Source organism: Nocardia terpenica (assembly GCF_013186535.1).
Taxonomy (GTDB): domain Bacteria; phylum Actinomycetota; class Actinomycetes; order Mycobacteriales; family Mycobacteriaceae; genus Nocardia; species Nocardia terpenica.
Window position 1 is genome coordinate 2114806 of the sequence record NZ_JABMCZ010000001.1, and the last position, 114413, is coordinate 2229218.

114 protein-coding genes and 1 pseudogene (2 of these 115 only partly in view) are annotated in these 114413 nt (G+C 69.9%); 63 read left to right on the top strand and 52 right to left on the bottom strand.

Annotated elements, in window-relative coordinates; all coding sequences use genetic code 11:
• Positions 1–648 carry the 5' portion of a TauD/TfdA dioxygenase family protein gene (locus HPY32_RS09790; protein ID WP_067591028.1) on the bottom strand. The gene continues 207 nt to the left of window position 1, outside the view, so 648 of the gene's 855 nt are visible here — the first part of the coding sequence; the start codon lies at positions 646–648; its stop codon lies off the left edge, out of view.
• A gap of 297 nt (positions 649–945) precedes the next feature.
• Between HPY32_RS09790 and HPY32_RS09795 the strand changes: the two genes are divergently transcribed.
• The 11 genes from HPY32_RS09795 (at position 946) to HPY32_RS09845 (ending at position 14078) form a co-directional block, all read left to right on the top strand.
• Positions 946–1974 (top strand): aminotransferase class I/II-fold pyridoxal phosphate-dependent enzyme, encoded by a 1029-nt coding sequence (locus tag HPY32_RS09795; protein WP_082871581.1) that lies wholly within the window; start codon positions 946–948, stop codon positions 1972–1974.
• Positions 1971–2969 (top strand): polyprenyl synthetase family protein, encoded by a 999-nt coding sequence (locus HPY32_RS09800; RefSeq protein ID WP_067591025.1) that lies wholly within the window; start codon positions 1971–1973, stop codon positions 2967–2969. The genes HPY32_RS09795 and HPY32_RS09800 overlap by 4 nt, the downstream gene beginning before the upstream one ends.
• The gene (locus HPY32_RS09805) at positions 2966–3934 is read left to right on the top strand and encodes a UbiA family prenyltransferase (RefSeq protein ID WP_197696564.1); all 969 of its coding nucleotides are present in this window, start codon (positions 2966–2968) and stop codon (positions 3932–3934) included. Before HPY32_RS09800 ends, HPY32_RS09805 begins: the two co-directional genes overlap by 4 nt.
• A complete protein-coding gene (locus tag HPY32_RS09810; protein WP_067591021.1) occupies positions 3931–5601 on the top strand; it encodes a prenyltransferase/squalene oxidase repeat-containing protein in 1671 nt (556 codons plus the stop codon). Before HPY32_RS09805 ends, HPY32_RS09810 begins: the two co-directional genes overlap by 4 nt.
• Positions 5594–6862, top strand: a complete 1269-nt coding sequence (locus tag HPY32_RS09815; RefSeq protein WP_067591017.1) for an FAD-dependent oxidoreductase — start codon at positions 5594–5596, stop codon at positions 6860–6862. The genes HPY32_RS09810 and HPY32_RS09815 overlap by 8 nt, the downstream gene beginning before the upstream one ends.
• Entirely contained in the window at positions 6856–8064 is a 1209-nt protein-coding gene (locus HPY32_RS09820) for a cytochrome P450 (protein ID WP_082871579.1), read from the top strand. Before HPY32_RS09815 ends, HPY32_RS09820 begins: the two co-directional genes overlap by 7 nt.
• Before the next feature lie 206 nt (positions 8065–8270).
• Positions 8271–9905: an AMP-binding protein gene (locus HPY32_RS09825; protein ID WP_156674583.1), complete on the top strand. Its 1635-nt coding sequence runs from the start codon at positions 8271–8273 to the stop codon at positions 9903–9905.
• Entirely contained in the window at positions 9874–10857 is a 984-nt protein-coding gene (locus tag HPY32_RS09830) for an FkbO/Hyg5 family chorismatase (protein WP_197696563.1), read from the top strand. The genes HPY32_RS09825 and HPY32_RS09830 overlap by 32 nt, the downstream gene beginning before the upstream one ends.
• Positions 10858–10918: 61 nt before the next feature.
• Complete coding sequence (locus HPY32_RS09835; RefSeq protein ID WP_231951748.1) at positions 10919–12109, top strand: phthiocerol/phthiodiolone dimycocerosyl transferase family protein; 1191 nt, start codon at positions 10919–10921, stop codon at positions 12107–12109.
• Positions 12106–13035: a glycosyltransferase family protein gene (locus HPY32_RS09840; protein WP_067591007.1), complete on the top strand. Its 930-nt coding sequence runs from the start codon at positions 12106–12108 to the stop codon at positions 13033–13035. The genes HPY32_RS09835 and HPY32_RS09840 overlap by 4 nt, the downstream gene beginning before the upstream one ends.
• Positions 13036–13064: 29 nt before the next feature.
• Positions 13065–14078 (top strand): methyltransferase, encoded by a 1014-nt coding sequence (locus HPY32_RS09845; RefSeq protein ID WP_067596043.1) that lies wholly within the window; start codon positions 13065–13067, stop codon positions 14076–14078.
• Position 14079: 1 nt separating this feature from the next.
• Here the strand turns inward: HPY32_RS09845 and HPY32_RS09850 are convergent, their stop codons facing one another.
• From HPY32_RS09850 to HPY32_RS09865, 4 genes are all read right to left on the bottom strand, one after another.
• A complete protein-coding gene (locus tag HPY32_RS09850) occupies positions 14080–15939 on the bottom strand; it encodes an AfsR/SARP family transcriptional regulator (protein ID WP_067591004.1) in 1860 nt (619 codons plus the stop codon).
• 142 nt (positions 15940–16081) lie between these two features.
• Positions 16082–16993 (bottom strand): LysR family transcriptional regulator, encoded by a 912-nt coding sequence (locus tag HPY32_RS09855; protein WP_067591001.1) that lies wholly within the window; start codon positions 16991–16993, stop codon positions 16082–16084.
• Between the two features lie 143 nt (positions 16994–17136).
• Entirely contained in the window at positions 17137–18000 is an 864-nt protein-coding gene (locus HPY32_RS09860) for an isocitrate lyase/PEP mutase family protein (RefSeq protein ID WP_067590998.1), read from the bottom strand.
• A gap of 170 nt (positions 18001–18170) precedes the next feature.
• Positions 18171–18848, bottom strand: a complete 678-nt coding sequence (locus HPY32_RS09865; RefSeq protein WP_067590995.1) for a response regulator transcription factor — start codon at positions 18846–18848, stop codon at positions 18171–18173.
• A gap of 125 nt (positions 18849–18973) precedes the next feature.
• Here HPY32_RS09865 and HPY32_RS09870 point away from each other — a divergent pair, with 125 nt between their 5' ends.
• Both HPY32_RS09870 and HPY32_RS09875 read left to right on the top strand, forming a co-directional pair.
• Positions 18974–20254, top strand: a complete 1281-nt coding sequence (locus HPY32_RS09870; RefSeq protein ID WP_082871576.1) for a sensor histidine kinase — start codon at positions 18974–18976, stop codon at positions 20252–20254.
• A 19-nt stretch (positions 20255–20273) separates the two neighbouring features.
• A complete protein-coding gene (locus tag HPY32_RS09875; protein ID WP_067590992.1) occupies positions 20274–20816 on the top strand; it encodes a YaeQ family protein in 543 nt (180 codons plus the stop codon).
• 10 nt (positions 20817–20826) lie between these two features.
• Here HPY32_RS09875 and HPY32_RS09880 read toward each other — a convergent pair whose 3' ends face one another.
• Both HPY32_RS09880 and HPY32_RS09885 read right to left on the bottom strand, forming a co-directional pair.
• Positions 20827–22044: an FAD-dependent oxidoreductase gene (locus HPY32_RS09880; protein WP_067590989.1), complete on the bottom strand. Its 1218-nt coding sequence runs from the start codon at positions 22042–22044 to the stop codon at positions 20827–20829.
• Positions 22045–22119: 75 nt separating this feature from the next.
• Positions 22120–23541, bottom strand: a complete 1422-nt coding sequence (locus HPY32_RS09885) for an aminotransferase-like domain-containing protein (RefSeq protein ID WP_171982769.1) — start codon at positions 23539–23541, stop codon at positions 22120–22122.
• Here HPY32_RS09885 and HPY32_RS09890 point away from each other — a divergent pair.
• On the top strand, positions 23540–24484 hold the full coding sequence (locus HPY32_RS09890; protein ID WP_067596041.1) for a DMT family transporter: 945 nt from the start codon (positions 23540–23542) through the stop codon (positions 24482–24484). The two genes, HPY32_RS09885 and HPY32_RS09890, sit on opposite strands and share 2 nt — an antisense overlap.
• A gap of 29 nt (positions 24485–24513) precedes the next feature.
• Here the strand turns inward: HPY32_RS09890 and nagA are convergent, their stop codons facing one another.
• From nagA to HPY32_RS09910, 4 genes are read right to left on the bottom strand one after another with little or no spacing between them, the layout of a single operon-like run.
• Positions 24514–25680: an N-acetylglucosamine-6-phosphate deacetylase gene (gene nagA, locus HPY32_RS09895; RefSeq protein WP_067590986.1), complete on the bottom strand. Its 1167-nt coding sequence runs from the start codon at positions 25678–25680 to the stop codon at positions 24514–24516.
• A complete protein-coding gene (locus tag HPY32_RS09900) occupies positions 25677–26696 on the bottom strand; it encodes an SIS domain-containing protein (RefSeq protein WP_197696644.1) in 1020 nt (339 codons plus the stop codon). Before HPY32_RS09900 ends, nagA begins: the two co-directional genes overlap by 4 nt.
• Before the next feature lie 37 nt (positions 26697–26733).
• Positions 26734–27651 (bottom strand): N-acetylglucosamine kinase, encoded by a 918-nt coding sequence (locus tag HPY32_RS09905; protein WP_082871575.1) that lies wholly within the window; start codon positions 27649–27651, stop codon positions 26734–26736.
• Positions 27648–29048, bottom strand: a complete 1401-nt coding sequence (locus tag HPY32_RS09910) for a sugar porter family MFS transporter (protein WP_067590980.1) — start codon at positions 29046–29048, stop codon at positions 27648–27650. The genes HPY32_RS09905 and HPY32_RS09910 overlap by 4 nt, the downstream gene beginning before the upstream one ends.
• A 119-nt stretch (positions 29049–29167) precedes the next feature.
• On the opposite strand from HPY32_RS09910, the gene HPY32_RS09915 reads away from it, so the two are divergent.
• Positions 29168–29896 (top strand): GntR family transcriptional regulator, encoded by a 729-nt coding sequence (locus tag HPY32_RS09915; RefSeq protein ID WP_067590977.1) that lies wholly within the window; start codon positions 29168–29170, stop codon positions 29894–29896.
• A 114-nt stretch (positions 29897–30010) separates the two neighbouring features.
• Here HPY32_RS09915 and HPY32_RS09920 read toward each other — a convergent pair whose 3' ends face one another.
• From HPY32_RS09920 to HPY32_RS09935, 4 genes are all read right to left on the bottom strand, one after another.
• Complete coding sequence (locus HPY32_RS09920; protein WP_067590974.1) at positions 30011–30661, bottom strand: hypothetical protein; 651 nt, start codon at positions 30659–30661, stop codon at positions 30011–30013.
• A 512-nt stretch (positions 30662–31173) separates the two neighbouring features.
• A complete protein-coding gene (locus tag HPY32_RS09925) occupies positions 31174–32226 on the bottom strand; it encodes an LLM class flavin-dependent oxidoreductase (protein ID WP_171982770.1) in 1053 nt (350 codons plus the stop codon).
• Positions 32226–32738 (bottom strand): SRPBCC family protein, encoded by a 513-nt coding sequence (locus tag HPY32_RS09930; RefSeq protein ID WP_067590971.1) that lies wholly within the window; start codon positions 32736–32738, stop codon positions 32226–32228. The genes HPY32_RS09925 and HPY32_RS09930 overlap by 1 nt, the downstream gene beginning before the upstream one ends.
• A 50-nt stretch (positions 32739–32788) precedes the next feature.
• Positions 32789–33334 (bottom strand): TetR/AcrR family transcriptional regulator, encoded by a 546-nt coding sequence (locus tag HPY32_RS09935; protein WP_067590968.1) that lies wholly within the window; start codon positions 33332–33334, stop codon positions 32789–32791.
• 71 nt (positions 33335–33405) lie between these two features.
• Between HPY32_RS09935 and HPY32_RS09940 the strand changes: the two genes are divergently transcribed.
• The 6 genes from HPY32_RS09940 (at position 33406) to HPY32_RS09965 (ending at position 40188) form a co-directional block, all read left to right on the top strand.
• The gene (locus tag HPY32_RS09940) at positions 33406–34266 is read left to right on the top strand and encodes an LLM class flavin-dependent oxidoreductase (RefSeq protein WP_067590965.1); all 861 of its coding nucleotides are present in this window, start codon (positions 33406–33408) and stop codon (positions 34264–34266) included.
• 50 nt (positions 34267–34316) lie between these two features.
• On the top strand, positions 34317–36377 hold the full coding sequence (gene efeU, locus HPY32_RS09945; protein WP_067590962.1) for an iron uptake transporter permease EfeU: 2061 nt from the start codon (positions 34317–34319) through the stop codon (positions 36375–36377).
• A 29-nt stretch (positions 36378–36406) separates the two neighbouring features.
• Positions 36407–37639 carry an iron uptake transporter deferrochelatase/peroxidase subunit gene (efeB, locus tag HPY32_RS09950; protein WP_067590959.1) on the top strand — a complete coding sequence of 411 codons (1233 nt, stop codon included), beginning with the start codon at positions 36407–36409 and terminating at the stop codon, positions 37637–37639.
• A gap of 107 nt (positions 37640–37746) precedes the next feature.
• The gene (locus HPY32_RS09955; protein WP_067590956.1) at positions 37747–39240 is read left to right on the top strand and encodes an FAD-dependent monooxygenase; all 1494 of its coding nucleotides are present in this window, start codon (positions 37747–37749) and stop codon (positions 39238–39240) included.
• Positions 39237–39749 carry a MarR family winged helix-turn-helix transcriptional regulator gene (locus HPY32_RS09960; protein WP_067590952.1) on the top strand — a complete coding sequence of 171 codons (513 nt, stop codon included), beginning with the start codon at positions 39237–39239 and terminating at the stop codon, positions 39747–39749. The genes HPY32_RS09955 and HPY32_RS09960 overlap by 4 nt, the downstream gene beginning before the upstream one ends.
• Positions 39750–39831: 82 nt before the next feature.
• Positions 39832–40188, top strand: a complete 357-nt coding sequence (locus HPY32_RS09965; protein WP_331713299.1) for a hypothetical protein — start codon at positions 39832–39834, stop codon at positions 40186–40188.
• A 53-nt stretch (positions 40189–40241) separates the two neighbouring features.
• Here HPY32_RS09965 and HPY32_RS09970 read toward each other — a convergent pair whose 3' ends face one another.
• The 4 genes from HPY32_RS09970 to HPY32_RS09985 all read right to left on the bottom strand — a co-directional run bounded on the left by HPY32_RS09970 (position 40242) and on the right by HPY32_RS09985 (position 43778).
• A complete protein-coding gene (locus HPY32_RS09970) occupies positions 40242–40772 on the bottom strand; it encodes a hypothetical protein (protein WP_156674581.1) in 531 nt (176 codons plus the stop codon).
• Positions 40773–40868: 96 nt separating this feature from the next.
• Entirely contained in the window at positions 40869–41501 is a 633-nt protein-coding gene (leuD, locus tag HPY32_RS09975) for a 3-isopropylmalate dehydratase small subunit (protein ID WP_067590943.1), read from the bottom strand.
• Positions 41498–42895, bottom strand: coding sequence for a 3-isopropylmalate dehydratase large subunit (locus HPY32_RS09980; RefSeq protein WP_067590940.1), 1398 nt, complete (start codon positions 42893–42895; stop codon positions 41498–41500). The genes leuD and HPY32_RS09980 overlap by 4 nt, the downstream gene beginning before the upstream one ends.
• Before the next feature lie 4 nt (positions 42896–42899).
• Positions 42900–43778 (bottom strand): isocitrate lyase/PEP mutase family protein, encoded by an 879-nt coding sequence (locus HPY32_RS09985; protein ID WP_067596038.1) that lies wholly within the window; start codon positions 43776–43778, stop codon positions 42900–42902.
• A gap of 163 nt (positions 43779–43941) precedes the next feature.
• On the opposite strand from HPY32_RS09985, the gene HPY32_RS09990 reads away from it, so the two are divergent.
• Both HPY32_RS09990 and HPY32_RS09995 read left to right on the top strand, forming a co-directional pair.
• On the top strand, positions 43942–44634 hold the full coding sequence (locus HPY32_RS09990) for a GntR family transcriptional regulator (RefSeq protein WP_082871574.1): 693 nt from the start codon (positions 43942–43944) through the stop codon (positions 44632–44634).
• Between the two features lie 66 nt (positions 44635–44700).
• Positions 44701–44889, top strand: a complete 189-nt coding sequence (locus tag HPY32_RS09995; RefSeq protein ID WP_067590935.1) for a hypothetical protein — start codon at positions 44701–44703, stop codon at positions 44887–44889.
• A gap of 63 nt (positions 44890–44952) precedes the next feature.
• On the opposite strand, the gene mptB is transcribed toward HPY32_RS09995, so the two are convergent.
• From mptB to HPY32_RS10030, 7 genes are all read right to left on the bottom strand, one after another.
• Positions 44953–46494 (bottom strand): polyprenol phosphomannose-dependent alpha 1,6 mannosyltransferase MptB, encoded by a 1542-nt coding sequence (mptB, locus tag HPY32_RS10000; RefSeq protein ID WP_067590932.1) that lies wholly within the window; start codon positions 46492–46494, stop codon positions 44953–44955.
• Between the two features lie 100 nt (positions 46495–46594).
• Positions 46595–47218, bottom strand: a complete 624-nt coding sequence (locus HPY32_RS10005; RefSeq protein ID WP_216675902.1) for an LmbU family transcriptional regulator — start codon at positions 47216–47218, stop codon at positions 46595–46597.
• Positions 47219–47248: 30 nt separating this feature from the next.
• A complete protein-coding gene (locus HPY32_RS10010) occupies positions 47249–47503 on the bottom strand; it encodes a DUF8691 family protein (protein WP_067596037.1) in 255 nt (84 codons plus the stop codon).
• A 137-nt stretch (positions 47504–47640) separates the two neighbouring features.
• The gene (locus HPY32_RS46115) at positions 47641–50280 is read right to left on the bottom strand and encodes a helix-turn-helix transcriptional regulator (RefSeq protein WP_269456518.1); all 2640 of its coding nucleotides are present in this window, start codon (positions 50278–50280) and stop codon (positions 47641–47643) included.
• A 321-nt stretch (positions 50281–50601) separates the two neighbouring features.
• Positions 50602–51006: a roadblock/LC7 domain-containing protein gene (locus tag HPY32_RS10020; protein WP_067590923.1), complete on the bottom strand. Its 405-nt coding sequence runs from the start codon at positions 51004–51006 to the stop codon at positions 50602–50604.
• Positions 51003–51389, bottom strand: a complete 387-nt coding sequence (locus tag HPY32_RS10025; RefSeq protein ID WP_067590920.1) for a hypothetical protein — start codon at positions 51387–51389, stop codon at positions 51003–51005. Before HPY32_RS10025 ends, HPY32_RS10020 begins: the two co-directional genes overlap by 4 nt.
• Positions 51390–51785: 396 nt before the next feature.
• Entirely contained in the window at positions 51786–52658 is an 873-nt protein-coding gene (locus HPY32_RS10030) for an LLM class F420-dependent oxidoreductase (protein ID WP_067590917.1), read from the bottom strand.
• Between the two features lie 129 nt (positions 52659–52787).
• Here HPY32_RS10030 and HPY32_RS10035 point away from each other — a divergent pair, with 129 nt between their 5' ends.
• The gene (locus HPY32_RS10035; protein ID WP_067590914.1) at positions 52788–54011 is read left to right on the top strand and encodes an outer membrane protein assembly factor BamB family protein; all 1224 of its coding nucleotides are present in this window, start codon (positions 52788–52790) and stop codon (positions 54009–54011) included.
• A gap of 18 nt (positions 54012–54029) precedes the next feature.
• Here the strand turns inward: HPY32_RS10035 and HPY32_RS10040 are convergent, their stop codons facing one another.
• Complete coding sequence (locus HPY32_RS10040; protein WP_067590911.1) at positions 54030–56294, bottom strand: glycoside hydrolase family 31 protein; 2265 nt, start codon at positions 56292–56294, stop codon at positions 54030–54032.
• Between the two features lie 177 nt (positions 56295–56471).
• Here HPY32_RS10040 and HPY32_RS10045 point away from each other — a divergent pair, with 177 nt between their 5' ends.
• Together HPY32_RS10045 and HPY32_RS10050 are read left to right on the top strand one after the other, a co-directional pair.
• Entirely contained in the window at positions 56472–57059 is a 588-nt protein-coding gene (locus HPY32_RS10045; RefSeq protein ID WP_067590908.1) for a phosphoribosylanthranilate isomerase, read from the top strand.
• A gap of 38 nt (positions 57060–57097) precedes the next feature.
• Positions 57098–57811, top strand: a complete 714-nt coding sequence (locus HPY32_RS10050; protein WP_171982771.1) for a TetR/AcrR family transcriptional regulator — start codon at positions 57098–57100, stop codon at positions 57809–57811.
• An 82-nt stretch (positions 57812–57893) separates the two neighbouring features.
• Here HPY32_RS10050 and HPY32_RS10055 read toward each other — a convergent pair whose 3' ends face one another.
• Together HPY32_RS10055 and HPY32_RS10060 are read right to left on the bottom strand one after the other, a co-directional pair.
• A complete protein-coding gene (locus HPY32_RS10055; protein WP_082871569.1) occupies positions 57894–58904 on the bottom strand; it encodes an alcohol dehydrogenase catalytic domain-containing protein in 1011 nt (336 codons plus the stop codon).
• Between the two features lie 38 nt (positions 58905–58942).
• Positions 58943–59692 carry an SDR family NAD(P)-dependent oxidoreductase gene (locus tag HPY32_RS10060; protein WP_067590899.1) on the bottom strand — a complete coding sequence of 250 codons (750 nt, stop codon included), beginning with the start codon at positions 59690–59692 and terminating at the stop codon, positions 58943–58945.
• A gap of 137 nt (positions 59693–59829) precedes the next feature.
• Between HPY32_RS10060 and HPY32_RS10065 the strand changes: the two genes are divergently transcribed.
• The 4 genes from HPY32_RS10065 to HPY32_RS10080 all read left to right on the top strand — a co-directional run bounded on the left by HPY32_RS10065 (position 59830) and on the right by HPY32_RS10080 (position 62928).
• A complete protein-coding gene (locus HPY32_RS10065; RefSeq protein ID WP_067590896.1) occupies positions 59830–60684 on the top strand; it encodes an isocitrate lyase/PEP mutase family protein in 855 nt (284 codons plus the stop codon).
• Positions 60685–60715: 31 nt separating this feature from the next.
• Positions 60716–61147 (top strand): DUF2599 domain-containing protein, encoded by a 432-nt coding sequence (locus tag HPY32_RS10070; protein WP_067590893.1) that lies wholly within the window; start codon positions 60716–60718, stop codon positions 61145–61147.
• Between the two features lie 3 nt (positions 61148–61150).
• Complete coding sequence (locus HPY32_RS10075; RefSeq protein ID WP_067590890.1) at positions 61151–62311, top strand: alanine racemase; 1161 nt, start codon at positions 61151–61153, stop codon at positions 62309–62311.
• Positions 62312–62499: 188 nt separating this feature from the next.
• Positions 62500–62928 (top strand): hypothetical protein, encoded by a 429-nt coding sequence (locus HPY32_RS10080; protein ID WP_067590887.1) that lies wholly within the window; start codon positions 62500–62502, stop codon positions 62926–62928.
• Here the strand turns inward: HPY32_RS10080 and HPY32_RS10085 are convergent.
• From HPY32_RS10085 to HPY32_RS10115, 7 genes are all read right to left on the bottom strand, one after another.
• Positions 62925–64292: a family 20 glycosylhydrolase gene (locus tag HPY32_RS10085; protein WP_067590886.1), complete on the bottom strand. Its 1368-nt coding sequence runs from the start codon at positions 64290–64292 to the stop codon at positions 62925–62927. The genes HPY32_RS10080 and HPY32_RS10085 overlap by 4 nt on opposite strands.
• Before the next feature lie 58 nt (positions 64293–64350).
• Complete coding sequence (murJ, locus tag HPY32_RS10090) at positions 64351–65946, bottom strand: murein biosynthesis integral membrane protein MurJ (RefSeq protein ID WP_269456535.1); 1596 nt, start codon at positions 65944–65946, stop codon at positions 64351–64353.
• A gap of 143 nt (positions 65947–66089) precedes the next feature.
• Positions 66090–66506 carry a hypothetical protein gene (locus tag HPY32_RS10095; protein WP_197696561.1) on the bottom strand — a complete coding sequence of 139 codons (417 nt, stop codon included), beginning with the start codon at positions 66504–66506 and terminating at the stop codon, positions 66090–66092.
• Positions 66503–67279 carry a heavy metal-binding domain-containing protein gene (locus tag HPY32_RS10100; RefSeq protein WP_067596034.1) on the bottom strand — a complete coding sequence of 259 codons (777 nt, stop codon included), beginning with the start codon at positions 67277–67279 and terminating at the stop codon, positions 66503–66505. The genes HPY32_RS10095 and HPY32_RS10100 overlap by 4 nt, the downstream gene beginning before the upstream one ends.
• A 44-nt stretch (positions 67280–67323) precedes the next feature.
• Positions 67324–68181 carry a heavy metal-binding domain-containing protein gene (locus tag HPY32_RS10105; protein WP_197696560.1) on the bottom strand — a complete coding sequence of 286 codons (858 nt, stop codon included), beginning with the start codon at positions 68179–68181 and terminating at the stop codon, positions 67324–67326.
• Between the two features lie 47 nt (positions 68182–68228).
• Entirely contained in the window at positions 68229–69479 is a 1251-nt protein-coding gene (locus tag HPY32_RS10110) for a Bcr/CflA family efflux MFS transporter (protein ID WP_067590883.1), read from the bottom strand.
• Positions 69476–69997 carry a MarR family winged helix-turn-helix transcriptional regulator gene (locus HPY32_RS10115; protein ID WP_231951745.1) on the bottom strand — a complete coding sequence of 174 codons (522 nt, stop codon included), beginning with the start codon at positions 69995–69997 and terminating at the stop codon, positions 69476–69478. The genes HPY32_RS10110 and HPY32_RS10115 overlap by 4 nt, the downstream gene beginning before the upstream one ends.
• A 287-nt stretch (positions 69998–70284) precedes the next feature.
• On the opposite strand from HPY32_RS10115, the gene HPY32_RS10120 reads away from it, so the two are divergent.
• The 20 genes from HPY32_RS10120 to HPY32_RS10215 are packed head-to-tail and all read left to right on the top strand — an operon-like array spanning position 70285 to position 88602.
• On the top strand, positions 70285–71364 hold the full coding sequence (locus tag HPY32_RS10120; RefSeq protein WP_067590879.1) for a hypothetical protein: 1080 nt from the start codon (positions 70285–70287) through the stop codon (positions 71362–71364).
• Positions 71365–71408: 44 nt separating this feature from the next.
• On the top strand, positions 71409–72488 hold the full coding sequence (locus HPY32_RS10125; protein WP_156674579.1) for an N-acetyltransferase: 1080 nt from the start codon (positions 71409–71411) through the stop codon (positions 72486–72488).
• A complete protein-coding gene (locus HPY32_RS10130) occupies positions 72485–73477 on the top strand; it encodes an NAD-dependent epimerase/dehydratase family protein (RefSeq protein WP_067590873.1) in 993 nt (330 codons plus the stop codon). Before HPY32_RS10125 ends, HPY32_RS10130 begins: the two co-directional genes overlap by 4 nt.
• A 44-nt stretch (positions 73478–73521) precedes the next feature.
• Positions 73522–74535 carry a fatty acid desaturase gene (locus HPY32_RS10135; RefSeq protein WP_082871889.1) on the top strand — a complete coding sequence of 338 codons (1014 nt, stop codon included), beginning with the start codon at positions 73522–73524 and terminating at the stop codon, positions 74533–74535.
• Positions 74532–75896 carry an aminotransferase class III-fold pyridoxal phosphate-dependent enzyme gene (locus HPY32_RS10140; RefSeq protein ID WP_231951742.1) on the top strand — a complete coding sequence of 455 codons (1365 nt, stop codon included), beginning with the start codon at positions 74532–74534 and terminating at the stop codon, positions 75894–75896. Before HPY32_RS10135 ends, HPY32_RS10140 begins: the two co-directional genes overlap by 4 nt.
• A complete protein-coding gene (locus HPY32_RS10145; RefSeq protein WP_231951740.1) occupies positions 75884–76507 on the top strand; it encodes a hypothetical protein in 624 nt (207 codons plus the stop codon). Before HPY32_RS10140 ends, HPY32_RS10145 begins: the two co-directional genes overlap by 13 nt.
• On the top strand, positions 76504–77016 hold the full coding sequence (locus tag HPY32_RS10150; protein WP_067590867.1) for an Rv1443c family protein: 513 nt from the start codon (positions 76504–76506) through the stop codon (positions 77014–77016). Before HPY32_RS10145 ends, HPY32_RS10150 begins: the two co-directional genes overlap by 4 nt.
• The gene (locus tag HPY32_RS10155) at positions 77013–77951 is read left to right on the top strand and encodes an ABC transporter ATP-binding protein (protein ID WP_067590864.1); all 939 of its coding nucleotides are present in this window, start codon (positions 77013–77015) and stop codon (positions 77949–77951) included. The genes HPY32_RS10150 and HPY32_RS10155 overlap by 4 nt, the downstream gene beginning before the upstream one ends.
• Positions 77948–78706, top strand: coding sequence for an ABC transporter permease (locus HPY32_RS10160; protein ID WP_067590861.1), 759 nt, complete (start codon positions 77948–77950; stop codon positions 78704–78706). Before HPY32_RS10155 ends, HPY32_RS10160 begins: the two co-directional genes overlap by 4 nt.
• 23 nt (positions 78707–78729) lie before the next feature.
• Complete coding sequence (locus tag HPY32_RS10165; protein WP_156674578.1) at positions 78730–78972, top strand: phosphopantetheine-binding protein; 243 nt, start codon at positions 78730–78732, stop codon at positions 78970–78972.
• Positions 78973–79002: 30 nt separating this feature from the next.
• The gene (locus tag HPY32_RS10170; protein WP_171982773.1) at positions 79003–80628 is read left to right on the top strand and encodes a fatty acyl-AMP ligase; all 1626 of its coding nucleotides are present in this window, start codon (positions 79003–79005) and stop codon (positions 80626–80628) included.
• Positions 80622–81395, top strand: a complete 774-nt coding sequence (locus HPY32_RS10175; RefSeq protein WP_067590851.1) for an MlaE family ABC transporter permease — start codon at positions 80622–80624, stop codon at positions 81393–81395. The genes HPY32_RS10170 and HPY32_RS10175 overlap by 7 nt, the downstream gene beginning before the upstream one ends.
• The gene (locus tag HPY32_RS10180; protein WP_067596027.1) at positions 81395–82237 is read left to right on the top strand and encodes an ABC transporter permease; all 843 of its coding nucleotides are present in this window, start codon (positions 81395–81397) and stop codon (positions 82235–82237) included. The genes HPY32_RS10175 and HPY32_RS10180 overlap by 1 nt, the downstream gene beginning before the upstream one ends.
• Positions 82234–83241 (top strand): MlaD family protein, encoded by a 1008-nt coding sequence (locus HPY32_RS10185; protein WP_171982774.1) that lies wholly within the window; start codon positions 82234–82236, stop codon positions 83239–83241. The genes HPY32_RS10180 and HPY32_RS10185 overlap by 4 nt, the downstream gene beginning before the upstream one ends.
• On the top strand, positions 83238–84239 hold the full coding sequence (locus HPY32_RS10190; RefSeq protein ID WP_067590848.1) for an MCE family protein: 1002 nt from the start codon (positions 83238–83240) through the stop codon (positions 84237–84239). Before HPY32_RS10185 ends, HPY32_RS10190 begins: the two co-directional genes overlap by 4 nt.
• Positions 84236–85195, top strand: coding sequence for an MlaD family protein (locus tag HPY32_RS10195; protein ID WP_067596028.1), 960 nt, complete (start codon positions 84236–84238; stop codon positions 85193–85195). The genes HPY32_RS10190 and HPY32_RS10195 overlap by 4 nt, the downstream gene beginning before the upstream one ends.
• Before the next feature lies 1 nt (position 85196).
• Positions 85197–86075 (top strand): MlaD family protein, encoded by an 879-nt coding sequence (locus tag HPY32_RS10200; protein ID WP_067590845.1) that lies wholly within the window; start codon positions 85197–85199, stop codon positions 86073–86075.
• On the top strand, positions 86072–87076 hold the full coding sequence (locus HPY32_RS10205) for an MlaD family protein (protein WP_067590842.1): 1005 nt from the start codon (positions 86072–86074) through the stop codon (positions 87074–87076). Before HPY32_RS10200 ends, HPY32_RS10205 begins: the two co-directional genes overlap by 4 nt.
• Positions 87073–88017, top strand: a complete 945-nt coding sequence (locus HPY32_RS10210) for an MlaD family protein (protein WP_067590840.1) — start codon at positions 87073–87075, stop codon at positions 88015–88017. The genes HPY32_RS10205 and HPY32_RS10210 overlap by 4 nt, the downstream gene beginning before the upstream one ends.
• Before the next feature lie 27 nt (positions 88018–88044).
• Positions 88045–88602, top strand: a complete 558-nt coding sequence (locus HPY32_RS10215; RefSeq protein ID WP_082871566.1) for an Rv1363c family protein — start codon at positions 88045–88047, stop codon at positions 88600–88602.
• On the opposite strand, the gene HPY32_RS10220 is transcribed toward HPY32_RS10215, so the two are convergent.
• Both HPY32_RS10220 and HPY32_RS10225 read right to left on the bottom strand, forming a co-directional pair.
• Positions 88590–89366, bottom strand: a complete 777-nt coding sequence (locus tag HPY32_RS10220) for a CPBP family intramembrane glutamic endopeptidase (protein WP_067590837.1) — start codon at positions 89364–89366, stop codon at positions 88590–88592. The genes HPY32_RS10215 and HPY32_RS10220 overlap by 13 nt on opposite strands.
• Before the next feature lie 76 nt (positions 89367–89442).
• Entirely contained in the window at positions 89443–89973 is a 531-nt protein-coding gene (locus tag HPY32_RS10225; protein WP_156674577.1) for a hypothetical protein, read from the bottom strand.
• Positions 89974–90146: 173 nt separating this feature from the next.
• Here HPY32_RS10225 and HPY32_RS10230 point away from each other — a divergent pair, with 173 nt between their 5' ends.
• Both HPY32_RS10230 and HPY32_RS10235 read left to right on the top strand, forming a co-directional pair.
• Entirely contained in the window at positions 90147–90689 is a 543-nt protein-coding gene (locus HPY32_RS10230; RefSeq protein WP_067590832.1) for a class I SAM-dependent methyltransferase, read from the top strand.
• Entirely contained in the window at positions 90686–91834 is a 1149-nt protein-coding gene (locus HPY32_RS10235) for an LLM class flavin-dependent oxidoreductase (RefSeq protein WP_067590829.1), read from the top strand. Before HPY32_RS10230 ends, HPY32_RS10235 begins: the two co-directional genes overlap by 4 nt.
• Here HPY32_RS10235 and HPY32_RS10240 read toward each other — a convergent pair.
• Together HPY32_RS10240 and HPY32_RS10245 are read right to left on the bottom strand one after the other, a co-directional pair.
• Complete coding sequence (locus HPY32_RS10240) at positions 91816–92463, bottom strand: response regulator transcription factor (RefSeq protein WP_067590826.1); 648 nt, start codon at positions 92461–92463, stop codon at positions 91816–91818. The genes HPY32_RS10235 and HPY32_RS10240 overlap by 19 nt on opposite strands.
• Positions 92448–93704 carry a sensor histidine kinase gene (locus HPY32_RS10245; protein ID WP_197696559.1) on the bottom strand — a complete coding sequence of 419 codons (1257 nt, stop codon included), beginning with the start codon at positions 93702–93704 and terminating at the stop codon, positions 92448–92450. Before HPY32_RS10245 ends, HPY32_RS10240 begins: the two co-directional genes overlap by 16 nt.
• Positions 93705–93886: 182 nt before the next feature.
• On the opposite strand from HPY32_RS10245, the gene HPY32_RS10250 reads away from it, so the two are divergent.
• The 4 genes from HPY32_RS10250 (at position 93887) to HPY32_RS10265 (ending at position 96502) form a co-directional block, all read left to right on the top strand.
• Positions 93887–94270, top strand: a complete 384-nt coding sequence (locus HPY32_RS10250) for a hypothetical protein (protein ID WP_067590820.1) — start codon at positions 93887–93889, stop codon at positions 94268–94270.
• Entirely contained in the window at positions 94267–94752 is a 486-nt protein-coding gene (locus HPY32_RS10255) for a DUF6790 family protein (RefSeq protein WP_067590817.1), read from the top strand. The genes HPY32_RS10250 and HPY32_RS10255 overlap by 4 nt, the downstream gene beginning before the upstream one ends.
• 377 nt (positions 94753–95129) lie before the next feature.
• Complete coding sequence (locus tag HPY32_RS10260) at positions 95130–95666, top strand: DUF6879 family protein (protein ID WP_067590814.1); 537 nt, start codon at positions 95130–95132, stop codon at positions 95664–95666.
• Positions 95666–96502, top strand: coding sequence for a helix-turn-helix domain-containing protein (locus HPY32_RS10265; protein ID WP_067590811.1), 837 nt, complete (start codon positions 95666–95668; stop codon positions 96500–96502). Before HPY32_RS10260 ends, HPY32_RS10265 begins: the two co-directional genes overlap by 1 nt.
• A 19-nt stretch (positions 96503–96521) precedes the next feature.
• Here HPY32_RS10265 and HPY32_RS10270 read toward each other — a convergent pair whose 3' ends face one another.
• The 4 genes from HPY32_RS10270 to HPY32_RS10285 form a co-directional block, all read right to left on the bottom strand.
• Positions 96522–97724: a cytochrome P450 gene (locus HPY32_RS10270; RefSeq protein WP_067590808.1), complete on the bottom strand. Its 1203-nt coding sequence runs from the start codon at positions 97722–97724 to the stop codon at positions 96522–96524.
• Between the two features lie 34 nt (positions 97725–97758).
• Entirely contained in the window at positions 97759–98946 is a 1188-nt protein-coding gene (locus HPY32_RS10275; RefSeq protein ID WP_082871565.1) for a cytochrome P450 family protein, read from the bottom strand.
• Complete coding sequence (locus tag HPY32_RS10280) at positions 98943–102086, bottom strand: amino acid adenylation domain-containing protein (RefSeq protein ID WP_067590805.1); 3144 nt, start codon at positions 102084–102086, stop codon at positions 98943–98945. Before HPY32_RS10280 ends, HPY32_RS10275 begins: the two co-directional genes overlap by 4 nt.
• Positions 102087–102153: 67 nt before the next feature.
• Positions 102154–102624 (bottom strand): pyridoxamine 5'-phosphate oxidase family protein, encoded by a 471-nt coding sequence (locus HPY32_RS10285; RefSeq protein ID WP_156674576.1) that lies wholly within the window; start codon positions 102622–102624, stop codon positions 102154–102156.
• 359 nt (positions 102625–102983) lie between these two features.
• On the opposite strand from HPY32_RS10285, the pseudogene thrS reads away from it, so the two are divergent.
• The 3 genes and pseudogenes from thrS to HPY32_RS10300 all read left to right on the top strand — a co-directional run.
• Positions 102984–104204 (top strand): annotated as a pseudogene (gene thrS / locus HPY32_RS10290) (threonine--tRNA ligase); the annotation flags it as partial.
• A 288-nt stretch (positions 104205–104492) separates the two neighbouring features.
• Positions 104493–104858 (top strand): hypothetical protein, encoded by a 366-nt coding sequence (locus HPY32_RS10295; protein WP_067590796.1) that lies wholly within the window; start codon positions 104493–104495, stop codon positions 104856–104858.
• Positions 104859–104961: 103 nt separating this feature from the next.
• Positions 104962–105468 (top strand): GNAT family N-acetyltransferase, encoded by a 507-nt coding sequence (locus HPY32_RS10300; protein ID WP_067590793.1) that lies wholly within the window; start codon positions 104962–104964, stop codon positions 105466–105468.
• Positions 105469–105570: 102 nt separating this feature from the next.
• Here HPY32_RS10300 and HPY32_RS43835 read toward each other — a convergent pair whose 3' ends face one another.
• The 3 genes from HPY32_RS43835 to HPY32_RS10315 all read right to left on the bottom strand — a co-directional run bounded on the left by HPY32_RS43835 (position 105571) and on the right by HPY32_RS10315 (position 106918).
• Positions 105571–106125 carry a hypothetical protein gene (locus HPY32_RS43835; protein WP_197696558.1) on the bottom strand — a complete coding sequence of 185 codons (555 nt, stop codon included), beginning with the start codon at positions 106123–106125 and terminating at the stop codon, positions 105571–105573.
• 101 nt (positions 106126–106226) lie between these two features.
• Positions 106227–106370: a hypothetical protein gene (locus HPY32_RS10310; protein WP_156674575.1), complete on the bottom strand. Its 144-nt coding sequence runs from the start codon at positions 106368–106370 to the stop codon at positions 106227–106229.
• Positions 106371–106534: 164 nt separating this feature from the next.
• Positions 106535–106918, bottom strand: coding sequence for a hypothetical protein (locus HPY32_RS10315; protein ID WP_067590787.1), 384 nt, complete (start codon positions 106916–106918; stop codon positions 106535–106537).
• A gap of 121 nt (positions 106919–107039) precedes the next feature.
• On the opposite strand from HPY32_RS10315, the gene HPY32_RS10320 reads away from it, so the two are divergent.
• Positions 107040–107345: a histidine phosphatase family protein gene (locus HPY32_RS10320; protein WP_197696557.1), complete on the top strand. Its 306-nt coding sequence runs from the start codon at positions 107040–107042 to the stop codon at positions 107343–107345.
• 20 nt (positions 107346–107365) lie between these two features.
• On the opposite strand, the gene HPY32_RS10325 is transcribed toward HPY32_RS10320, so the two are convergent.
• Complete coding sequence (locus HPY32_RS10325; RefSeq protein WP_067590784.1) at positions 107366–108247, bottom strand: alpha/beta fold hydrolase; 882 nt, start codon at positions 108245–108247, stop codon at positions 107366–107368.
• A 382-nt stretch (positions 108248–108629) separates the two neighbouring features.
• Between HPY32_RS10325 and HPY32_RS10330 the strand changes: the two genes are divergently transcribed.
• Positions 108630–109379: an alpha/beta fold hydrolase gene (locus tag HPY32_RS10330; RefSeq protein ID WP_067590781.1), complete on the top strand. Its 750-nt coding sequence runs from the start codon at positions 108630–108632 to the stop codon at positions 109377–109379.
• A gap of 102 nt (positions 109380–109481) precedes the next feature.
• Entirely contained in the window at positions 109482–109964 is a 483-nt protein-coding gene (locus HPY32_RS10335) for a hypothetical protein (protein WP_156674574.1), read from the top strand.
• A 13-nt stretch (positions 109965–109977) separates the two neighbouring features.
• Here the strand turns inward: HPY32_RS10335 and HPY32_RS10340 are convergent, their stop codons facing one another.
• Entirely contained in the window at positions 109978–111120 is a 1143-nt protein-coding gene (locus tag HPY32_RS10340) for an FAD-dependent monooxygenase (protein ID WP_067596024.1), read from the bottom strand.
• A gap of 72 nt (positions 111121–111192) precedes the next feature.
• Between HPY32_RS10340 and HPY32_RS10345 the strand changes: the two genes are divergently transcribed.
• A complete protein-coding gene (locus HPY32_RS10345; RefSeq protein WP_197696556.1) occupies positions 111193–111762 on the top strand; it encodes a TetR/AcrR family transcriptional regulator in 570 nt (189 codons plus the stop codon).
• Here HPY32_RS10345 and HPY32_RS10350 read toward each other — a convergent pair.
• The 3 genes from HPY32_RS10350 to HPY32_RS10360 form a co-directional block, all read right to left on the bottom strand.
• Positions 111752–113014, bottom strand: coding sequence for an MFS transporter (locus HPY32_RS10350; protein WP_231951738.1), 1263 nt, complete (start codon positions 113012–113014; stop codon positions 111752–111754). The genes HPY32_RS10345 and HPY32_RS10350 overlap by 11 nt on opposite strands.
• A 175-nt stretch (positions 113015–113189) precedes the next feature.
• Positions 113190–114080, bottom strand: a complete 891-nt coding sequence (locus HPY32_RS10355) for a hypothetical protein (RefSeq protein ID WP_067590767.1) — start codon at positions 114078–114080, stop codon at positions 113190–113192.
• Positions 114077–114413 carry the 3' portion of a hypothetical protein gene (locus HPY32_RS10360; protein ID WP_067590764.1) on the bottom strand. Its footprint extends 1823 nt past the window's final position, so only the last 337 of its 2160 coding nucleotides appear in the window; its start codon lies off the right edge, out of view; it ends in the stop codon at positions 114077–114079. Before HPY32_RS10360 ends, HPY32_RS10355 begins: the two co-directional genes overlap by 4 nt.

Sequence of the window (114413 nt, forward strand, 5' to 3'; positions counted from 1 at the left end):
GAACCGGCAGGTGAACTGCGGGCCCTCGGAGAATTCGACGAGATGCTGGAGCAGCGCGTCGCTTTCGGGGCGGCTCAGCTGCGGGATGTGCGAGGTGAACAGCCGGTTCACATACAGCGAGCGGCGGCCGGTCTCCGGATGCACCCGCACCAGCGGATGTTCGGCCGAGGCCGTGTAGTCGCCCGCCGTCACCGAATGCACCGCGGTCAGGCCGTCGACCAGATCCCGCAGCGGCGCGGACAGCCGCTCGTAGACCAGATACTGATTGGTCCACATGGTGTCGCCGCCGCGCGGCGGGCAGGTCGTCAACTGCAGGATCGACACCAGCGGCGGGCTTTCGTGAAAGGTCATGTCGGTGTGCCAGCAGTCGACCTTTCCGCCCCGGTCCGACTCGATCAGAACTATTTCGGGAAAACCCTCGAGTTTCGGCAGATAGGGATGCAACTCGACCTCGCCGAAGCGGCGGCCGAACGCGATATGCGCGGCCGGCGGCAGGTCGCCCTGATCCGGGAAGAACAGCACCTGATATTCGAGCAGCAGCTCGTGCACCGTCTCGAATTCGGTGTCGGTCAGCGTCGCGAGATCGATACCTCGCAGCTCGGCGCCGAGAGCGCCGGAAATCGGCTGAACGGTAATGGTCGCAGGCATCGATGACCCCTCCTGGCCGCAACGGGAAGCCGACGGCTGCCATGGTATGTCGCGGATCCGAATCGCGCAGCCCAACGAGCGGATAAATTTAGGATAAACAATGCTTCCGGACAATAATTTCTGGATAACATCGAAACCGGTCATATTGCCCGTGATCGGTTTTCCGTGGGATGATCCCGGCATACATTCGGTACGGGGTGGAGGTCGGACGGTCCGGCAATTCTGTCGATCATGAATTGGTGAGTTTTTCCGGTGGCGTCACGGCGAAACCGGCGGTTGATAGCGGAGGGTCCGGTGATGGTGAATTCCGGAGAATGGGTCGACGACCCCGACTTGTCCATGAACACCGTGGCATTTCGCCCGGATCGGCAGCTGGTGGCGAGGGCGGCGGAGGCGGCGGCCATCGCCAACGACTATCCGGACATGACGGCCGCGGGCGCGACCGCCGCGCTGGCCGAGCATCTCGGGCTGCCCGCCGATCATCTGGTGTTCGGGCCGGGATCGGCCGCGCTGTGCCAGCTTCTGCTGCTGGTCTGCTGCGAGCCGGGCGCGCAGGTGGTGCACCAGTGGCCGTCGTTCGAGGGCTATCCGTCGATGATCGGGCACGTGCGCGCCGACGCGGTGCCGGTCGCCCTGGACGGGGTGGACACCGATCTGGACGCGATGGCCGCAGCGGTCACCGACCGGACCGCGGTGGTCATGCTGTGCAATCCGAACAATCCCACCGGCGCGCTGCTGGATCAGCAGCGGCTGCGGCGGTTCCTGGACCGGCTGCCCGACCACGTCACGGTGCTGATCGACGAGGCGTACCGGGATTTCGTGCTCGACCCCGGCTACCGCGACGCGCTCGACCTGGTCCGCGAGGATCCGAGAGTGTGTGTGCTGCGCACGTTTTCGAAGTCCTACCGGCTGGCCGGGCTGCGGATCGGCTACCTCGTCGCCCAGCCCGCGCTGACCGCGCGCCTGGCCGTCCTGCGCATGTTCTTCGCGCCCAGCGCTCCGGCGCAGGCCGCCGCGGTGGCCGCCCTGGCCGGGGTCGCGGAGATGCGGCAGCGGTGCGCGCAGGTCGGCGCGGAGCGAACCCGCCTGCGGGACCTGCTGATCGAGCAGGGCTGGCAGGTTCCGGTGAGCCAGGCCAACTTTCTGTGGGTGCCCACTCCCGACGCGGGCGAATTCACCAGGCACTGCGCCGCCTACGGCCTGCGGGTGCGCGAGTGGGCCGAGCGCGGGGTGCGCGTGACGATCGGCAGTCCGGCGACCAACGACGCGTTCGCGGAGGTGGCCGCCGGATTCCGGGCCGCCGCCCGGCAGGCGGTCGCGCCGTGAAACCCGGCTATATCGACTCACGCACCGAGGAATTCGATCCGGCCCCGGCGCTGCGGCACTATCTGGCCGGGACCGCCGCGGGCGACGGCGACCGGCTCGATGCCGTGACCCGCTACGCCGTGCAGCCGCCGGGCAAGCTGGTGCGCCCGGTGCTGCTGGTGGAGTCGGCGGCGGCGGTCGGCGCGGATCCCGCCGACCTGGTGCCGATCGCGGTGGCGCTGGAGTACCTGCACGTGGCCACCCTGGTGCACGACGACATCATCGACGGCGATCTGCTGCGCCGCGGCCGCCCCACCGTGCACGCCCGCTACGGCCGCGACGAGGCCATCGTGGCCGGGGATGCGTTGCTGCTGGACACCTTTCGCACGCTGACCGAGGCCGCGGAGCTCGGGTTCCCCCCGGCCGCGGTGCTGGAGGCGGTGCGCATCGTCGCGGTCGCGGGACTGGATCTGTGCCGGGGGCAGGCGATGGAGGCGGGCCTGGCCGGTGACCTGTACTGCGGGATGGCCCGCTACCGCACCATGGCCGGGCTGAAGACCGGTGCGCTGTTCATCGCGGCGTGCGCGGCGGGCGCGGTGCTCGGCGGCGGCAGCGGCGAGGAGGTCCGCGCGCTGCGCTCGTTCGCCGACCATCTCGGCTGCGCCTTCCAGATGCGCGACGATCTGCTGCCGTATCTGGCCGACACCAGCCGGGCGGGCAAGAGCTCGGTCACCGACATCGTCAATCAGCGGCCGACGTTCCCGGTGCTGGTCGGCATCGAACTGGCCGACACGACGCAGTGCTGGCGCATCGAGCAGTCGCTGAGTGGGCGGCTGCCCGCCGACGAGGCGCACCGGCTGCTGCGGCAGGTGCTCACCGAGACCGGCGCGCTGGCCGAGGCGTCGGCGCGGGTGGCGGCCGAGGTGGCCGCGGCGCGTGCGGATCTCGCGCCGTTCGGTGTGCGCGGGGAGCGGCTGATCGCCTTGGCGGACAGCATGATCGGGCGCACGTGGTGAGCGCGCGCACCCGGCGGCACTGGTGGGCGCACGTGGAGACCTGCCGCCCCTACACCCTGGCCTATCCCGGCCTGGCGGGCCTGGCGGGCGCGGCCCTGGGCGGGCATCCCGCACCCGCGCAATGGATGACGGCGTGGCTGGCGCCGACGCTGGTGTGGGCCGCGGGCCTGTACCTGGGTGACTACCTCGACCGCGAGTTGGACGCGGGCAGCAAACCGCACCGGCCGATCCCGTCGGGGCGGCTGCGCCCGGGGACCGCGGTGGCGGTGGGCGCGGGCTGCGTGGCGGTCGCGCTGGCGGTGACGGCGCTGGTCCAGGCGTGGGCGGTCGCGGTGGCGGTGCTGGGCGCGGTCGGCGTGGTGGTCTACAGCAAGGTGCTCAAGCCGCGCGGCATCTTCGGCAATCTGGCGCGCGGGCTGCTGACCGGCCTGGTGCTGCTGTTCGCGGCGACCGTGGTGGACGGCCATCCGGTCGCGCTCGCCTGGGCGTGGGCGTGCGTGTTCCTGGTGCAGGACACCGCGTCGAATCTGGTCGGCACCGTGCGCGATACCGCCGGGGATCGGGCGGGCGGGTACCGCACGCTGCCGGTGGTGATCGGCGCGCGGGCCGCGAGCTGGTGTGCGGCAGCGCTTTTCGCCGCCGCCATGGCGGCGGCCGTGGCGCTGGCGGTCATCGGCGGGCTGGGTGCGGTGGGCGGCGGGCTGGTGCTCGCGGCCGTCTGCCTGGGCCTGGCCGGGTACCGGGTGCTGCTCGGCGGCGACCCGGCCGATCCGCGGCGGGCGCTGCGCACCCACGAGATCCTGATCGCCGAGCGGCTGGTGCTGGCCGCCGCGGTCGCCTCCGGCGGCCTCGGGGCGCCGGTCGCGGTCGTGATTCTGGTTGCGGCGCTGGCGATCTCCCTGTCCACGCAGGCGCTGCTGCGGCGCCGGCACGAATTCGGCGATATCCCTGTGAGGTCGGCATGACCACCCGCACGATCGATACCGCGCTCGAGACCGGTGCGGAGGCCGTGCTGCGCCACCGCGCCGCCGACGGGCTGTTCGACTACGACTCCGGGGTCGGCGCGACGCTGGCCACCGCGGGCGCGACTCTCGTTCTGCACCTGCACGATCCGGTCGGCTCCCGCGCGTATGTGACGGGCGGGGTCGCGCACCTGAGCCGGACACAGAACGGCGACGGCGGCTGGGGTTCGGTGCCCGGCCAGCCCACCGAGGCGGTCACCACCGCCATCGCGGCCGCCGTGCTGCACCTGGTGGACGCCGACGGCAGCGGCGACCGCGTGCGGGCCGGGCGGGCCGCGCTGGACCGGCTCGGCGGGCTGTCCGGCATCGCCGACCCCGCGCTGTCGGCGGTGTGCCACCGTTTTCACGCCATGGCCGGGTGGGCGCCGCCCGCGCCGGTTCGGGTGCCGCTGTGGGTGTTCGCGCTGCCGCGGCTGCGGCGCACCCGGATGTCGTTCCGGTCCGGGGTGCTGGCCGCCACCGCGCTCGCCCAGGCGCGCGCCGAACCCGGCGGGCTGCTGCGCCGCCTGATCGACCACGCCGCCACCCCCGCCGCGCTGCGGGTGCTGTACGGCATCCATCGCGACGAGGGCGGCACCGGCGCGTTCGGCGCCGACGCCTGGGCGGCCGGGATGACCGGGTTGGGGCTCGTACGCTCCGGCGCCGCACCGGATCTCACCGAGGCCATCGCGGACTTCCTGCGCCGCAGCGTCTTCGCCGACGGCTCCTGGACGATCGTCGAAATCCGGCTCACCTACACCGGTTTCGCGGCCACCGGCCTGTGCGATGCGGGCTACGGGGCCGATCCGCGGCTGGCGGTGACCGCCGACGGCGTGCGCGCCGCGCAGCTGACCCGGCCGTTCACCATGCTGGACTGCCCGCCCGGCGGCTGGAGCTACTCCGGGCCCGACGGCTGGCCGGTCACCCTGGAATCGGCGGAACTGCTGTCGGCGCTGGCGAAAATGCCGGGCGCGGACCGCGATCCGCACGTGGCGCGGGGCGCGCGCTGGCTGGCCGGGCGGCAGGACACCCGCGGCTCGTGGAGCCTGTGGGTGCGCGACACCGCCCTCGCCAACGACGGCCCGTGCCCGTACCTGACCGCGCAGGCCGTCGACGCGCTGCTGGACGCCGGAATCCCACCCGAGGACAACGGGATTCGGCGCGCGGCGCGCTGGCTGGCCGGGGTGCAGCGGCCCGACGGCTCGTTCGAATCGCTGTGGTACCGCGGCCACACCGCCGGGACCGCGCAGGTGATCGGCGCGCTGGCGCGGATCACCGACCCGGCCACCGACCCCACCGTGCGCGGCGGCGTGCGCTGGCTGCTGGCGACCCAGCACTCGGACGGATCGTGGGGTCCCGGCGACGGCCGGGCGGGCTCGGTGGAGGAGACCGCGTGGGCGCTGCGCGCCCTGCTCGAGGCCGGAATCGCCCCCGGCACAGCCGAAATCGACCGCGCCGCGGACTGGCTGCTGGCCCGGCAGCAACCCGACGGGCACTGGCCCGAGGCGCCGGTCAGCGCCTACATCCGGCACTGCGTGCACTACCCCAACGGCGCGATCACCGCGGGCCTGGCCCTGCGCGCGCTGGCCGCCTATCGCCGCGGCCTCGGCAGGAAGGACGACGATGGCTAGTGGAACCGACGCCGACGCCGTGGTGTGCGGCGCGGGAGCGGGCGGCCTGGCCGCGGCCTGCGCGCTCGCGGCGGCCGGGCTGGCGGTGATCGTCCTGGACAAACAGCGACAGCCGCCGTCGATCGCGAAGGGTGAACTGCTGCAACCGGGTTCGCTCACCGCGCTGGATCGGTGGGGAGTGACTCGACGGCTGCTGGCGGCGGGCGGCGTGGAGATCGACCGGCTGTGCGCCCGCGCGAGCGACGGGCGGGCACTGCTGGAACTGGACTATCCGGGGCTGCTCGGCGGCCGCCGACGGATCCTGTCCGCCGACTACCCGACGATTCTCGCCGCCCTGGCCGACAGCCTGCCGCCGGGCGTGCGGGTGCATCGCGGCGTGCCGGTGCGCGGGCCGCTGCACGACGACACCGGACGGGTGTGCGGAGTCGAGGTGGCCGACGAGCGGCTCGGCAGCGTGCGCGCGCCGCTGGTGGTGGCCGCCGACGGCGCGGCCTCCGGACTGCGCGCGGCGGCGGGGATCGCCGTCGCCCGCACCCAGTATCCGCACCGGCTGGTGTCGTTCGACGTGCCCGGCGCCCGGGACGAGGAATTGACCGCCTACGTCACCGATCGCGGTCTGCGCCTGGTGTATCCGCTGCCGCACGCGCGCACCCGGCTCTACATCCAGGCCGGTCCGCAGGAGCTGCGCGGCCGCGACGACGCGGCCATGCGGCGCTGGGCGGTCGAGGCGACCGCCGGGATCGCGGCCCTGGCCCCGCTCGCCGAGCTGCTGCTCGATCCGCGCACCCAGCGCCAATTGTTCTCCGTGCCACGGTATCTGGTGGACCGGCTGGCGCTGCCCGGCCTGGCGCTGGTGGGCGAGTCCGCGCACGCGGTGCATCCGATGGCCGCGCAGGGCATGAACTCCGCCATCGCCGACGCGGCCGAGCTGGCCGACCGGATCACCGCGGTGGGCGCGGCGGACCCGGCCGCCCTCGATCGGGCGCTGACCGACTACGAGCGGGTCCGGCTGCCGCAGCTGCGGCACGTGGCCACCGTGAGCCACAATGCTTCGCGCATGCTCACCGCGGTCTCGCCGGTGGGGCGCCGGCTCGGGCGGCGGCTGCTGCGCGGCACGGCGAACAATCCGCGGCTGCTGGCGGCGACCTGCCGCAATATCGCCGGGGTGAACCCCGCCCCGCTGGGCATGGTCGACCGGCTCTACCAATTGGGCCTGCTGCCCGCCCAGCGTGGCCGCGACATCGAGGAGGCGATGTGCTGACCGAAGAGCACGCCTGGCGGCTGCCGGTGGTGCGCGACGGCGCGTACGACCTGCCCGCCGTCTGCCGGTCCATGCAGCAGGCCGGGCCGATCGTGCCCGCCCGCACCCCGAACGGGAAGACGGTGTGGGTGGTGACCCGGCACGCGGAAGTCCGCCGGGTGCTGGCGGATTCGCGGACCACCGCCGATCGCGCGCACCCGAACTTCCCGTCGTTCGAGCAGTCCGCGGACGCGCCGGTGCTGATCTCCGGGCCGAATCCGTTTCTGGTGTCGATGGATCCGCCCGCGCACACCCGGGCGCGCGGCGATCTGAAGCGGGAGTTCGAGGAGCGGCGCATCCGCGACTACGCGCCGGTGGTGGAGAAGATCATCGCCGAGGCCGTGGGGCAGCTGCGGGCCGGGCCGCGGCCGGTGGATCTGGTGGCGGAGTTCGCGCTGCGGGTGCCGTCGCGGGTCATCTGTGAACTGCTCGGCGTGCCGTATGCCGACCACGACTTCTTCGAATCCCGCACGCCCGCACTGATCGACAACACCGTCACGCCCGAACAGGGCCGGGCCGCGTTCGGCGAGATCCACGAGTACCTCACCGGGCTGGTCGCCGCGCAGGAGGCCGATCCCGGTGACGACATCATCGGCAACTATGTGCGCGCGACCCGCGAACGCGGCGACTACCGGCGCGAAGCCCTGGTGTCGCATGCGTTCCTGCTGCTGATCGCGGGGCACGAGACCACCGCGAATCAGATCGCGCTGAGCGCGCTGGCCCTGATGCAGCGCCCGGAGCTGCGCGAGCATCTCGACGGCGACCCCGTCCGGATGGCGAGCGCGGTGGACGAGATGCTGCGGTATTTCACCATCGTGGACACCGTGTCGCGGGTGGCCACCGCCGATATCGAGATCGGCGGGGTCACCATTCGCGCCGGGGACGGGATCGTGGCCCTGTGCACGATCGCCAACCGCGACCCCGACGTGTATGCCGACCCCGACGAGCTGGATCTCACCCGTGGCAGCCGCAGGCACCTGGCCTTCGGCTTCGGCCCGCACCAGTGCCTCGGCCAGGGCCTGGCCCGCCTGGAACTGGAACTGGCCCTGCGCACCCTGGTCACCGAGCTGCCGGGCATGCGGCTGGCGGTTCCGGCGACGGAATTGGAATTCAAGGGCACCACTTCGGCTTTCGGGGTTCGTCGGCTTCCGGTGACGTGGTAGGTCCCGGCCAAAAGCATGCCGGGAACAAATCGGAGGGCGCGTGCTGGAACAAATCGGAGGGCGCGTGCTGGAACAAATCGGAGGGTGCGTGCTGGAACAAAGCAGAGGGTGCGCGCCGGAACGAAGCAGAGGGCGCGTGTCGGGAGCGAAGCAGAGGGCAGCCGGGAGCACATCGGAGGGTCGACGGAAGTGAAGGGACTGCTGTGGTGGGATTGAGCAGCGGGTCGCTGGGTGGGGCGATGTGGGAGTGGGCGCGGCGCGGCGGGGATCGGGTCGCGCTGTGGGACGACGCCGGTGCGGTGAGTTACGCGGCGCTGGCGCGGCGGGCCGATGCGCTGGCGGTGGTGTTGCGGGAGGTGGGGATCGGGCGGGGGGATCGGGTGCTGATGCAGCTGCCCAACGGGTGGGAGCTGGTGGTGGGGATGCTGGCGGTGCAGCGGGCCGGGGCGGCGGCGATTCCGGCGCTCATGGGGCATCGGCTGCACGATCTGACGCGGATCGCCGAGACCGCCGGTGTGGCGGCCGTTTTCACCGTCGACACCCATCAGGGGCACGATCATCGCGGCGATGCGCATCGGCTGGCCGCCGGGCGGCCGGTGTTCGTGGCGGGGGAGGACGTGGGCGCCGCCGATATCGATCTGCGCCGCGCGTGCGAGCACCGGGTCGAGGAGGCGGACCGGGTGCGCGCCGACCTGGACCGGCACGACCCGGACGTCGACGAGGACGCGGTGATCCTGCTGTCGGGCGGCACCACCGGCCGTCCCAAGCTGGTGCCGCACACCCATCGCGACTACCGGCACGCCTTCCGGGCGTGCGCGGCCGCGAGCGGGGTGGACGCGGCGACGGTGTATCTGGCGGCATTGCCTGTCGCACACAACTTTTCGCTGGCCTCGCCGGGCATCCTCGGCGTGCTCGACGCCGGGGGCACCGTGGTGCTGGGCCGCTCGCCCAGTCCCGAGGCCGCGTTCGCGGCGATCGCCCGGCACGGGGTGACGATGTCGGCCCTGGTCCCGGCCGTGGCCCGGCGCTGGGCCGAGCATGCCCGGTCCTCGCCCGCCGCCCGCGCCGCGGTGGCCGGTCTGCGCCTGCTGCAACTCGGTGGCGCGGTCACGCCGCCCGACCTCGCCGCCGAGGTGGAAGGGGCCCTCGGGGTCACCGTGCAGCAGGTGTACGGGATGTCGGAGGGGCCGGTGTGCATGACCTCGCCGGACGATCCGCCCGAATTCCGGTACCACACCCAGGGATTGCCGGTCACCGGCGACGAGATCCGCCTGCTCGACACCGCCGGGCAGGAGGCCGACGCGGGAACGGTCGGGGAGGTGGTGACCCGCGGACCGTCGCTGGTGCGCGGCTATCTCGGCGCCGCCGACGACAGCGCGTTCACCGCCGACGGCTGGTACCACACCGGTGATCTGGCCCGCCGCCGCGCGGACGGTCGGATCGACATCGCCGGGCGCATCAAGGATCTCGTCAATCGCGGCGGCGAGAAGATCTCGGTGGTGGAGGTCGAGACGGTGCTGTACGGGCTGCCCGGGATCGCGGCCGCGGCGGTGGTGTCGCTGCCGCACCCGGACCTCGGCGAATGCATCGCGGCCGCCGTCGTTCCCGCCGCCGGGACCGCGGTGGATCTCCCACGGGTCCGGAAGTTCTTCGCCGACACCGGCGTTGCCGCGCACAAGACGCCCGACGCACTGTTCGTCGTGGACGACATCCCGCGGACCGGCATGGGCAAGGTGGATCGCCCGACGCTGCGGGACCGGTTGACGGCGGCGCGATCCGCCGCGAACGACAATGCGAAGGATGGTGTTCGTGCGTGCGGTACGGTCGGCGCTGAGCTGTGATTACGAGAATGCCGCGACGGCGGTGACCGGGCGGCGCGCCCTGGCCGTCGTGGAATTCGGCGCCGAGGAGGGCCCCGCGGAGCTGCGCGACGGCGTCCCGGTGGTCCGGATCCGCGCCGCCGCAACCGAATCCGCGGGTTTCCGCGAGGTGTGGATCACCGACGGCGACGCGCGGACCGGCCACACCGACGGCCTGGTCTACGCGCACGACGACGATATCCTGTTCTGCGCCGGGCACATTCGGCACGGCGACCGGTACGCGGCACACACCCGCGAGCGGTACGCGGCCGCCTTCGGCCTCGCCGACGCGCTCGGCTACCCCACGCTGGTCCGGATGTGGAACTACGTCGGCGACATCAACGCGGCCAATGCCGACGGCCTGGAGATCTACCGCGACTTCTGCCTGGGACGGGCGGAAGCCTTTGCCGCACACGGGAAGGCGATGCCCGCCGCGACCGGTGTCGGCACGCACGGCAGCGGCGTGGTCTTCTACTTCCTGAGCTGCCGGTCCGGCGGCGTCACCCACATCGAGAACCCGCGCCAGATCCCGGCCTACCGGTATCCGCGCCGCTACGGTCCGAAGGCGCCGACCTTCGCGCGGGCGACCCACCTGCTGCCCGACGGCGGCAGCGACACCCTGTTCGTCTCGGGCACCGCCGCGATCCTCGGGCACGAGACGGTGTGCCCGGGCGATGTGGCGCGGCAGTGCGAGGTGGCGCTCGCCAATATCCGGGAACTGGTCGGCGAGCAGAATCTGGGCCGGTACGGGATCGCCAAACCCTATGGGCTGTCGGCGATTCGGCGCGCCAAGGTGTACGTCCGCCACCGCGAGCACCTGGAGGTGGTGCGCCGGGCCTGCGCCGCCGCGCTGCCGCCGGAGGCCGAGATCGCGTACCTGGTCGTCGACATCTGCCGCAGGGACCTGCTGGTCGAGATCGAGGCCGTGGCATGAGGGACGAAAAGTGATGGAGCAGACGATAATTCGGCCACTGTCCCCGTCGGAGCGACGGTTCGTGTCCAGCGGTGTCTTCGGCTACTGGACCGTCCCGGTGACGGGGGACTTCGATCCGGACGCGATGCGGGCGGCGTTCACCGCCCTCCAGCACGCCTACCCGGTCCTGGGCTGCCGGATCGTCACCCTCGAGGACGGCGATCGGCTGGTGCGGCCCACCGAGTTTCCCGCCGAGGGCGCCTGGGTGCGCGCCGGTGATCCGGAACCGGTGCGGGCCCCGGCCGGATTCACCGATCCGGATCGGCAACTGGCGTACCTGGATATCGTGTGCGGCCGGGACGGGGCGCGGGTCACGCTGTTCGTGCATCACAGCATCGCCGACGCCCGCCACGACATGGAACTGTTCGCGCGGCTGTGGGACCTGTACGCGGGCCATCCGGCCTCGGTCGCCGATCTGCCTGCGCCGCAGGACTATCCGCAGTCGCTGGAGTGGCACGTGACCACGCGCGGCATCGAGCGCGGGCCCCGCTCGGGTCTGGAACCGGTCTACCGGCCCATGCCCGACGAGCCGGAGACCGTCGGCGAGATCCCCTACCGCAATATCCTGGCCCGCCCCGACCGCCTGATCCTCGACGCCGAGATCACCACCGGCATAGTCGAATCCGGCCGCCGCACCGGGCTGTCGGTCAACAGCCTGGTCAGCGCCGCCCTGCTGCGCGCCTACGCCACCGTGGCGTCGACGGACGGCAGCCCGGTGCCGGTGGGCGTGTTGGCGGCGGTGGATCTGCGGTCGCGGCTGCTGCCCGCGGTGTCGGCGACCGGCGGCACCACCATGTCGACCTTCGCCTGCTTCGACGCCGAGATCGAAACCGCCACCGCCGCCACCGATCTCGCCCGCCGCATCGGCGACCGGTTGCGCACCGACCTGGACAGCGGCGTGGTCGCCCAGTCGGTGCTGCACTTCCCGGATCTGTTCGGCGACACCCGCAAACACAGTCTGGCCGGGCACATCTCGCTCACCAATCTGGGCGCGATCCCCGCGCTGCGCACGCCCGCCGGGCTGACGGTCACCGACTACGAGACCGGATTCCACCTCGCCCACCCGCGCCCCTCGGCCGCCGATTCCCCGGCCGCGCTGCTGCAGGTCTACACCTACGCCGGGCGCATGACCATCGGCTACGTCGGCGACCACCTCGGCACCGACGCCGTCCTCGATGCCATCCGCGCCGAACTGACGGAGGTGAGCCGATGACCGGCCCGGCCTTCGGCGTGGTGATCGTCACCTGGAATCCCACGCCCGGCAATGTCGAGCACGCGATATCGCTGGCGCGGCGCGGCATCCAGGTGTGCGTGGTCGACAACACCCCCGTGCCCCAACCCTGGTACGCGCGCCTCACCGACGCGGGAATCACGGTGCTGCACAACGGGAACGAGGGCGGCCTCGGCGGCGGCTTCAACCGCGGCATCGACCTGCTCGCCGGGCGCGGCGCCGAGGTCTTCTTCCTGTTCGACCAGGACTCCGAACCCGGCGACGACTACTTCGACGCCATGCTCGCCACACCCCGGCCCGAAGGGTCGGCCCCGCTGCTGGCCGGTCCGGTGATCTACGACCGCGGCACCGGCATATTCCTGCTCGGCAACGAGGTGGTCGACGCCGACACCATTGCCGCGCACGCGAAGAACGGCCCGCTGGAGGCGCCCTTCGTGATCTCGTCGGGCACCATGATCACCCGGGACGCGTGGCAGGCCATGGGCCCGTTCGACGAGCGCTACATCATCGACTACCTGGACTGGGACCTGTGCCTGCGCGCGACCCGGCGCGGCGTGCGCGTCGTGGTGAATACCGGTGTGGTGCTGCGGCACAGCGTCGGCGCGTTCGAGATCCGGTCGCTGCTCGGCAGATCCATGCTGGCCTTCCACTATCCGCCGTTCCGGCGCTACTACACCGCCCGCAACTGCGTGCACTTCACCACCCGCAATGCCCGCCACCGGGCCGAGTTGCTGCGGCTCAATGCCCACCTGATCTCGAACGTGCTGTCCATCGGCCTGTTCGAGCGCGACCGGACGAGCAAGCTGCTCGCCCTGGCCGCCGGGGTCGTCGACGGTGCGCTCGGCCGCCTCGGCCATTTCACCGATACCCGGCCCCACCTGGCCGCGCTGGTCGCGCGGTCGCGATGACAACCCATCCCCGAGCGAGGAGTGTGCAGATGCCCGACGTGGCAACCGATCCCGACGCGATCCTGGCCCGGCTCACCGACGTGGCCACGCCCTACGCGGTGCGCGCCGCGGTCACCCTCGGCGTGCCGGAGCTGCTCGCCGACGGCCCGGCGTCGCTGGGCGAGCTGGCGGCGGCCACCGGCGTCGACGCCGACACGCTGGGCCGACTGCTGCGGTACCTGGTGGCGCACGGCCTGTTCGGCGAGCCCGAACCGCAGCGCTACGCCCTCACCGACGTCTCGCGCGGCCTGATCGGCGAGGCGGGCGCCGCGCGGCGCGCCTGGATGGACCTGTCCGGCCCCGGTGCGCGCATGGACGCCGCCTACGGCGGCCTGGCGCACGCGCTGCGCACCGGCGGCGACGGCTACAGCGCGGTGCACGGCCGCCCGCTGTGGGAGGACCTGGCCGACAAACCGCGGCTGCGTGCCGAATTCGACACCCTCATGGGCACCGACACCGCCACCGTGGCGCACCTGGTGGCCACCGAGTACGACTGGACCGGCATCGAGCACGTGATCGACGTCGGCGGCGGCGCGGGCATCCTGCTCACCGAGATCCTGCGTGCCCGGCCGAGCATGCGCGGCACGGTCGTGGATCTGCCGCGCGCGGTCGACACCGCGCGGCAGCGGTTCGCCGCCGCCGGGCTCGGCGCCCGCGCCGACGCGATCGGCGGCAGCTTCTTCGAGCCGCTGCCCGCCGGCGCCGACGCCTACATCGTGTCCCGCGTGCTGACCGATTGGAACGACCAAGCGGCGCACGACATTCTGCGCAACTGCGTGGCGGCCGCCCGGCCCGGCGGCCGGGTGCTGATCGTGGAGGTGCTGCCCGACGACAGCGTGCTCGCCCCCGATTCGCCCTACGACCTACAGATGCTCGCCGTGGTCGGCGGGCGGCTGCGCGACGCCGACCAGTTCACCGCCCTCGCCGCCCGCGCCGGTGCGACGGTGGCCGGGGTGCGGCGCTGGGACGGCGGGCTCACCGTCATCGACTGCCGCCCGCGCTGAGCTATCCGGAACACTGCGTGCACGGCAGGATCACCGGGCTCGGCGCCCCGATGAACCCGGTCGGGCGGCGCATCGCGGCCGATGCGTCGGAATCCGGTCTGCTGCGGGCGAATACCCGCACCAGATCGTGGAAGCGGTAGCGCCCGGGCGCCGGGCTGTCCAGCATGCCGCGATCGACCAGGGCGTCGCACAGGCGCACCGCCTCGCCCGGATCGCAGCCGAGCGCGGCCGCGACCGCCGCCACGGTCGCGTCCGGGCGGTCCAGCCGGGCCAGCGTCCGAAACGCGTGCGCCAGTTCGGGATCCAGCTGGTCGTAGGCCGATTGGAAGGCGCTCTCCAGCGAGGTGTCGCGAAACCGGAACTGCTGCAGGCCGTCCCGCTCGGCGCCCAGCCGGTCGGCCTCGTCGGCGATCATCCAGCCCGGCCGGGTCACCAGGCGCGCGGCGATGATCCGGATCGCCAGCGGCAGGCCGCCGCACAGGACGACGACGCGGCGCACCGCCTGCGGTTCCGCGGCCGGGCGGGCGTCGGCGACGATCCGGGTGAACAGCTCGGCGGCCTCGGCGGGCTCCATCGGCGCCAGCCGCACCCGCCGCGCCACCGGCAGCGCCGTCATCGGCGTGCGGGCCGTGACCAGCACCGCGCATCCGGCCGACGCGGGCAGCAGCGGCGTCACCTGTTCGGTGCAGATGGCGTTGTCGAGCAGCACCAGCAGGCGTTTGCCGCGGGCGACGGTCCGAAACAGGGCCGACCGCTCCGCGCCGCCCGCCGGGATCTCGGCCTCGGCGACACCCAGGGCGCGCAGGAAACCCGCCAGCACCTCGGCCACATCGGGCGGCCCGTCGGCGGGCCGCAGATCGACGTACAGGCGGCCGTCGGGAAACCGGTCCTGCACCCGATGCCCGACATGCACCGCCAGCGCCGTCTTGCCCACCCCGCCCATGCCGGTGAGGGCCACCACCGAGACCGCGCGGCCCGGGGCGAGCGCCGCGGTCACCTGCGCGAGTTCGGCGGTGCGGCCGGTGAAGTCGATGGTGTCCGGCGGCAACTGCGACGGCACCGGCCGCGCCGGAGCCGACACCGCGGCCGGGGCGAGGGCGCCACCGCCCACCGTCTCGCCGCTCAGGATGTGTTGGTGCAGTTCGGTCATGGCGGGACTGGGCTCCAAACCCATGGTGTCGATGAACCAGTCGCGCGCGGCCCGGTAGACCTCGAGGGCGTCGATGCGCCGCCCGGCCCGAAACAGCGCCGTCATCAACAGGATTCGCCACTGCTCGGACTGCGGCTCGGCATGCACCAGGGCCTCCAGCTGCGCGATCGCCGCCTCGTGATTGCCCTGATCGATGGAGATCTCGATGGCCCAGCGGCGCAGCGTCTCTCGCGAGCGATGCAGCCGCGCCCGCTCACCCGCCGCCCACGGCCCCGGAACCCCGGACAGCGCCTCCCCGCGCCATAATCGCAGCCCGGCGCGGATGCTGTCGGCGGCCAGATCCAGCCGCCCGGACGCGCGGGCGGCCTCGGCGGAGACCAGGAATCGCTCCACCGCGGCGGCGTCGATCTCCAGCGTCGCGTCGAACCGGTAGCCGCCGCCCGCCCAGCGCAGCGCGTCCTGCCTGCACCCGTGATGGCGGAGCATCGTTCGCAGCGACGACATGTAGTTGCGCAGCGCGCTCAGCGCGGACGGCGGACTGCCCTCGCCCCAGATGCCGCCGATGAGATCGGCGATCGGGACGGTGCGGCCGCTGTTGGCCGCCATCATGGCGAACACCGCCTGCTGCTTGGGCTGATGCAGGCCGTCCAGCCGCACGCGATCGACCAGCACCTCCAACGGACCGAGCAGCCCCAGCCGAACCAGTGACATATAACCTCCCGGATCGAAAACTGGTGCACCAGAAGGCTTCTGGATCATCAGACTCCCCCGGGTGTGGATAGTCAGTATGTCAAACGATCTCTGTCCGGGATGGTCCTCGGCATAAATTTTGGGTAATACCCTGATAATCCGGTCACGGCAGCGGCAGGCCGTCGATGGCGTCGCGCAGGCAGGCGGCCAGATCGTCGACCGCGTCGGTGATCAGGCCGGGCAGCCGGGCCAGCAGCACCCGCCGGGTCACCGGCGCGCCCTCGACGACGCGCACCACCCGCACCGTATCCGGGACCAGCGCCAGCAGGTACGGGGGCAGCGTGGTGACCCCGTACCCGGCGGCGACCAGCGACAGCTTCGACAGCCAATCCCGGGTCTGATGGCCGATGATCGGGCGCTGGGGGAGCGCGGGCCAGACGCCGATGCCGTGCTCGCCGGTGGTGTGCGGGCCGGAGACCCAGGTCGCGGTCTGCAGGTCGTCGAGGCCGACGGTGCCGTCGCGGCCCAGGCGGCTGTCGGCGGGCACGGCCACCAGCAGTTCGCCCTCGAGCAGCACGTCCAGTTCCAGCGGCGGGTCCTGGTCGTCGGGCGCCGGGTAGGGCGGGCGCGCGGAGATCACGGCCAGGTCCAGGGTGCCCGCGCGCAGGCTGCGGGTGAGCGCGGCGGTCGAACCCTCCCGGGTGACGACGTCGACGTCCGGGCGGCGGCGGCGCATCAGCGTCAGGGTCTCCGGCAGCACCGCCGCGCCGATGCTGGTGAACACCCCGACACGCACCGTGCCGCCGCCGGGTTCGATGCCGTGCAGGGCGCGCTCGGCCCGGTCCAGATCGTCGAGCGCGGCCGAGGCGTGCCGCAGCAGCGTGGCCCCGGCCGCGGTGAGGGTCGCCCCGCCGCTGCGCCGCTCGAACAGCGGCGTGCCCGCCGCGTGTTCGAGCACGGCCATCTGCCGCGACACCGCCGACTGGGTATAGCCGAGCGCTCCCGCGGCGGCGGTGAACGACCCCAGCTCCGCAATCGCCCGCAGCACCCGCAGCGCGGTCGAGGACCACTCCATGGCGAAACAACATACCCGGCAGTCGAATCCGTCGTTCCGCAAGAGATTGATCGCGAACAATCCGGAGCGGCCCACCTATTATCCAGGCGTGCTACCACCCGTTGTCCCGGCGTGCTTTTGGCCGGGACCACCCGCCCGCAGTGTCAGCGGACCGCGGCCGCGAGCGGGACCTGCTGGCGCCGAGCGAGATTGCGCTCCAGCAGCTCCAGCGACATGCTCACGCCGACGCTGGTGTCGGTGACCACCGGCAGGCGGCCGTCGTTGGCGCGCAGCGCCAGCAGGGCGTCGGTGATGGCGGTGTGGGCGGCGAACAGGCACGGCGTGGAGTAGATCGCGACGTTCACCCCCAGCTCACCGAGTTCGGTCAGCGACAGCCGCGGCGACAGGCCGCCCGCGATCTGGTTGAACAGCAGCGGCTTGTCGCCGACGACGCCGCGCACCTTGCGAATCCACTCGACGCTGCGCACCCCGTCCACCAGCAGCACGTCCGCGTCGGTGTCGGCCAGGGCGGCGGCGCGGTAGAGGATCTCCGACTCCTCGGTGGCATCGGTGCGCGCCACGACCACCAGATCCGACCGGGTGTCGAGCACCATGGTCAGCTTCTCCCGGTACTCCTCGAAGGGCAGGATCTGCTTGCCCGCGACGTGCCCGCAGCGGCGCGGCCGCTTCTGGTCCTCCAGGATCACCCCGGACGCGCCGATGCGTTCCAGATTCGCCACCACCTGGCAGGCGACCTCGGGATCGACATAGCCGTCGTCGATGTCGACCAGCAGATGCTGGCGCGGGAACGCCAGGCGCAGCCGCGCGACGAAGTCGACCATATCGGGCCAGGCGATGAATCCGATGTCGGGCAGGCCGTAGTAGGAGGCGGCGAATCCGAAGCCGGACACGAACATTCCATTGTAGTGTTGCGCCGCCAGCGACGCCGAGTACATGTCGAAGATGCCGATGAGGGCGGTGACGTCGTCGCTGTGGATCTCGGTGCGAAGCGCAGTCCCGTGGTTCATGTGATACCCCCTGAGTTCTACAATGACGAGGATGCGATTTCCGTTGTGCCGCATCTCGTATCGAGCCTACGGGCGGGTGGGTTCATGGTCGGTTAGCGAAAGGTAAAAGCTGCGCTAACCTTTCCGTGGCGATGTGCGCCGAATGTGGTGGGAGACAGTCGCATCGGAGCTCACATGTATTCCAGCCGGTAGCCGCGGCGGCGCACGGTGGTGATGGCCAGCGGATCCTCGCCGTGCTCGGCCAGTTTGCGGCGCAGCGTGGACACGTGCACGTCCAGGGTCTTCGACGAGCCGAACCAGTTCTCGTCCCAGACCGTGCTCATCAGGGTGTCGCGGCTCACCACCTGACCGGAGTTCTCGATCAGCAGCTGCAACACGTCGAACTCCTTGGGCCGCAACGACAATTCCTGCTCGCCGACCCACGCGCGGCGGGCGTGCGGATCCACCCGCAACCGGCCCGCGGACAGCGGCGGCTCGCAGGCGCCGACGCCCTGCCGCCGCAGGTGCGCCCGCAGCCGGGCGAACAGCTCGGTGAGCCGGAACGGCTTGGTCAGATAGTCGTCCGCGCCCGCGTCCAGCGCCACCACCACCTCGAATTCCTGTGTGCGGGCGGTGAGTACGACGATGACGGTGGCGGGCAACGCCGACCGCAGCGACCGGCACAGCCCCACCCCGTCGCGGTCGGGCAGGCCCAGGTCGAGCAGCACTAGGTCGGGCCTGCTACGGGCCGCGGCCATTTCGGCCGCGGCGGCGGTCTGCACCCACTCCACCGTGTAACCGTGCCCGACCAGGGCCGCATGCAATTCGACGCCGATATCCGGGTCGTCCTCCACGATCAATAAACGCATCGAGCACACCGCCAATCCGCTAGGTGTATCGGTCTGTCGCGCAATGCCTTCGGCGCACCTCGACGGGGCGCCCGTGTACGGTCAGATTATGCCCGAGTACCCGCAGTTACGGGAAACCTAGTGCTATGCAGGGGATTTCGCTCCGAGCGCTGATTCGTGGTTCGATCGTCTCGGTCACCGCGTTCGCGGTGCTGATGTTCGCCGTCCCGCTGGCCGTCGCGGTGCAGCGAATGAACCACACCGAGGCGATCACCGAACTGCAGCGCGACGCGGTCGTGGTGGCCGCGGCCGTGCCCTACGCCGCCGACCGGGCGGGGGTCGAGCTGCCGTCCGGCCTGCCCGACAACCGCATCATCGGAATCTACAGCGTGACCGGGGAATTGATCCGCGAGCGCGGCCCGTCGTCCTCGCCGCTGGCCGCCGCGGCCGCCGACGGCCGCACGCACGCCGCGGTCGAGGACACCGACCTCGCGGTGTCGGCGCCGGTATCGTCGGACCGGGCGGTCACCGTGCGGGTCGCCATGCCGCATTCGATCGTCGTCGCCCGCACCGGCCGGGCCTGGACGACGCTGGCGCTGCTGGGCATCTCGGTGATCGCCGTCGCCGCGCTGCTGGCCGGATATCAGGGCGGCCGGATCGCCCGACCGCTGGAGCGGCTGACCGGCTCGGCGCGGGCGCTGGGCGGCGGCGATTTCGGCATCCGCGCCGGCCGGTCGCGGATCGCGGAGGCCGACGCCCTCGGAGAAGCGCTGGAGGCCACCGCGACCCGGCTGGGCAGGCTGCTCGAGCGGGAACGCGCCTTCAGCACCCAGGTGTCGCATCAGCTGCGGACGCCGCTGACCGCGCTGCTGCTGGGCCTGGAGTCCGCGCTGTCGCGGCCGGACGCGGACCTGCGGACGGCCGCGTCGACCGCGCTGCGCCGCGGCCAGCACCTCGGCGCCACGATCGAGGATCTGCTGCGCCTGGCCCGCGACACCGACGACGCCGACGGCCCGCCGCTGGCGGTCCGCGATTTGCTCGACTCGGTCGCCGAGCACTGGCGCGGCGCGTTCACCGAGCGCGGCCGGACCCTCGAAATCCGGTGCGGCACCGAACTTCCCCGGGTGCGGGCCTCGGCCACCGCCGTCCGCCACGTGGTGGAGATCCTGGTCGACAACGCGCTCGTGCACGGCGCGGGCCCCACCCTCGTCGCCGCCTACGCCGTGGGCGAGGACCTGTTCGTGGAGGTCTCCGATCGCGGTCCCGGCCTGCCCGACCCCGATCTGATCTTCACGCCGCGCTCCGCCGACGACACCCACGGCCTCGGCCTGGCGCTGGCCCGCTCGCTCGCCGAATCCCAGGGCGGGCTGCTCGCGCTGCGCCAGCCCGTGCCGCCGACGTTCTGCCTGATGCTGCCGGGAGGGTGACCGCTAGGCTGGTGTCGCCATGGCACTCAACGCGACCCTGCACACCTTCGCCCTCGAACTGGCCGACCTCGACCGGAACGTCTACCGGGAGCTGGACCTGCGGGTCGCGCGGCACCCGTCGGAGACCGACGAATTCATGCTGACCCGGCTTTTGGCCTACTGCCTCGAATTCACCGACGGCATCGCGTTCAGCGACGGCGGCGTGTCCTCCGCCGACGAGCCCGCCGTGCTGGTGCGCGACCTCACCGGCCGCATCACCGCCTGGATCGAGGTCGGCGCGCCCGACGCCGACCGCGTGCACCGCGGCAGTAAACTGGCCGACCGGGTCGCCGTCTACACCCATCGCGACCCCGCCAAGGTGCTGGCGTCGTTGCGCGGCAAGCGCATTCACCGCGCCGACACCATCCCGCTGTACAGCATCGACCGCGCCGCGATCGATACCGCCGTCGCCGCCCTCGGCCGCCGCAACACCGTCACGCTCTCGGTCACCGAACGCCAGCTCTACCTGGATATCAACGGCACCGTGGTGAGCACCCCGGTCCAGGAGCATCGGCTCGACTGACCGGCCGCGGTCACCGGGCGATGATCACCGGGGTGACCGGCCTGTCGAACTCGATGTGATGGCCCTGCAACCACATCAGCGACTCCCCGCCATCCTGGGCGGCGCGGCGGAACACGAACGGCAGCAGGAGATCTCGCACCACCCGGGCGAGCGGGCCCGCGGCCTTCGCCTGCGCCCCGCGCGCCCCGTGCGCGACGATCCGCTCCACGCGCTCGCGGCGCAGGTCCTCGAAGGTGGCGAAGGCGTTGGGAACGGTATGGCAGTCGCGCAGGCACTGCGCGAGCACGACCGCGTCCTCGAGCGCCATGGCCGCGCCCTGCCCGGCCGAAGGCGCGGTGGCGTGCGCCGCGTCGCCGATGACGATCATGTTCCGGTCGTTGTGCCAGTGCCGCACCACCGGCATATCGTAGGTGGCCCAGCCGACCATCGGCCCCGGCGCGGCATCGATGATCGCCGCGGCCGGGCCCGCGTCCCCGGCCGTCAGTTCGTGCAGCCACAGCCGCCATTCGGTATCGCTCATCCCGGACAGCACGCCCCGCTCGGGTTCGCGCGGCATCGGCGGATTGGCGAACCAGACGGTGCCGCCGTCCGGCGTCGGCATCCACGCGAAGAAGCAGCGGGTGCCGAACTGCATGCGAAACTCCTCGGCGGGCACGTCGACCGGGAAACCGGGCAGGTAGCCGCCGACATTGAGCACCGGCACGTAGCGCGGCGGGGGAGCGTCCGGATCGATCAGCGAGCGCACCGGGGAGTGGATGCCGTCGCAGCCGATCAGCAGGTCGCCGGTCTCGGTGGTGCCGTCGCCGAAGCGGGCCTCGACGCCGTCGGCCGTGCTGCGGGTGTCGACGAGTTCCTTGCCGTAGCGCACCTGCGCGCCGCGCTCGCGGGCCTGCGCGCCGAGCGCCGCGTACAGGGCGGCGCGCGGCATCATCAGCGAGGTGCGGCCGTCGGGGCGGGTCGCGGCCATCGGGACGCGGCCCAGGGATCTGCCCCTGCCGTTGACGAAACCCATGGTGTCGACCGGGAATCCGAGCTTCTCGATCGGACCGGCCGCGTCGATGGCCGCCAGCGCGTCCATGCCGTTGGCCTGGAAGTTCAGCCAGGAGCCGCGCTGATCCGCGCCCGCCTCGTCGCGCTCGAAGACGAGGGAGTCGATGCCGACGCGTTGCAGCGCCATCGCCAGTGTCGGCCCGGCCACCCCGGCCCCGATGATCAATGCCTTGGTCATCTGCGCACTCCTCGATTCGACCGAACGAAGGACCGACGACGAGCGATTATGTGCGCAGACTATCGTCTCGCGGGTTCACCGTGGCTCTGCCGCGCCGCCGTCCGCCAGTGCCCGGCCGATGATCCGCACCCCGTCGGGGAAGGCCCCCGGGTTCGGGCCGGAGTAGTTGAGTCGCAGGTAGGGGGCGGTGGGCTCGGCGGGAAACCATTCCGAGCCCGGGGCGATCATCACCCCGGCGGCCTCGCAGTCGCGGACGAGCCGGGGCAGATCCGTGGTGTCGGGCAGGCGGATCCACAGGTTCAGGCCGCCGTGCGGCACCGCCTCCAGATGCATGGCGCCCTGTTCGCGCACCGCCGCCACCAGCAGGTCGCGGCGGGCGGCCAGCTGCTGGCGCAGGGCGCGCAGATGGGTGCGCCAGCCGGGCTGGGTGACGACGTCGAGCGCGACGGCCTGCAAAATGCCGCTGGCATACATGGATTGGGCCTGGGTGTCGGCGAGGATGCGTTCGCGGGCCGGGCCGCGGGCGATGATCGCGGCAATGCGCACGGCCGGGGACACGCTCTTGGTCAGCGACCGCAGATACACGACGTGACCGTTGTCGTCGCGGGCGGCCAGCGGCGTCGATTCCGCGGTGATCCCCAGATCGTGCGCCCAGTCGTCCTCCACCAGGAACGCCCCGAACCGGCGCGCGACCTCGAGCACCCGGTCGGCGGTGGCCGAAGACCAGTGCGCGCCCGTGGGATTGGCGAAGTTCGGCTGCACGTAGCAGGCGCGCGCCCCGGTGCGCTCGAAGGCGCGGGCCAGCTCGTCCGGGTCCGGGCCGTGGCTGCCACTGGGGACGGGCACCAGCTGAACACCCGCCTGCGCGGCGGCCAGGATGGCGCCCCAGTAGGTGGGCGACTCGATCAGCAGCGGGCGGCCCGCGCCGACCAGCGCGCGGAACGCGGTACTGAGCCCGCTCTGACTGCCCGGCAGCACCACCACATCGCTCGGCGTCGGCGGTACCACCCCGACCGGGGCGGCCGCGCCCAGCTCGGTCGCGAACCAGGCCTGCAATTCCGGCAGGCCCGCCGCCGGGGGCCTGCCGACGGCCGCCCCGGTGCGGGCGGCGCGCCCGAACGCGGCGCGAACCAGACGCTCCGGCAGCAACTCTCGGTCCGGATAGCCCCCGTGCAGCGCGATCGCATCGTTGGGCGCGGTGCGTAATGCGGTGGGCAGCGGCGGAATTCGATGATCTGGGGAGCCGAGGGCGGCGGTCTGCCAGCCGTAGTCGTGCGGTCTCGCGACCCGGACCGCGCGCACGAAAGTGCCGACACCGGACCGGCTTTCGACCATGCCCTGCGCGCTGAGTGTCCGCAGCGCCTTCTGCACCGTGACCGGGCTCGCCCCGTACCGCGCCACCAGCGCCCGCGTCGACGGCAGCTGCGCACCCGGCGGGGCCGTCGCCATCCACTCGCGGAGCTCCGCCACGATTCGCGAGCTGCTATCGTTGGACATGACAGTGAACAGTAGCGCTACTCTTCTCGAATCTCCAGTGCTATCGCCGGGGCGTGCCGGTCTCGGGTGGGGGTTGCTCGGCGTCGCGGCCTTCTCCTTCACCGTGCCGTGCACCCGGGTCGCCGTGTCCGACGGCGGATTGTCGCCGCTGTTCACCGGTTCCGGGCGCGCGGTCATCGCGGCGGCGCTGGCGGTGGTGGCGCTCGCGGTCACCCGACAGCGCCCGCCGCGGGGCAGGCAGTGGGCCCGGGTGGCCGTCGTCGCCGGTGGGGTGGTCGTCGGCTTTCCCGTGCTGACCTCCTTCGCCCTCACCACCGCCCCCGCCGGGCACAGCGCGGTGGTGATCGCCCTGCTGCCCGCCGCGACCGCGGTGCTGGCGGTGCTGCGCGGACACGAGCGTCCCCCGGCCGCGTTCTGGGTGATGTCGGCGGTCGGGGCCGTCGCCGCCGTCGCGTTCGCCGCCGTGCCGGGCGGCGGGCTCGCCGGACTCGACTGGTCGGACCTGCTGCTGTTCGGCGCCGTCCTCGCCGCCGCGATCGGTTACGCCGAGGGCGGGCTGCTGTCCCGCGAACTCGGTGCCTGGCAGACGATTTCGTGGGCGCTGGTGCTGTCGGCCCCGCTCATGATCGCGCTCACGGGCATCTCCCTCGCCCAGCATCCCCCGGCCGCCACCCCCACCCAGTGGGCCGCGTTCGCCTACCTGGGCGCGGTGAGCATGTACCTCGGCTTCTTCGCCTGGTACCGCGGCCTCGCCATCGGCCCCATGGCCCAGGTCAGCCAGGTCCAACTGGTCCAGCCGGTCCTCACCATCGCCGAGGCCGCCCTCCTCCTCCACGAACCCCTCACCTGGCCCACCATCCTCGGCGGCCTCGCCGTCATCGCCTGCGCCGCAACCGCCGTCCGCACCCGCCTCGGCCGAACCGCAAGCGCGGGAAGGAAATAGCCCGCACCCACCTGAGGGGACTGCCGTGCTCAGGCCGTCGGTGACGGCAGCGGAGCGTTGTCGGGGAAGCGGCCCCGGTGCATGACGGCGGTCGGCTCGTAATTTCGGTTCAGCACAACGAGGTCGGCGCGGAGGCCGGGGCGTAGGGTGCCGACGTCGGGGAGGCCGATGGCGCGGGCCGGTGTGGTCGCGGTCATGCGGACGGCGGCGAGCAGGGCCGCGTCGGGGTCGGGGCCGGCGCTGTCGACGGCGGCGCGGAACAGTTGGGCCATGGTGGCGGTGCTGCCCGCGATCGTCGAGGTCCCCGAGACGTGCGCGACGCCGCAGCAGACCGTCACATCGACCGGGCCGAGCCGATAGTGGCCGTCGGGTGTGCCCGCGGCGGCCATGGCGTCGGTGACCAGTGCGATCCGGTCGGCGCCCACGGTGTGCACCAGATGCCGGTGCAGCGCCGGATGGATGTGGACGCCGTCGCCGATCAGTTCGACGGTCACCCGGGGATCCTCCAGCAGCGCCACGATCGGCCCCGGCTCCCGGTGATGCAGCGGCCGCATCGCATTGAACACGTGCGTGCCGACGGTGGCGCCCGCGTCGATCGCGGCCCGCGCCTGCTCGTAGCCGGCGTCGGTATGCCCCATGGCCACCACGACATTCGCCGCCACCAGCCGCTCGATCGCGCGCATCGCGCCGGGCAGCTCGGGCGCGAGGGTGACCATCCGCACCGTGCCGCGCCCGGCCGCGAGCACCGCCTCGATCTCGGCGAGATCGGGCTCGCGCAGCAGCTCCGGGGCGTGCGCGCCGCGGCGGGCCGGGCTCAGCCACGGCCCCTCCAGATGAATCCCCGCCAGCGTGCCCGCCTCGACCTCGTCCGCGAGCACCGCGACGGTGCGCAGCAGCTCGTCCGGCGCGGTGGTCACCACGCTGGCCATGGTCGAGGTGGTGCCGTGCCGCCGGTGAAATTCCGTCGCGTCCGCGATATCCGCGGCGGTGGCGTCGGAATACGAACCGCCCCCGCCGCCGTGCACGTGCATGTCGACGAACCCGGGCACCACGATGTGCTCGGGCAGCTCGATATCGGGCCGCCGGGGCGCAATCCCGGTGCCGCAGGCCAGGATTCGACCGCCCGACAGCTCCAGCCAGCCCGGCCGCGCGATCCGTCCGTCGAGCACGACCGTGCCCGCGCCGATGAGCGTCACAGCGTCTCGGTCACCTTCTTCAGCCCCCGCGGCCGATCCGGGTCGCCGCCGCGGGCGATCGCCAGGTGCAGCGCGAGCTGTTGCAGCGGAAGGATTTCCAGCAGCGGCGACAGCGGCTCGGGCACCCCGATCGGCAGGGCCACCCCACCGGTCAGGCCCGAGATCGCCTCGGCCGCACCGATACCCACCACATCGGCGCGCAGCTCGGCCAGCCGCGCCAGCACCGGCCGCATGGCCCGCCCGCCCGCGCCCTCCGGCACGATCGCCAGCACCGGCACCGACGGATCGATCGTCGCCAGCGGCCCGTGCAGCAGGTCCGCGCCCGAAAACGCCTGTGCGGACAGGTACGAGGTCTCCATCAGCTTCAGCGCCGCCTCGCGCGCGGTCGGATACGAGTAGCCGCGCGCGGAGGTGATCATGCGCTGCGCGAACCGGTAGCGCCCGGCGATGGCGGCCACGGCCGCATCCGATTCCAGCACCCGGGTGCCCAGGGCCGGGAGCTCGGCGGTGCCGCGACCGTCGCCGCCGCGGGCGTAGTCGAGCATCAGATACAGCGCGAGCAGTTCCGCGGTGTAGGACTTGGTGGCCGCCACCGCGCGCTCGGCGCCCGCCAGAATGTCGACGTGCACCTCCGCGGCCGCCGCCAGCGCGGAGTCCGGATTGTTGGTGAGCGCCACCGTCAGCGCGCCCTGCCGCCGCGCGACCTCCACCGACTGCACCAGATCCGGCGATCCGCCCGACTGGCTCACCGCCACGAACAGCACGTCGCGCAGATCCGGCGCGGTGCCGTACACCGTCATGGTGGACGGGGACACCAGCCCGGCGGGCAGCGCGTGATGAATCTCCACCAGGTACTTGCCGTACAGCGCCGCGTGATCGCTGGTGCCGCGCGCCACGAACAGCACGAAGCGGGGCCGGTAGTCGGCGATCCGCGCGGCGGCCTTGCGGATCGCGTCGGTGCCCTCGCCGAGCAGCCGCTGCCAGGCCGCGGGCTGCTCGGCGATCTCGGCCGCCATCAGCGCGCCGGGTTTGTCCATGTCGGTCATGTCACTCCTAGGGGTAGGTGGCTTGTCCGGGCCGTGCCCACGGCCCGCGGCCCGACAGCCGCTGCGCCAGCCGCAGCGCGCCGTGGACCGGATCGGTATCGAGCACTCGCAGATCGCCGACGCCGCGCGCGGCCAGCGCGCGGCGCAGGTTCTGTTGCAGCAGCGGCTGATTGACCGCGAGCCCGCCGGCCAGGATCACCGGTCCGGCGCACGCCAGCCGGTCGGTGACGGTGCCCACGAGGCCGGTCAGATCGTCGACGACATCGTCGACGATCCCGCGGCACACCGGATCGCCGGACTGGGCCAGGTCGAACACCACGTGCGCGCGGCGGGCCCAGTAGCGGCGGTCGGTGTGATTGTAGAAATGGTCGAGCAGTTGTTCGGTCGAGCGCAGCCCGCACTCGGCGACCAGCGCGCGCCCGAGGGCGTCCTCGGGTTCGCCGCGGTCGACCCGGGCCAGCGCCCGGCACACCGCCTCGCGCGCCACCCAGTAGCCGCTGCCCTGATCGCCCAGCAGATAACCCCAGCCGCCCGCGCGGGCGGTCCGTTCGCCGTGGCGGCCCCAGGCCACCGAGCCGGTCCCGGAGATCAGCGCGACCCCCTCGTCCAGTCCGGCGGCGGACAGGATCAGCTCGCTGTCGTGCACGATGCGAATCACCGCGTCCGGCAGCCGTTCCGCCAGCAGATCCCGCAGCCGGGCGCGGCCCTCCGGCGTGTCCGCGCCCGCGGCCCCGGCGCACACGAACCGCACGCCGTGCCCGCCGACCCGCTCCAGCGCGAGGTCGAGCTGCCGCCCGGCCTCGGCCATCCCGACCGAGGCGATATTGGCGCTCCCGGACCGCGCCTCGGCGACCACGACCCCGTCCTCGGAGCGCACCGCCATCGTCTTGGAGCCGCCGATGTCCAGGCCCAGCGCCGCGTTCACGAGCGCACGTCCTCGTCGGCCGGGGCGGGCCAGCGCGCGCCGTTGTCCCAGTAGTGCCGGATCTCCTCGAGCCTGCGGCCCTTGGTCTCCGGCGCGTACCGGTACACGAAGGCGAACCCGGCCACCGCCAGCAGCCCGAAGACCGCGAATGTGCCCGCGCCGCCGAGGGATTGGAGCATGGTGAGGAACAGGCCCGCCACGATGGCATTGGCGACCAGATCGGAGGTGAGCATCGCGCTCGACCCCATCGACCGCAGCCGCGCCGGGAAGCTCTCGCCCGCATACACCCACACCAGCGAGCCGAACCCGAAGGTGAAGCCGACAGTGAACAGCAGCACGCCGACGAACCCGAGCACCGTCAGCACCCCGCCGAAGTTCGAACCGGTCACAAACACCGCGATGAGCAGGATATTGGCCGCGATCATCATGGCGATGCCGGACAGCAGGATCGGACGGCGGCCGAGCCGGTCCACCAGCACCAGCGCGGCCAGCACTGCCAGCAGCGCCGCCACCTGCACCAGCGCGGGCAGCACGAGCAGCGCGAAATGGCCGTGGAAACCCATGGATTCGAACAGCCGGGGACTGTAGTAGACGATCGCGTTGATGCCGGTGATCTGAATGAAGAAGCCGAGCCCGACCACGAAGACGGTGGCCCGCAGGTACGGCCGCCGCAACATCTCCCGCAGCGCGCCGCCGGACTCCTCGCGCAGGCTCTGCTGGATCTCGGCGAGCTCGGCCTCGGCGTCGGCCTCCGGTTCGACCTGCCGCAGCACCCGCCGGGCCTGCTCGATGCGGCCCTTCATCACGTACCAGCGCGCGGTGTCGGGCAGCCGGAGCAGCAGTACCGTGGTGAACACCGCCGGAATCGCCGCCAGCCCCAGCATCCAGCGCCAGCTGTGCGAACCGGCCAGCAGATACGCCGCCAGATACCCGATGATGATGCCGATCACCGTCGCGACCTGGTACGCCACCAGCAGCGCGCCGCGCACCCGCACCGGCGCGGACTCGGCCACGAACACCGGCACCACGACCACCGAGATCCCGATGGTCAGCCCCAGCGCCAGCCGCGCCACCACCAGCATCGGCAGCGACACCGACAGCGCCCCCAGCACCGCGAAGACCGCGTAGGTCGAGGCGACCAGCACCATCGACTTCTTGCGCCCGATCCGGTTGGCGAGCCAGCCGCCGCCGATCGCGCCCAGGATCTCGCCGATCACCACCACCGTGGTCAGCAGCTCCTGCTGCCGGGTGGTCAGGTCGAACTCGTCGGTGATGAACAGCAGCGCGCCGGCGATATTGGACAGGTCGTAGCCGTAGATCACCCCGACGCTGGCGGCCGCGGCGCCTACCAGCACCCCCAGACGGGACGATGCCCGCAGCTCGTCGACGAACCGCATGTTCTTCGCCTCTCACCGTTGATCAGGAAAAGAATTGGTGTATACCAATTTGCCGAGGACGAGATTGGCATACACCAATTCCCGCGTCAAGCGACAGGGTGGACGGTAGGTTTTACGGCATGGGTAACGTCACCGGGACTGCTCCTGGATCCACGCAGTCCCAACCCCGGTACTACGGCACCAAGCTGGCGCTGCGCGAACTCATCGGCACCATGCAGCCGTCGGCCGCGCTGCCGCCGGAGCGCGTGCTCGCCGAGCGGCTGGGCACCTCGCGGACCACGCTGCGCAAGGCGCTGGCCGAGCTCGCCGCCGAGGGGCTGCTGCGCCGGGTGCAGGGCAGCGGCACCTTCGTCGCGCCGCCGAAGATCGTCCACCTGCAACAGCTGACCTCGCTGACCGACGACATCACCGCGCAGGGCCTGGACATCGGCTCGCGCGTGCTGGCACTGACCAGGGTGCCCGCCGACGACACGGTGGCGGACCAGCTCGACATCACACCCCGGCGGCGGGTGCACCGGCTGGAGCGACTGCGCATGGTCGGCGGCGAACCGCTGGCCCTCGAGGTCGCCTACCTCGCCGACCCGCTGCCCGGCCTCGCCCGCCGCCTGGCCGACAACGGCTCGCTGTACGCGACCCTGCGCGACTGCTACGGCATCGAGATCGCCGCGGTGGAGGACACCGTCGAGACCACCCTCACCACCCCCGAGGAGGCGAGCCTGCTCGACGTCGCGGTCGGCTCGCCCATGCTCCTGGTGCATCGCCGCGCCCGCGACCCGCACGGCCGCCCGATCGAGTGGACGCGATCGGTATACCGGGGCGATCGCTTCCGCTTCGTCGCACACGCGTGAGCCCGTGCACTACGTGCACGGGCTCACGCCGTCGGTTCTCGAATTACCCACGGCTGGCCGGGATCTGGCTTATCCGTGACCGTTGGTCCTCGAATTACCCACGACTGCTGGAGGTCACGGGCCGACCGTGACCTGCTGCGAGGGGTTGGTGGTGTCGGTCAGGGCGAAGGTGGCCGATACCGTGCCGGAGGTGGAGCCGGTGGGGCAGACCGGGTCGCCGGTCACCGAGATCGGTACGGACGCATTGGTGGTGGACACCGTCGAGGGGCTGCCGTTGGTGAATGTGCCTGTGGCCGAGGCGGGCCCGTCCGGGGCGACCACGGTGGTGCACGACGCGATCCCGGTGCCCGTGATCGTCATGCCACCCTGCGGAATGGTCAGGCTGCCCGCGATCGGCGACCCGTTCTGCACCGACACCGCCCAGGTCCCGGAGGTGGTCACGCTGATGTTCAACCCCGGCAGACTGGACGTGCAGCCACTGATCGTCGGTGCCGCGATCTGCACCGACACCGGCCCGCTCGGATTCGAATTGCCCGGCGCCGCAGGCACGGCCCCGCTGGTGGTCACGGTCGTGCAGGTCACCGAGACGGGCCCGGCCGTCGCGGTGATCGGCCCCTGATTGGTGGCCGTGACGGAGTCGCCCGCCGGACTGACCGTGGTCGACCCGGCATCGGCCTGCGCCGACCCGGCGCCGACCGCCATCGCGGCCGTCGCACAACTCACCGCGACCAACGACACCCGAGCGAAGGACAGTTTGCTCAACATTACGCACTCCTCTGAGATTCCCGGAGATTCACACCGGTGAACCGAATGAGCGAAACGACAGTGAAAGGAACTGGACTGTCGATTCAGAAGTTACGGCGCGCCCAGGTACCGCAGCAATACTCGGAACACGAGTTTTTCGCATGTTTCCCCCCACGCCGAACCCGGTGCGCCCCAACGGAAATGGGATATATACTGAAGAGTTCCCAACGCCCCGGAATCATCAATGTTCCCCCCGATTCCACTTCCATCGGGAAGAATCATGGTAAAATGTCAAGAGGACTGCGCACATTCAAGATCCGGCCCTATCCGACCGGTCTTCCTCGGCAAACGCATAACTTCCGTCGAATCTACGAACCCCTGTGCCGCAACGCAACTCGCGCCGCTTTGCACACTCGTCCGCTCGCGACACCTGTGCGCGCATCAATGAAATGCTTGAGCATCCGGGCGCCGCACACCCAATAGATACCCACCCTGATTATTGGATATGCCTTGATACGCAAGGCATCTCGCGCCTACTTCTCGCGCGCCGGAATAGCCCGCACCAGATCGATCCCGCGCCCCAGATTGTCCAGGCGGTCCCGCATCGTATTCCCCGCCGGATACAGCCGGACCGTGTCCACCCCCGTGTCGGACCAGGTTTGCAGGCGGGTGCGGAGCATGGGTTCGGTGCCTATCAGGGTGGTGGCGAGGACCATGTCGTCGGTGACCAGGGCGGTGGCGGCGGCGCGGTCGCCTGCCTGCCAGTGGGTGCGGATGGCGGCGGCCACGTCGGACCAGCCCTGGCGGCTGTAGGCGTCGTTGTAGAAATTGGTGGAGGCCGAGCCCATGCCGCCCAGGGAGAAGGCCAATTCGCGCTTGCGGGTCGCGAGGACCTCGGTGAGTTGGTGTTCGTCGGCGACGATATTGATTTCGGCGCCCTGGCAGACGTCGAGATCGGCGCGGGTGCGGCCCGCGCGGGCCAGGCCGGTGTCCAGGTGGGTGAAGTAGGCGGCGGCGCCCTCGGGAACGAAACTGGTGCCGAGCCAGCCGTCGGCGATCTCGCCGGTGAGCTCCAGCATTTTCGGCGACAGGGCCGCCAGGTAGAGGGGTACCGAGGTCGGCGGCAGGCTCAGCCGCATCGGGCGGCCCTCGCCGCCGGGCAGCGGGATGGCGAACCGGTCGCCGGTGAAGGAGATCTTCCCACCGGTGCAGGCGGCGCGGATGATCTGCACGGTCTCGCGCATGCGGCGCAGCGGGCGGGCGAACGAAACCCCGTGCAGCCCCTCGATGACCTGCGGGCCCGAGGCGCCCAGCCCCAGCAGGAACCGGCCGCCGGACAGGTGCGCCAGCGTCATCGCCGTCTGCGCGATGACCACCGGCGTGCGGGTGCCGAGCTGAATGACGCCGGAACCCAACAGGATTCGCTCCGTCCGGGCCGCCAGATAGCCCAGCGGCGAGGGGGCGTCGGCGCCCCACGCCTCGGCGACCCAGCAGATGTCGAGGCCCAGCCGCTCCGCCTCGACCACGTATTCGGTGAGCTCGCGCCAGTTTCCGGCCGATCCCTCGATCGTCGTCGCGGTGCGCATCAGCGCTCCCGTTCCAGCAGATCCTTGACGGCGGCGAGATTGGCCCGCATCCCGGCCTCGAACTCCCGCAGCCGGACGAACACGATCTTCTGCTCCCGGTCGGGCATGGCGTCGATCGCCAGGCTCAGCCCGGACCGGGCCGGGCCGATCTGCGCCCACTGCCGCAGCACCGTGCCGTCACCGTCCGGCCGCAGGGTGAAACGCCATATGCTGGAAGGGTATTCGGGATCGCCCACGGCCCAGGCGAACCGCTCCGGCGGCGCGCACTCCACGATGGTGCTGATCGTGTCCCAGTCGCCCAGCGCCTCGTGCCGATTGTGCCCGACGAACCGGTTGCCCAGCCGCGATTCCGTTGCGCCGTCGAGCCATTCGACGCCCCGCAACTCGGTGCTGAGCGTCGGCATCAGGTGAATGTCGCTGATGCGGTCCCAGACCCGCCGCGGCGGGGCCGCGATGCGGGTCTCGGCGGCCACGGTCGGGGTGTCCGCGTACACCTGTCCGGTCCACTCCATGGCGTCCGCCTCCGTTTCGCGTCGGTACCTCCATCGTGGCACAGCTGGGCTCAGCGAATCAGCAGCGCTGCCAATTGCGCGAAGGCGACCGCGGCCGTGTTCGGCGCCAGCTGAACACCCTTGACGACCGCGATGATCAGCTCGACGGCCTCGGCGGTGGTCACCCGTGCGGCCCAGGCATTCTCGGCCGCACCGGCGGTGAGCAGCTCGTGCAGCGAACGCCGCCAATTGGTTTCGTGCTCGTCCAGGATCGCCCGGACCGCCGGATCCCGGCGCGCCCGCAGGTCCAGTTCGGCGGTGACGGCGAACACCTCCGGAGCCTCGGCGAACAACCGGACCAGATGAGACAGGTAGGCGCGCAACGTCTCCCCGGCCCCGGCGTGCTCGGGCGGCGTCACCGCCGACCGGCCGATGGCGTAGCGGGCCACCTCGGCGACGATGTGCTGCTTGGTGGGGAAGTGGTGGTGCAGCGTCGAATGATCGATGCCGATGTCCTCGGCGATCTGCCGCAGCCGCAAGCCCTCGAATCCGTTGCGGGCCAGGCGATCGAAAGCCGCCCGGACGATATCCGCCCGCCGGTCACCGCGTTCGGGCACGCTGTACCTCCTGAGTCGTCGAGCCGGTCGGCACTATCCACCAACCAGTTGGTGGAGTAGCCTACCGGATCGTGACCGAGACCAGAACCGCACCGCGGCAATCCCTTCCCGACCGCCGATTCCGCTTCGGTGTGATCGGCGGACCCGACCACACCGGATCGACCTGGCGCGCCCTCGCCCGCCGGGCCGAGGGCCTCGGCTATTCGACGCTCTCGATGCCCGACGGGCTGCACCTGCTCGCGCCGCTGCCCGCCGCCACGGCCGCCGCCGCGGTCACCACCACCCTGCGCGTGGGGACGTTCGTCCTGGCGAGCACCGCGCGCCCGCCGCGGACGGCCGCCTGGGAGGCGCACAGCGTCGTCGAGCTGACCGGCCACCGCTTCGAACTCGGCATCGGCACCGGCAACCCGGTCATGAATCGGGCGGCCGTGGAAGAGATCGGCCTGCCCGCAACCACTCCCGCGCAGCGCCTGGCGCAGGTCGAGCAGACCGTCCGGCACCTGCGCGACCTGGAGACCACCCCCGCGACCCCGGTGATGATCGCCGCCGGTGGCCCCCGCTCGCGCGCCCTGGCGGGTCGGCTCGCCGATATCGTCACCCTCGCCCACCCGCCGCGGGCCACCGCGGCCGATATCGAGCGGATACTCGCCGATATCACCGACGCGGCCGGAAACCGTTGCGCGCGGCTCGAATTGCACATGAACGTGCTCGTCGTCGGCGACACCGTCCCGCCCCGCCTCGCCCCGCTGGTCGGCGACGATATCGCCGCCCTGGCCGCCGCCGGTTCACTGCACCTGTTGCGCGGCACGCCCCGGCGGATGGCCGATGAGATACAGCGCCGCCGCGACCGGTTCGGCTTCTCCTACATCAGCGTCAACGAGCTCTACCTCGATCGGTTCGCCCCCGTCGTCGAACTCCTGAACGGCGCGTGAACCGCAGGGCGCCTGGACCTGGTATATAGGGATGCCTTACCTTATCAATTGTGAATTGGGCCGAAGCCGTGCCGAACCTGCTGATCTGTCTGCGGGAAGGCTTGGAAGCAGGACTTGTCGTCACCATCCTGCTGGCGGCGATCCGGAAGGTGTCGACACCGGAACGACCGGTGTCCGCCGCACCCGTGTGGCTGGGGCTGCTGGGCGCGGTCTCGGTGGCGGCCAGCTTCGCCGCCGTGCTGACCTACTCGACCGCCGTGCTGTCCAGCTCCGCCCAGGAGGCGATCGGCGGCGCGCTGAGCGTGCTGGCCGTCGGGCTGGTCACCGGCATGGTGTTCTGGATGCGCCGCACCGCCGGATCGCTGTCGAAGCAGCTGCGCGGCGAGGTGGCGCGGGCCAGCGCGGTCGGCGCGGGCGCGCTCGCGGTGACCGCGTTCCTGGCGGTCGGGCGCGAGGGCCTGGAATCCACGCTGTTCGTGTGGACCGCGATCAAGGCGGCGGGCTCGACGGTCGCCCCGCTGGTCGGCGCCGCGCTGGGACTGGTGGCCGCGATCGCGCTGTGCTGGTTGCTGTATCGCCAGGCCGTCCGGCTGAACCTGGGCACGTTCTTCAACCGCACCGCGCTGGTGCTGATCGTCATCGCCGCGGGCGTGCTCGCCTACGGCCTGGGTGACCTCCAGGACGCGGGGCTGCTGCCGGGCGCGCAGTGGATCGCCTTCGACCTCTCCGCGCACATCGACCCGAATTCGTGGTGGGTGTCGATCATCACCGGCGTCACCGAGCTGACGCCCAAGATGACGGTCCTTCAGGTCGTCGCGTGGCTGGTCTATCTGGCCGTGGTGATCCCGCTGTTCCTGCGCGCCGGGCGCACCGCGCCCGAGCCCGCCCCGACCCCCGAGCCCGCGGGCGAACCGGGCCCGGACTGGTGGGAGCGGGTGGCCGGGCGGCGGCTGCCGGCGGTGGCCGCGGTGCTGGTGCTGGTGCCCGTGCTGGCCGCGGGCGCGGTGATCGCGCTGCTGCCCTCCGGCCGCTCGGGCGCGGTGGACGCGGTGACGGTGAGCGCGAACTCCTGTGCGCCCGAATGGACCTCGGGCCGGGCCGGGCTGCACACCTTCGCGGTGCAGAACAAGGGCAAGGTGGCCGGGGAAATTCGGGTACTCGACGCGACCGGCGGGATCGTCGGCGAGATCGAGACATTGGGACCGGCCACCACAGCCGACCTGGTCGCGACGCTCGGCAGCGGCGCCTACAGCATGCACTGCCTCATGTCCGGGCAGCCCGAAAAGACCTCGGCCACCGTGCAGATCACCGGGGACGCGCCCGGCGTGGCCCCGGCGTTCAAGCCCGTCACCGCCGACGATCTCACCGCACCCAACGACGCCTACCAGGCGTACGCGGGACAGGCGCTGACCCGGCTGACCGACACGATCACCCGCATCAGGGCCGACCTACAGGCCGGGAACATTGCCGCCGCACAAGCGGATTGGCTTGTCGCACAACAGGATTGGGAGCGCGTCGGCGCGTCCTACAACAGCTTCGGCAGCGCGGGCACCGCGGTCGCCGGGCTGCCCGACGGCCTGCCCGGCGGCGTCGCCGACCCGAACTTCACCGGCCTGCGCCGACTGGAATACGGGCTGTGGCACGGTCAGCGGCCCGACGAGCTGATTCCCGTGGTGGACCGGCTCGGCGCCGATATCGCCGCCGTGCGCGCGAACCTGAGCAGCCCCGACCTCGCCGGGGACCCCACCAAGCTCTCGGTGCGCGCCCACGAGATCCTGGAAGACGCGCTGCGCGACCATCTTTCGGGCATGGACGACCAGGGCGGCGGCGCGGCCTACCCGCTCACCCTCGCCGATGTGGAGGTGACCCGCGCGGTCCTGGACATGCTGGGCCCGCTGCTCGACGAGCGGGCGCCGCAGCTGCGCGCCACCCTCACCGCCCGCCTGGACACCCTGCGCACCGCGGTGCTCGCCACCCGAGACGCGGGCCGCTGGCGGCCGATCGGGCAGACGCCGCACCCGCAGCGCCAGGCGGTGCTCGCCGCCATCGGCGATGCGCTCGAGCAGCTCGCGCAGGTGCCGCGGCTGCTGGAAGTGCCCGCCGCCCACTGACTCTCGTCCCACACACGTAAGGCTTCAGCATGAACGTCAGCCGCCGCCGATTCTTCTCCGGTGCCGCCGCCGGGGCGGCGGGCACCGCCCTGACCGCCGGTCTGCTCGCCGAGGGCGCGCGGGTGGACGCGGACGCCGCCTCCGATCGGCCCGCCGCGGCCGCGCGGTACCCGTTCCACGGCACGCACCAGTCCGGCATCCTCACCCCCGGTCCCGCGGCCAAGCAGAACGCCGCCTGCTTCGCCGCCTTCGACGTCACCGCCGCGGGCCGGGCCGGATTGACCGAGCTGATGAAGACCCTCACCGGCCGCGCCCGCGCCCTGACCGCCGGTGGTCCCGCGCCCGATGCGGGGCTGAGCCAGCCGCCCGCCGACAGCGCCGTGCTGGGCCCGGACATTCCGGCCGACGGCCTCACCGTCACCGTCGGCGTGGGGGCGAGCCTGTTCGACGACCGTTTCGGCCTCGCCGCGGCCAAGCCCGCCCACCTCACCCCGATGCGCACCTTCCCCAACGACTCCTTCGAACCGGCGTGGCTGCACGGCGATCTGCTGATCCAGTTCTGCGCCCACCACCACGACACCGTCCACCACGCCATTCGCGACATCACCCGCAAGACCCGCGGCGCGCTCCAATTGCGCTGGAAGATCGACGGTTACAACTCCCCGGCGCGCCCCTCGGGCACGGGCCGCAACCTGCTGGGCTTCAAGGACGGCACCGCCAACCCCACCGGCGCCGACGCCGAATCGCTGATCTGGGTGGACGATCCGGCCGAACCCGCCTGGACCCACGGCGGCACCTACCAGGTGGTGCGGGTGATCCGCATGCTGGTGGAGTTCTGGGACCGGGTCTCGATCGACGAGCAGCAGAACATGTTCGGCCGCCGCCGGGATTCGGGCGCACCGCTGGACGGCAACAACGAATTCGACGTGCCCGACTACGCCGCCGATCCGAAGGGCTCGGTCATTCCGCTGGATTCCCATATGCGGCTTGCCAATCCGCGCACCCCGGACACCGATCGGCAGCGGTTGATCCGCCGTTCCTACAACTACGATCTGGGTGTGGAGCCGAACGGAAACCTGGCCGCCGGGCACATCTTCGCCTGCTACCAGCAGGATGTGCAGCGCCAGTTCGAGGCCGTCCAGACCCGCCTCATCGACGAACCGCTCACCGACTACGTCCAGCCCTTCGGCGGCGGCTATTTCTTCGTCCTGCCCGGCGTGACCGACGAAAAGGATTGGTACGCAAGGGCCTTGCTGAGCTGACCCAATCCCGCCGGGCGGGACGCCCGCCGCGCATCCGGAGCCTTGCGTCATCCGGGAACGTTAATTAGATTAACGTTCACAGGAATTCGCCGACGGGAGGAGTCGGAATGACCATGGACGTGATCGTGGTCGGCGGTGGCCCCGTGGGATTGATGACGGCGGCGCTGCTGGACGCCGCCGGAGTGCGCGTCGAGGTGTACGAGCGAAATGCCGAGCCGGACCGCGAATCCCGCGCGACCACCGTGCATCCGCGCACCCTCGAGGTGCTCACCATGCTGGAGCTGAACGGCCGTCGGCTCAGCGATATCCTGGTGGCGCAGGGGAGTCGGGTACCGCACGCGCATTTCGCCATGCTGCCCGAGCGGCTCGACTACCGCGGCCTGGACACCCCGTTCCCGTTCGTGCTGATGATCCCGCAGTGGCGCACCGAGCAGGTGCTGGCCGAATACCTACGCGCACGGTCGATTCCGGTGCACCGCGGCGCGGAGGTGACCGAGGTCGCGCAGTCCGCCGACGGCGTGCGCGTCCGCGTCGGCGGCGCGGAGCACACGGCGCGCTACCTGGTCGGCGCGGACGGCGCACACAGCCTGGTGCGCAAGGCATCCGGCATCGAGTTCGTCGGCACCGCCCCGACCATGGTCGGTTTCGTCGCCGACGTGCGCTTGACCGAACCGGTGACGGCCGCGCGGTACTTCTGGCGCGACACCGCCGGGCACGCCGCGGTGGTTCCGTTGTCCGACGGCATCTTCCGGGTGTTCGGTATCGAGGCCGCCGACGCCGGGCTGTCCGCCGAACGGGCCAGGGCACGGCAGGCCGAGCCGTTCACCCTCGCCGAACTGCGCGCGGCCCTGATTCGCATCTGCGGCAGCGACTTCGGCCTGGCCGACGCGCAGTGGCAGTCGCGCAGCAGCAACAGCAGTCGGCACGCCGCGCGCTACCGCGAGGGCCGGATCCTGCTCGTCGGCGACGCCGCGCACGTGCACCTGCCCGCGGGCGGTCAGGGCCTGAACGTGGGCTTGCAGGACGCCACCAATCTGGCCTGGAAGCTCGCCGCCGAGATCCACGGCTGGGCGCCGGATCGGTTGCGCACCGGCGACAGTGGATACGACGGCGAGCGCCGCCCGATCGCCGAGCGACTGCTCGCCAACACGCTGGCGCAGGACGCGCTGATGCACACCTTCACCCCGGCCGGAGCCGCCCTGCGCGACATGGTCAACGGATTCATCGCCCGCCGCGGCGAGGTCGCCGCGGACCTGGCGGCCTGGCTGTCGGGCCTGGGCGTCGGCTATCCGCGCCCCGACGGAGCGCACCCGCTGGTGGGAACGAAGGCGCCGGATACGGCGCTCGCCGAGGGCACGCTGCTGCGCGCGCTGCGCCCGGATCGCTTCCTGCTCCTGGACTTCACCGGCGCGCTCACCGGCCTCGGCTCCGCGCGGGTCGCGGTGGTCACCGCCCAGCGGCCCGCCGGATGGGATGCCGTGTGCGCCGCGCTGATTCGGCCGGACGGACACGTCGCGCACGCCGCCGAAACGACCGACGGGCTCGCCGCGGAGATCGCCGCCTGGACCGTACCCGACGCCCACCTCGCCCCCGTCGCATGAGCGCGGCCCGGCCGGAGCCACCGGACTACGTGGACGAGATGATGGCGGTCCTGGTCGGCCGCGGCGCCGACCGGGCGGCGGAGGCCAAGGCGCTCGCCTACCGCATCCGCCGCCTGGCGCACCGGCTCGAGACCGAGATCAAGCGCGAACTCGCCCCGCTCGGCATCGACCTGTGCGAACTGGAGCTGCTGGCCTGCCTGATCCGCACCGAGCCCGACCACCGCCTCAGCGCGGGACAACTGGTCGCCGACCTGCAACTCACCTCGGGCGCGGTCACCAACCGGGTCCGCCAACTGGAGCAAAAGGGCTGGGTCACCAGGGATTTCGACCCATCCGACCGCCGCTCGGTGCTGGTCACACTGACCCCCGCGGGCGAGAAACGCGCCATGGAGGTCTTCGCGGTAAAAACCGACACGGAACACGCTGTCCTGTCCGCCCTCTCCCCGCCCACCCAGCGCCGAATCAACAACGACCTCCGCACCGTCCTACTCTCCCTGGAGAATCCTTAGCGTTCTTTCTCGGGTTACGGTGGCCCCAGGCGGCCTCCCGGCCCATATTCTGCTCGTTCACGCCATTGTGGTGCTCGCGCCGGTGACGTCGGTGTTGGCGATTGCGGCGGCGGTGTGGCCCGCCGCGCGCAGGCGGCTGGTCTGGCCGGTGCTGGTGCTCGCGGCCGTCGTCGCGATCACGACGCCGATCACCACCGATGCGGGGGAGTGGCTGGAGAAGCGGGTGGGGCGAAGCCCGCAGTTGCACAACCACACTCATCTCGGCGACACGTTCGTCTACTTCGCCGTCGCGCTGCTGGTGGTGGCCGTCCTGCTGGCGGTCGTGCACATGGTCGAGTCCCGGGGCCGCTCGCTGTCGCGGCTGCTGGTCGGCGCGGTCGCGGTGCTCACCATTGCCGCGAGCGTCGCGGCCACGGTGCAGGTGTACCGGATCGGCTAGTCCGGGGCCGGCGCGGCGTGGAGCGGGGTGGCCGCCCGGCCCGCCCGCACGAGTCATCGGGGCTGAGCCGCCACCGTCGTCATCGGGCACTGCCACCTCGGGCGCAGCGGCGGGCGGGCATGCGGATCCCGCTGCGCCGCCGCGTCGAGGAGTCGGCGGATATCGCCGTCGGTGGCGAACGCGCATCGCCGGTGCGGGCGATCGGGTTCGGGCCGAGGAGGTTTCGAGTCCTCGAGACAGACGACATTGTCGACCAGCTCACCCAGGCGGGCGGCCGCGCGCGGCGAGACGGTGGGCGCGATCGCGACGACCCGCACGGCTCCCCGCGCGTACGCGGTGCGCGCCACGGCGGCCACGGCCTCCGCGTCGACAATGCTGTCGGCGACGACGAGAACGGTTATGCCCGAGAGCGATTCGTGCGCCTCGAGCGTCGCGTCGAGCGAAATACCCAGCGAGACGGCGATTCCGTAGGCCAGCGGCACCCCGCCGCCCGGCAATGCCACGATCCGCACGTCCTCCCCGCGGAACGCCCACAGCCGATCGAGGAGCAGGCGACTGACCTGGCATCTGTCAACGGTACCCATGAACAACCTCCGACGGTCGGCGTCACGTCCCTGGAATGCCGATACTACACGACGTAGTTGTTTATGGGGTCGTATCCAATGCCACTGCGACGCAGGTTACTTCGCGGTGCGATAGATCCAGGGGCGGGCGAGCCGGTCCCGGGCCCGGAAGTTCTCGATCAGGTCCGCCGACAGCAGGGTTTCGCCGACGGTGTCCAGACCCTCGAGCAGGAGCCGCCGACCGCGTTCGTCCACGGCGAAGTGGTGAACGGGGCCGTGCGCGGCCCCGACCCGGCAGCGCTCGAGGTCCACCTCCACCGCGCTCACCTGTTGGTCGTCGAAGATCTCCGTCGTGAGCTCGGCGTGCTCGGCGGGTGAAAGGGCCAGCGGGAGAAGGCCGTTGCGATAGCAGTTGGCCTCGAAGATCGCGCCGAAGCTCGGCGCGATCACGGCGCGGAAACCGGACTGCCGCAGCGCCCACACCGCGGTCTCCCGGGAACTGCCGCAGCCGAAGTTGGCCCCGGCGACCAGCACACACGCCCGCCGATACGGCTCCCGGTTCAGGACGAAGTCCGCGATCTCGCGGCCCTGCGCATCGAAACGCCAATTCGCGAACAGCGCCTTGGCATAACCGCTCTTGGACAGCGCGGTCATGCGCACGCGCGACGGCGCGATGGCGTCGGTATCGATATTGGCGCGAAGCAGCGGCGCGGCGATACCCCGCACCACGGTCAACGGATCCCCGGTCACGACAACACCTCCCGGGCGTCGGCGATGCGTCCCGCGAGCGCCGACGCGGCGACGGTCGCGGGGCTGGCGAGATGGGTGCGGACGCCCGGCCCCTGGCGTCCCTCGAAATTCCGGTTGGTCGAGCTGATCGTGCGCGCGCCCGCGGCGAATCCCTCGCCCCCGGCGAAAAAGCAGAAACCGCACCCGGATTCACGCCATTCGAACCCGGCGTCGAGGAAGATCCGGTCCAGGCCCTCCCGTTCGGCGGCCCGCCGGACCGCGCTCGATCCCGGAATGCAGATCGCCCGCACCCCATCGGATACCTTGCGCCCCTGCACGATTCGCGCCGCGGCGCGCAGGTCGTCGAGCCTGGCATTGGTGCACGAGCCGAGGAAGGCCACCTGCACCGGCAGATCCCGCATCCGCTGCCCGGCAGACAGATCCATGTACTCCAGCCCGCGCCGCGCCGCCGCCGGGTCGGCGAGATCGTCCGGATGCGGCACCCGCCCGTCCACACCCACCGCGAACTGGGGGCTGGTACCCCAGGTCACCTGCGGCGCCAAGGTGTCGACGCCGAGGGTGACCGTGCGGTCGTAGCGCGCGTCGTCGTCGCTGCGCAGCGCGCGCCACGCCGCCGCGGCCCGCTCCCACGACCGCCCGGTGGGCGCGTAGGGGCGACCGCGCACATAGCGCAGCACCGTCTCGTCGGGGGCGACCGTGCCGGTCCAGGCCGCGCACTCGACGGCCATGTTGCACAACGTCATTCGCCCCTCCACGCTCATCTCCGAGATCGCGGTACCGGCGAACTCGATGGCGTGCCCGCGCCCGCCCGCCGCGCCGATGCGCGCGATCAGGGCGAGAATCAGGTCCTTGGCGTATACGCCGTCCGCGAGACGGCCCTCGAAGCGGACGAGCATCGTGGGCGGGCGGCGCACCGCCAGGGTCTGGGTGCTCAGCGCGTGTTCCATCTCGGTGACCCCGACGCCCCACGCCAGGCCGCCCACGCCGCCGAGGGTGCAGGTGTGGCTGTCGGCGCAGACCATCGTCGCCCCGGGCAGCGCGATCCCCAGTTCGGGGAAGACCACGTGCGAGATGCCCTGCGCGGGATCGCCGATGTCGAACAGGGTGATGCCGCGCGCGTGGGCCTCGTCGCGGAAGCCGCGGATGAACATCTCGCCCGACGGGATCGGGGTCGCGTCGCCGCGGCCCGGCCGGGTGTCGACGACGTGGTCCATCGTCCCGAACGCGAGGCCGCTGTCGTAGAGCTGCCTGCCCTGCTCGCGCAGGCCGCGCAGGGCGAGCGCGCCGCTGCGCTCGTGCAACAGCACGCGGTCGATGTGCAGCAGCGCGGTGCCGTCGCCGAGTTCGGTGATCACGTGCTGGTCCCAGATCTTGTCGAGAACGGATCGGTTCATCTGCTCACCGCCGCAGGTAGAGGTCTTCGAGCCGCTCGATCTCGCGCATGCCCATCAGGTCGTGGACCTCGCGGAACGGCACGGTCAGCTCGGCCAGGTTCCAGGTGCCGCCGTCGGCGACCACGCGGGCCAGGGCGGTGCGCATGCCGTGCAGGGCCGACATCAGCAGCACGCCGGGCAGGCTCACCCGCGCCACACCCAGGTCCTGCAATTCGCGGAAGGTCAAGTGCTGCGGGGACTTTCCGCCCTCGACGATATTGATGGCGACCGGGCCGTCGATCCCGTCGACCGCGCTGCGGATCAGCTCGCGCGAGGTCATGCCGTCGACGAAGACCATGGTGGCCCCGGCCTCCAGGTAGGCGTTGCCGCGCCGGACGACGCCGTCGATGCCCTCGACCGCCAGCGCGTCGGTGCGGGCATTGATCACGAAGTCCGGGTCTCGCCGGGCCTGGGTGGCCGCCCGCACCTTGCCCACGGCCTCGTCGAGATCGATGAGCTGTTTGCCGTCGAGGTGCCCACATCGCTTGGGCGCCACCTGATCTTCGAGATTGATCCCCGCGGCACCGGCCCGTTCGAACGCCCGGACCGTGTAGTGCACATTGACCGCATTGCCGAATCCGGTGTCGGCGTCGCCCATGACCGGGACGCGCACGGCGCGCGCGATCCGCTCGGTGACGCCGACCATATCGGTCATGGACAGGAACGAGTAGTCCGGGTAGCCCAGGTGGGTGGCCGAAATGCCCAGGCCGGTGCATTGGATCGCCGGAAAGCCCGCCTGCTCGGCGAGTTTGGCGCTGAGCGGGTCGAACGCCCCCGGCATGACGAGAAGTTCGGGGCCGAGGATGAGCTCCTTCAGCCGTGCGGCCGGGCTGTCGGTCGGCATTGATCTCTCCTTGATCGAGTGCGGATGGTATGCCATCGTGCGCTCCATCCGGCAAAGATGTCAACGAGTGCCTTGAAAATCCCTCGAATGGCATGCCATATTGGGTCGACGGGCGGAATGCCGCGACTCGGGAGAGCGGAGGCCGGATGTCTAGAGTGAGCCCATGACAGGTTCGACCACGACGCAATCGGTGACCGAGCAGCTGCGGGCGAAGGTGCTCGACGGCGAGCTCGCGTCCGGCAGCCGCCTACAGGAGCGCAATCTCGCGCAGCTGCTGTCGGTCTCGCGCACCCCGGTGCGCGATTCGCTGCAGGTGCTGGCGGGCGAGGGCCTGCTCGACTACTCCCCGCACAGCGGCTACGTCGTGCGCGAGTTCGACCTGACCGACGTCCTGCACGCCTTCGACATGCGAATCGCGCTGGAGGGCATGGCATGTCGCGCCCTCGCGGGCAAACCCGAACGCGCGCGGACCCTCCCGCTGCTACACGCCAACCTCGACCGCGCCACCGACACGGTGGACCGCGGCGAATGGTCCCCCGACCGTCAGGGCCGCTGGCTGGAACTGAACCTGGAATTCCACAACATCATCCTGGCGGCCGCCGGAAACCCGTATCTGGTCCGCGGCGTGGAACAGGCCCGCCGCGCCCCCCTGATCTACGACGCCAGGCACCGCCGAGACGGCGATATAGGCCACTGGTTCACCCACGACGAGGTCCGCCAGGCCCTCGCCGACCACCGCCGCATAGCCGACGCCCTCACCGACGGCCCCCCCGATCGCGCGGAATTCCTCATGCGCGAACACATCTACACCAACCGCGAGCAGATCCGCCGCCACGGAAATCGTACTGGGGAGTGATGCGGCGGGCAGACGACGGCTGGCACGCTGGAGTGGTCGTTGTGGTTCGAAAGACAGGAGAACGACGTGGGGTTGATCAGCAGACTTCGGGGGCGTAGGTCGTGGCGCGAGGAGCGCGCCCGGACCGAGGCGTACGAGCGGGCGATCCGGGCGGGAGCTTCGCAGCCGCAGGCCGCCGCCGCGGCCGAGGAGGCCGCGCGGCGAGCACGGCGGCGTCGGCGGGTGCTGCGCGCCGGTGCCGTCAGCGGCGGGTAGTTCCCGGAGTTTCCGAGCGGAGTCGATGTCCTCGCCGAGGACGTCGATTTCCGCTGTCCCGGATCACGGTGCCTCGCAACCGCATCGACCGACGGCCGCCTCCTCGGTGACCGGCGTCACGCGGCCGTACGGCAGGGAGCCGCGGGTCAGCGCGATGAACACCACCGTCACCGCCACCGCAGCGAGGGCCGCCTCGACGATCTGGAACACCTCGAAATCGGCCCCGCGCGGCATCTCCACGACCGCGACGATCACCGAGAACACCACCGCCGGAACGCGGAACGCCGACGTCGCCGCCCCGGCGGCCAGCGGCACGATCGCCCAGAGCAGATACCACGGCTGCACCACCGGCGACAGCAGCACGACCGCACCCAGCGATACCCCGAGGGCCGCGATCGGGTGCAGCCGCCCGGTCCAGGTGGCGATCAGCATGCGCAATCCGATGAACCCGGCCGCGACCAGGGCGACGGGGCGGGTGATGCTCAGCAGCGCGTCGGTGTGATCGCCCAATCCCAGCAGGACGCCGCCGAATCCGGTGACGATGCCGACGGCGGTGGGCAGCGACATCCAGCTGCGGACGACCCGGGCGGTGTCGAGGGTGTGGACCCAGCCGAAACCCAGCCCGCTACCCCAGCACACCAGCACGATGGTGGCCCCGGCCACCACCCCGAAGCCCGCCGCCACGATCAGCAGCGGCAGCGGACGCCTGCCCCAGCGCCGGGCCAGCGCGGCGCCGACGAAACCCAGCGCGACAATGGCGGGGAACTTGATCATCGACGCCAGGGCGATCACCACCACGCCGCCCATCAGCAGCGCCCATGCCCGCCGATCCATCCGTCCCGCACCGATATTCGTCGGGAGGGCGCGCAGGCAGATCTCCAGGCCGATCAGCATGAGCCCCAGCATCAGGGTCTCGTTGTGCACCCCGGCGATCAGATGGAACAGCACCAGCGGATTGGCCGCGCCCAGCCACAGCGCCGCGACCGGCGACACCCCGGCGCGCCGGGCCAGCCGCGGCAGCGCCCACACCACGAGCATCAGCCCGCCGAGCTCGAGTGCCCGATGCGACCAGACGCCGAGCAGGATGCTGTCGCCGGTGATCGTCGCGATTCCGCGGCCGATCCACAGGAACAGCGGCTCATAGGGTGCGGCCGTGAGGCGCCAGATATTGGGCACATTGTCGGTGAGCACATTGTCCAGCCCCAGCCCGGTCGCCGGGCCCACCACGTAGGGATCCATTCCGCGCTGGGCGATTTCGCTCTGCGCCAGATAGGAATACACGTCGTTGGAGAACATCGGTGGCGCCGCCGCCAGCGGCGCCACCCACAGCAGCAGGGTCCGGTCGAGCTGGGAGCGGGTGATTCGGCCGGTGGCGCCGATCGTGAACCGGCCCAGCAGCAGCCACGCCAGCACCACCGCGACCATGCCGATCATGCACATGGCCAGCATCGCCGTCGGCACCCGCGCGAACAGCCCCGCCACCCGAATCCCCGACACGGGATTCTGATGCACCGGCTGCGCCCCGACGCCCAGCGCGCTGATCGCCATCACCACGGCGCCGGTCGTCCCGAGCAGGCGAATCCGGCGGAGCCGCAGGCCGATCACTCGGCAGCTGGGCTCTATTCCGCTGTGCCACATCCTCCGCCAGGCCCACACTTCACCGAGCCTAGCCACGCGGCCGAATCACGGTCGGCCGCAGCGCGGATCACTCCGCGGCGGGTTGGGCCTCGGGCTCCTCGGCGAGCCGATTCGGTTGCGCGAGAGCCATTTCGGCGGCCTGGTCGAGGGTGCGCGAGGCCCACTCCACCAGGCTGGCCTCCGACCGCGCGGCGGCCAGGGCCCACCGCTGCATCTGCTCGGCGCGCGCCCGCACGCCCGGCACCAGCTCCCGGTCCGAACCCCGGGTGACCGGTCGCGCACGATGGCCACGCACCCGCTCCCGTAACTTGTTGCGGGACCACTGATGTTCGGTCGCGAGGTCGAGCCAGCGGTCCTGCTCGGCGTCGCCCAGCGAGGCCACCTCCGCGTGATGCTGGAAACTCAGTTCGCGTCGTCTGCGCTCCGGCACGAACCGGCGGCACACCCACGCGTAGTTGCGCAGGGTCTGATAATCCAGGCCCACCGCCTCCACCGCCACGCGATAGCGGTCGGCGTAGGACTTCTCGCCGTAGACCAGCCAATCGCCCAGACACCAGGTCGACGAGCTGGAGATGTGGGCGAGCTTGCGTCCGGCGCGTTCCCACTGGGCGTAGGCCATGCGGTTCGGGAAGAGCAGTCCTACCTGTGTAACAAGGATGGCTTTGGGATCTGCCAGTTGAGAGTGAGTCACCTGTGCGCTACCTCCGTAACAGCCGTTCGTTCATGAGGATTGCTGGTTCGACGTGCGCGGCGGCGCCGGGCAGACCTCGAGGAGCTCGAGGCCGAGCGCCTCGAATTCGGCGAGCACGCCGTACAGCGCCGCCTGGTCGGCCAACTCACCCGTCAGCACGGTGTCCCCACCGACCGTCTCGAACTCGAGGGCGGGGAATGCGCAGCGGAGGGTCTCGCCCAGGCGGCCCCGAACCCGGATCCGGTAATTCCGCGGATACGGATCACGGTGGCTACTGGTGGTCATGCCTACCTCGCATTCGGCGGTGGTGCGCCCACCGGCACCACCGAGCATCGCCCGCGATCGGGTGAATCGTCCATCACCCGATCCGGGTGATCTTCGATTCTCACACCGCCGCAGCGTGTTTCGAGATGAGCATCTGCTCAGCGCCGACCGGTGGCGGGCGCGAGCAAACCGAGGGCGCGGGCGTGCCCGACCGCCTCGGAGCGGCGATGGACACCGAGTTTGGTGTACAGATTGCGCAGATGGGTCTTGACGGTATTGGGGGAGACCGACAGCTCGCGGGCGATCTCCGGCGCCGACAGATGCGTGGGCAGATAGCGCAGGATGCGAATCTCGCTGTCGCTCAACGTCTCCTGCGGCTCCGGTTCGGCGGGCCGGGGGTCGTGGCCGGTGAGCAGGCTCTGGATCTCGGCGACCAGCGCGGGGTGGCCGGTGCGGTGGCGGGCCCGGCGCGCGAGCAGGTCGGGCACCGGATGCAGCAGGAACCACAGCAGTTCCCCGTCGGGTTCGGCCGAGTCGAGCGCGCGCTCCACCGCCGCCTCGGCGGCCTCGAGATTGCCCAGGGCTTCCTGGGCGATCGCCTCCAGCAGAAATCCCTGGGCCAGCCGCCGCGCCCAGCGCACCGGAACCGAGCCGTCGAGCACGGGGGCCAGCGTGACCCGCGCGGCCAGCGGTTCGCCCTCGGCGAGCTGTATTGCCGCCTGCACCAGGCGCATTCCGCCGCTGGCGCGCTCCTGCGCGTCGACGGCCGCGTAGGTCGCCGCGGCGGCGTCGATCCGGCCCATGCGCAGATAGGTCAGCACCTTGAAGGCCTGCACGACGACGGCGCGCGGATGCGGCTGGGGGAGCTGCGCGATGACCCGCTCGGCGGCCTCGAAGGCGGCCACCGCATCGGCGCAGCGGCCGTGCGCCAGCTGGAGAATGCCCTGGAAGATCTCGATTGCCATGCCCACCGGCGGCTGCACCTCCGAGTACAGCGTGCGCTCGGCGCGCTGGAGCCAGCGCTCGGCGTCGGCCAGCCGTCCCTGCCACACGGCCACCGCACCCAGTGCCGCGTAGGCGATCCCGGCGGCCGGGTGGACGGTCCAGCCGTGCGTGCGGGCCAATTCCAGGGCCGCCCGGCCGGATTCGATCGCCAGCGGGAGCGAGTCGAACATCTGGGTTATCGACTGGTAGGCCCGGCCGATGAATTCGAGGTAGGGCCGCCCGATCCGATGAGCCAGCGCGGTGCCCTGCTCGAGATGCCGTGTCGCGTCGTCGAATCGCGCGATCGAGAACTCGGTGCTGCCGAGGCTGACCAGGGCCATTGCCCGCAGGTCCGCGTCGAGCCCGGGCAGCGCCGCGTCCGGCGCCTTGGCCACCACCTGGAGTTGGCGCGTCGCCTCGAGCGCCGCGGGCAGGTCCCACTGGCGCCGGGCCAGCAGCAGCCGGATGATCGCGAGGATCAGCTGTGCGTGGGCCTGCCGCTCGGGCGGCGCCGAGGCCGCCGCGCGTTCGGCGAGGGCCAGGTAGCGGCCCTCGGCGGGCGCGGGCGCCCCCGGCATCTGGCAGGCCGCGGCCAGCATCGTGAGTTCCGGGTCCGCCGCGACGATCTCGCCGGGGAAACCGCCGAGAAGCTCTCGGATGACGGTCTTCTGACCGTCCATCAGCAGGCTGGGCCAGCGATCGGTGAACAGGCGGGCGGCCGCGGCCCAATCCTGCGCGGCCTGCGCGTGCCGGATCGCCTCCATCGGAAATCCCTGCTCGGCAAGCCATCCGGCGGCGGCCCGGTGCAGCCCGACCACCTCGTCGGGAGCGACGCGCCGCAGCTTCAGTTGCAGCAGATCGGCGAACATCTGGTGGTAGCGGAACCACGAGCGAGCCCCGTCGAGTGAGGTCACGAAGGCGTTGGCCTGCTCGAGGTCTTGCAGCACCCGCTCTCCGCCGCGGCCGCCGGTGAGCAGGTCGGCCAGTTCGCCGTTGACCCGCTCCAGGATCGAGGTGCGCAGCAGCAGCCGACGCACCGGTTCGCTCTGCTGCTCGAGCACCTCGGCCAGCAGATACTCGGCCACCGTCCGCTCGCTGCCGGAGAATTCGGCCGCGAATCGGGCCGGATCCGGGTGACCGGTCAACGACAATGCCGCCAGGCGCAATCCGGCCGCCCAGCCCTCCGTCCGCTCGTAGAGGGCGCTGAGCGCGGGCTCGGGTAATCGCACCTGCGCGAGTTCGAGGAGTTCGCGGGTCTGTTCGAGCGTGAATCGCAGGTCGGCCGGGCGGATTTCGTCGAGCCCGCCCTCCACCCGCAGCCGATGCAGGCCCAGCCGCAGGTCGTGGCGGGTGGCCAGGACGAACCGCAGATCGGTGGGGGCCCGCATCACCAGCAGCTCCAGCTGGCGCTGCGCCTCGGCGGAACCCAGCTCGTGCACGTCGTCGATCACCAGCCACAGCCGCTGCCGCAGCGGCGCGAGGTCGGCGAGCAGCCGCTCCGCCAGCGCCCAGCCGTCCGGCTCCGGCGCCGCCGAAACGGCCCGCACCAGTTCCGATCCCGCGCTCGTCCGGCGCAGCGCGTCGCAGACCGACCGCCAGAAGCGTTGCGGGTCACGCTCATCGCGTCGCACCGGCACCCAGGCGGCGCGGTCGGTCAGCTCCGACGCGGCGATCCACGACCGCAGCAGGACCGTCTTGCCGCTGCCCGCGGGGGCGGACACCATGGTCACTCGCGCGGCCCCGAGGCGCTCGAACAATTCCGGGCGCAGGACCAGACTGGCGCCGTCGGAGCGTGCAGCATCGCCGGGTCTCACACCTTGGATCATTGCACAGCGGCTCGCCGCGACGCGCCTGTCGCGGCGCCGACTAGTCGAATCATGGCTCGGCGCAACGATACCGGGCGACCGGTGGGCTGAACCGATGGTCGGGCGCGCGGGGAATCACCCCGACGGGGCGATGCCCGCTCACCCCGGCGCGGGGGATTGTCGATATCGGTCCGAGTGGCCGCCGGGCAACGACGCCCGGCAGCGAGTCGCCGCCGATGCCGACTCCGCGGCCGGATCGGACGACCCGATGCCCGGCGCGCAGACCCGCCCCTGTCGATCGCGCCGGGCTCGGTGCACGGGGCTCGCCGATCAGGATTCGGGTGATTGCAGCGCGGCGACCACCTTCTTGGCGGCGGCGCTGAAGCGGCCGAGGGTCACCCCCGGCGCGCTGGTCACGATCAGCAGCAGCGCCGTGCTGACGGGGAAGACGCCGACGCAGCCGCGATCGCCTTCGACCAGCATGGATTGCAGTCGGCCGTGGGCGGCCAGATTGGTGAAGTGATCGCCGATCCCGGCCGCCGCCGCGCCGAGCGCCGAGCCGTGGATGGCGACCTCCTCGTCGCCGTTCGCGTCGGCCGCGATGATCAGGCCGTCCCGGCTGGCGATCATCGCGTGCTGGATGTCGCCGACGAGGGCGCAGGCGCGGGCGAGCAGATCCTTGACGACCGTCGGGTCGCTCAGCCGGATTTCCTGCCGCTGTAAGTGGTTGCTCATACACTGACCGCCTGCTCCAGGCGGCGCAATTGATGCCGGGCGAGCGCGAGATTCGCCCGCGACCGGTCGAGCACGAAATACAGGAACAGCTTGCCGGAGTCGGCCCGGGCGCCCGGCGTGCGGTTCTCCAGCGGCCTGATGATGTGGTACTGGCCGCCGAGGGTGATGAGAATGTCCTCGATCGCATCGTCGAGTTGCAGTGCCTCGATGGCCCGCATCTTCGCCCGCACCACCTCGGTATTCACCGCCCCCGCGACCTCGAGGTCGAGCAGCGCGTTCCCGCCCTGCTTTCCGAGCACCATGCCGCTGTCGTAATCGACCAGCGCGATTCCCACCGCACCATCGACCGACATCCCGGCCCGCAGCGCTTCGTCCAGATCCATGCAGAATTCCCCAATTCCTGGTCACTCGTGATCCCGGCGTGCTCACCCGCCCTTGATCCCGGCGTGCTTTTGGCCGGGATCTATTGCAGCAGGCCAAATTCCGGCCACAAGCACGCCGGAATGACGAGGAGAAACCGTCGACTACCTGCTCAGGACAGATTACTATCTACGTGCGTAGATAGTAATACCACGGGTGTGGCCCGGCCGCAAGACTTTCCGACAGGAATCTTCGCTGAATCTTTGCCGGGACGCTCACCGAGTGCGCCGAGCCGGTGTGAGATCGGCGGCGGGCCAGCCGGTTCGACCCCCGGATGCATCGTTGAGGCTGGCTAATTGTCGATGTAGCAGGTCGGTGTTGCTCTTGTGCCCGGCGTGACGCGACGATGGTCGTGGAAATCAGCGGAGAAGTTCGATGAGGGGTGCGAATTTCTCCAGATTGGATTCCAACACCGTGAAGTAGTTGAAGCCGTAGCGTTCCCGGCGTTCGCGCAGGGAATCTGCCATCTGCGCGGGAGTGCCGGTCAGGAGGGTGGGGACTTGATCGAGCTCATCGGTGGCGTCGGGAGAAATGTAGCCGCGCAGTTCGGCGGAGACGCCCGCGGATTCGCCCGGCGCCACCAGGCGCTGGATCAGCAGATTGAATTCGACGGTGTCGGCGCGGTCGCCGAGCAGGCCCCGCACGTAGCGCACCCGCTGCGCGGTCTCGGTGGCGCCTGCCAGCCGCAGGGTGCCGTCGTTCGAGGTGCTCGCCCCGACGAACGCGACGATGTCGGCGTGTTCGGCGGCCAGCCGTAGCACCCGATCGCCCCAGCCCGCGATCAGCAGCGGCGGTCCCGAGGGCCGGGCGGGCCGCGGTCGGTAGCCGGGATCGGCGAAATGCCGCCGCAGCGTCGCGACCGTCTCGGCGAGCATGTCGACGCGTTCACCCGCACTCGGAAACCGCATCCCGATCGCATCGAACTCACCCTGCACATAACCGGCCCCGAGGCCGAGTTCGACTCGCCCGTCGGTGAATTGGTCCAGCGTCGCCACATCCCGCGCCAGCAGGCCGGAATTGAAGAACGGGGCATTGAGCACGTAGGTGCCCACCCGCACCCGCTCGGTCACCTCCGCGGCGAGCATGAGGGCCGGAAACGGAGCGGGCAGGCCGATATGATCCGGTACCCCGATCACGTCGTAACCGAGTTCTTCGGCCTTACGGCATTTCTCGACCCACGTCGTCCTGGACGCGGAACTCAGGTTCACACCGAAACGGAAGGGCTGCGTCATACCCCAGGTTCTACCATGGTTGCCGGGGTATCTCCGGGCATGTCAGGGGTTGTCGCGCCGCCGCCCTCGATTCCCTTGGGAACCCTCGGAAAGTCTGCGATACTCGTTGTGTCCGAATGGGAGTCGGCCATGACGAGGGTAATTCTGGCCGCGCTGTGGTGCGCGGCATTATTCGTGGTCGGCGGCGGCAGCGCCACGGCGGCGGGCACCACACTCCCGCTCGACGGGGCCGTGTACGGTCAGCCGGTCGTCGGCGGCGACACCATCTACGCGGCCACCGAGAACGGCACCGTCTACGCCGTCGCGAACTCTGCCGTGCGGTGGCAAACCCATGTCGCCGACCCCATTCCGGAGTCCAGCCTGCCGTGCGGCGATATCGATCCGGAGGGCATCACCGGGCGCCCCGCGCTCGACACCGCGGCCCATCGGCTGTATGTCGTCGCCGAAACATCGGACGCGCATCACGTCCTGTTCGGCCTGGACTCCGAGTCCGGCGCCGTCACAATGCAACTGACGATCGATCCGCCGTTCGGCGACTCGCCGTCGTATCTGCAACGCCCCGCGCTCACCCTCGCCAACGGGCGCGTCTACGCCGCGTTCGGCGGAAACGCCGGGGACTGCGGCAATTACACGGGAGCCGTTGCGGCCGTTGATCTTTCCAACAACACCGTCGCCTGGTATCAGTCGTCGACCAGCGGTCGCGGCGGCATCTGGGCGCCGGGCTCCCCGGCGCAGGCGGGCGGCCTGCTGTACTACTCCGTCGGCAACGGAAACGCCGGGCCGGGAGCCGATTACGACAACACCGACTCGGTCGTCGCCCTCACCCCCGACCTGCGGCGCGCCGACTTCTTCGCCCCGGCCACCTGGGCCGACGACAATGCCGCCGACAAGGACCTCGGCTCCATGAACCCGGCGCTCGTCGGCAGCCACATCGTCATCGCCGGAAAGGCGGGCGACGGCTACGTTCTCGACGCCGCCCACCTCGGCGGAATCAGCAGCGTGGCACCGGCTTTCACCGGCTGCCGCGCCTTCGGCGGCGCCGCCGTGGCCGACGATATCGCCTACCTGCCCTGCACCACCGGCACCACCGCCGTCCGCATTGCCGCCGACGGCACCGCCACGGTCCTCTGGCACGCCACGGTCCCCGCCAACGGCCAGCCCATCCTCGCCTCCGGCCATGTCTGGGTCACCGACTGGCACTCCGGAACCCTCTACGCCCTCGACCCCGCGACCGGCGCGGCCACCGAGCAGTTCCCCACCGACACCCTGCCCCATTTCGCCACCCCGGCCGCCGCGGGCTCCACCATCGTCCTCGGCACCATGACCGGCCTCGCCTTCTTCCCGGCCCAATAGCTCCGGCAGGGCCGAATCTCAGTGCGGGACAGGGAGGTTCCCGCCGACCGCGCTGGCGCCGAGTAGGCGCACGGTCAGCTGGTCGGAGGCGGCGACCGGGTCGGTCTTGACGTAGACGATGCCGCCGCGGTCGTTCGGGTCGTACCACCAGCCGTTGGGGGCGTTGTCGAGGTCGGCGCGGCTGGCGCGGCGGTCGAGTGGGGTGGTGCCCGCCTGGACGGTGGCGGGTGCCGCTCCGGTGTGGACCGCGAGTTCGTAGTGGCGGGCCGACGGCTTGCCCTGATACGCACCTTCGCTCGTGCCGATGGTCACCTCGACATCGCCGGGGCCCGACTGCGGCGCCTGCGCGGTGAATGTCTGGGTGGCCTGCTGTCCCTGCTGGTAGGCGCGGGTCACCCCGTCGTCCTCGGTCAGCGTGAAGCTGCCCGAGCCCTGCGGGTAGACGTCCAGGTCGAGCACGCCGGTGTCGCGGGTCCGCCACGATCGGGTGCCCTCCGGCCACAGGGGCAGCACCGCGCCCGCGCGCACGAACAGCGGGAGCGTGTCCAGCGGAGCGTGATAGCCGTTCACCGTCGTCGGCCCGGTCCAGGTCCGGCCGCTCCAGTAGTCCACCCAGGTGCCCTCCGGCAGATAGATCCCGTCCCGCACCTCGGTGTCGGTGTACACCGGCGCGACGAGAAGGTCTCTGCCGGACAGGAATTCGTAGCGGGCCTGCTCGCCCCAGGTGTTCGGGTCGTCCGGGTATTCCAGTGCGAGCGGCCGGATCTGGCCGACGCCGGTCCGATTCGCCTCGACCGCATAGCTGTAGGTGTAGGGCAGCAGTCTTTCCTTGAGCTCCAGGTACTTTCGGTTGATCGAGGTGTAGGGCTCGCCGTAGCGCCACGGCTGCTTGTCCGAGGGCGCCCAGCCGTCCATCGACATGATGGTGGGCAGCAACGCCTTCCACTGCAGATCCCGCGTGTAGGTCTGCGGGCTGCCGCCGAAGATGCCGTCGACATCGCCGGTGTTGTAGGCGATCCCGGACATGGTCGAGCCCGCGTAGGTGGGAATCTGCCAGCGGATGTAGTCGTAGGAGCCGGTCTGGTCCCCGCTCCACAGCACCGCGCAGCGCTGGGAACCCGCCCAGCTCACCGGGGTCCAGACGAATCCGCGCGCGTCGCTTGCGTCCTCGATGCCGCGGTGCGCCGCGTCGCAGGCGTTCAGGGCGAACTCGTAGCCGGGACCGACCCAGGCCACGTCCAGTTTGCGCACGCGCACACCGGCTTTCACCTCCTCGGCCTGATTCGGCAGGCCGTTCTCGGTCCACAGCCCGAGCTGCATATCGTCCTTGCGTAGGCCCTCGCCGACCTGCTGTAGGTTCTCGTAGCCGCAGCCGTAGCCGTCGTTGACCAGCATCCAGCCGTTGGGTATCCGGTTGCGCACGTAGCCGTCGGCGACCTGCACCGCGTCGAGGGTGTGCCGCTCGCCGCGATTGGCGTTGTGCAGGTAGCAGTCCGAGTCGCCCATCTCCAGCCCGTAGATCGGCGGCCGGAACGGGCGGCCGACCAGCGCGGTGTAGGCGGAGATGACGTGCTTCGGGGTATCACCGGCGACGTAGATCGCATCGAAGCGGCGCTCCTGGTGCGTGGTGCGCACCGGGTCGGCGAAGGAGTAGGTGCCGCGCGCGAAGGTGTTGCGCAGCACGCCATAGCCGTTGCTGGACAGGTAGAACGGCTGCGAATTCGGCGCGCCCCCGTCGTTCCAGTTGTCGTCGGCGAAGATCTGGATGGTCTGGTCGCGGTGGCTGAATCGCCCGTTCTGCTCGCCGCCGCCGAAGAACTGCTCCTTATCGCCGCGGCCGAGGGTCTGCGTGGTGGAATCCTTCGTCCACGACAGCGGGGCCGTCTCCGCCCAGATCTGCCGGGTGTCCGCGCCGTCGTAGAGCGCGAAACGCAGGGGTTGTTTGTAGGCGCGCAGCGTGATCGCCTCGGTGGACAGGGCCCAGTAGTCGCCCCTGTCGACCCGAGTGTGCGCGACCGGGGGACCGGAATTGGGCCGGACGATCTTGTCGCCCGCCGGGTCGGTGAACGTGCCGTCGGGGGCCAGCCGCACGCGCACCGCCCCGGAGGTGGGGAAGCTCACCGCGACGGCGGCGGTCCCGGCATTCAGGATGGTCACCGGACCGTTGTCGACGATTCCGGTGAGATCGGTGAGTTGTCCGGAGTCCGCGTCGGCGCGGGCCGCGGGCGCGAGGACCGCGGCGACGACCAGCAATCCCAACGCAATATGCGCGATTCTGCGCATGGCGGCGACCTTTCGCGCGTGAATCAGCTTGGCTCACAATATATAACCGATCCGACGCCCCTATGTCCCCGGATACGAGCAGTCCCGGGTAGACGAGTCGGCCGCGCACAGCGCCGCGACGATCGCATCGCCATGGCCGGAATGCCGATGCGTGCCAGGCACTGTAGGCTCCGCCCGGTGTTCGTGAAGATCTGCGGGCTCCGCGAGCCCGACCATGTCGCCGCCGCCGTCGAGGCGGGCGCGGATGCGGTGGGTTTCGTCCTCACCGCCAGCCCGCGCCGGATCACCCCGGAGCGGGCCGCGGCGCTGGCCGCGCCGGTCCCGCCGCACGTGCTGACCGTGGGCGTGTTCATGGGCGAAACCCCCGCGCAGATCCGGCGGGCGGCCGAGATCTCCGGCGTGCGAGCGATTCAGCTGCACGGCCGCCACCCGCGCTCCGACTTCGCCGCACTCGACGACCTCGGGCGCACCCTGATCCGCGCGGTCCCCGCCGACGCCGACCTGCGGTGCGGCGCGTACGGCGAGGAGCTGCTGCTCGTGGACGCCCCGAAACCGGGGGCCGGACAGCCCTGGGACTGGACGGCCGTGCGCGACCGCCCCTCCGGGCACTGGCTGCTGGCAGGCGGATTGAGCCCCGACAATGTGGCACAGGCGATCTCCGCCGCCCGGCCGTGGGGTGTCGATGTCTCCAGCGGCGTCGAGGTGAGCAAGGGCGTGAAGGACCCCGATCGGATCCGATCCTTCCTGACCGCCGCGCGGCCGTAGCGGCGGTATAGTCTCGCTACATTCATTAGAATAGCGATGTGACAAGGACCGTGGACAACCCACCCGCGCGGACGCGCCTGCTCGAGGCCGCCGCGCGATTGTTGACGGAGTCGAACGGAACCCCGATCACCACCCGCGCGATCTGCGAGCTGGCGGGTGTGCAGGCGCCGACGCTGTATCACCACTTCGGCGATAAGCAGGGCCTACTGAATGCCGTGGCCGCACACGGTTTCGAACGGTATCTGGGCGCGAAACGAGCCCGGGCGGCATCGGCCGATCCGATCGCCGATATCCGCGCCGGATGGGATCAGCATGTGCAATTCGCGCTGGACAATCCCGCCCTGTACGCGGTGATGTACGGCCAGGTCACCCCGGGTCGGCGGCCGTCGGCCGCGACCGAGGGCCAGGCGCTGCTGCTCGGGATGCTCAACCGCGCCGCCGAGCAGGGCCGCCTGGTGGTGCCCCCGGACGTGGCGGCGCACCTGATCCTGGCCACCAATGTCGGTGTGGCACTGGCGTTGATCGCCTCGCCGGAGCAGCGCGACCTCGGCATCTCCGAGCGTGCCCGGGACGCGGTGCTGGGCTCCATCGTTCGGGAGGCCGCGCCCGACCGCGACCCCGGCGTCGACGCGGTGCCGGGCGCGGCCATCGCCCTACGTGCGGGACTGGCCACCCACCCGTCTCCCGACCTGTCGACCGCCGAGACCGAGCTGCTGAAGGAATGGCTGCGCCGCCTGTCCGGCGATCACTGACGGCGGAACAACCACTGCCCCATGCGAATACACGCACGCACGGCCGACTCGTCGGGATCGGCCGTGCGTGCGGTGCCAGGGTTCAGAGGGTGAGCACGTTGCGGAAGCGCGCCTTGCCCATGTTCTGGAAGGCCGCCTCGGCCTCCTCGAGCGGGTAGGTCTCCACCAGCGGGCGCACGCCCTTCAGCGCCGCGAATTCCATTGCCTCCTGGCTGTCCTGGGCATGGCCGCTGTACCAGCCGGACACCGTGCGCCGACCGAAGACCAGCAGGTCGGGGGAGACCTCGAGCGGCTGGTGATCGCTGGCCACGATCAGCAGCCGACCGTTGGGACGCAGGCCCTGCATCAGATCGGCCTGGGCCGGGCTGGAACCCACGGTGGAGAACACCAGGTCCGCGCCGCCCAATTTCTCGACCGCGGCGCCCGCGCTGCCCGCCTCGGCATCGACGTACTCGTCCGCGCCCAGCTCGCGGGCGATGTCCTCCTTGGCGCGCCCGCGATTGACGGCGATGGTGCGCAACCCCATCCGGGCCGCGAACTGGATGGCCAGGTGCCCCAGGCCGCCGACCCCGTGCACGACGACCGTATCGCCCGGCCGCGCACCGGAATTCCGCAGTGCGTTGAACGAGGTGATGCCCGCGCACATCAGCGGACCGGCCTCCGCGAACGACAGCCCGTCCGGGATCCGCGCGAGCGTCTCCTGCGGCGCGACAACGTATTCCGCGTAACCACCGTCGTAGGAGACGCCGACGATGCCGCGATTCGCGCAGTTGGCGAAGTCGCCGCGACGGCACTGCGTGCAGGTGAAGCAGTGGCCCCCGTGCCAGCCGATGCCGACCCGATCGCCGACCGCCCACGCGGTGACGCCCTCGCCCAGGGCATCGATCTCGCCGGCGATCTCGTGCCCGGGCACCCGCGGCAGCCGCACCCCGAGCAGTCCGAGCCGGGCAATGTTCTCGCCGCCGCACACCCCGCAGGCATGCACCCGAACCCGGACCTGCCCGGCCGCGGGCTCGGGAACCGGGATGGTCGTCGCCTCGAACGGCGCGCCCGCGCTGACTACCCGGACGGCGCGCATGGTGGCAGATGACATGGAATGTCCTTCCCTTCCTTCGACTTTCGAGAGGCGGGTCAGTTACTGGATCCGCCGTTCATCAGGACTTCTTCGCCGGTGAGGAACGCCGCGCCGTCGCCGGCGAGGAATTCGGCGAAATCGGCGACGTTCTCGGGCGTGGCGAGCCGGCCGATCGGCACCGAATCGCGCAGTGCCTTCTTGTACGGGTCGTCGTCGGGGGTGCCGGTGAAGATTCCGGCCCCGTCGATCGGCCCGGGTACCAGGGAGTTGACGGTGACGCCTCGGTGTCCCAGCTCCAACGCTAGGACTCGGACCAGGTACTTCGGGGCGGTTTTGCTGGTGCCGTACAGACCCAGCCCGGGTTGCGGCCGCGCCGTCGAACTCGACGCGATATTGATGATCCGGCCGCCGTCGGCGATCCGGCGGGCCGCGGCCTGCAGAACGAAGTACGGGCCCTTCGTGTTGACGCGGAACAGCAGATCGAAATCCTCCTCGGTCACCTCGGTGACGGGGACGTCGACCTTCTCGATCCCGGCGTTCGCCACCACGATGTCGAGCCGCCCGAACTCCTCGACCGCGGTGCGGAACAGGCGGTCGATCTCGGCGACGTCGGAGACATCGGCGCGCACGGTGATCGCCCGGACCCCCAGGCGTCGCGCCTCGTCGGCGACCTCCGCCGCGGCCTGCTCGTCGCGCAGGTAATTCACGACGATGTCCGCCCCGCGCGCCGCGTACCGCAGCGCGATCGCGCGGCCGATGCCCTTGCTCGAGCCGGTGACCAGTGCAACTTTGCCCTTCAGGCTCATGTCGATACCTCACTCGCTGCGTGTCGATCCGATGTGCCGCTCGGCCGTAGACGACTATAGCAACGATATAGAGATCTGTATAGCGATGTCACCAGGGAAAATCTACGATCTACGTACATAGGTGATATGTTCTGGCCGTGGGTGCTGCCGATGAACTGAGGTCCCTGCTGGCTCCGGGACGGCCGATTGTCCGCGCCCCGGGAGCCTTCGACTCGATGAGCGCGCGGCTGGTGGAACGGGCCGGATTTCCGGCCGTCTACATGACCGGCCTGGGCGCCACCGCCTCGCGCCTCGGGCAGCCGGACATCGGTCTGCTCACCCAGACGGAGATGGCCGAGCATGCGCGAAATATGGTCCGCGCCACCTCGATTCCGGTCGTCGCCGACGCCGATACCGGCTACGGCGGGCCGTCGAACATCCACCGCGCGGTGCAGGAGTATCTCCAGGCCGGTGTCGCGGCGCTGCACCTCGAGGATCAGGTCATCCCGAAGCGGTGCGGCCAGCTGTCGGGAATCCGGCTGGTGAGCGCCGAGGAGGGGGAGCAGCGCATCAGGGCCGCGGTGGCCGCGCGGGGAGACGAATCGTTGATCATCATCGGGCGGACCGACGCGCTCGGCGTCACCGGCCGCGAGGACGCCGTCGACCGCGCGACGCGGTACCGGAACGCGGGTGCGGACCTGATGTTCGTCGACGGCATCAAGACCCGCGCCGATCTGGACTACATCGCCGAACATCTGCCGGGCCCCAAGGTCGCCTCCCTGGTCGACGGCACCGATGCGGCGGCCACGAGCGCTCTCGAGCTGGAGCGGATGGGCTTCTCGATGGTGTTCTACGCCCTGACCGCCCTGCTGTCCGCCGTCGCCTCGGTGCAGGAGTCCCTGGGCCAGCTCTACGCGGACGGCGTCGTTCCCGCCTCGCGGCCGACGCTCACCTATGCCGAGTACTCGCAACTGGTCGGATTGGATTTCCACCGCGAACTCGACGCGATCTGACGGGGTCGTGTGCCGATCGAAAGGAGAGTTCATGAGGAGAGTCGTCGCCGGTCTGGGGGCTGCGGCCGTTGTGGCGCTGGGTGTTTCGGGAACGGGGATCGGTGTTGCGGCGGCGAGTGTGCCGGAGTCCGGGTCGGCCGATCCGTTCGCCGACGACCGGCTCATCGATCACGTCGTCTGGACCGACACCCGCGACGGTCGTCGCCTCATGATCTTCCCGACGCTGTCCGGGCGTCGGGACTTCGCCCCGCCCGCCGGTGACCGTGCCTGGCAGGAGGTGCTCGAGCAGGCGCCCGATGCGAACACCCCGGGGATGATCGATCAGTTCATGTGCCACTGGCATTGGGCCCGGGTGGTGGAATCCGGCAAGACCAGTTGGAACCTCGAGCCCTGGCGTCCCGTCGTGGGGTATCCGGAAACCGTTGCCGCGCTCTGCAATCCGGGCGCTCCCGAGAACGGGTAGCGCATGCATTCGCACGCTTATCCACAATTACGGCTCGACGTCGACGCGGTCGACCACAATATTCGTGTGATGGGGGAGTGGTGCCGGGCGCGGGATGTCGTGCTCGCGCCGCACGTGAAGACGACGATGTCGGCTCCGATCGTGGACCGGCAGCTGGCGGCCGGGGCCGTCGGCGTGACGGTGGCGACGGTGGACCAGGCGGCGGTTCTGCTCGGCTGGGGGCACGATCGAATCCTGATCGCGAACCAGGTGGTCGATTCGGAAGGGCTTGCGCGGCTCCGGGATTGGCTGAACGACAAAGCCGACCGGCAGATTCGGTTCTTCGTCGATTCGCCCGAGGGTGTCGCGGCGGCCCAGCGCATCCACGGGGAGCGCGACCGCCGATTCGAGGTGCTGCTGGATGTCGGCACGCCGGGCGGCCGCACCGGGGTCCGCACCCGCGCCGATGCGCGGCGTCTCGCCGAAACGATCGCGCGGGCACCGGGTCTCGCGCTGGTCGGCGTCGCGGGATACGAGGGGGTGGCGCCCAACACCCGGACCGAGGACACGCTCGCCGCCGTCGACGACCACTGCCGCCGCGGCCGGGACGTCTACACCGACGTGGCGGCGTATTTCGACACCGACGCCCCGATCTTCTCCATGGGCGGCTCGGCATTCCCCGACCGCGTCGTCGAATTCCTGCCCACCGCATCGGATGTGCCCGGTACGGTGCGGCTGCTCCGATCCGGCTGCTACGTCACCCACGACCACGGCACCTACGCGCGGGTGAGCCCGATTCCCGGTCTGCGCCCCGCCCTGTCGGTGCGGGCCGTCGTGTTGTCGGCGCCCGAGCCCGGCGTCGCCGTTGTCGGGGCCGGGAAACGCGACCTCGCCTACGATGCCGACCTGCCGGTCCTGCTCGGTGCCCGATGTGCCGACGGCACCGAGAAATCCGGTGTCGCGGGCACCGTGCGCGCGCTCTACGACCAGCACGCCGTGCTCGCCGATGTCACCGGGCTCGCCGTCACCGATATCGTCGAATTCGGTCTCTCCCATCCCTGTTCGGTCTTCGACCGCTGGCCCGCATACTACGCCGTCGACGCCGACGGGGACGTAAGTGATCTGTGGCGCACGGATTTCCATCGCACCTCCATCACGAGCGTCTCGAGACCCGTTGCGGGGTAACCGTTTGTCGGTGCATATGATCGGAAAGTCGGTACGGCCGAAGGAATCTCGAGACAACCCCTTATCGATGGCGTACGAATCGCGTGCACGGCGTTGTCTCGAGCCGATCGGTCGCCGGTGGTGGCACTAGCATCGGGCACTGTCGGAGGCGGATCTCCCGCCTCCCGTATGGCAAGGGAAGGATCGCTATGCGTCGAGCCGAACTGCTCAGTGCCGCACTGCTTTTCACTGCCGCCCTGGTGTCGGCCCCGGCGGCGAACGCCGCGGCCGCGCCCGCCTGCGGCACCCAGCTGTCGGACTGGCAGCACGCCACCTATACCGGCACCCTGTTCGACGAGCACGGCATGCTGCATCCGGTGACCGTGCGGGTGCCGGGCAATACCGCGACCGTCGAGTCCGATACCGGGCAGTGGGAAGTCCGGAACATGCGGGTCGAGCTTCGCGGTGACACCCTGACGTGGGGTCAGGACATTCCGGACTACAGCTTCCACCAGACCCTGCACGACCCCCTATGCGCCGATTCCACCACGGTCATCGCGGCGGCGTTCACCGCCGAAACCGGCACTCTCGTGGGCGGTTCCACCGCGACGGGGTGGGTCGTTCGGACGGGGGATTAGCGCCAGTCGACCTCGGTGGTCAGCATGGCCGATAGGCCGAGGGAGCGCCACAGCGCGGCGTGACCGGCCAGCCGCTCGCGCAACCGCGGCCAGGGAGCCGGGGTTCCGGACCAGGCGGTGTCGGCGATAGTGGCCAGCCGGGGGAGCAGCATGGTGGTGAGATCGTCGAAATCGGTGAGGGTTTCGCTCCACAGCGCGGCCTCCACGCCGACAATGCGGTCCGGCGGCAGGTCGTGGCAGGAGGGATCCCAGGCGGCGATCTCGGCCACCGTGCGCGGCGGGTAGACCGACAGCCCGGGCGGGCGGTGGTCGGGTGGGACGATCGCCGCGGGGTACGGGCGGTCCAGGTACAGATGCGACATGGGGGACAGCAGGATTCGGCCGCCCCCGGCGATCGTGCGGGCGACATCGTGATCGGTCGGGGCGTACAGGTGCGCGAGCTGCCGGACGATCTCGAAGCTGAAGCCCGGCGGAGGATCGTCCCAGAGTCGTTCGAATTCCGCTGCGGTGTCGGGTATTTGGAGCATGGCGAGATCGACCCACCACTGCACGATGTCGTCGGCTTCGATCCCCGCCCGCGAACTCTCCTGCCAGCCGATCGGTCGCTTCCCCGCGGCCCGCACCGTGCGCCGCGCCAACCGCACGGCCTCGGCGAATGCCGCCGCATCCATGCCCAGCGCCTCGTCCGCGCCGATGTGCAGGTAGGGCCCCGTGGTGAGCTTCGCCAGCCCGCCGAAGACATCGGTGATGAACGACCGGGTGACCGGATCGTGCGGATCCAGCGGCGCGGCGAACGGCACCGAGTCCGGCAGACCGGTCGGGGCGGCCAGCGTCCGCAATTCCGGACAGGCGCGCACCGCGGAGCCGCAGTGCCCGGGCAGATCGATCTCCGGGACCACCGTGACGAATCGCGTTGCGGCATAAGCCTGTAGGTCCAGGAACTCGGCGGCGGAATAGTGCTCCGCCCCCGCCTCGGTCAGCCGCGGCCATCCGGGAATCTCGATCCGCCACCCCTGATCATCGGTGAGATGCAGGTGCAGCACATTCAGCCGATACAACGCGCACAGGTCGACAATCCGCCGCAGCTCCTCGACACTCCAGAACCGCCGAGCACAGTCGACCATCAACCCCCGCCACGCATACCGCGGCCCGTCGTCGACAATCCCGTCCCGCAATTCCCCCTCGGCGGCGAGCAACCGAGCCGCGGCCTCCGCCCGCACCACTCCCGCATCCGTGCGAGCCCGGCAGGTGACGGTATCCCCGTCGACGGTAATCCGATAGCACTCGTCGGCATCATCGCTCGGAGCAACCCCGATCGCATCCGGCCGCCGCGGCACCTCACCCAACTCCCGCACGATCTTCATGCGAAAAGTCTATTCCCGCCGACCCCGAATACCGGCCGCCCAGACTGGTTTCCCCGCCTCACGCGGCAAGCAGCGCCTTGGCATGCCGAACCTCCGGAATGCCGATGGCCTTCGCCGCGAAAAGGAACACCGCGCCACCGAGCACCACCCCCGCAGCGAGGGCGAACACGTGCGCCACCATCGGCGCGGTGACGAGGTGCTGAACCAATGCCATGGCCGTCACGCATGCCAGACCAGCGGCAGCGGTCGCCCAGATCACCCGCGTGAAAGTGATGGCGACGGTGGAGAACCCGAGCAGCCCGTACCGCCGCCGCAGCAGCACGTGCCCCGCGACCGCACCCACCGTGTAGGAGACCGACCCGGCCACACTGAGCATCACCACGACAAGGTGGTCGGGTAGCACCGTGGCGGAGAGAACAAGAACGGCGACCTTCGTGGTCACCATGGCGATATTGATCAGTGTCGGGGTGCGAGTGTCATTGTGGGCGTAGAACACTCGTAACTGCAACATGACCAGCGCGAACGGTGCCAGCCCGAATGCCGAGGACGCGACGGCGGCCCCGATCGAGCGGGCCGAGGCCGCATCGACCCGTCCGGTGAACACCACCGTCGCCAATACCGGCCCCAGCAGCGCCAGCGCCATGGTCACCGGCACGAGCGCCACCGTGAGATACCGTGCGCCCCGGCCGAGATCGGCGATCACGGCCGAATGATTCCCGGCAGCGGCCGCCTCCGAGATCCGCGGCATCAGCACCGTCAGCAACGATGCCGCCAGAATGCCGTACGGCACCTGAAACAGCAGATCGGCATTGGTGTAGACGGACATCCCGTGGTGATCGAGCCCGACCCGCATCGTGACCGCCACGCCGACCTGGCTGATCGCGGCATAGCCGAGCAGCCAGCCCAGCAGCGGCATCCCCGCCCGCACCGGCCGCCACGTGTAGGGAATCGGCCGCACCCGCCAGCTCCATCGGAACCCGGTGCGCCGCAATGCGAGAACGATCCACAGCGCCTGCCCGACAATCCCCGCGGTCGTTCCGAGCCCGAGGGTGAGAACCTGCGCCGTCGTCATCGAGGTGGGCGTCAACGTAATCGGGCCGGGAAGCAGCACGAAGACCCCGGCCGTCAGCAGCACGATCCCATTGTTGACCACCGGCGCCCACGAGGCCGCCGCGAAGCTGCCGCGCACATTCAGCACGGCGGTCACCAGCGTCGTGACCCCGTAGAAGAAGATCTCGGGCAGCAGCAGATACGCGAACAGCGTTGTGAGACGCCGCGTGTCGGGCTCGGCAACGAAAACCCGCGCGATCACCGGAGCACACAGCACCGTGACCACGGTGACGACACCCAGCGCAAGAACCGCCGCCACCAACACCCGCTGCGTGAACCGACGAGAATGACCGCGCCCACCTCGCCGCGCCCGCGCCAACACCGGCACGACAGCACTGGCGAATACACTCCCGAGCAACAGCTCGTAAGTCATATTCGGCAGATTATTGGCGAAGTTGTACGCATCCCCGACCGCCGCCGCCCCAACCACCGCGGCGACGACGATCGTCCTCACAAGCCCCGTCACCTTGCTCACCACCCCCGCCACCACCACATGCCCCCCGTCTCGAACCAGACCACCGCCCGACGGTCGGCGCTCCTGCACACCGATTCGGCCTGTTTCCCGTTCGCCCCCACGACGCGAACCCAACAGAATCGGTAATGGCTGCGTCGGCAGATTGCCGTAGTCGTTCAAGCCTTCTCACCTTCCCCGTAGCGAATCGGCGCGAATCTGCCCGCGCGGCAGGATCAGCCGTTGAACAGCCTCGCCAGCGCCTCGCGGGCGGCGGCGTCGCGGGCCGCGAGGTTGTTCAGTTCCTCGGCCAGGACCGCGAGCCATTCGTCGACGCCGATTTGCTTGCGGCTGATGACCACACCGCGCACGACGCTGCGGACCTCGGCCTCGACGCCGCCGCGGCGGCCTTGGCGCAACTCCAGTTCCCGGTCGGGGGCGTAGATGCGGACGGCGGTGGCCTGGCCGGGTTTGCCGCCCATGCGGTCGGACAGGGTGCGGCGGTAGTCGACCTCGACCATGCCGTCGGGGAGGGCGTCGCCGAGGACATTGGTGAGGATGCGGCCGTAGGATTCGACGTCGCTGCGGTCGGCGCGCAGCGCGGCGACCATCATGTGCATATCCCAGAGGGGACTCGGTTCGCCGTCGGTCACGAGTCCACCAGCGGGAGAACCAGTTGCGGCTTGGCGATGTGATGGTCGGCGCGCAGCGGGCGGATGGCGGTGCCGATGGAGAAGAATTCGGTGGTGTGGCCGCCCCAGCGGTGCGGCAGCGACAGCAGCTGCACGCCGACGATGCCCTCCGCGTGCAGGCTCTCCGCCTCCGCCTGCATGCGGGACATGGCCAGCTCGCGCGCGTCGTACAGCGCCTCGGTGAACTGCGGAATCTCCACGTTCTGGCCGATATTGCCCATCGCCTGCCAGAACCGTTGATGCGCAACGTGATACACGCACGAGCCCATCACCATGCCCAGCGGCGCGTACCCGGACTGGATCAGCGTCCAGAAGTCCTGGCCGGACAGGTCGGAGGTGAACGGCTTGTCCCGATTGTTCCGCCAGGCGCCCGGCTCGTCGGCCTTCACCGCGGTGCCGATGGCGATGAATTCGGCGAGGTCGCTGCCGAACTCCTTGAATTCGATGTCGAGCCGCACGCCGACGATCCCGTCCGCGCCCAGCACGTCGGCCTCGGCCTCCATCCGGGTCATCGCCAGGTCCCGCGCGTGGTACATCGCGTTGGACAGCGTCTCGAGCTCCTGGTTCTTGCTCCACCGGCCGAGCTGGAAGCCGACGTGGTAGATGCTCGAGCCCAGCACCATCCCCAGCGGGCGGAAACCCGCCTCGCGGACCAGCAGGAACTCGTTGACGCTGAGGTCCGAGGTGAACAACGCGGTGCTCTGACCGGGCCGCATCTCGGTCAGGCGGCGCATGGCATCGTCGGGGATGGCCTGCGGCCCTTCGGCACTGGTCATTCTCACCTCCGGCTTTCTCGTGAGGCGCGGCGCCCGGTCGGCGGCCGCAGGGGCATGATGGTCAGGGCGCTGCTGGGCGCGCGCCGACCGGTGTGGAACCGGGATATGGCGGTGCCGAAGACCATCGACTCCGCACCCAGCAGGATGGCATTGTTGTTCTCCTGCTCCCAGGTTCGCAGCCCGATATCCGACACGATGGCCCCGTCGGCCTGGCCGTCGCGGGCGTGGCGGCCGAAGGTGTCGCGCGCCAGGTGCCGCACCCGGGTGATGAGCGCGGTCGGTCCGTCGACCTCGGTATTGCCGGACATGATGCTCATCTGCATGCGGCTGCGCTGGTCCAGGTATTGCGCCTCCACCGCGATGCCGAGCGCGATCCGGGCGGGCACCCACCCGGCGTGCATCAGCTTGGCCACGTCCTGGCCGGGCAGCATCGCCGTGAACGGCTGCCGCGGCCGGTGTTCGGACGCGGCGCGCACCGCGGTGCCCAGGGCGACGAATTCCTGATTGCTCTGGCCCAGATGGGTGCGGGTCAGCCGCACTCCGATGACGCCGTCCGCGCCCATCGCGGCCGCCTCGGTGACCATCCGCGCCAGCGCGGTGTTGTACCCGTGATACAGCGCCTCGACGTAGGGCCGCAGATTCAGCGCGTTTCCGTACGACGCGATCGTCCCGAACGTGGTCATCCGGGTCCAGCCGATCCGCTGCACGATGCAGCCCATGACCTCCCCGACGGGAGTCAGCCCCACCGATTCGACCCCGACCGCGCCCGCCACCGGCAGCAGCGAGGTGCGCACGCCGGAGGCCGAGAACCGGGCCAGCCGGGTGCGCGCCGCCTCGGGCAGCCACGCCGCGTCCGTCACCGCCAACTCCTTCCCGCACAGGCCGATCCCGATCCATACTTCCACGCCTACGACCGAGGCGTCGAAACCCGGTCCTGGTGGCGGGCGGTCGCGACGGCGGCGACGGTGGCCAGGGCCAGGGTGATGACCAGGATGGCCGCCATGGGTGCGGGGCTGTGGGTGCCGAACAGCCCGACCGTGGGGGAGGCCACCGCGCCGAAGAGGAATTGCCCGCCGCCCAGCAGCGCGGACGTTGCGCCCGGCGCCGCTCGGCCGCGTTGCTGGCCGATGGTGACCACGGCGGGGAAGAAGGCGCCGAATGCGGTGATCGACAACAGAAGACAGCACCAGGTGACCCCCATGGGGCTACCGATCGTCACAGTGGTGAGCAGCAGCAAGGTCGGCCCGGTCAGCGCGAGCGCGGCGCTGGCGACGAGAAGTGTTTCCGGGGACCGATGTTTCACCAGTCGCCCGTATGCGAGGCTGCCCATCATATTGCCGACGGCGTTGACACCGTAGACCATGCTCGAGGCGGTGGGGCCGAGATGGTAGATGTCCTGGAATACGAAGGTGGTACCCGCGACATAGGTGAAAACCGCTGCGCCGCCGAAAGATATCGCGAGCGCGGGCCCCAGCACCCGTCCCCGGGCGACAAGTCCGCCGATGCCGCGTAACCCCGCGGTCATGCCACCGGACAGGCGCGCGTGCGGGGGATGTGATTCCGGGACCCACCGCCACACCCCCACGCCGAGCAGCACCCCGACGATCGCGAGCGCGATGAACAGTCCACGCCACGGAATGATCAGCAACAGCACCCCACCGGCCAGCGGCGCGAGAACCGGTGCGGCAGCACCGATTGCGCTCAGTCGCGAATATGTGATCGCGAGGTCGCGACCGGCGAACAGATCGGCGATCACGGCCCGGGCGACGACGATCCCCGCCCCGCCGCTGATGCCCTGCCCGCACCGGGCGATGTCGAGGACCGCCATCGTGGGAGCGAGGGCGCAGACGACGGAGAGCGTGGCGAACCCCAGGGTGCCCCACAGCAGCACCGGGCGTCGGCCGACCGTGTCGCTGAGCGGGCCCAGAACCAGTTGGCCGACAATGATTCCCGCCAGAAAGCCGGTCAGCGACAGCTGAGCGCCGGAGGCGTCGGTGCCCAGGGACGCGGCCATATCCGGTAGGGCGGGTATGTACATGTCCGTGGCCAGCGGCGAAACGCCACTGAGCCCGGCGAGGACTACCAGCAGGCGTATCCGGCCCCCGGATGATGACGATATCGCAAGTGCGGCAGTCGTTTCCGATCGCTGTGCGGTCATAGCGCGGGAGCCGCACCGTCGGGCCGGGACTGCGTCGCTGTGCCCTCGCCGGTGAGAGTGACCTCCGCCTCGGCCATTTCGCGCAGCAGGGTGGCGGCGATGCCGAGCACGCCGCGCTCGGCATCGGTGAGGGTGTGCCGCAGCGTGGCGGCCAGCCAGGCATTGCCGTCACGGACGTGCTCGCGCAACGCTTCTCGCCCGGCCTCGGTAATGGCGATGTCCTGTCGCCGGGCATCGGTGTCGCTGCGCGAGCGGCTGATCCGGCCGAGTTCGTGGAGTTCGTTGAGCACCCGGGTCAGCGACTGCGCCTGCAGGCCCTCGATGGCCGCCAGCCTCGACGCGGTCAGCGGACCGCTGTGTGCGAGATTCGCCAGCACCGACGCCGCCAGCCGGGTGAGCGGCCGGGCGCTGCCGGGTTGTTCGGCGCGCAGCCGCGAAGACAGCCGCGATACTCCCCATCGCAATGATTCGGCCAGCAGTAGATCGTCTGTGGTGTACCCGCCCCGGTTCTCCATCATTACAAGCTAAAGCTTGGAGTATTGCCCGTCAATCCCGAGTAACCGGGCAAGTATTGCCAAGATCTAGCTGATTATTCGGCTTCTCCAAGACGGAGAGGCCGGGGCCGCGGTCCGGGAGGGCGCTGCGAAAGAGAGACGTGGGTCACAATTATTGATAATGAAATCCGTTTTCATTACTCTGCTGCACAGCCGTAGCGCCGGTCGAGCGCATCCGGTCGAAACGTCAGCGCCCGTGGCTGTTTCGGGCGTGTCGAGGTCGCTGTTCACATCTGTGCCGAGGAGGAGTCATGTCAGCCGTTGTCGACGATCCGATCGTGCGCGAGGAGGGGGCCACGCGGCCGGGATGGTTCGTGAGCCCGCGCGTGGATATCGTGCTGGTGCTCGGGCTGGGTGCGCTGCTGTCGGTGATCCTGTCGCTGACGACCGTGCACAAGGGCGCGTTCCTGGTGGCGGCGGTCGCCTTCTCGGTGCTGTCGGATTATCCGCACGTGCTGGCGACGTCCGCCCGGATCTGGCTCGATCCCCGTGAGCGGCAACGGTATTGGCGGCACTACCTGGTGAGCTGGGTGGCGGTCGCGACGGTGCTGAGCGCGTTGATGTTCGGCGGCGCGACGGTGGTCGTGGTGGCGGTGTGGGCATACTGGCAGGTATTCCATGTGCTCAAACAGCATTTCGGGATCATCAATATCTATGCCGCCAAGAACGGCTACCGGGGGCCGCGGAATCTGTTGAAGTACAGCCTGTTCGCGGCGTGCCTGGCCCCGTTCGTCTACCGGGCGAGCCAGGGCCTGCACTTCTCCGACTATGTGGTGCTGGGGCACCGGCTGCCGTTCTCGGGGTTGACGATTCCGGCCCCGCCGCTCCCGATGCCGGTGGTTATCGCGTGCTTCGGTGTGGCGGCGGTGCTGGTGGCGCTGTTCGCGGCCGAGCAGGTGCGGCTGCGCCGCGCCGGGCAGCGCGGGCTGCCCGCCATGTCGTGGGCGACATTCGCGCTGGCCGTGGTCTCCTACAACCTGTCCTATCTGCTGGTGTCGGATCTGTTCGCGCTGATCCTGATCGCGACGACCACCCACAGCCTGCAATATCACCTCATCAACTGGACCCGTAACAACACCCGCTTCCGGCTGTCGGCCGACCCGGCCGAGCGCCGACTGCTGCTGGCCCGGTTGTCCAGCCGCCGCGCACTGCCGCTGTACGTGCTGGGCTTCGCGATCGTCGGTGTGGTCGCGGGGCAGCTGGATACGGTGCTACTGGGCGTGATTCCGCTGAGCTTCGTGTTCCACCACTTCTACATGGACGGCGCGCTGTGGAAGAGCAAGGGCAATCCCGAACTGGCCTACGATCTCGGTATCGCGGCGGCGAAATGATCTCCGTCCGGCTTGCCGAAAGCCCCGCGCAGCGTCGAGATTTCGTGCGATTACCGTGGCTCGTCAACGGCGCGGACCCGTCCTGGCGGCCGCCGCTGCGGCGGACGGTGGCGGCCGGTATGCGCGCGCGGTCCAACCCGTTCCACGCCGAGGCCGACATCGCCCACTTCGTCGCCTACCGGGACCGGCGGCCGGTCGGGCGCATCGCCGTCACGATCGATCACGAATACGTCCGCCGCTACGGCGCGTACGGCCTGTTCGGCTTCTTCGACTGCGTCGACGATCTCCCCGTGGCGCAGGCCCTGTTCGACGCGGCGCAGGGCTGGGCGGCCGACCGCGGGGCGGCCATGCTGACCGGCCCCTACAACTATTCGCCGCGGCACGATATGGGCCTGCTGGTCCAGGGTTTCGATCGGCCGCCGACGCTGATGCAGACGCACAATCCGGCCTACTACCCACAATTGCTGCGCGACTGCGGATTCGAGCGGCGCTTCGACACCACGACGTATCGGTGGACGCGAGACGAGCACGCGGAGCAGGCCGAGCGGCTGCGGCTGCGGGCACGAAAGGTGCTGCGGTCCAACCGGATCGGCGTGCGCGCACCCGATATGCGGAATTTCGGCGCGGAGGTGGAACTGCTGCGCCGCATCTACAACGAGTCGTTCCACGACCATCCCGAGCATGTGCCGATCACGGCGCCGGTATTCGCCGCCCTGGCGGGCGATCTCGAATCCGTGCTGGACCCCGCCCTGATCCGGATCGTGGAGGTGGACGGGCGGCCCAGCGGATTCTCGATGCTGGTCCCCGACGTCAACCAGGTCGTCCCGCGCTCGGGGCGGGTGACCCCCGCCCTGCTCGGCCGCCTGATGACCAAGCGGGACAACCGCATACGCGGCATCGATACCGCGGTGGTGGTGATGATCGGCGTCGCCCCCGAGCACACGGGACTGGGTGTGGGCCGGGTGGTGGCGGGCGAGGTCGCGGACGTGGTGCTGTCCGGGCGATACCGCCAGGTCACCACCACCTGGATCCATGAACGCAATCACTGGTCGAAAGCGCTGGTGGCGCAGATGAAGGCGGCACCGGCCAAGCGATACCGCGTCTACGAGAAGGCAATCGGATGAGCACAGCGACACTGGTGACCGGGGCCACCGGATGCCTGGGCGCCGCCCTGACCCGCGCGCTGCTCGACGACGGCGACCGGGTGGTGGTGCTGGCCCAGCCCGGCGCGGGACCGGGCGGGCTGCGAGACCTGCTCGACCACCTCGAGTTTCGCGCGGGCGACGTGACCGATCCCGAGGCGCTGACGACGGCGATGCACGGCATCGACCGCGTCTACCACCTGGCCGGGATCGCGGTGCCGTTGAACAGCGTGGCCGACCGCATGTGGCAGGTGAATACCGTCGGCTCCTACACGGTGGCGCGGGTGGCCGCGGCGGCCGGGGTGCGGCGGATGGTGCACGTCTCCTCCAGCGCCGCCATCGGCTACCCGCCGGACCACACCATCGCCGACGAGACCTTCGACACCCGGAACTCGGTGGCCGACACCGCGTACGGCACCACCAAGCGCTGGGGCGAGCGCCTCGTCCTCGACGCCGCGACCGACGATTTCGAGGTGGTCGTGGTCAATCCGGCCGCGGTGTACGCGCCCGGCGGCGACCCCCGCTGGGGCTGGTTGCGGCTGGTGCACGCGGCCCGCCGCGGACTGCTGCGCGCGGCGCCCACCGGCGGCACGGCGGTGTGCGCGGTCCGCGACTTCGTGGACGGCACCCGAAAGGCCATGCGGCACGGCCGATCCGGCCGCCGCTACATTCTCAACAGCGCCAACCTCGGCTACCGCGAGATCGGTGCGGCGCTGTCGATCGCGCTCGGGCGGCACCACCGCATCCGCGAGGTGCCCGCCCCCGCCCTGCGTGCCGTCGCCCGCGTCAATGCGGGGGTCGCCCGGCTGCGCACCGACCCGCTGCGCTCGTCGCTGCTGGTGCCCGAGAACGTCGACCTGATGACGCGGCGGCTCTACTACAGTCAGCGGCGCGCCGTCACCGAACTGGGCATGACCCAGACCCCGGTCGACCAGCTGTTCCGCGACCTGATCGGCACAGGTGCGCCGTGACCGCGACGACCACGACGGGATCGGAAGCGGCGCTGGGCATTTCGATGTCGGAGGCGCGGCGGCTGGTGATCGACCTGAAACGTCCGGCGCCGTGGATCTATTGGCCGGACCTGCTGGCGAGCGTGGCGGTCGGTGCGGCGGCGTTCGCGGCGTTCCCGGTGCGCGCGCCGCTGTCGCCGGTGGCGGCGGTGTGCGTGCTGGTGTCGGCGCTGGCGTTCTATCGCGCGGTGCTGTTCGTGCACGAGCTCGTGCACGCCGCCGCGGACCTGCGGGGTTTCACGCTGGTGTGGCATCTGCTGGTCGGAATCCCGTTCCTGGCACCGAAATTCGTGTACGAGTTCCATCGGGAACACCACGCCTCGCGAACCTACGGCACCGCGGCCGACGGCGAGTATGTCGACTACGCGACCGGTCCGTGGTGGCGGGTGCTGGCGACTCCGTGCACGGCGCTGGTGGGGCTGCCGGTGTTCATCCTGCGGTTCCTGGTGCTGGCGCCGCTGAGCTGGCTGGTGCCGCCGCTGCGCCGGTTCGTGCTCACCCGGGCCTCCGCCCTGGCCATCGACGCCGAATTCGTGCGCACGCTGCCCGACGGGCCGGTGCCGCGCCGCTGGATCGTCCAGGAGGCGGCGTGTTTCGGCTACTGCCTGACCATGGCGGCGCTGCTGGCCACCGGGCACCTTCCGCTCATCCGGTTCGCGCAGTTCTACGCCGTGATCACGGTGCTGCTGTTCGTGAACTGGCTGCGGGTGCTGGCGTCGCACCGCTACGAGGGCGGCGGCGCGCCGATGTCGTTCCCGGACCAGATCCTGGATTCGGTGGACCACACCTCGTTCCCGCTGCTGGCCGAGCTGTGGGCGCCGGTGGGGCTGCGCTATCACGCCGTGCATCACTTCTTCCCCTGGCTGCCGTATCACGCACTGCCGCAGGCACGTCGGCGGCTGGTGGCGGCCCTGCCCGCCGACGGCGGCTATCGGCACACGGCCGACCCGTCGCTGTGGGCCACCCTGCGCCGGTTACTGGCGCGGACGCGACGAGACGCGAAGGGAGCACTGCGGTGACCCGAGCACACGACCCGATCACCCGTCCGCACGAATCACGGGTGTCGGCCTATTCCCGGCGGCTGCCGATCGTCCCGGTCGAGGCCCGCGGCACTCGCGTGCGCGGCAGCGACGGCCGCTGGTACCGGGACTGCCTGGCCGCGGCCGGTGCGATGTCGCTGGGCTGGAACCATCCGGTGGTCACCGAGGCGATCCGGCGCACCCTCGATTCCGGAGAACCCCTGCTGTCGTTGGACTTTCACACCCCGGCGCGGGACGGGTTCGTCGAGGCCCTGCTCGGCACGCTGCCGCCCGGACTGGCCGACGACTGCGTGGTGCACCTGTGCGCACCCAGCGGAGCCAATGCCATCGAGGCGGCCCTGACGGTGGCCGAGATCGCCACGGGCGGAACCGAACACGTCGCGGTGCAGGGCGGCTTCCACGGTTGCAGCCGGGCCGCGCGGTCGGTGAGTTCCGGTGGGGGACTGCGGAAGCCGCGGCTGGCCCGCGTCCCCGACGTCCGATTCCTGCCCTTTCCGCAGGAGTATCGCTGCCCGTTCGGCGTCGGCGGCACGCAGAGCGTGGATCTGGCCGTGCGGGCGGTGCGCGAGACCTTCACCGACCCGCACGGCGGGCTCACCGCCCCGGCGTCCCTGCTCACCGAATTCGTTCTCGGCGAAGGGGGAGTCGTCGCGGCCCCGCCCCGCTGGGCGCGGGCGCTGCGGGAGGCCGCCGACGCCGCGGCAGTGCCGCTGATCGCCGACGAGATCCAGGCCGGTGTGTACCGCACCGGCCGGGCGTGGGCATTCCAGCACTGCGACGTCGAGCCCGACATGATCGCGATCTCCAAGGGCCTGGGCTCGGGAATCCCCGTGGCGGTGCTGGTGATTCGCCGCGAATTCGACGCGTGGGATCCGGGCGTGTTCACCGGAACCTTCCGCGGCAGCGCCCTGGCCTTCGCCGCGGCGACCGCGGTGCTGCGTTACGCCGCCGATAATCGGCTCGGCGACCACGTCACCGCGATGGGCGAACTGTTGCGCCAAGGGTTGACCGCGGTGGCCGCCTCGTCGGCGGTGATCGGCGAGGTGCGCACGGCCGGGCTCATGGCCGGGGTGGAGATCATCGACCCGGACGGGCCCGTCGACCCGCGCGCAATCGCGGCGCCGGGGACGGACCTGGCGGCGCGGATCCAGCGAGAGTGCCTGGACTCGGGCCTGATCGTGGAGACCGGCGGCCGCTACGGCAGCGTGATCCGCTTCCTGCCACCGCTGATCATCGACGCCGACGAGATCGCCGCCGTGGTCGACATCTTCGCCTCCGCCGTCGAACGGGTGGAGAACCGCCGCCGATCCGACCCCCTGGAGGTGCCGTGTCCGACCTGATGGTACGTCGAATCACCTTCGGTGACAGCGACTTCGGGCTCGCCAAAGCCTGGGAGTACGAGGTGTTCGGGCGCGAGAACGACTACACCGAACCGGCCGACGACGCGGCGGGGGAGATGGTGCACTACCGGCGCTGGGAGCGGTCCTCGGAGTTCTACGTCGGCTTCGCCGCCGACCGCGCCGATCCGGTCGCCGTGCTGCGGGCGCTGCGCTGGCATCCCGGCCTGGGCCACGACAGTTTCAGCACGCTCGCCGATCTGCGGGCCACCGACACCGGCCTGTACCCGGAATGGGAGCGGCGCTTCGACCGCATCGCGCCCGAGGCGGTCGCGGAACTGGCCACCCAGGCCGTGCGCCGGTCCCACCGCCGCCTCGGCGCGATCGACCAGCTGTGGGCGCATTTCGCCGACCGGCTCACCGCCGAGGGCGTGCGCTATGTCACCGTGGCACTGGTCGTGCCGCTGTTCGAGTGGTACCGGCTGGTTTTCGGCCCCGCCATCACCCAGATCGGCGCCCTGCTGCCCGACTATGTGGGCGCGGACAGCATCCCGGCGGTCCTCGACCTGCACCACCTGGCCTCCCTGCTACCGACAATGAAAGTGACGCAATGACATTCGAACCGGCCACCCAGCGCATCGACCGGGTGAGCATCGTGGACGCCCCCATCGACGCGGTGTGGGCGACCGTCACCTCCCCGGAGGGCATCAACGCCGAACTGCGCCCCTACCTGAAGATGACGGTGCCGGGACCGTTCCGGGGCCGCACCATCGCCGACATCGAACCGGGAACGCGCCTGGGCCGCAGCTACTTTCTGCTGTTCGGCGCGGTGCCCATCGATTTCGACGACATCACCGTCGCCGAGATCGATCCCGGCCGCCGGTTCCGCGAGCAGTCGACCATGATGTCGATGAGCCGGTGGGTGCACGAACGCACCCTGCGCCCGCTCGGCGAGGACCGCACCGAGGTCGTCGACGCGGTGTCGTTCGTCCCGCGCCTGCCCATGGGGCTGATCCCCGGCTGGGGCGCCGTGCTGCGGGCCTGCCTGTCGTTCCTGTTCGGTCACCGGCATCGCCGCCTACAGGCGCACCTGGCCGGTTCCGGGCCGGGAGCCGATCGATGACCGCCGGCGACGCGACCCCGGCCGTCCGCACCACCGAACTGTGCAAGACCTACCCGGGCGCGACCACCGGTGCGGTGAACGGCCTCGACCTGGAGATCCCGCGCGGCATCGTGTACTGCCTGCTCGGCCGCAACGGCGCGGGGAAGAGCACCACGATCCGCATGCTCACCACCCTGCTGCCGCCGTCGGCGGGAACCGCGGAGGTCCTGGGCGTGCCCCTGGAGGATGTGCGGCGGCTGCGCCCACTGATCGGGGTGGCGTTGCAGGAGGTGGCGCTGGACCCCTGGCTCGACACGCGCGAACAGCTCGAGTTCGGGCTCGCCCTGGCCGGATGGTCGCGGACCCGCCGCCGCGCCCGGGTCGCGGAGCTGATCGACCGATTCGGGCTGGGTGCGGTGGGGCGCAAGCGCATCGGCGCGCTGTCGGGCGGGATGCGCCGCCGCATCGATGTGGCGCTGGCGGTCTCGCACGATCCGCAGCTGCTGTTCCTGGACGAACCCTCCAGCGGCCTGGACATCGAGGGCAAGGACGAACTGTGGCGGGCCATCTCGGAGCTGCGGGACGAGGGCCGCACCGTCGTGCTCACCACCCACGATATGGAGGAGGCGGTCGCCCTGGCCGATCGGGTCGGCATCATCAAGGCGGGCACGCTGATCTCCTCCGGGCCCGCCGCGGAACTCACCCGGGCCCGCGGCGCCCGCGCGCGCATCGCCGCCGAACCCGCCGCCCACCGCGACGCGATCGACGACCTGCGCACCGCGGGTTTCGAGGTCGCCACCGAACACGCACGGACCGTCACGGTCGCACTCCCGGCCGCCAATGCCCGCGAAATCGCCCGTCTGACCGCGGTATTGGGCGGCAGCGGGCTGGCGGACTGTGAGGTGCGGGTGGACACCACCTCGCTGCGCGACGCGTTCCTGGAGGTCACCCGATGACGACGCTGCGGCTGTTCCTGCGCTATCTGGTGGTCGGGCTGCGGCAACCGGTGTTCGGGTTCGTCTTCCCGATCGTCTTCCCGGTGGTGCTGGTGATCTTCGTGCGCGCCATGTTCCAGCGGGTGGCGCAGCTGCCGGGCTTCCCCGTGCACTCCTACACCGCCTATATCGCGCCCGGGATCATCATGCTGATCCCGATGATCGGCTCCGGCTACGGCGCGAGCACCCTGCTCGAGGAGATCGGCTCCGGATTCGTGGATCGGCTTCGGCTGCAAGGGGTTTCCGCGCGCCAGGTGCTGACCGCCAAGATCGGTTTCGAGGCGGTCCGCATCCTGCCCGCCGGGCTGATCGTCATCGGGCTGCTCGCCGCCCTCGGCGCACCGCTGCGCGCCGGAGCGGTGACGGTGGTGGCGCTGCTGGCGCTCATGTGCCTGTGGTCGGCGGCCTACAGTTCGCTGTTCTACCTCGCCGCCGTGCGCACGCTGAACCCGCAGGCCCCGATCGCCCTGCTGCCGTTGGCCTTACCGGTGCTGTTCGTCAGCCAGGCCCTGATGCCGACCACCTTCCTGGCCGACTGGTTGCGCATGGCGATCGACGTCAACCCGTTCTCGCACGTGGTCGCCGCCGCGGCCACGCTCATGTACGGCGCCTTCGACCCGGTGCGGCTGCTGATCGGGATCGCCGTCGCCGCAGCGGTTCTCGTCGTGCTGCACCTGCTGCTGATGCGGCTGGTGCGCCGCCGCATCGGCCTGTGAACAGATCCGAAAGGAGTGGAGCTGTGACCGTCACCGTCGAACAGACCCTGCACGACATCCTCGTCGACGATCTCGAATTGTCCCCCGAGGAGCTGCATCCCGACGCCGATCTCGTCGCGGACCTGGGTTTCGACTCGCTGTCGTTCGCCACCGGTGTCGCCGAGATCCGCGACCGGCTGGGGGTGACGCTGACCAAGGACGCCGTCTTCTCCTGCCGCACCCTCGGCGATCTGCAACGGCTGGTGTCCGGTGCGCTGGCCGCCTGACCCGATTCGACGAAAAGGATTGAATACCAGGTGAATCGGTTCACGATCGCACTCATCGACAGTGCCGCCCGCGGCGACAACGGAATCCGCACCGGCGACCCGGCCGCGCTCTCCCGCACCTCGTGGCGGGCGGTGCACGCCGAGGCCCGCCGCATCGCCGGTGGCCTGGTCGAGGCGGGGCTGCGCCGCGGCGGCGCGGTCGCCGTGCTGGCCGCCGCACCGGCCGATATCGCCCCACTGGTGCAGGGCATTTGGCTCGCGGGCGGCACCGTCACCATGCTGCACCAGCCGACGCCGCGCGCCGATCTCGCCGACTGGGCCGCCGACACCCGCCGCGCCCTGGCCGTGATCGACGCCGAGATCGTGGTATTGGGCGCGCCTTTCGAGGCCGTGCGGGACCCGGCCGTACCGGCGCGCTGGATCACGGTGGACGAGCTGCGAACCGGCCCGGACATGGATCCGGTGGCCACCGCGGACGCGGATCTGGCGTTCCTGCAACTGACTTCGGGCTCGACGGGTGCGCCCAAGGCCGTCGCCGTCAGCTACGCCAATATGTACGCCAATATCCGCGCCATGGAATTCGTCTCGCTGATCAGCGTGCGCCGCGACGTCATGGTCAGCTGGCTGCCGTTGTTCCACGACATGGGCATGATGGGCTTCCTGGTCGCGCCGATGTTCCTCGGCGTCGACCTGATCTCGGTGACCCCGGCCGATTTCCTGACCTCCCCGCTGATCTGGGCGCGGCTGGTGAGCGAACACGGCGGAACCATGTCCGCCGCACCGAATTTCGCCTACGGGCTGCTGGCCCGCAAGCTCGGCCGCGCTCCCGACGGCGCGTACGATCTCTCGTCCCTGCGTTTCGCGCTCAATGGCGCCGAACCCATCGATCACGCTGTCGTGCAACGATTCCTGACCGCCGGGGCCCGCTTCGGGCTGCGCCCGGAGGCGATCGTGCCCGCGTACGGCATGGCGGAGGCGACCTTGGCGGTGTCGTTCGCCCGGCCCGGCACCGGGGCCGCCCTGGACCGGGTGGATCCGGCGGAACTGCGGTCCGATGGTCGTGCCGTGGACTCGACCGCCGACGATGCCGCCACCCATGTCCGCCTCGGCACGCCACTGCCCGGGATCGAGGTGCGGGTGCGCGCCGAATCCGGTGCCCTGGCGGCGATCCGGGAGGTCGGCGAGCTCGAGGTGCGCGGGGACAGCATTATTCGCCGCTACCGGACCGCCGACGGATTCGTCGACGCCGTGGACGAGTCCGGCTGGCTGGCCACCGGCGATCTCGGCTACCTGACCGAGGACCGCCAGATCGTGGTGTGCGGGCGCAAGAAGGACATGCTGATCGTCTCCGGGCGCAACATCTTCCCGGTCGATGTGGAGCGCCTCGCCGCCGGGGTGGCGGGCGTGCGGGCCGGGAACGCGGTGGCCGTCCGCACCGCCGACGCCTCCGAATCGTTCGCCGTGATCGTGGAATCGGCGGACACCGAACGCGCCCGCATCGCCCGCGAGGTCGCGACCCGCGTTCAGGCCGGGCTCGGTGTGGGCCCGCGCCGCGTGGAAGTGGTTGCGCCGGGCCGTCTTCCGAAGACACCGTCGGGCAAGCTGCGGCGCCTGGACGCGGCGGCGCTGCTGGCCGAGGGCCCGATCGGGTGCTGAATTCGGTGCGCACGCTCGGCCGGACCACCCTGCTGGCGGCCGACGCGCTGGGCTGGCTCGTCCGCGATGTGGCCGCGGGGCGGGTGCCGTGGCGCGACATGCTCGCGCAGGGCTGGTTCATCGTCGGCGTCACGGTCGTGCCCGCGGTGTTCGTCGCGGTGCCGTTCGGGGTGATCATCTCGGTGCAGGTGGGGCAGCTGACCCAGCAGATCGGCGCCACCTCCCTGGCCGGTGCCGCGGCCGGGATCGGTGTGGTCCGCCAGGGCGCGCCGCTGGTGGCTGCGCTGCTGCTGGGCGGCGCGGCGGGGGCGGCGATCGCCGCCGACCTCGGCTCCCGCACCATTCGCGAGGAGATCGACGCCATGCGGGTGATGGGCATCGACCCGGTGCGGCGACTGCTGGTGCCGCGGCTGGCCGCCATGGTCGCGGTCGCGCCGCTGCTGTGCGTGGTGATCGTGTTCATGGGGCTGGCGACCGGCTACGTCATCAATGTCGGCGTGCAGCACGGGACGGCGGGCGGGTATCTGTCCTCGATCGCGGCCTTCGTGACCGTCTCGGACCTGATTGTCGCCCTGGCGAAGTCGGCGCTGTTCGGGTTCGTGGTGGTGGTGCTCGCCGGGCAGCGCGGGCTGTCGGCCAGCGCGGGACCCAAGGGGGTGGCCGATGCGGTGAACGCGTCGGTGGTGCTCGGCGTGGTCGTCACGTTCTGCCTGAATCTCGTGCTGACGCAGGCGCTGTCGGTGTTCGGCGAGCGAGTGGTGCGGTGATCGCGCAACTACCGCGGCCGCCGATCGGTAGTGCGGTGCGGCCGTTGGGAAACGGATTGGAACGGCTCGGGCATCAGCTCGATTTCGGCGGGCGCGTGCTCGCCTCGCTCCCGCACGCGGCCCGCGCCTATCGCCGCCAGACCATGATCGCCCTGACCGATATCGTCTGGGGCGCAGGCAGTCTGGTGGTGGGCGGCGGCACCGCCGCGGTGCTGATCTTCCTCGGTCTCGCTATCGGCGGCTCGGTCGGCGTGGAGGGGCTGGACACCCTGAACAGGGTCGGGATGGGACCGCTGACCGGCTTCGTCTCCGCCTACGCCAACACCCGGGAACTGGCCCCGATCGTGGCCGCCGTCGGATTCGCGGCCCAGGCCGGGTGCCGGATGACCGCCGAGATCGGGGCCATGCGCATTGCCGAGGAGATCGACGCCCTCGAGGCGCTGGCCGTGCGGCCGATCGCCTTCGTCGTCGCGACCCGCGTGCTCGCGGGGGTGCTCACCATCGTGCCGCTGTTCCTCATCGCGCTCGTCATGGCCTACCTGGCGTGCGCGACCGCGGTGAACCTCGTGCACGGGCAGTCGCCGGGCACCTACTTCCACTATTTCGGCGCGTTCCTGCGGCCCGCGGATGTGGCGTGCGCGGTGCTCAAGGCGGTCGTCCTGGTGGCGGTGGTCATCGTGATCCACTGCTATCACGGGTTTTTCGCCTCCGGCGGCCCGGAGGGGGTGGGCCGCGCCTGCGGGCACGCCATTCGCGCCAGCCTGGTCGCGGTGATCGTGGTCGACATGGTGCTGACCACCCTGTTCTGGGGCGCGGACAGCGGAATCAGGATCTCCGGGTGAGCGGGGAACGCGCGGCGCTGCGTCGCCGGGGCGCGGCGGTGCTGACCGCGGCGGCGATCGTGGCGACGGTGGTCCTCGCCCACGCGCAGGGCCGCTTCCGCGACGGAACAGATCTGGTCGTGGAGGCGCCGGCGGTGGCCGATGGGCTGGCCGCGGGATCGGAGGTGACCTTCCACGGCATGGTCGTCGGCACCGTCCGGCAGGTCACCGTCGCCGCGGACGACACCCGGCGCGTCCGCCTGCGTCTCGACCCCGGACCCGCGGCGGCCGTCCCCGCGGCGGTCGCCGCCCGATTCACCTCCGCCAATGTCTTCGGCACGCCCGCAATCGAATTGGTGCCGCAGGGCGACGGACCGCGGATCGGCGACCACGCCCGGATACCGCTCGCGGCCGATGCGGACCTCGGGTCCAGCACGGCGGTGCTCCAGCACTCCGGGCGGCTGACGGCGGTGCTCGACTCCCCGCAGGTGCGCCGACTGCTGGACCTGGCGGCCCGCGATCCGGGAACGCTGGCCCCGGCCGTGGACGCCGTCACCGGGCTGGCGCGGGCGGTGGCCGCGAACCGGCGCGGCGATATCGCGCACTACCTGCGCATTGCCGGGAACCTCGGGCACGGGGCGGCCGATCTGGAACCGGCGATGGCGCACGCGCTGGTCGCCCTGCTCGATCAGAGCGCCTACTTCGACGACGAGGCCAATCGCGCCCGCACCCGTAAGGCCATCGCGGGTCTGAGCCGAGAATTCCTGCCCGGCTACGCGACCCTGTTCGGCGGCAATCTCGACTCGTTCACCCAGATCCTCGCCGTCGTCATGGATCTCGGTGTGCCGCTGGGCATGTCGTACGGCAGCCTGGCGCCCGCCTACGGGCGGCTGCCGGAGCTGATGGATCGGATCGGCGCGGCGTTCCCGGTGGTGGACGGGCGAGTGCAGTTGCAGCTGCGGATCATTGCCGACACCATGCCGCAGATCGCGCGCTCGGTGACCGGGCCGGAGGCGCCCCGATGATCCGGGTGCGCGGCCCGGCACTGAAATTGGGCGTTTTCGTCGTGCTCGTCGGCCTGTGCCTCGGCGTCCTGCTCACGACGCTGCGCGGACCCCGGCCCGGCGGCACCGGGTACGCGGCCGTCTTCGCCGACGCGTCCGGGCTGGCGGTCGGCGACGCCGTGCGCATGTCCGGCGTGCAGGTGGGCAGGGTGACGGCCATCGCGGTGACCGGCGATGCCACGGCGCGGGTGCGGTTCTCGGTCGACGCCGGGCGGCTGCACGCCACCACCGGCGCCGCGATCCGCTACCAAACCCTGCTCGGGCAGCGATATCTGGAGCTGACCGAACCCGACCCGCCCGGCCCCCCGCTGCCCGCGGGCGCCACCATCCCGCTCGACCGCACGGTACCCGGCTTCGATGTGACCCGGCTGTTCAACGGGTTCAAGCCGCTGTTCGCCACGCTGGACACCGCGCAACTGAATCGGCTCGCGGAGAATCTGCTGCACGTGGTGCAAGGCGACGGTGCCGGTATCGGACCCGTGCTCGACGATCTGCATGCGTTGCTGCGCTTCGCCACCGATCGCGATGCGGTCGTGGCGCTGCTGGTGCGCAATCTCGGGGACATCGCCGACGAGATCGGCGGCAAATCGGAGCGGGTGGGCGCGCTCATCCAGCAGGTGGCCGGGATCATCGGCGTATTCAGCGGGCGGGCCCACGAATTGGTGGAATCGCTGCGGACCGCCGCGCACGGCCTGGAACCCGATGTCGGCATCCTCACCGAACTGGAGTCGCTGTATGACGACACCTCGCAGCCACTGCTGGATCTGGTGCGCCGGTCGGTTCCGAGCAGCGACCAACTGGCCCAGCTGATTTCGCTGGTTCCGGCATTGATCCGCGGCCTGAACGCCCACTATCCGGCCGCCGGGCAGGCCGATTTCACCTGTTCCTCGTCCGTGGTGGCACCGCCCGATATCGGCGCGGCGGTGCTGGCGACCCAACATCTGGTGGTGTGCTCATGAGACGTGACCGTACCGAGCGTCGACGCGAAATCCGGTGGGGCATAACGGCATCCGTATTGGCTGTGGTCGCGCTGATCGGACTCGGCCTGGTTCGGTTCGTGTCCGTGGGGGAGGACACGCACGTGGCCGAGTTCGGCAGCTCCGGCGGGCTGCGGTCCGGCGACGAGGTCCGGATCGCCGGGGTCCGGGTGGGCCGGGTGCGCTCGGTCGACCTGGCCGGTGACCACGTCCGGGTCGGATTCACCGTGACCTCGGGCACTCGGGTCGGAGACCGTTCCGCCGCCCAGGTGCGCCTGCTCGCACCCACCGGCGGGCACTACCTCGCGCTGGACCCCTCCGGAACGAAACCACTGGGGAATCAACCGATTCCGCGAGCTCGGACCGGCACACCCTACGAGCTCACCGATGTGGTCGAGCATGCGACATCGCCGCTGCGGGATACCGACGGCCAGACCCTGCGGACCACCATGGCGGAACTGGACAGGGCGCTCGCCGACCGACCCGACACCGTCCGGGGCATCCTCACCGACCTGAACCAGCTCGTCGGAGTCGTTGCGGCACAATCGGACCGACTCGACCGCGCCGTCGCCGTCTCCGACGAATACATCGCCGCCACCGCCGACGACCGCGCGGTCCTCGCCGACTTCGTCCGCCGAATGGGCGCGATCTCCACCGAACTGGGCCAAGGCAAAACCGAAGTGATCCGAGCCTTCCAACTCCTACGCCGCCTGATCGAGGTAACCCACCGCCCGATCATGACCTACGCCGACCAGGCGGAACCGATTGTGCACCAGCTCGAACAGCTACTCGCCAAGGTCCACGACGCCCCCGAACGACTGGACTCGGCAATCGCGGGCATCGACGAATTCGTCCGCAAGGTGGGGCCGTTGGTAGGTGCCGGGCCTGGACCAGTTGGTGCTCGTATATGCGTGCCCGCGCAAGGAAGGCAGTGCTGACATGCCCATCAGGCTGCGCCACATCACATTCGGCCTCCTCCTTCTCGCCGTCCCCGCGCTGTCCGGCTCGTCGGCCGTGACGCCCGTCGATCGCATCCGCTACGGCAAACCGATCTGCGCCGAGTTCGCCGATGTCGCCGGGCTGTACCGCGGCAACGAGGTAGCAGTGCTCGGCGTACCGGTCGGGGTGGTGGATCGGATCGAACCGGTCGGCGATCGGCTGCGCGTGTCGATGCGGATTCGCCCCGATGTAGTGGTGCCGGACGGCACGAGCGCGGTCACCCTGGCCGACTCGATCGTCACCGATCGTCGCGTCGAACTGATCCGCCCCGCCGACCACGGCCCCGAACCGCAACCGGGCCACTGTATTCCACTGTCGCACACCAAAACGCCCGTCGGTATCAGCGAAACATTCACCGTCATGCGCCAATTGAGCAACGACCTCGGCGGCGATCACACGGCGGGCGACACCCTGCGGAATCTGGACCGCGCCCTGCACGGCACCGATGCCACCGCCAACGACCTGCTCGGCCGAGCCTCCGCCGTGGCGGGCGACCCCCGGACCCGCGACGCGTCGCTGCGGCGGCTGATCGACAATCTGGACACGCTGACCACCATGTTCGCCGGGAACTGGCCCGATATGCAGCTGCTGCTCGAGCATCTGCGCGACGGCCTGGAGGTGGTGGACGGGCTCTCGGCGAACTTCGCGCCCATGATCGACCTCTCCAACCAGCTGCTGCCGGTGCTGGCCCGCCTCGCCGACACCTACGGCCCGAGGATCTACCCGATGCTCGACGGCCTGGTGCCCATGGCCCACGCCGCATTGCAGAGGTCGGGCGATATCCGAGATCTCCTGTCGCACATGGCCGGGCCGCGATGATCCGCCGCTGCGCCCTGATCCTCACCACGCTGGTGATCGCGTCCGCGTGCGGTCTCGATCCGACCGATATTCCCGTGCCGGGCACCACGATCGCGGGCGCGAGCTATCCGATCCGGATCGAGTTCACCAGCGTGCTGAACCTGCCCGCGAAGGCGAAGGTGCTCGCCGACGGCCTGGAGGTCGGCGTGCTGGACCGCGTCGATCTCGCCGACCGGCGGGCGGTCGCCACCGTGAAACTCCGTGCGGGAGTGCGGATTCCGGCATCCAGTACGGCCGAGATCCGGCAGGCCACGATCCTCGGCGAGCCCTATATCGCGCTGCTACCCTCGCACGATCGCGCCGAGCCGTCGCTCGAGCCGGGGGCGACGATCCCCCTCGCCCGCACCCGCCCGCCGGACAGCGTCGAGGATCTGCTGCGCGGCATGGCGAATGTGCTGGCCAACGGCCGGTTCGGCGATCTGGCCGAGGCGGTCGCCCGCGCCAACACCGCCTTCCCCACCGACGACGAATACCGCGCCCTGGCCACCGAGTTACACACCGATCTGCACGACATGGCCACGGGCAGCGCCGATCTGGATCGGATTCTCGACGGGGCCGCCCGCATGAGCGGCGACCTCGCGGCCCGCAGGAGCGCCGTCGACCGGGCCCTGGCGCTCGGCCCGGCCCGGGCGGCGGGGCTCGCCGATGTGCTGTTCGGCGTGGTCGATCTCGCCGTCGGCCTCGGCAAGCTGGCCGGACCGGCCGGTGCGCTGGTGTGGCCCATCTACCCGCAAACCATGGACATCTACCGCGCCATGCGGCCGCTGCTGCTCACCGTCGCCTCCGCCGACACCACCGTGCCCATGAATATCGACAAGCTGATCACCCTGTTGCGCGACAAGCTGATTCCCTACTTCGGCGCACCGCCGAACATCCGCGTGACCGGTCAGGTCGCCGCCGACCCCGCACAGCAGGCCGATGCGCTCATCGCGGCCCTGCGATCGATCGGAATGGTGCCATGACGCTTCGCCCACTCACCTCGCTCGCCGCGCTGCTGGCCACCACCGTCGCCGGACTGGGATATCTCGGCCTCGGCGTGCTCGACCTGAATCCCTTGCGCCACACCACAACCGTCACCGTGCGGATGGCGTCCTCGGGCGGACTGATGGACACCTCACCGGTCGACCTGCGCGGCCTGCGCATCGGACGCGTCCGCAGCCTCACCCCGACCCGCGCGGGCATCGACGCGGTCGTGGAATTCGATGCGCGATACCGGATTCCGGCCGACAGCCCGGTGCGGGTGGCGAACCTGTCCGCGGCGGGCGAACAGTATCTGGAATTCCGGCCGGACTCGGCGGACGGCCCCTATCTGAGCGACGGCGCGGTGATCCCACCGGATCGCGTCCGGGTGCCGGTCACCGCCGCCGAGGCCATGGCCGCGATGAACAACCTGCTGGGCCAGCTGGATCCGACCGTGGTGGCGCATCTCGTCGACACCGTCGACCGGGCCACCGCCGGGCGGGACGCCGAGCTGGATCGGCTCGCCGACAGCGCCGATCTGTTCGCGCGAACGCTGCGCGACAAACGGGCGGCCATCGCGCGGCTGTGGGGCAACCTCCAGACCCTCGCCGACGATCTCGACGGCCACACCGCGACCCTCTCTCAGGTCGCCCCGATCGTCGCGCGCGCCGATCCGGAGGTGGTGCACCTGATCAGGGCCTTCCAGGACTACTCCCGGGTCGGCGAGAACATCTGGGACGACTCGCTGAATCCGGTGATGCGCAAGATGAACGACTACGCCGGGGCCCTCGCACCGGATCTGGCGCTGCTGGCGACCGCCATTCGCCCCGCCACCGCCGGACTGCGCTCGCTGCGCCTGGACGCGGGCTCCATTGTGGACCTGCTCGACGGCGCGTTCCCCGGCGACGGGGCCGCCCGCATCACCCTCTCCCGCCCGAACTGACCACCATTCGAAACCCCGAGGACCACCATGACCGTCGAACTCGACCGCACCGACCGCCCCGGCTCCGAAGCCCACGACGACCCGATCGGCGAGTCCCCGTGGGCGACGCGTCTACTCGCGGCCGCCGCGGCGATCCTGCTCGTCGTGTCCGCCCTGCTGACGTGGTGGTGGCATCGAGATGCCCAGCAGCTGAAGGAACTTCGGCAGCACGCCGCCGACAGCAACCGGGCCGCCGATATCGCGAAGGACTACGCCACGAAATCCCTCACCTACGATTTCCACCACCTCGACGCCTTCTTCGACAGCGTGCGCACCGGCACCACGGGCGCCCTTTCCGACCGCTACAACACCGTCCACGACACCCTGAGCAAGATCATGACCGAGGCGCAGGTGGTGGCGCACGGAGACGTCGCCGCTACCGCGGTGTCGCCCAACGGAAACGGCCTCTACTCGGTCACCGTCTTCGCCACCCAGACCACGCAGAACGTCCAGCACCCCGACCCGGTGACGGCCTCGACCCTACTGACGGTCACGGTCCAGCACACCGACGGCCGCTGGCTCGTGTCGGACTATCACGCGCGCTGAGTGCGTACCGCCAGCACGCCCGCGGCAATGAGCACGGCGGACACCGCGGTGAAGACGATCTGCGGACGATCCAGCGTATTGTCACCCGCCAGCAGATAACAATCGATATTGATCAACCAGTGGCCGATCGCCGCGGTCAGCGCCCGCTGGCGGAAGCTGCCATTGCCGAGATATCCCAGAATGACCGCGATTCCCATGGCCGAGGCGAAGAAACAGATCGCGGTGACCGGGCCCGCCGCGAATGCCTGGATATGCCAGAGTGCCCACACCGCACCGGTTATCGAGATCGCCGCGAGCCGGGAGACGCGCGATTCCAGGATCGGCTGCATGAAGCCCCGCCAGCCGAGCTCCTCACCGCCCGCGCCGATCAGTTGCAGCACCAGGAACACCAGGAAGGGCACCCCGCCGACCGCCGCGGGGCCGACCGTGGCAATGCCCGCCACCACGGCCGCCATCGTGATCAGCAGCCAGAACAGCACGCACGCCGCGACCACCGTCAGCACATCGAGGCCCACCCGCCGGGCGGACACCGGTTCGGGTCGCAGGCGATTCACTGTGTTGCGGAACGTCAGCCAGGTCGCGAGCGCGCCGAGCGCCGGACCGAACTGGACCAGCGACAGCGCCGCCGGATCGATGCCCGAGTGCGGCTGAACCGCGAGGAGGACGGCCGAGGCGATGAGTGTGGACAGTACATAGACACCGAGTGCGGCCCAGGCATGCGCCTCGGCCGGTGACTCCACCGCGCGGGTCGGGCTGTTGCTCATGCCGATGACACTGCCCGGTCGGTATTCGCCGGTGGATCACCCGGAAGTCTCGATCACCTCTCATACCCGGGTAGCGTCACAGGAAGGTGATGCTCTGCACCATGCCGGTGCCGCTGGAAATGCCCCCGGTCAGGCATCCGATGACCGTCTCCGGCGCCCACACGTTGTAGTTGGCGACGATCCGAACCCGGCCACCCGCGCCGAGCCCGTCGACGACCGCCAGCTCCCCGACCGTCGGCTGCACCATCCCGACCGGCCAGTCGCCCCACACCGTGCTGGTCGCCCCGTTCGACCAGTCGACGGTGAAGGTGAGCGGCCCGTCGGCGGGCTGCACACAGCTCGACATCGACCTGTGCACCCCCGCAACGGTGGCGCCGGTAATGCCGTCGATGCCGACACAGTCCTTCCACACACCGGACGTCACAAAGGTGACCTGCCGCGGCACCATCGAGATCGACCCGTCGACGACATCCCACCGCAACTCACCCCCGGAACAACTGCCATGAATGGGATCGGCGTGCGCGGCGCCACACACCGGCACCCCGGCAAGCACGGAAAACAACACCCCGACAAGGACTTTGACCGGTCCGGACACGCTGTACCTCATACTTTCAGCCAATTATCCAGGAGCATAACGCCCGGTGGGGATGCGGACGACAGGGCAAATATCTGCTACCGCCGCGCGCCCGCACTTGCCCGCCCGATCGCCACTATCTACTATCTGTGTACGCAAATAGTAGGTGGTGCGCCTCGGTCGACGATGAACGTGAGGAGTTCCTGGTGCAGGCGAGTCCGATCCCCACCGGAACCGTCCTCGGGACCGACCTGCAACCACAACACGTCCGGCCGTCTCCCGGGATCGAGATCCGCGCCCTGCCCGACCGCGAGTCGATCGTCGCGAAACTGTCCGCGGCCCTCGCCCCCGGCGGTGTGCTGATCGTCTCCGACTGGGACGGAATGGAACCGGATTTCATCCTCTTCTCCCCGGACCAGGAAACAACCGACATCCTCGGCAAATTCAGAGACACCGCCATGGTCCTGGCCGAATCGGCCGGGATGGACTTCTCCTGGGCCCGGAGGGCAGGCAGGGCATTCGGGGCGGCCGGACTGACCGACATCGGTACCCGGGGTTCCTGCGAATCCTGGGTCGGCGGCAGCCCCGGCTGCCGCCTGCTGGGCCTGCACACCCTCCTGCTCGAAAAGTCCTTGACCGCAGGCGGATTGACTCCCGCGGAACTCGCCCACATCCGCGCGGCGGTAACGCGCCCCGACCTGATGGTCTGGTCGTACCAGCTGTACACGACGACCGGGCGCCGACCGTGACCGTGCCGCTGTCCGTCCTCGATCTGTCCCCGATCAGTGCCGGGTCCACCGCACAGCAGGCGCTGCGCAATACGATCGATCTGGCGCGGCATGCGGAGCGGTGGGGCTATCACCGGTACTGGCTTGCCGAGCATCATTTCGCCGCGGTGGCCGGATCCGCCCCGGCCACGCTGATCGGCCTGGTCGCCGCCGCCACCGCACGGATTCGGGTCGGCTCGGCGGCGATGCAGATGGGCCACCACACCTCGGCCTCCGTCGTGGAGGCGTTCGGCACGATCGACGCGCTCCATCCGGGCAGGCTGGACCTGGGCCTCGGGCGGTCGGGTCATCGTGGCGCCCGGTACGCGGCAGCCGCCGAGCCGAAAGGATCTCGGCCCGAGTCGGATTCGACCGCCGGGCATGCGGTGATCCGTGACGGCGTCGTGGTGCCACCACCGTTCGACTGGAACCGCATCGTCGATCGATCGAAATCCCGTGCCGCCCTTGCCGCCCTACAGCAGCGCGGCGCGCAGCCGCCGGATTTCGCGGAGCAGGTCGACGAGGTGTGCGCCCTACTGGACGGGACCTTTACCGGCGCGGATGGTATTGCGCTGCACGCGGTTCCGGGTGAGGGCGCGCAGGTGCAGCTGTGGTTGGTCGGCAGCTCGGCGGGCGAGAGCGCGGAAATCGCCGGGCGGCACGGACTTCCGTTCGCCGCGGCCTACCACATCGCGCCGGGTACCGCCCTGGACGCGGTCGCCGCCTATCGCGCGGCCTTCCGGCCGTCGCATCACCTGTCCCGCCCGTATGTCGTGGTGTCCGCCGATGTGGTTGTCGCGGTGGATGATACGACCGCCCGGCACCTGGCCTCGACCTACGGTCACTGGGTATACAGCATCCGCAGCGGCAGCGGTGCGGCGGACTACCTCGACCCGGACACGACCGCACCGCTGACCCCGGAGCAACTGCGCCTGGTAGAAGACCGACTGGCCACCCAGTTCGTCGGCGCACCCACCACCGTCGTCGACCGCCTCCGAGCCCTGCGGCAAGCCACGGCCGCGGACGAACTCTTGATCACCACCATCACCCACCGCCACGAAGACCGCCTGAAATCCCACCGCCTCCTCTCCGAGGCGTGGCGTTCGGCTCAGGGTTTGTCGAGGTAGGTGAGGACGGCGAGGACGCGGCGATTGTTGTTGCCGTCATCGGTGATTCCGAGTTTCTCGAACAGGGAGGTGGTGTACTTGCTGATGGCGCTCTCGCTGAGGAACAGGCGCTGGGCGATGGCCTGGTTGGACAGTCCTTCCGCCATCAGCGCGAGCACGGAATGTTCGCGCTCGGTGAGCCGTTCCAACCGCCGGTTCGATAATCCATTGGACAGCAATGCGGTGATGACCGCCGGGTCCATCGCGGTTCCGCCGTCGGCGACGCGCTCGAGGGCGTCGATGAACTGGTCGGCGTCGAACACGCTGTCTTTGAGGAAGTAGCCGATCCCACTGGCGCCGTCGGCCAGAAGTTCACGGGCGTAAAGCTGTTCGACGTGCTGGGAGAGGATCAAGATCGGCAGTCCGGGCAGCTCCCGGCGAGCGGCGAGCGCCGCCCGCAGGCCCTCGTCCGTGTGGGTCGGCGGCATCCGGACGTCGACGATGGCCACGTCCGGCCGCCAGGTCAGCAGCGCGTCGAGGGTCTCGGGACCGGTGGCCGCGGTGGCCACCACCCGGTGTCCGTAGGCGTCGAGGAGACGGACGATCCCGTCGCGCAGGAGGTAGAGGTCTTCGGCTACGACGATTCGCATGGCAGCACCATCCTCGCACTGGTCGGGCCGCCGTGCGGGCTGGTGACCTCCAGGGAGCCGTCGAAAACGGCGAGGCGGCGGCGCAGCCCTTCGAGCCCGCCGCCGGGGCGCATGCCCGCCCCGCCCCGGCCGTCGTCCTCGACCTCGACGACGAGGCCGATATCGTTGCGGTCGAAGGAGATCCGCGCCCGCGTCGCGTGCGCATGCTTGACCGCGTTGGTCAGCAGTTCGGCGACTCCGAAGTACACGGCGGACTCGATCGGCGGGTCCAGGTGTAGTGGGAGGTCGGCGCTGACCGTCGTTTCGAGTGGGCTGTCCATGGCGAGGGCGCGGACGGCGTCGACCAGCCCGCGCTCGGTCAGCACCGGCGGGCTGATGCCCCGGACCAGCTCGCGGAGCTCGGTCAGGGACGCGCGGGCACCGGCGCGTGCCTCCCGCAGCAGCGCCATTGCCCGGTCGGGGTCGGTCTTCATGAACCTCTCCGCGGTCGCCAACGAGAGCCCGAGCGCGACCAGCCGCGCCTGCGCCCCATCGTGCAGGTCCCGCTCTATCCGGCGGATCTCGGCGGCCTGCGCGACCGTGATATCCGCACGCTGGGAAGTCAATTCATCGACCCGTTCCGCGAGCGTCGTCGCGGGCGGCGGGCGCAGGAAGCGGACGGATACGGGCTCGACCAGCCGCCAGGCGTAGGGGGCGGCGGCGGTGGCCACGACGATGCCGAGCACCCCGGCGAGGGAGCTGGCGAACCCTGGTCGAGCGAGTCCGAGGACCGCCACCGCGACTCCGGCCGGGGGGACGGCCGCGGCCACGCCCGCGGTGACCGGCGCGATCGCCGCGAATCGCAGGTCACGCCACGTGGCGGGATCGCTCCACCAGAGCCGCAACCGCTGATCCTGGTGGGCGTCCCGGCTGCTGCGCTCGTAGGAGTAGCCGTTCCACCAGTATCCGGTCGACATCCGCACCACCGGCCCGGCCTGCCGGTATCCGGCGGGAATGACGGTGCCCGTCCACCTCGCGACGAGGAAGCGGAACACCCGGCACACCTGGCGCGAGAGCAGGAGCGTGCCGAGGCAGGCCCACACGAACGGCGCTATCCACGACCACGGGTTCGCGCCCCACCAGATATCGATCCCCGCCATGGCAACCCATACGGCGGGGACCAGCATGCTGACGGCCAGCACAACGCAGGCTCGCACGAACCCCACGCAGGCTCTCGCCATCCACGACATCAGTTGTCGCACGACCCTTTCCTCTCCTTCGCGGCGGCCCTCCCTGTTCACACTGCACCACGGCGCGACCGGTCCCCACCGGATCGGCGGTGAAGTGGGTCTGGCCCCACCCATCCGTACGTCCAGGCGCATACCTCGCCCGCCGTGCGCTCCCTAACGTCGATCACGCCGGAAATACAAGAGAGGCAACGGATATGGAAATCACCGACAACATCACCCAGGGGGCCTTCGGCAAGACGAAGGTCCTCGTCGCCACCTACGGCGCGCTCAATCTCGCCCTCCTCGTCGTGGTCGTTGTCCTCGCGGTCACCGGCCACGAGGTGAGCTCGTTCATGTGGGGCAGAACAGGCGGAGTGCTCGTCAGCGCCGCGGTGACCTACCGGCTGTCGGTCATGGCGGCACAGGGACACCGATCGGCCTACCGCCGGGTGCGCATCATCTCGATCGTCATGCCGATCGTGATCATCGCCCTCGACTGCATCCCCGGAGCCCTCCCGCTGTGGTTCGCCGCGATTCAGATCGCCAGCGGCCTGTCCCTCGCCTCGATCAACCTCGTCCGCGAGCGGGCCGTCCGATGACCGCCATCGACATCGTTTCCACCGCCAGCCCGTTCGCGGTGGCACTCCTCGGCGGCGCCGTCGCGTCGCGCCGCGCGCGCCGCCGCAACGAGAATCCGATGGATGCGTGGATCCGCTGGTGCATAGCCGGGATCGTGTATTTCAGCCTGTGGGTCGTGGTGTGGTTCTGGGCAGCTCCCGAATTAACGGCCGACGCAGTAGGTTTCGCCCGTTCGCCCTTCCAGTTCGAGGTAGCGGGCGCAAACCTGGCCACCGGAGTACTCGGCCTGATAGCCTTCCACCGCCCCGAATGGCGCCTCCCCCTGACCACCGCCTGCGCAATCTTCTGGTGGCACGCAGCCCTCGGCCACATCTACCAAGCCCTCGCCCACCACGACCACACCTACAACAACACCTACGGTCCCCTGACCATCGACCTCCTACCCGCCGCACTCATCCTGCTCTTGGCCCGCCAGCGGGCGGCCCGGGACGCCGAACGGTAGGAGATTCCTTGCGGCGCAGCATATTTCACCCTGATTTCCAACTAGCCGGGAGGCCGCATCGATGAAGGTAGCCTCCCGCACAGACCACCTCACCCCGCCTCCACAACGCTGCCGTCACACTCCCTACCTGCGGCACCGGTGTAGTCGCGGAGTTCGAGATAGACCCCCGGACGGTCATCCCTGTCGTCGTCATAGGCGGCTCCGACAAGAAGTACTGCCCTACCCTCTGCGCCCCCGATCGGCGAAGTTTCCTCATGGGCGAGGAACCTTCGTGCTCGCGGGACGGCCGATCACCGATGCTGAAACACTGGTGCAGCTGACCATGGAAGACTTCGAGACGGCGATCGAGGTGCCGCGAGCTGAGAGGATCTACTTCGGTGGAATTTCGCGGAGGTGACGACTGGGACGATCTGTTTCACGAGTGCCGAGAGTCGGCCTATCACATGGAGGTTCGTGACACCTATGCGGTAGCGAGTGAGTCCGAGCCGCTGCGGCGATTCCTCGAGGGTGAACCGCCGCCGGTCTACGACAAGTCCGACTGGACCGACCTGATCCGGGAGATGACGGGACGCGGCGTCGCGGTGAGCCGGATCCGCGTCGTCACGGTGCCGCACAGTGATTACCAGCGGTGGCTGTTGTCGGTGACCGGTGAGAATGTCGGAGCGGGCGAGGACATTCGTTACCTGCCAAGGCATCTCGTCGATACCGCCGATGTTCCGGCGGATGACTGGTGGCTGTTCGACGGGCGGCGTGTCGCGTTCAATCTGGTCGACCAGGCCGGGTGCCCCGCGGGTGTCGCGGTCACAACCGATCCGGAGATCGCCGCGTACTGCCGGGCTGTCCGACAGCGGCTGTGGCCGTCGGCGACGCCGTATCGGGAGTACATCGACGAATCCCCGGTGGACAGCCGGTAGTGACCGATTCAGTCCATGAAGCACGGGAAGCTCTTGGCAAGCGGCTCCGCGAGATTCGCCGCGACGCCGGAATCACGGGCCGAGAGCTTGCCGCGCGCGAGGGCTGGCACGAATCCAAGGTCTCCCGAATCGAGCACGGCAAGGCCAGGCCATCCAGCGCCGATCTGCACGCCTACTGCCTGCATTGTAACGCGAACGAGCAGTTGCCCGACCTGCTCGCGAGCCTCCACAACATCGACTCCGCATGGTTGGAGTGGCGGCGACTACTCGGCACAGGGGTGACGCGCGGTCAACAACTGGCGTTGAAGCTCGAATCCGAGACGACTCTCATCCGGAACTACGAACCACAGATCGTCCCCGGCCTCCTGCAAACCGCAGAGTACGCCGAGGCCAAGCTCCGCCGGGTGATCGAATTCTTCCGCCTGCCCGATGATGTGGACGCCGGAGTGGCCAAACGCATGGAGCGCCAACAGATCCTCTACCGCCGTGACCGTCGCTTCCACTTCCTTATCAGCGAGGCATCGTTATACACGACGGTGGGAGACGACCATGTGATGCGGGGCCAGCTGGACCGCCTACAGGCGATCATCGGAATGCCCCGCGTCACACTGGGAATCGTCCCACTGATGGCCGAAGCGCTGGTCGTGGCCGAGGGTTTCATGATGTTCGACCACCGCATGGTGAAGGTCGAAGCCCACACCGCCGAGCTGACAGTGACCCAACCCCGCGAGATCGCGCTGTACGGCCGCGCTTTCGACACCCTGGCCGGTCAATCGATGAAGGGTGACGCAGCGCGGGAGCTGATCTGTCAGGCTCTGGATGCACGTTCCAGGTGACTGTTCGCATACCCGCCCGTCACATCCTCACCGGAATACCCGCTGGCATGATTGCCATCCGATTCGGATGCCAAGGCACCTCCTCCAGCGGAACCGCGAGGCGGAGCTGTGGTAGGTGCTCGAGCAGTACGAGGAAGGCCGTAGTCGATTGTCGCCGAACCAGGTGCGCCCCCGGGCAATGATGGCGGCCGTAGCCGAATCGCATGTGCGGGTTGGGGGAGCGGGTGGGGTCGAAGGTGTCGGGGGCGGGGAAGGCGGTGGGGTCGTAGTTGACCGCGTCGAGAGAGAGGAGGATCAGGTCGCCCTTTTCGATTGTCTCGGTGCCGAGTTCGCCGTTCTCGGTGACGAAGCGGGGGATTGCGTTGCCCAGCACGACACTACAGCGCAGCAACTCCTCCACGCAGTGCGGCATCGTCTCCGGGTGGGCGCGGACGGCTGCCATGACTTCGGGGCGCTGGAGGAGATGCAGGACCGCGACCCCCAGGAAACTGGCGAAATCCTCGTAACCGCTGACGAATAGGACCGCCGCGATGTTCGACAGCTGCCTGTCGGTGAGGCGGTGGTCGCCAATGTTGAGGTCCGCGAGGCGATCCAGCAGGCCGCGGGGCTCTCCGGGTCGCCGGGATGCCATGTGGGTGTGCATGTAGTACCGGATCTCTTCCCAGTTGTGGGCGAGCTCGTCCGGGGTGGGGGTGACCATGGTCAGGTCGAGATCGGCTCGGACGGTGAGCCATTCGTGATCGGCGAACGGCAGACCGAGCAGGCGGCACATGCATTGGGCGGCAACCCATTCCGCGAAGTAGCGCTGAACATCGCCAGGCTCGCCCTCGCGAACCATCGCATCCAGTCCCTCGCGGGTGACCTCGGCAACCCACTCCGCAGGCAGGTCGGGCTGATTGCGGCCGAGCGCCCTGAGTGCTTCGTCGCGCAGACCGGCCTGCTGGAGGTGGTTCATGGCATCGAGCAATTCGGGTGCCAGGATCGGGGTGTCCTGCATCGGACTGTCGGTATCGGCGAGGATTGATCGAGCAAACTTACGCTCCCGCAACACATGTCGGGCCAGCTCATACCCGGTGACCAGCCACGCCTCGTCACCGGAGTTGGTGCTGACCCGGGCCACGGGGCAGCGGGTCCGCAGGTCGTCGAGTTCGGGAGCGAGCCGGTCGCCCCGGGAGCTGAAAGGATAGTGCGGCAGAGCTTGTTCGGAGACGGGTCCGGTCATGGTCTTCGGCCTTTCGTAGGGTCGGCGAGGGGCGTCACCAGCGCACCGGCAGCCGTGCCGGTGCGCGCAACGGCGTGGACTCGTCCCACGGAATCGACTCCGCGGGCACCGCGAGCGCGATATCGGGCAGCCGCTCCAGCAGCACCCGCACGGCGACGGAAAGTTGCAACCTGCTCAGATGCCCGCCGATACACGAGTGCGATCCGTGCCCGAACGCAATGTGCGCGTTGGGTTTCCGGTTCAAATCGAGCCGGTCGGGATCGGCGAACGCCGCCGGGTCGCGGTTGGCGGAGGCGGGGACCGGCACCACCGCGTCACCGGCGCGGATCTGCCGACCGTGCAGGACGTAATCCTCCTCCGCGACAAGGATATTGATGGCATTCATCAGCGGCACGAACCGCAGCAACTCCTCCACCGCGGTATCGATCCCCTCGGGGTCGTCCCGGAGGCTCCGCAACTGCTCGGGGTGGGTGAGCAGTGTCAGTATGGCATTGCCGGTGTGCTGAATATTGGTCTTGTAGCCCGCCATCAGCATGGTGACGACAAAACTCACCACATCGTCCCGAGTCAGAGTGCCGTCCGCCAGCAAGATACCGAGGTAATCGTCGCGCCCGCCCTCGATCTCCCTGCGGGACACGAGTTCCGACGCGTAATCCTGTAGCGCGTACAGCGCCGTCAGCACCTCCTCCATCGACAGCCCGGCGGCTCCGAGCAGGGTGAGGGTGTGCGGAAGATACGTTTCGCGATCCTCGTGCGGAATCCCGACCGTCTCGCACAGCACCTGCAACGGCAGCGGGTCGACATAATGCGCGACAAGATCCGCCGGATTGCCCTCGGCCACCATCGCATCGATCAGTCGATGCGCCATCGCCCGGATTCGCGGCGCCATGAATTCCAGCCGCCGCCTCCCGAACAGCGGCAGCACGGCCCGGCGCACGCGTTTGTGCTGCTCCCCGGTCATTTCCAGGAATGTCGGCAGGCACGGCGGCGGTGCGTCCGCCCCGTCACGCGGCGGCCAGGCCGACAGCAGCGGCCGCACGAGCCGCGGATCGGCGAATGCCGCGCGCGCATCCTCGTAGCGGCTCAGCAGCCACCCCGTCTCACCATTGGGCAACCGCGCCTCGACGACAGGCTGCTCGGCACGCAGCCGGGCATACGCGCACGGCGGCCCCGCGGTGCCCGGCTCGACGGCCGGAACCGGAATAACCTCACGCTGCTTCATGATTGGGACCCCCGCGGCTGCGGCCGGGCGATATACCCGGAGGAGAAGAAGAACTCCAAGTACCGATCGATCAGATCGTAATCGACCGGTGGGCAATGCAATCCACTGTCCGCCAGCGCCTGTGCGCTATTGCGCCGCCCCAGCACCGGGAAAGTACCCTCGAGATACATCTCTTTGACCGAGATGTCGGCCTTACGACTTCGATCCACGCACAGGGAGACGAAAGGTGCTGTGGGACTGGTCGGATTCTCGGCGACATGCCGCACCAACTCCCGCACCCACCGGTCGTACGGCAGCATCCGAAGCTCGAAACCCTTGGCCCGCATGCGATCCAGCACATCGCCGAGCATCGCCGGACGCGGATTGGTCAGGTGGTAGACCCGCCCGTCGGCACGCCGATGCGTGGCGATGTGCACCACCGACGCGGTGAGATGATCGACGGGAACGAAATCCATCGGTAGCGCGATATCGGGAGCCAGCCCGGTGTCGGCGATCATCTTGAACAGCGAGCAGATGGCCGTCGAGGTATCGCACGCGCCGTGCACCCGATCGCCGGTCACCTCGTACGGCCGGTACACGGCCACCGGCAGACCCTGCTGTGCGGCATGCCGGAGCACACCTTCGGCAACCCACTTGCTCTCCGCGTAACCCATGGTGAGCCGATCGGCATGATCCAGCGGCATATCCTCGTCGACCACCCGCACTCCGGCCGTACCGAACCCGGCGGCGACGGCGACGGTCGAGATGAAGTGCACGGGCACGCGCCGGGACGCCGCCAGCTTGACGATCTCCCGGGTCCCGTCGACATTCGCGGGCCGCAACTCCTCGTAGGGATAGAGGAAGTTGACCTGGGCGCCGTTGTGCACGATCAGATCCAGGCAACCGGTCAGCTGCTCCGCGTGCCCGGCCGACAGCCCGAGCCCGGGCTCACGCAGATCCGCGGGGAAGCATTCCACCCGCCGCCACGCGGCCTCGTCCGGGCACAGGTCGAAACGGGCCAGCGCGGCACGCACCCGCTGCTCGGCATGGGCGCGATTCGATGCCCGGACGGGACAGTGGATGCGCGCCGATGTCACGCGCAGCAACCGATCCAGCAGGTACGCGCCGACGAATCCCGATGCGCCCGTGAGCAATACGTCCCGCGGCTCCTCCGGACGCGGGGCCGGTCCGACGGCGGGCGGCAGCTCGAAGCCGAGTTCGCACTCGCGCGTGAAATCGATGACCGGCTCCGGCCCGGTCGATCCGCCGCGCCCCGCGCGCACGGCCGCGGCGAAGCCCTCCAGCGTGGGCGCGGCCAATAGCGTCTTGACCAGCGTCGACCCGAGCCCGGCGTCGAGACCGAGCACCGCGAGCGTGCGGGTGACGACCTCGGAGGCGAGCAGGGAGTCGCCACCGAGCAGGAAGAAGTCGTCCTCGGGCATGGGCCGGACGCGCAGCACCGTATGCCACACCTCGCCGAGGACATCGAGCAGGCCCCGCGCCTCGGGCCGCGCGGACGGAGACTGGGTGCCGGTCTGCAACCGCCCACGGTCGACCTTGCCGCCACTGGTCACCGGGAAGCCGTCTATGGCAACCAGCGCCGGAACGGCTTGCGGCGGAAGCCATTCCGCACAGTAGCGCAGGACATCGGGCAGCGACAGCGCGCGATCGGGCCCGGCGGCGGTGAGATAGCCGGTCAGCGCCCCGGATTCGACCTGGACGATGGCCTCGCCCACCGCCGGGTGCGCCCGCAACCGCGCCTCCACCTCGTCGAGTTCGATGCGGACCCCGCGCAGTTTCACCTGACGGTCCAGCCGCCCACGGTATTCCAGCACACCGTCGGCGGTCCGCACGGCGAGGTCACCGGTCCGATACAGCCGCCCGTGCGGCTCCACCGCGCGGAACCGTTCGGCCGTCAACTGCGGGTCGCCGAGGTAACCCAGCGCCAAACCGTCTCCGCCGACATACAATTCACCCTCCTCGCCCGGCGCCGCCGCCGAGCCGTCGGGCCGCAGGATGTGGCAGGCGGTACCGGCGAACGGGCGGCCGATGGGGACATGCGTGGCATCGCCGGGCAGCGGGCGCAGCACGTAGGCGGTGGAGACCACCGAATTCTCGGTCGGCCCATAGAAATTCACGACGGTGGTGTCCGGGCAGGCGGCCAGCACCGCATTCGCCAAACGTGGATCCATCGCCTCCCCACCGGCCGACACGAAACGCAGCCCGGCCAAAGCCTGCGGCCGAGTCCTGGCGACCAGATGGAACACACTGGTCGTCAGATAGGCGATCGTCACGCCCCGCGCACGAATCAACTCCTCGAGAGCCAACGGCACCAGCAGATCCTCCCGATCGGCGAGCACCAGGCAGGCCCCGGTGAGCAACGCGCCCCAGATCTCGATCGTGGAGGCATCGGAAGACAACCCATAGGCATGCAGCACCCCGTCACCGTGATCGGGCGGAGATAATTCGGAGTCCGCCAGCACCAGCCGCACCACGCCCCGATGCGGGATCGCCACCGGCTTGGGCCGCCCCGAAGAGCCGGAGGTGAAGACCACATAAGCGCAATCGGTAGCAGACGCGACGCAAGGCGTACCAGCAGAGTCCCCCCTCGCGATCCCGGCATGCTTTTGGCCGGGATCTCCTGCGGCAGAGTGGTTTCCGCCCAAGAGCGCGCCGGAATCACGAGGAGGACCAGCCCCGTCGATAACGTCGAGTTCGATACGAATGCGCAACCCCCGGACCCGATGCGTGCTGTCCGGAAGCGCAACGGCGGCACGGAGTTCCGTGTCCTCCGCCATGGCCCGCAGCCGGGCAGGCGGCAGATCCTCGTCGAGCGGGACGTACGCGCACCCGGCCTTGAGGATGCCCAGCAGCGCGACCAGCGCCTCCAGGGATCGACTGCCGCACACACCGACTCGTGTCCCCGGCTCCACACCCTGCGCGAGCAGGCGCGCCGCGAGGGCGTCCGAATGAGCGTCGAGCTGCCCATAGGTCAGCGTCCGGTCCCCGTGCCGGGCCGCTAACGCGTGCGGCCGGGCGGCGGCCTGCGCCTCGAAAAGCTCAGGGATGCAACGATCCCGAGGATATCCGGGCGGATCGCACGGCGGGGCCGCGGTGTAGGCATGGGGGAGCGGTAGTACCGAGGTGTCGATGTCTGCCATGAAGTCCTGCTCACTGGTGGTGTCGCGGTATCTCTTGCCTGACAGGGAGTTTCGGTGCGGTTTGGGTTCAGCCGCCGGTGGCCTGGTCGGCGAAGTCGGCGGCGAATGCGGCGAAATTCGCGGTGCGCCAGTGCTGCGGGCGCATGCGGAAGGTGACGTCCTCCTCGAGCTGGGCCGACGTCGCCGCCAGGTAGGCGTCCGCCTCCGCGGGATCCAGGTAGCGCCGGGCCATGGCCTCGCGCGCGGCCGAATCCACCGGATCGGTGACCGAGGTGACGGGGCCCTCGACGCTCACATAGCGGTACGGTCGGCTCTCATCCTGCGCGCACAGGCTGAATCGTCCTGCCGCATGCAGGAATTGGGCCTTGATCGACTCCCGACCGGTCTCGATGACGACCTCGCCGCCCGGCTCGTAGAGGTACCACACCGGCACGAGCAGGGGCGCACGGCCGCCTCTCGCGTCGATGACTCCCAGGACGCCGATGCGCGGGTCGGCGAGAAAACGCTCGCGCTCGTCGGATGGCATGGTTGGCAACACGTGTTGATTTCCTCTCAGGACAAGGGGGATCGATGGTGGTGTCGTGGCTACCAAGCCTCAACAAGGCTGCGGTGCAACGTGTTACGCGCGGCGCAGCGAGTCGGGTCGGGCATGGGTGTATTTCAGCATGGAAGTGATCGTGGACGTCGGCCGTTCGCCTGACAAGATCGAAAACCCCCTATCCGGATAGCAGTTGTTCCGCGGCGGAGGTCGGGTGTACGGTGCTGCACATGCAGCACGCCGTGTTCACGACGACGCCGGACGACGTCCCGGCGCGCTGACCGATGTTCTGATCGAAGCCCCGGGCGAGTGCCCGGGGCTTCTTCGCGCGGTCACTCGCCCCCTACCAGGAGGAGACCCGCGTGTACGACCACCGGAAACTGGGCCGGGAGCTCGGCCTGTTCGATACCGATCCGCTGATCGGAGCCGGACTGCCGTACTGGCTGCCCGACGGGGCGATCGTGCGCCACGGCCTGGAGGAGTACATCCGCACCGCGGAGCGGCGGGCGGGCTACCGGCACGTGTACTCGCCGGTGCTCGGCAAGCGCGAGCTGTACGAAATATCCGGGCACTGGGCACATTACAGCGACGACATGTATCCGCCGATGACCATCGGCGGCGAACAGGTGGTGCTGCGGCCCAGCCTGTGCCCGCACCACGCGGTGATCTACCGCTCCCAATCACACAGCTACCGTGAGCTTCCCCTGCGGATGGCCGAACTCGGCGCGATGTACCGCTCCGAATTATCCGGGGCGCTGGGCGGTTTGACCCGGGTGCGCTGCATCCATCTCAACGACGCGCACATCTTCTGCACCCTGGACCAGGTCGGCGACGAGGTCGCCGGGGCGCTGGCGATGATCGACTCGGCATACCGGGCGATGGGCATCCGCGCGGCCCGCTATCGCTTGTCGCTACCCGGCGCGGGCGGGAAATACGCTGCGGCACCGGATATGTGGCGGCACGCGAGCAAGCTGCTGACCGAGGCGCTGGACCGGTCCGGGCTGGCCTACGAGGCGGTCGAGGGTGAGGCCGCGTTCTACGGTCCGAAGATCGACGTGCAGGTGGCCGATCACGCGGGCCGGGAATCGACCCTGTCCACCGTGCAGGTCGACTTCTATCAACCCGAGCGGTTCGACCTGCACTACATCGGACCCGACGGTGCCAAGCATCGCCCGGTTATGGTGCACCGCAGTATTATCGGCAGCATCGAGCGTGCCGTCGCTTACCTGATCGAACAGCACGGCGGCGCCTTCCCCGCATGGCTGGCACCGGTGCAGGTGGCGGTGCTGCCGGTGTCTGAGGCCGATGAGTCCGGTGCCGAAGAGCTGCGGTATCGGTGTGCCGCAGCAGGTTTGCGCGCCGAGGTGATCGGTGCGGACGCGGGAAGTCTCGCCGCGCGCGTGCGTGCCGCGCGCCTGGTGCCGTATCAGTTCGTGCTCGGACCGGCCGAGCGCGCGAACGGCGACGTGGCGGTCCGCGTCCGGGATGGCCGCCGCCTGCCGGTCCAACGGTCCGCGGATGCCATAGCACACATCCGCGCACTCGTGGACAAGTACGAGACCCGATTGTGGGCCGACTGACCGGTCGGCGGCTTTCTCGGCTCCGGTAATGCGAAGCGGCCCAGCCGATCTGGGCTCGAAGTGTTTCCGATTGAAACGATCACCTCGACCCGATTCGTCTGCTACCTTCGATTACGTAACGCGCCTGGGGCAGTTGATGATTCAGCGAATGTGATCGTTTCTCGGCACCGGAACCGCTATCCCCGCCCGATCCCCGCTCCGGAAAGGAATGCCCCCACGAACGAACAACTCAGCAATAAACGGCCGCACCATCTGTAACCAGCGCTGACTACAACGAGGACGGCAACCGTGGTCTTTCACAATATCTCCACCACCGCCCAGAACTCCTCCGGCACAAGCGAAACCGCCGGAGAAGGCATCTCCGGCTACGCTCCGAAGAAGCCGACCGAGTCCGCCCCCGTCCCACCCCACGATCCGGCGCACCCGATCGCGCAGTGCCCGCAGGACCCCAGGATCGGTTGCGAAACCTCCCCACAGGCTCAGATCGTCTTCAACCTGGTGAGCGCACTCTTCGGAACCATAAAACGAGCCACCGAGGAGCAGGCCACGGTCTCGAACGATCCGGTCCCTACGGCCGGGCCGATCACGAAGAACGCCGATCAGACAGCGCGGAAGGTTACAGACGACGTCCCGCGGCCGGACGGAACCACGTAGCCCGTAGAGCGGAGGCCCGACGTACCCACCCCGGATACGTCGGGCCTCGCGCGCACAGAAAACAAGATGCCCGGACCAGATATGCGCCCTACGGTCGACGCGCATGGAGCACCCAACCCTTCGCCCAGCCGTACCCGCCGACGAACCCTTCCTCTGGGCCATGCTTTTCGAGGCATCACATTTCGGCGAGTCCGGCGCAACATCCCCGGCCGACCTGCACTCCGTTCCGGAATTAGCACACTACGTCGAAAACTGGGGCACCACAGGAGGTCTGGGCATCATAGGCAGCATCGACAACAAACCACAGGGCGCAGCATGGCTCCGCCTCCTAACCGGAAACAACGCAGGCTACGGCTACATCAACGACACCACACCAGAATTGGCAATAGCAACCGCCCCGGAAGCCCGCGGCACCGGCCTCGGCACCGCAATGCTAACCCGCCTGATCCACAACGCCCACTCGATCTACCCCGCCATCAGCCTGAGCGTCCGCGACACGAACCCGGCCCGCCGCCTATACGAACGACTGGGTTTCGTAGAGGTACCCGACTCGGCAATGATCAACCGAGTCGGAACAACCAGCCGCACAATGCTTCTGCGCTGGCGCTGAGCGTCAGTCGATCAAGTCGCGTATCGCGGCGACGACCACGTCCGGCCGCTCCTCCGGTAGGAAGTGGCCGCATTCGACTGTGGCAGTGCGCAGATCGTCGGCCTATCCCGCCCAAATCGAGGCAGGGTCGAATGGCAGGACGGTCTCACCCGGGTCCTGCCAGAGCGCGGCGACGGGCATGCTCAGCCGACGGCCTGCGCGGCGGTCGGCTTCGTCGTGATCGTTGTCAACGTATGCGCTGGCGCGATAGTCGCCACAGATCGCTCGGATAGCGTCTCGGCTACGAGCGGCGGTGAGATACGCGGTGCGGATGTCGTCGGGGATGGCGTCGGGTACCCGGGTCCAGCTGTCGAGGAAGTGTCCGAAGAACAGATCGGGATCGGCTCCGATCATGCGCTCGGCCAGATCGGTCGCCTGCGCGAGGAGATAGAGGCGGAACGCGAAAATACCGGAGGTCCCGCGCAGCGTGGACCACATATCCGCGGCAGCGGCGGACCGGTGCTCCACAATCGCGAACCCGACGACATCGCACCCATCCATAACGACCCACGCCGGATGAGTCCCCATCAGGCCCGCGACCTTCCCGCCAACATCCGTCGTGAAGTACTCCGGCAATCCCCGCACAATCGCAACACAACGGTCGGCATCGGCGGGCACACCGCGGTGGACGACAAGCACACCGCGATAGTCCCAAGCCTCACGCTCCGTCACCACTCGTTTTCGAGCTCACCGACATCCATCTGTAGAGGCCGGTAAGTTCACCGATGGGTGTGTTGGGGACGTCGATAGGGTTGCGGCTCGATGGTGGGGCTGTCGGAAAGATCCCGGTCAGGGTCATCGCTCGGGTCGATGACGAGAATCAAAAACAGCAGGGCAATAAGTTCGAGGAGCACTGCGATCACCTCTTACTGCTGGTACGAGACAGTCACCCCTCATTTCCGGAACTGTCTCACCCGCAAGTCTACGTACCGGTTGGTTATCGCTCGGCTATCACACGGTAAATCTGACGCTTACTTTGTGCTCTGCGTCCCGACCGCTTCCCCGGTGCAGCATGCCCGAACCATGATCACCAGATGACGACTCCACCGCCCACGCCGAGAGCCCGCCCTACCGCGATCTGGATATGCGCCAGACGGGACGCGACGGCATCGATCACCCTCAGGTGTGTGGCATCGGGCCATGGCGGGTACGGGAACGGTGCGATCGTGCTCAGATTGTCGCTGAGACTGGCGCATTCACGTGCGAACTCCAGTACCTTATCCGGATATACCCACAGATCACCCTCGGCTAGTACCGGAAAGAATCGTGCCCCCAGCTCGCGAACGGCCGCATTACCCCATACTTCGGTGCGCCAACTCTCGAACCCGGCAAGGTCCATCCACCCCTCACCCGCGTCGAGGAACGACGTTTCGCCGTCCTGAAGAGTAAAGACGTGCACGGTCAGACTCACCTGGCCAGTGAATCACACCCGTAGGCGTCGGCCCAACCGAATTCCCGGCCTCGATCGCCCTTGCGATTTCGATGAGGCACGGCAGTCCGCGCTAATCTTGCGTGGCCGCGTCGAGAGGCGGTTGAGACAAGGGGCCGACTGTGCCGACCACTTCCTGAATTTCCTCGCCCAGTTCACCGGGCCGGTGCCGGGGGACCAGGTGCGGCACGAGGTGGTCGTCACGCACAACTTCCTGATCGGCTGGCTGGTGCGGCACGCGATGGACGCGCCACGGTGGCGCTGGCTCGGCCTCAATCATGGAAATGCCGCCTTGACCGTGATCCGCTACGCACCCGGCAGCCCTTCCCGCGTCCTCGTCTACAACGACGTAGGGCACCTACCGGATGCAGTGCGCTGGACCGGATTTCCGCCAGAGTTACGACCCTGAGCCTGCCACACCGATCCGGTTCATGACCGGACCTGGTCGTGGCTGGCCGTAAAGCTGAGGAAGCGTGGAATTACCTGGTGCGGGTTCGTCCACAGGAGGTCGTGGCCGATGCCTGGGTAGATGTCGACCTCGGCGGAGGGGATGTGGTTGCGGGCGCGGAATGCGCCGAATTCTGGGTTGCTGACTACTGTTTCGGCGCCGAAGAGGATCAGGGTGGGGGTGGTGATGGCGGAGAGTTGGTGGTCGGTGAATGGGCGGTCCCAGGGCATTGCCATGCGGAACTTCTGGGCTGCCATGGCGATTGCGAACTCGTCGTCGGTGAGTTCGAGGCCGGGCATGAGCCAATTGTTGAGCTTTCGCATCCGTTCGGGGGTCGGCCGTATGCCTGCCACGACGAATTTGAGTAGGAGACTCCAGCGGGGCTTGGCGAAGGTCGATGCGCTCGGTTCGAACATGGTCAGGCTTGCCAGTCGTTCGGAGCGGTATACCGCGGTGGCACCGGCCAGCCAGGCGCCCAAGGAATTTCCGGCCAGATGGACGCGCTCCGCATCTAGTCTGTCGAGCACCTGAGCCATCCAGGTCGCGACGTCTTCCGCGTCGCGCAGGGGCGCGGTCTGGACGCAGCGCCCCGCCCAGCCGATGACATCTGGGGTGTAGACGACGCGGTGCCGCGCCAGATCCTCGATGAATCGGAACCACACCTGACCATTACCGCCGATGCCCGGCAACAACACGATCGGCGCACCCTCCCCGCTTCCGGACTTTCGCACTCGTGTTGTCCCGAACGATGTTTCGACGTCGAGGCAGGTCGACGGCACCGGCCACTGCGCGGCCAGGGCATCGTAGGCGCGCAGGAAGGTCGCCTTCGCCTCCTCGCTGGTGAACCGCCCGATCTTCGGCATGGCCTCCCCTTTCGCCTTGATGGTACGAACATATCACATCAGCGGTCCGTCAAGCTTCGACGCATGGGCCGAGATATGCGGCGTGGCCGGGACTTTCGAGCTGAGTCGCGGCTGTGGACGCCCCCGCCGCGTAGCCGACTAATTCCGATAGCCCGAGGTGCCGGTCGTCGGCCGGTATCCGGAACGGCAAACGGGTGCAGCACGCGGTCGAGAACGTCCGGGCACGGCTGTCCGCTGCCGGACTCGCCCGCGACGACGTGGGCGAACCGTGAACCCGCTCGACTGAGCACGGAGCGCAGTGAACACACAGGGAACAACCAGCCGAGCGCCAGTCGCGCTCTCTACCTTCGATATCGGAAGGATCCGGGAGAAGGAGTCGGGCATGGTGGGCGCCGGGCGTGATCGGGGCGCCGGTATGCGCGCACCGGCCGTGATTCTGCTGAATGGGCAGCCCGGGGATCGCTCGGACTGGGATGCGATCGTTGCGCGGCTGCCCGGCTCGGTGCGGGTATTCGCCTGGGACCGGCCGGGTTACGGCGGGAACAGGTCTCCGGCTTCGACGCTCGAGGGCAATGCAATTTGGCTGCTCGACCGGTGGGATGCGGCGGTGCTGGTCGGGCATTCCTATGGGGGCGGGGTCGCGCTCGTGGCGGCGGCGATGGCGCCGGAGCGGGTGCGGGGGCTGGCGCTGCTCGCCAGCATCGGCCCGGGATGCGTGACGGTGTGGGACGAGTTGCTGGCCGCGCCTGTCGCCGGACCGATGCCGTCCATGACGGCGTGGACGGTACTGCCGTGGATGGCCCGGCAGTGTCGGGGGCTGCTGGTGCGCGGCCGGGCGGCGGGGCCGCCGTCGCTGCAAGCCTTGGCGTGTATTCGCCACGATCACGGTCGGGTTCGGCGGAGTTTCCTGACGGAGCAGCGGGAATTGCTGCGCGGGCTGGACCGCTGGTTGGGTCGCCTGGGCGGAGCCCCGATGCCGACATTGATCCTCGCCGATCCGATGGATAAGGTTGTTTCGATTTCGACCGCTCGGGCGGTGCACGATCGATTCCTCCCGGCTCGAGCTGGTCGATGCGGGCGGGCATCATCTGCCGCGAAAGATTCCCGGTGTGGTTGCAGCGAAATTGGGTGAACTCGTCGACGCGTATCTGCGGTCCGACCACATCCCGGCCGCACCGCCCGCGCCCATGTCGCCCGACCACGGCCTGCCGCGGCGAGTGAGCGACGAGGTGCGGTGGTCGTTCGCCCCGCCCCGGCACCGGCTCGAGGGGGTGTGCGCCACATTCTCGTCACGAAAAACCTTGCGCTGCTGGTCATCGTCGGGCCGCCGACCGCCGTACTGGCGCACTCGCTACCGCCGAAACCGTTGCTCGCCACCGTGTTCAGCGTGGCGCTGCCGCCGCTGTGCTGGCTCGGCGTCGGGAACCTTCTTTCGGTCCTGCTGGCCGTCGAGACCCGAACGCTGGTGCGGTGGTGGCGAGAACGCCGCGGCCGGACGACCGTGGTGTGGCTCGCGCACCTTGCGCTACCGTACGGGCTCTACTACCTGATCGCACCCATCGACGGCACCCCGCACGACCCGCTGTTCCACCTGCCCCCGCACCTGGACCGAGACCTGCGGCTCGCGCTCGATACCGGTGTCGGCCTGGCCGTCTGGATCCTGGGCACCGTCGTCGCCGCGCTGGTCGTCAGCCGCCGCGGCCTGCGCGTGCACTGAGGGCGCGGACGATTCACTCCGGCGGCCGCCAGTCGACGATCGGTTCCAGGTTCCGGACCATCGCGCGGGTCGGTGACAGCCGGATCGCGGTGTCGCGCAAGCGAGTTGCCAGCGGCGAGGACCATTGGGCGACGGCGCCGATCACATGGGAGCGGCGCACTATGCGCTGGGCGCGAGGGCGACGCACGCGGTCGTAGCCGGTCAGGGCGGGACCGATCGGGTGGCGGTCGAGCAGGGCGGCGAGGGTCACGGCGTCCTCGAGGGCCTGATTGGCGCCCTGCCCGAGATTCGGCGTCATGGCATGCGCCGCGTCGCCGAGCAGCGCGATGCGGCCCCGGACGAAGGTGTCCAGGGCGGGAAGATCGTAGATGTCGTGGCGGAGTACGGCATTCGGCTCCACGGCGGCCAGCGCCGCGGGGATCGGATCGGGCCAGTGGCCGAAACGGCGCTGTAGTTCGTCGAATTCGCCGTCCGGGCCGCGCTCGCCCTCCCGCACGGTCGCGGCGGCGAACAGGTACGCACAACCGTCACCCAGCGGCACGATGCCGAAACGCTCGCCGCGGCCCCATGTTTCGCTTCCATCGGGCTTGAAATCCAGCGGACGCGTGATCGTCCGCCAGGCGGTGTAACCGGCGTACCGGGGTGCGCGGGCGTGCAGCCACACCGAGGCACGGACCACGCTGCGAAGACCGTCGGCGCCGATCACCAGATCGGCCTCGGAGCGCCCCCGGGAATGCGTCACCGTCACGGCGGCACCGCGATCCTCGACACCGGTGACCGTGGTTCCCAGCCGCAGGGCGTCGTCCGGGAGGGCCGCGGACAGGATGGCGAACAGGTCCGCGCGGCGAACGGCGACCAGTGACCAATACCAGCGCGCCAGCGCGGCCGTATCGGTTTTCGACAGCCAGCGACCGTATCGATCGCGGATGCCGCCGTCGGTGCCGAGCGTCCCCTCCGCCCGTATCCGATCCCCGAGCCCGAGCGTATCCAGGGCGCGAAGGCCGTTGGGCCACAGCGAGATACCCGACCCCACCTCGCCGATCTCGGCGGCCCGCTCGAGCACCTCGACGCGCCACCCGCGCCGGGCCAGCGCGATGGCCGCGGCCAAGCCGCCGATTCCGCCACCCACCACGATCGCACTCGGAGACTTGCTCACGATATCCTCCACTACAGATGTAGTTAGTCGTTACTACAGTTGTAGTACGTGGCGGGAGGAATGGAAACGGCTGTGACCGACAGCACGGATCGCCGCACGCGGCTGACCGATGCCGCGATCGAAACGCTGGCTCGAACCGGCATGCGCGGGCTCACCCACCGGGCCGTCGATCGGGCCGCGGGATTGCCGGAGGGGTCCTGCTCGAACAACTTTCGTACCCGGCAGGCGCTGCTCGCGGCGACGGTCGACCGGCTCGCGGAGCGCGACGCCGCCGAACTCGCGGTATCTCTGCCTCCCGCACCGGATCCCGAGGGACTGGCGGCGCTGCTGGCCGAGATCGTGCAGCGGTGGCTGACCGTCGACCGGGACCGCATGCTGGCTCGCTACGAACTGGCCCTCGAGTCGACAAGGCGACCCGAGCTTCGGAAGGCATTGCACCACAGCGGAATACGGTTCCGCGCCATGGCCACGCAGTTGTTCGCCGCTCTGGGCGCGCCCGATCCGGAGGAGCGTGCCCACGCCTTCGTCGGATGCCTGGACGGTCTGATCTTCGACCGATTGGCGGGTGCCGGGGCGCGGGAAGCCGATCCGCGGGCGTTGCGCGAGGCGGTGCGAATCCTCTTGCAGGGGTTCATCTCTTGAAGGTCGCCAGGCTGTCCGGCTGCGGCCGAGAGTCTTTCGGCTCCGGCCGGGCGATGTGCCGCGGCAGCAGAAAAGGCGTGGCGAGCAACAGAATCCCGGCCAGGGCAATGGCCGTGCGCGGGCCGGTCAGCTGTGCCAGCAGGCCCCACAGCATGGTGATCGCGGCAATGCTCGTCGTGGTGGTGATCGACCAGGCCGTGAGCACGCGGGCCTGGCGGTCGGTGTCGGTGTTGTTCAACCGGTAAGCGGCGAAGACGGGGTTGAAGATGCTCGCGCAGACGATCAACCCGAGCTCGGTGATCATGACGATAGCGAGCCCGGCCACGCCCGGTCGGATGAATGCCAGCCCGAGCGACCAGCAGGCGCGCAGTGTGCCGAAGACCCGCAGCGCCCTGTGATCGCCACTGCGAGAAGCGATTCGGCGGGCGAGCCGCGAGCCGATCAGTCCGCCGACGCACGGGACGGCGAAGGCCAGCCCGTACTGCCAGACCGGGAAATGCAGCCGGGACAGCATCAGCACCGACAGCAGCGGTTCGGTCGCCATGATCAACCCGTTGACGAGCATGGTGTTGACGAACAACCGGCGCAGCGTGGGATGGGTGAGGATGTAGCGCCATCCCTCGAGAAGGTCGCTCCGCCACCGCGTTCGGTCCGTTCTCGGGTTCGGGGGCCGCTCCGGCTCCCTGATCGCGATGATGCCGAGCGCCGACAGCAGATAGCTCGCCGCATCGATGACGAGGGTGGTCACCGGCCCCAGCAGTCCGATGACGGCGCCGCCCACGGGCGGCCCGATAATGGTGGCCGACCAGGTGGTGGACTCGAAACGACTGGTGGCCACCACGAGTCGATCGGCGGGGACGATGGTCTTCAGATACGCGCCGCTGGCCGCCGTGAATGCGATCTTCGCCGTCGCGGCAACGACGGAGACCATCAGCAGCTGCGCGAAGGACAGCACGCCCAGCCAGTAGGCGAGCGGGATGGATGCCAGCGCCGCGCAACGGACCGCGTCCATGGCGATCATGACCGGTCGCTTGGCGCGAAATTCCATCCACGGCCCCAGCGGCATCGCCAGCAGCGCCCCGATCGCGAGCCCGGACGACGACAGGGCGGCCACCTGCGCCGAGTCCGCGTCGAGGACCTTGATGGCAACGATCGAGAACGCCCCGAACCCGAGCCCGGTTCCGTAGGCGCTGACCGCATAGGCGGCCCACAACCGGTCGAACGCCCGGCCCAGCCTCGTCCTCCGCCACACCGTCGGCACCTCGCTCCACCCGTCGACAGCCCGCTGCCGTCATCGAGATTGAAGCCGATCGGTGGGCCCGAGCACCAACAACCGATCGTCCGGCGCGCCACAACCGTTCGTTGTGCGCGCGGGTTCGCGGTCGGCCTGCGTCGGGCCATGCCCGTCACCGGCCTCGCCTGGCGCGCTATCGCCGTTGCTCGATCACCGCCAGGTTCGCCGTGTAGATGCGCTCGCCCGCGTAGTCCTGCCGCTGTCGGCACTGCGCCAGTGCGAGCCGGGTGCAGTGCTCGGCCATGGCCGGGTCGTTCGACCGGAAGTAGTTGAGGCCGAGCAGCCCGTAAATCTTTCCCAGGTAACGCATTCCGGCGGTGTCGCGCAGGGTGTCGAGCAGTTCACGCAATACCTCGTTGCTTGCCGTATAGCGTCTGGCGTCGCTGAGGTCCTGCGCGAACGCCAGTCGGTCGCGGGTGTGCGCCAGCTCCGTCCCGGCCGGGGTGCCCGCCGCGATCTCCTGGGCGACGAGCAGGGTGTCGAGGTTCTCGGTGTAGATCCACACGCCTTCGAGGTCGCCTGCCGTGTGGCTGCGTTGGAGCGCTTCCCGGGTGTGGACGATCGCCTCGTCGATGCGGCCGAGCCGTAAGGCATTGGTGCCGAGCATGCCTGCGACCTTGGTCCGGATATCGTCGACGCCGGGGCCGATCGTGCCTTGCATATCGGCCAGGAGTGCGTGCAATTCTGTTGAGCTGGCGTCGTATTCGCCCGCGTGGAGAAGTTGTTCGGCGCGGGCGTAGGCGTAATACCAGCGTCTGATCGGGTTCGCCGGGCCGTCCGGGCTCAGCCGTGCCATCGGTTCGGGGTGCCCGAGGGCCTGCAACGCCTGCGCGATGGCGGCCAGCGCCTCGATGTAGGCGGCGACCGCCTGTCGATCCTGGCGAATCTCGGCCGGGGCGACGGCCCAGTCGTTGAACACGCGCACAATGGTGTCGGCATGGCGGCGGCAGAGCTTGTCGAACTGCTGTCGGTCGCCGTCGCGATGGGCCGTCATGAGCCGATCGCGTAAGTCGTTCGGGGTCATGGGCTTTCCCCGGGCAAGGTGCGTCGGAGCTCGTCGAACAGGTGGACGCGGAACAGGCCGCCACGCCACTCGGCCGCCTCGGCCCGCTTCGCGTCGACGCGACGTGTGACGACGGAACCAGCGCCCTGGACCGGTGCGTGCCGTGTGACATTGTCGCGGCGGATATCGAGGGCGACGGCGACATACGGCAGCGCGGCGGCGACGATCGAGTTGGTGAGGGAGATTGTGATCGGGCAGCGCGTGAAACGGGTGTCGGCGGCGACCAGGACCCACAGCGGTGCGTCGACCATGGCGGTGCGCAATACGCCGTCGGCGAAGTGCCCGACCGGTGCG

Bases quoted from the DNA above. Each gene is read 5' to 3' on its own strand.
- HPY32_RS09795 (WP_082871581.1), top strand. From the start codon at position 946: ATGGTGAATTCCGGAGAATGGGTCGACGACCCCGACTTGTCCATGAAC.
- HPY32_RS09810 (WP_067591021.1), top strand. From the start codon at position 3,931: ATGACCACCCGCACGATCGATACCGCGCTCGAGACCGGTGCGGAGGCC.
- HPY32_RS09815 (WP_067591017.1), top strand. From the start codon at position 5,594: ATGGCTAGTGGAACCGACGCCGACGCCGTGGTGTGCGGCGCGGGAGCG.
- HPY32_RS09840 (WP_067591007.1), top strand. From the start codon at position 12,106: ATGACCGGCCCGGCCTTCGGCGTGGTGATCGTCACCTGGAATCCCACG.
- HPY32_RS09845 (WP_067596043.1), top strand. From the start codon at position 13,065: ATGCCCGACGTGGCAACCGATCCCGACGCGATCCTGGCCCGGCTCACC.
- HPY32_RS09850 (WP_067591004.1), bottom strand. From the start codon at position 15,939: ATGTCACTGGTTCGGCTGGGGCTGCTCGGTCCGTTGGAGGTGCTGGTC.
- HPY32_RS09855 (WP_067591001.1), bottom strand. From the start codon at position 16,993: ATGGAGTGGTCCTCGACCGCGCTGCGGGTGCTGCGGGCGATTGCGGAG.
- HPY32_RS09860 (WP_067590998.1), bottom strand. From the start codon at position 18,000: ATGAACCACGGGACTGCGCTTCGCACCGAGATCCACAGCGACGACGTC.
- HPY32_RS09865 (WP_067590995.1), bottom strand. From the start codon at position 18,848: ATGCGTTTATTGATCGTGGAGGACGACCCGGATATCGGCGTCGAATTG.
- HPY32_RS09870 (WP_082871576.1), top strand. From the start codon at position 18,974: ATGCAGGGGATTTCGCTCCGAGCGCTGATTCGTGGTTCGATCGTCTCG.
- HPY32_RS09875 (WP_067590992.1), top strand. From the start codon at position 20,274: ATGGCACTCAACGCGACCCTGCACACCTTCGCCCTCGAACTGGCCGAC.
- HPY32_RS09880 (WP_067590989.1), bottom strand. From the start codon at position 22,044: ATGACCAAGGCATTGATCATCGGGGCCGGGGTGGCCGGGCCGACACTG.
- HPY32_RS09890 (WP_067596041.1), top strand. From the start codon at position 23,540: ATGACAGTGAACAGTAGCGCTACTCTTCTCGAATCTCCAGTGCTATCG.
- HPY32_RS09885 (WP_171982769.1), bottom strand. From the start codon at position 23,541: ATGTCCAACGATAGCAGCTCGCGAATCGTGGCGGAGCTCCGCGAGTGG.
- HPY32_RS09900 (WP_197696644.1), bottom strand. From the start codon at position 26,696: ATGGCGGCCGAGATCGCCGAGCAGCCCGCGGCCTGGCAGCGGCTGCTC.
- HPY32_RS09910 (WP_067590980.1), bottom strand. From the start codon at position 29,048: ATGCGGTTCGTCGACGAGCTGCGGGCATCGTCCCGTCTGGGGGTGCTG.
- HPY32_RS09915 (WP_067590977.1), top strand. From the start codon at position 29,168: ATGGGTAACGTCACCGGGACTGCTCCTGGATCCACGCAGTCCCAACCC.
- HPY32_RS09920 (WP_067590974.1), bottom strand. From the start codon at position 30,661: ATGTTGAGCAAACTGTCCTTCGCTCGGGTGTCGTTGGTCGCGGTGAGT.
- HPY32_RS09925 (WP_171982770.1), bottom strand. From the start codon at position 32,226: ATGCGCACCGCGACGACGATCGAGGGATCGGCCGGAAACTGGCGCGAG.
- HPY32_RS09930 (WP_067590971.1), bottom strand. From the start codon at position 32,738: ATGGAGTGGACCGGACAGGTGTACGCGGACACCCCGACCGTGGCCGCC.
- efeB (WP_067590959.1), top strand. From the start codon at position 36,407: ATGAACGTCAGCCGCCGCCGATTCTTCTCCGGTGCCGCCGCCGGGGCG.
- HPY32_RS09955 (WP_067590956.1), top strand. From the start codon at position 37,747: ATGACCATGGACGTGATCGTGGTCGGCGGTGGCCCCGTGGGATTGATG.
- HPY32_RS09960 (WP_067590952.1), top strand. From the start codon at position 39,237: ATGAGCGCGGCCCGGCCGGAGCCACCGGACTACGTGGACGAGATGATG.
- HPY32_RS09970 (WP_156674581.1), bottom strand. From the start codon at position 40,772: ATGGGTACCGTTGACAGATGCCAGGTCAGTCGCCTGCTCCTCGATCGG.
- HPY32_RS09980 (WP_067590940.1), bottom strand. From the start codon at position 42,895: ATGAACCGATCCGTTCTCGACAAGATCTGGGACCAGCACGTGATCACC.
- HPY32_RS09985 (WP_067596038.1), bottom strand. From the start codon at position 43,778: ATGCCGACCGACAGCCCGGCCGCACGGCTGAAGGAGCTCATCCTCGGC.
- HPY32_RS09990 (WP_082871574.1), top strand. From the start codon at position 43,942: ATGACAGGTTCGACCACGACGCAATCGGTGACCGAGCAGCTGCGGGCG.
- HPY32_RS10010 (WP_067596037.1), bottom strand. From the start codon at position 47,503: ATGACCACCAGTAGCCACCGTGATCCGTATCCGCGGAATTACCGGATC.
- HPY32_RS10020 (WP_067590923.1), bottom strand. From the start codon at position 51,006: ATGAGCAACCACTTACAGCGGCAGGAAATCCGGCTGAGCGACCCGACG.
- HPY32_RS10025 (WP_067590920.1), bottom strand. From the start codon at position 51,389: ATGGATCTGGACGAAGCGCTGCGGGCCGGGATGTCGGTCGATGGTGCG.
- HPY32_RS10030 (WP_067590917.1), bottom strand. From the start codon at position 52,658: ATGACGCAGCCCTTCCGTTTCGGTGTGAACCTGAGTTCCGCGTCCAGG.
- HPY32_RS10035 (WP_067590914.1), top strand. From the start codon at position 52,788: ATGACGAGGGTAATTCTGGCCGCGCTGTGGTGCGCGGCATTATTCGTG.
- HPY32_RS10040 (WP_067590911.1), bottom strand. From the start codon at position 56,294: ATGCGCAGAATCGCGCATATTGCGTTGGGATTGCTGGTCGTCGCCGCG.
- HPY32_RS10055 (WP_082871569.1), bottom strand. From the start codon at position 58,904: ATGTCATCTGCCACCATGCGCGCCGTCCGGGTAGTCAGCGCGGGCGCG.
- HPY32_RS10060 (WP_067590899.1), bottom strand. From the start codon at position 59,692: ATGAGCCTGAAGGGCAAAGTTGCACTGGTCACCGGCTCGAGCAAGGGC.
- HPY32_RS10070 (WP_067590893.1), top strand. From the start codon at position 60,716: ATGAGGAGAGTCGTCGCCGGTCTGGGGGCTGCGGCCGTTGTGGCGCTG.
- HPY32_RS10075 (WP_067590890.1), top strand. From the start codon at position 61,151: ATGCATTCGCACGCTTATCCACAATTACGGCTCGACGTCGACGCGGTC.
- HPY32_RS10080 (WP_067590887.1), top strand. From the start codon at position 62,500: ATGCGTCGAGCCGAACTGCTCAGTGCCGCACTGCTTTTCACTGCCGCC.
- HPY32_RS10085 (WP_067590886.1), bottom strand. From the start codon at position 64,292: ATGAAGATCGTGCGGGAGTTGGGTGAGGTGCCGCGGCGGCCGGATGCG.
- HPY32_RS10100 (WP_067596034.1), bottom strand. From the start codon at position 67,279: ATGCGCCGCCTGACCGAGATGCGGCCCGGTCAGAGCACCGCGTTGTTC.
- HPY32_RS10110 (WP_067590883.1), bottom strand. From the start codon at position 69,479: ATGACCGCACAGCGATCGGAAACGACTGCCGCACTTGCGATATCGTCA.
- HPY32_RS10115 (WP_231951745.1), bottom strand. From the start codon at position 69,997: ATGATGGAGAACCGGGGCGGGTACACCACAGACGATCTACTGCTGGCC.
- HPY32_RS10120 (WP_067590879.1), top strand. From the start codon at position 70,285: ATGTCAGCCGTTGTCGACGATCCGATCGTGCGCGAGGAGGGGGCCACG.
- HPY32_RS10130 (WP_067590873.1), top strand. From the start codon at position 72,485: ATGAGCACAGCGACACTGGTGACCGGGGCCACCGGATGCCTGGGCGCC.
- HPY32_RS10135 (WP_082871889.1), top strand. From the start codon at position 73,522: ATGTCGGAGGCGCGGCGGCTGGTGATCGACCTGAAACGTCCGGCGCCG.
- HPY32_RS10150 (WP_067590867.1), top strand. From the start codon at position 76,504: ATGACATTCGAACCGGCCACCCAGCGCATCGACCGGGTGAGCATCGTG.
- HPY32_RS10155 (WP_067590864.1), top strand. From the start codon at position 77,013: ATGACCGCCGGCGACGCGACCCCGGCCGTCCGCACCACCGAACTGTGC.
- HPY32_RS10160 (WP_067590861.1), top strand. From the start codon at position 77,948: ATGACGACGCTGCGGCTGTTCCTGCGCTATCTGGTGGTCGGGCTGCGG.
- HPY32_RS10190 (WP_067590848.1), top strand. From the start codon at position 83,238: ATGATCCGGGTGCGCGGCCCGGCACTGAAATTGGGCGTTTTCGTCGTG.
- HPY32_RS10195 (WP_067596028.1), top strand. From the start codon at position 84,236: ATGAGACGTGACCGTACCGAGCGTCGACGCGAAATCCGGTGGGGCATA.
- HPY32_RS10200 (WP_067590845.1), top strand. From the start codon at position 85,197: ATGCCCATCAGGCTGCGCCACATCACATTCGGCCTCCTCCTTCTCGCC.
- HPY32_RS10205 (WP_067590842.1), top strand. From the start codon at position 86,072: ATGATCCGCCGCTGCGCCCTGATCCTCACCACGCTGGTGATCGCGTCC.
- HPY32_RS10210 (WP_067590840.1), top strand. From the start codon at position 87,073: ATGACGCTTCGCCCACTCACCTCGCTCGCCGCGCTGCTGGCCACCACC.
- HPY32_RS10215 (WP_082871566.1), top strand. From the start codon at position 88,045: ATGACCGTCGAACTCGACCGCACCGACCGCCCCGGCTCCGAAGCCCAC.
- HPY32_RS10220 (WP_067590837.1), bottom strand. From the start codon at position 89,366: ATGAGCAACAGCCCGACCCGCGCGGTGGAGTCACCGGCCGAGGCGCAT.
- HPY32_RS10225 (WP_156674577.1), bottom strand. From the start codon at position 89,973: ATGAGGTACAGCGTGTCCGGACCGGTCAAAGTCCTTGTCGGGGTGTTG.
- HPY32_RS10240 (WP_067590826.1), bottom strand. From the start codon at position 92,463: ATGCGAATCGTCGTAGCCGAAGACCTCTACCTCCTGCGCGACGGGATC.
- HPY32_RS10250 (WP_067590820.1), top strand. From the start codon at position 93,887: ATGGAAATCACCGACAACATCACCCAGGGGGCCTTCGGCAAGACGAAG.
- HPY32_RS10255 (WP_067590817.1), top strand. From the start codon at position 94,267: ATGACCGCCATCGACATCGTTTCCACCGCCAGCCCGTTCGCGGTGGCA.
- HPY32_RS10270 (WP_067590808.1), bottom strand. From the start codon at position 97,724: ATGACCGGACCCGTCTCCGAACAAGCTCTGCCGCACTATCCTTTCAGC.
- HPY32_RS10275 (WP_082871565.1), bottom strand. From the start codon at position 98,946: ATGAAGCAGCGTGAGGTTATTCCGGTTCCGGCCGTCGAGCCGGGCACC.
- HPY32_RS10280 (WP_067590805.1), bottom strand. From the start codon at position 102,086: ATGGCAGACATCGACACCTCGGTACTACCGCTCCCCCATGCCTACACC.
- HPY32_RS10300 (WP_067590793.1), top strand. From the start codon at position 104,962: ATGGAGCACCCAACCCTTCGCCCAGCCGTACCCGCCGACGAACCCTTC.
- HPY32_RS10325 (WP_067590784.1), bottom strand. From the start codon at position 108,247: ATGCCGAAGATCGGGCGGTTCACCAGCGAGGAGGCGAAGGCGACCTTC.
- HPY32_RS10330 (WP_067590781.1), top strand. From the start codon at position 108,630: ATGGTGGGCGCCGGGCGTGATCGGGGCGCCGGTATGCGCGCACCGGCC.
- HPY32_RS10355 (WP_067590767.1), bottom strand. From the start codon at position 114,080: ATGACCCCGAACGACTTACGCGATCGGCTCATGACGGCCCATCGCGAC.